At 70.5% G+C, this 99,335-nt stretch carries 81 protein-coding genes, 10 tRNA genes, 1 other RNA gene, 5 pseudogenes and 1 riboswitch; of the genes and pseudogenes, 54 read left to right on the top strand and 43 right to left on the bottom strand.

The features are described 5' to 3' along the window. Nucleotides 1-398: 398 nt before the first annotated feature. Together ACFWVE_RS08825 and ACFWVE_RS08820 are read right to left on the bottom strand one after the other, a co-directional pair. On the bottom strand, nucleotides 399-1,631 hold the full coding sequence (locus ACFWVE_RS08825; protein ID WP_384009632.1) for an IS4 family transposase: 1,233 nt from the start codon (nucleotides 1,629-1,631) through the stop codon (nucleotides 399-401). 45 nt (nucleotides 1,632-1,676) lie between these two features. After that, a complete protein-coding gene (locus ACFWVE_RS08820) occupies nucleotides 1,677-2,078 on the bottom strand; it encodes a winged helix-turn-helix transcriptional regulator (RefSeq protein WP_384009630.1) in 402 nt (133 codons plus the stop codon). A gap of 44 nt (nucleotides 2,079-2,122) precedes the next feature. On the opposite strand from ACFWVE_RS08820, the gene ACFWVE_RS08815 reads away from it, so the two are divergent. Further along, a complete protein-coding gene (locus ACFWVE_RS08815; RefSeq protein WP_384009628.1) occupies nucleotides 2,123-2,974 on the top strand; it encodes an enoyl-CoA hydratase/isomerase family protein in 852 nt (283 codons plus the stop codon). A gap of 187 nt (nucleotides 2,975-3,161) precedes the next feature. Continuing rightward, nucleotides 3,162-4,100, top strand: coding sequence for an alpha/beta hydrolase fold domain-containing protein (locus ACFWVE_RS08810; protein ID WP_384009627.1), 939 nt, complete (start codon nucleotides 3,162-3,164; stop codon nucleotides 4,098-4,100). Nucleotides 4,101-4,923: 823 nt separating this feature from the next. Here the strand turns inward: ACFWVE_RS08810 and ACFWVE_RS08805 are convergent. Next, the gene (locus ACFWVE_RS08805; RefSeq protein ID WP_384009625.1) at nucleotides 4,924-5,328 is read right to left on the bottom strand and encodes a hypothetical protein; all 405 of its coding nucleotides are present in this window, start codon (nucleotides 5,326-5,328) and stop codon (nucleotides 4,924-4,926) included. Between the two features lie 208 nt (nucleotides 5,329-5,536). Here ACFWVE_RS08805 and ACFWVE_RS08800 point away from each other — a divergent pair, with 208 nt between their 5' ends. Next, nucleotides 5,537-6,133, top strand: a complete 597-nt coding sequence (locus tag ACFWVE_RS08800; protein WP_384009623.1) for a recombinase family protein — start codon at nucleotides 5,537-5,539, stop codon at nucleotides 6,131-6,133. Nucleotides 6,134-6,176: 43 nt separating this feature from the next. Next, nucleotides 6,177-6,797, top strand: a pseudogene (locus tag ACFWVE_RS08795) (MBL fold metallo-hydrolase); the annotation flags it as partial. A gap of 4 nt (nucleotides 6,798-6,801) precedes the next feature. On the opposite strand, the gene ACFWVE_RS08790 reads toward ACFWVE_RS08795, so the two are convergent. The 4 genes and pseudogenes from ACFWVE_RS08790 to ACFWVE_RS08775 form a co-directional block, all read right to left on the bottom strand. Further along, nucleotides 6,802-8,361 carry a DEAD/DEAH box helicase gene (locus ACFWVE_RS08790; protein ID WP_384009621.1) on the bottom strand — a complete coding sequence of 520 codons (1,560 nt, stop codon included), beginning with the start codon at nucleotides 8,359-8,361 and terminating at the stop codon, nucleotides 6,802-6,804. Between the two features lie 338 nt (nucleotides 8,362-8,699). Next, the gene (locus ACFWVE_RS08785) at nucleotides 8,700-8,903 is read right to left on the bottom strand and encodes a cold-shock protein (RefSeq protein ID WP_042163016.1); all 204 of its coding nucleotides are present in this window, start codon (nucleotides 8,901-8,903) and stop codon (nucleotides 8,700-8,702) included. Between the two features lie 286 nt (nucleotides 8,904-9,189). Beyond that, nucleotides 9,190-9,306: pseudogene (locus tag ACFWVE_RS08780) on the bottom strand (restriction endonuclease); the annotation flags it as partial. 162 nt (nucleotides 9,307-9,468) lie between these two features. Beyond that, on the bottom strand, nucleotides 9,469-10,710 hold the full coding sequence (locus tag ACFWVE_RS08775) for a PP2C family protein-serine/threonine phosphatase (RefSeq protein WP_384009619.1): 1,242 nt from the start codon (nucleotides 10,708-10,710) through the stop codon (nucleotides 9,469-9,471). A gap of 873 nt (nucleotides 10,711-11,583) precedes the next feature. On the opposite strand from ACFWVE_RS08775, the gene ACFWVE_RS08770 reads away from it, so the two are divergent. Then, nucleotides 11,584-12,915, top strand: coding sequence for an ice-binding family protein (locus tag ACFWVE_RS08770; RefSeq protein ID WP_384009617.1), 1,332 nt, complete (start codon nucleotides 11,584-11,586; stop codon nucleotides 12,913-12,915). A 611-nt stretch (nucleotides 12,916-13,526) separates the two neighbouring features. Here the strand turns inward: ACFWVE_RS08770 and ACFWVE_RS08765 are convergent. Then, nucleotides 13,527-14,159 carry a DUF305 domain-containing protein gene (locus ACFWVE_RS08765; RefSeq protein WP_384009614.1) on the bottom strand — a complete coding sequence of 211 codons (633 nt, stop codon included), beginning with the start codon at nucleotides 14,157-14,159 and terminating at the stop codon, nucleotides 13,527-13,529. A 103-nt stretch (nucleotides 14,160-14,262) separates the two neighbouring features. Then, the gene (locus ACFWVE_RS08760) at nucleotides 14,263-14,694 is read right to left on the bottom strand and encodes a DUF6153 family protein (RefSeq protein ID WP_384009612.1); all 432 of its coding nucleotides are present in this window, start codon (nucleotides 14,692-14,694) and stop codon (nucleotides 14,263-14,265) included. 472 nt (nucleotides 14,695-15,166) lie between these two features. Here ACFWVE_RS08760 and ACFWVE_RS08755 point away from each other — a divergent pair, with 472 nt between their 5' ends. Further along, on the top strand, nucleotides 15,167-15,565 hold the full coding sequence (locus ACFWVE_RS08755) for a hypothetical protein (protein WP_384009611.1): 399 nt from the start codon (nucleotides 15,167-15,169) through the stop codon (nucleotides 15,563-15,565). Nucleotides 15,566-15,793: 228 nt separating this feature from the next. On the opposite strand, the gene ACFWVE_RS08750 is transcribed toward ACFWVE_RS08755, so the two are convergent. After that, entirely contained in the window at nucleotides 15,794-16,360 is a 567-nt protein-coding gene (locus ACFWVE_RS08750; protein ID WP_384009609.1) for a hypothetical protein, read from the bottom strand. Nucleotides 16,361-16,696: 336 nt separating this feature from the next. On the opposite strand from ACFWVE_RS08750, the gene ACFWVE_RS08745 reads away from it, so the two are divergent. From ACFWVE_RS08745 to ACFWVE_RS08725, 5 genes and pseudogenes are all read left to right on the top strand, one after another. Then, nucleotides 16,697-17,317, top strand: a complete 621-nt coding sequence (locus ACFWVE_RS08745) for a hypothetical protein (protein WP_384009607.1) — start codon at nucleotides 16,697-16,699, stop codon at nucleotides 17,315-17,317. A gap of 346 nt (nucleotides 17,318-17,663) precedes the next feature. Continuing rightward, entirely contained in the window at nucleotides 17,664-18,650 is a 987-nt protein-coding gene (locus ACFWVE_RS08740) for a hypothetical protein (protein WP_384009605.1), read from the top strand. 189 nt (nucleotides 18,651-18,839) lie between these two features. Beyond that, nucleotides 18,840-19,077, top strand: a pseudogene (locus ACFWVE_RS08735) (site-specific integrase); the annotation flags it as partial. 301 nt (nucleotides 19,078-19,378) lie between these two features. Next, nucleotides 19,379-19,963, top strand: a complete 585-nt coding sequence (locus ACFWVE_RS08730) for a hypothetical protein (RefSeq protein ID WP_384009603.1) — start codon at nucleotides 19,379-19,381, stop codon at nucleotides 19,961-19,963. Between the two features lie 354 nt (nucleotides 19,964-20,317). Continuing rightward, nucleotides 20,318-21,439, top strand: coding sequence for a DUF5677 domain-containing protein (locus tag ACFWVE_RS08725; protein ID WP_384009601.1), 1,122 nt, complete (start codon nucleotides 20,318-20,320; stop codon nucleotides 21,437-21,439). Between the two features lie 136 nt (nucleotides 21,440-21,575). Here the strand turns inward: ACFWVE_RS08725 and ACFWVE_RS08720 are convergent, their stop codons facing one another. Further along, on the bottom strand, nucleotides 21,576-21,923 hold the full coding sequence (locus tag ACFWVE_RS08720; protein ID WP_384009599.1) for a hypothetical protein: 348 nt from the start codon (nucleotides 21,921-21,923) through the stop codon (nucleotides 21,576-21,578). Nucleotides 21,924-22,830: 907 nt separating this feature from the next. Here ACFWVE_RS08720 and ACFWVE_RS08715 point away from each other — a divergent pair. The 14 genes from ACFWVE_RS08715 to ACFWVE_RS08650 all read left to right on the top strand — a co-directional run bounded on the left by ACFWVE_RS08715 (nucleotide 22,831) and on the right by ACFWVE_RS08650 (nucleotide 32,629). After that, a complete protein-coding gene (locus ACFWVE_RS08715) occupies nucleotides 22,831-23,682 on the top strand; it encodes a helix-turn-helix domain-containing protein (RefSeq protein ID WP_384009597.1) in 852 nt (283 codons plus the stop codon). A 94-nt stretch (nucleotides 23,683-23,776) separates the two neighbouring features. Then, nucleotides 23,777-24,175 carry an ATP-binding protein gene (locus ACFWVE_RS08710; protein ID WP_384009595.1) on the top strand — a complete coding sequence of 133 codons (399 nt, stop codon included), beginning with the start codon at nucleotides 23,777-23,779 and terminating at the stop codon, nucleotides 24,173-24,175. Nucleotides 24,176-24,350: 175 nt separating this feature from the next. Then, nucleotides 24,351-25,202 (top strand): sigma-70 family RNA polymerase sigma factor, encoded by an 852-nt coding sequence (locus ACFWVE_RS08705; RefSeq protein WP_384009593.1) that lies wholly within the window; start codon nucleotides 24,351-24,353, stop codon nucleotides 25,200-25,202. After that, on the top strand, nucleotides 25,199-26,020 hold the full coding sequence (locus ACFWVE_RS08700; RefSeq protein WP_384009591.1) for an integrase: 822 nt from the start codon (nucleotides 25,199-25,201) through the stop codon (nucleotides 26,018-26,020). The genes ACFWVE_RS08705 and ACFWVE_RS08700 overlap by 4 nt, the downstream gene beginning before the upstream one ends. A gap of 181 nt (nucleotides 26,021-26,201) precedes the next feature. Next, nucleotides 26,202-26,549, top strand: coding sequence for a hypothetical protein (locus ACFWVE_RS08695; RefSeq protein WP_384009589.1), 348 nt, complete (start codon nucleotides 26,202-26,204; stop codon nucleotides 26,547-26,549). Nucleotides 26,550-26,554: 5 nt separating this feature from the next. Continuing rightward, nucleotides 26,555-27,925: an FtsK/SpoIIIE domain-containing protein gene (locus tag ACFWVE_RS08690; protein ID WP_384009587.1), complete on the top strand. Its 1,371-nt coding sequence runs from the start codon at nucleotides 26,555-26,557 to the stop codon at nucleotides 27,923-27,925. Between the two features lie 81 nt (nucleotides 27,926-28,006). After that, nucleotides 28,007-28,219, top strand: coding sequence for a hypothetical protein (locus tag ACFWVE_RS08685; RefSeq protein ID WP_384009585.1), 213 nt, complete (start codon nucleotides 28,007-28,009; stop codon nucleotides 28,217-28,219). Nucleotides 28,220-28,244: 25 nt separating this feature from the next. Then, nucleotides 28,245-28,958 (top strand): DUF2637 domain-containing protein, encoded by a 714-nt coding sequence (locus tag ACFWVE_RS08680; protein WP_384009583.1) that lies wholly within the window; start codon nucleotides 28,245-28,247, stop codon nucleotides 28,956-28,958. Nucleotides 28,959-28,971: 13 nt separating this feature from the next. Then, nucleotides 28,972-29,151, top strand: a complete 180-nt coding sequence (locus tag ACFWVE_RS08675; RefSeq protein ID WP_073889547.1) for a mobile element transfer protein — start codon at nucleotides 28,972-28,974, stop codon at nucleotides 29,149-29,151. A 15-nt stretch (nucleotides 29,152-29,166) separates the two neighbouring features. Beyond that, entirely contained in the window at nucleotides 29,167-29,322 is a 156-nt protein-coding gene (locus ACFWVE_RS08670) for a hypothetical protein (protein ID WP_384009581.1), read from the top strand. Between the two features lie 20 nt (nucleotides 29,323-29,342). Next, nucleotides 29,343-29,648 carry a SpdD-like protein gene (locus ACFWVE_RS08665; RefSeq protein ID WP_384009579.1) on the top strand — a complete coding sequence of 102 codons (306 nt, stop codon included), beginning with the start codon at nucleotides 29,343-29,345 and terminating at the stop codon, nucleotides 29,646-29,648. A gap of 101 nt (nucleotides 29,649-29,749) precedes the next feature. Beyond that, nucleotides 29,750-31,132, top strand: coding sequence for a replication initiator (locus tag ACFWVE_RS08660; RefSeq protein WP_384009577.1), 1,383 nt, complete (start codon nucleotides 29,750-29,752; stop codon nucleotides 31,130-31,132). Then, nucleotides 31,129-31,368: an excisionase family DNA-binding protein gene (locus ACFWVE_RS08655; RefSeq protein ID WP_384009575.1), complete on the top strand. Its 240-nt coding sequence runs from the start codon at nucleotides 31,129-31,131 to the stop codon at nucleotides 31,366-31,368. The genes ACFWVE_RS08660 and ACFWVE_RS08655 overlap by 4 nt, the downstream gene beginning before the upstream one ends. A gap of 10 nt (nucleotides 31,369-31,378) precedes the next feature. Further along, nucleotides 31,379-32,629 carry a tyrosine-type recombinase/integrase gene (locus tag ACFWVE_RS08650; RefSeq protein ID WP_384009573.1) on the top strand — a complete coding sequence of 417 codons (1,251 nt, stop codon included), beginning with the start codon at nucleotides 31,379-31,381 and terminating at the stop codon, nucleotides 32,627-32,629. A 79-nt stretch (nucleotides 32,630-32,708) separates the two neighbouring features. Here ACFWVE_RS08650 and ACFWVE_RS08645 read toward each other — a convergent pair. After that, nucleotides 32,709-32,796 (bottom strand) — tRNA-Ser (locus ACFWVE_RS08645). A gap of 72 nt (nucleotides 32,797-32,868) precedes the next feature. On the opposite strand from ACFWVE_RS08645, the gene ffs reads away from it, so the two are divergent. The 6 genes and pseudogenes from ffs (at nucleotide 32,869) to ACFWVE_RS08615 (ending at nucleotide 41,771) form a co-directional block, all read left to right on the top strand. Continuing rightward, nucleotides 32,869-32,967: signal recognition particle sRNA small type (gene ffs / locus ACFWVE_RS08640), an RNA gene on the top strand. Nucleotides 32,968-33,040: 73 nt separating this feature from the next. Continuing rightward, nucleotides 33,041-35,386 carry a DNA polymerase III subunit gamma and tau gene (locus ACFWVE_RS08635; RefSeq protein WP_384009571.1) on the top strand — a complete coding sequence of 782 codons (2,346 nt, stop codon included), beginning with the start codon at nucleotides 33,041-33,043 and terminating at the stop codon, nucleotides 35,384-35,386. A gap of 130 nt (nucleotides 35,387-35,516) precedes the next feature. Further along, nucleotides 35,517-36,806, top strand: a complete 1,290-nt coding sequence (gene purD, locus ACFWVE_RS08630; protein ID WP_384009569.1) for a phosphoribosylamine--glycine ligase — start codon at nucleotides 35,517-35,519, stop codon at nucleotides 36,804-36,806. Between the two features lie 338 nt (nucleotides 36,807-37,144). Then, complete coding sequence (locus ACFWVE_RS08625; RefSeq protein WP_384009567.1) at nucleotides 37,145-39,094, top strand: hypothetical protein; 1,950 nt, start codon at nucleotides 37,145-37,147, stop codon at nucleotides 39,092-39,094. A 169-nt stretch (nucleotides 39,095-39,263) separates the two neighbouring features. Further along, a pseudogene (locus ACFWVE_RS08620) lies at nucleotides 39,264-40,598 on the top strand (N,N-dimethylformamidase beta subunit family domain-containing protein); the annotation flags it as partial. Nucleotides 40,599-40,871: 273 nt separating this feature from the next. After that, entirely contained in the window at nucleotides 40,872-41,771 is a 900-nt protein-coding gene (locus ACFWVE_RS08615; protein WP_384009565.1) for a phosphoribosylaminoimidazolesuccinocarboxamide synthase, read from the top strand. A gap of 95 nt (nucleotides 41,772-41,866) precedes the next feature. Here the strand turns inward: ACFWVE_RS08615 and ACFWVE_RS08610 are convergent. The 8 genes from ACFWVE_RS08610 to ACFWVE_RS08575 all read right to left on the bottom strand — a co-directional run bounded on the left by ACFWVE_RS08610 (nucleotide 41,867) and on the right by ACFWVE_RS08575 (nucleotide 46,802). Then, nucleotides 41,867-41,939 (bottom strand) — tRNA-Gly (locus ACFWVE_RS08610). A gap of 22 nt (nucleotides 41,940-41,961) precedes the next feature. After that, complete coding sequence (locus ACFWVE_RS08605; protein ID WP_384009563.1) at nucleotides 41,962-42,588, bottom strand: response regulator; 627 nt, start codon at nucleotides 42,586-42,588, stop codon at nucleotides 41,962-41,964. After that, on the bottom strand, nucleotides 42,585-43,961 hold the full coding sequence (locus ACFWVE_RS08600; protein ID WP_384009562.1) for a sensor histidine kinase: 1,377 nt from the start codon (nucleotides 43,959-43,961) through the stop codon (nucleotides 42,585-42,587). The genes ACFWVE_RS08605 and ACFWVE_RS08600 overlap by 4 nt, the downstream gene beginning before the upstream one ends. A 94-nt stretch (nucleotides 43,962-44,055) precedes the next feature. Beyond that, on the bottom strand, nucleotides 44,056-44,883 hold the full coding sequence (locus tag ACFWVE_RS08595; RefSeq protein ID WP_384009560.1) for an ABC transporter permease: 828 nt from the start codon (nucleotides 44,881-44,883) through the stop codon (nucleotides 44,056-44,058). Beyond that, a complete protein-coding gene (locus tag ACFWVE_RS08590; protein ID WP_384009558.1) occupies nucleotides 44,880-45,878 on the bottom strand; it encodes an ABC transporter ATP-binding protein in 999 nt (332 codons plus the stop codon). Before ACFWVE_RS08590 ends, ACFWVE_RS08595 begins: the two co-directional genes overlap by 4 nt. Before the next feature lie 164 nt (nucleotides 45,879-46,042). Further along, nucleotides 46,043-46,115, bottom strand: a tRNA-Gly gene (locus ACFWVE_RS08585). An 80-nt stretch (nucleotides 46,116-46,195) separates the two neighbouring features. Beyond that, nucleotides 46,196-46,267, bottom strand: a tRNA-Gly gene (locus ACFWVE_RS08580). A gap of 217 nt (nucleotides 46,268-46,484) precedes the next feature. Beyond that, nucleotides 46,485-46,802, bottom strand: a complete 318-nt coding sequence (locus ACFWVE_RS08575; protein ID WP_384009556.1) for an Lsr2 family protein — start codon at nucleotides 46,800-46,802, stop codon at nucleotides 46,485-46,487. 350 nt (nucleotides 46,803-47,152) lie between these two features. On the opposite strand from ACFWVE_RS08575, the gene purS reads away from it, so the two are divergent. The 9 genes from purS (at nucleotide 47,153) to purM (ending at nucleotide 56,335) form a co-directional block, all read left to right on the top strand. After that, nucleotides 47,153-47,416 carry a phosphoribosylformylglycinamidine synthase subunit PurS gene (gene purS, locus ACFWVE_RS08570; RefSeq protein ID WP_384009554.1) on the top strand — a complete coding sequence of 88 codons (264 nt, stop codon included), beginning with the start codon at nucleotides 47,153-47,155 and terminating at the stop codon, nucleotides 47,414-47,416. Further along, complete coding sequence (gene purQ, locus ACFWVE_RS08565) at nucleotides 47,413-48,117, top strand: phosphoribosylformylglycinamidine synthase subunit PurQ (RefSeq protein WP_384009552.1); 705 nt, start codon at nucleotides 47,413-47,415, stop codon at nucleotides 48,115-48,117. Before purS ends, purQ begins: the two co-directional genes overlap by 4 nt. Further along, entirely contained in the window at nucleotides 48,114-50,372 is a 2,259-nt protein-coding gene (gene purL, locus ACFWVE_RS08560; RefSeq protein ID WP_384009550.1) for a phosphoribosylformylglycinamidine synthase subunit PurL, read from the top strand. The genes purQ and purL overlap by 4 nt, the downstream gene beginning before the upstream one ends. Before the next feature lie 149 nt (nucleotides 50,373-50,521). Then, a complete protein-coding gene (locus ACFWVE_RS08555) occupies nucleotides 50,522-51,040 on the top strand; it encodes an ArsR/SmtB family transcription factor (RefSeq protein ID WP_384009548.1) in 519 nt (172 codons plus the stop codon). Nucleotides 51,041-51,080: 40 nt separating this feature from the next. Continuing rightward, entirely contained in the window at nucleotides 51,081-51,920 is an 840-nt protein-coding gene (locus ACFWVE_RS08550) for a M23 family metallopeptidase (RefSeq protein WP_384009546.1), read from the top strand. Between the two features lie 9 nt (nucleotides 51,921-51,929). Continuing rightward, nucleotides 51,930-52,727, top strand: coding sequence for a sterol carrier family protein (locus ACFWVE_RS08545; protein WP_384009544.1), 798 nt, complete (start codon nucleotides 51,930-51,932; stop codon nucleotides 52,725-52,727). A 101-nt stretch (nucleotides 52,728-52,828) separates the two neighbouring features. Beyond that, nucleotides 52,829-53,623, top strand: coding sequence for an META domain-containing protein (locus ACFWVE_RS08540; RefSeq protein ID WP_384009542.1), 795 nt, complete (start codon nucleotides 52,829-52,831; stop codon nucleotides 53,621-53,623). 62 nt (nucleotides 53,624-53,685) lie between these two features. Beyond that, nucleotides 53,686-55,212 carry an amidophosphoribosyltransferase gene (gene purF, locus ACFWVE_RS08535; RefSeq protein WP_384009540.1) on the top strand — a complete coding sequence of 509 codons (1,527 nt, stop codon included), beginning with the start codon at nucleotides 53,686-53,688 and terminating at the stop codon, nucleotides 55,210-55,212. A 40-nt stretch (nucleotides 55,213-55,252) separates the two neighbouring features. Then, a complete protein-coding gene (gene purM / locus ACFWVE_RS08530) occupies nucleotides 55,253-56,335 on the top strand; it encodes a phosphoribosylformylglycinamidine cyclo-ligase (RefSeq protein ID WP_384009538.1) in 1,083 nt (360 codons plus the stop codon). Nucleotides 56,336-56,474: 139 nt separating this feature from the next. On the opposite strand, the gene ACFWVE_RS08525 is transcribed toward purM, so the two are convergent. After that, a complete protein-coding gene (locus tag ACFWVE_RS08525; RefSeq protein ID WP_384009536.1) occupies nucleotides 56,475-56,729 on the bottom strand; it encodes a DUF3073 domain-containing protein in 255 nt (84 codons plus the stop codon). A gap of 450 nt (nucleotides 56,730-57,179) precedes the next feature. Then, a complete protein-coding gene (locus tag ACFWVE_RS08520) occupies nucleotides 57,180-58,268 on the bottom strand; it encodes a Leu/Phe/Val dehydrogenase (RefSeq protein WP_384009535.1) in 1,089 nt (362 codons plus the stop codon). A gap of 284 nt (nucleotides 58,269-58,552) precedes the next feature. Here ACFWVE_RS08520 and ACFWVE_RS08515 point away from each other — a divergent pair, with 284 nt between their 5' ends. Both ACFWVE_RS08515 and bldC read left to right on the top strand, forming a co-directional pair. Beyond that, on the top strand, nucleotides 58,553-59,431 hold the full coding sequence (locus tag ACFWVE_RS08515) for a hypothetical protein (RefSeq protein WP_384009533.1): 879 nt from the start codon (nucleotides 58,553-58,555) through the stop codon (nucleotides 59,429-59,431). Nucleotides 59,432-60,008: 577 nt separating this feature from the next. Next, nucleotides 60,009-60,215, top strand: a complete 207-nt coding sequence (gene bldC, locus ACFWVE_RS08510) for a developmental transcriptional regulator BldC (protein ID WP_003949541.1) — start codon at nucleotides 60,009-60,011, stop codon at nucleotides 60,213-60,215. 522 nt (nucleotides 60,216-60,737) lie between these two features. Here bldC and ACFWVE_RS08505 read toward each other — a convergent pair. The 8 genes from ACFWVE_RS08505 to ACFWVE_RS08470 all read right to left on the bottom strand — a co-directional run bounded on the left by ACFWVE_RS08505 (nucleotide 60,738) and on the right by ACFWVE_RS08470 (nucleotide 68,336). Further along, entirely contained in the window at nucleotides 60,738-60,995 is a 258-nt protein-coding gene (locus ACFWVE_RS08505) for a DUF6274 family protein (protein ID WP_384009531.1), read from the bottom strand. A gap of 448 nt (nucleotides 60,996-61,443) precedes the next feature. After that, a tRNA-Asp gene (locus ACFWVE_RS08500) sits at nucleotides 61,444-61,518 on the bottom strand. 94 nt (nucleotides 61,519-61,612) lie between these two features. After that, on the bottom strand, nucleotides 61,613-65,680 hold the full coding sequence (gene hrpA, locus ACFWVE_RS08495) for an ATP-dependent RNA helicase HrpA (RefSeq protein WP_384009529.1): 4,068 nt from the start codon (nucleotides 65,678-65,680) through the stop codon (nucleotides 61,613-61,615). 103 nt (nucleotides 65,681-65,783) lie between these two features. Next, nucleotides 65,784-65,857, bottom strand: a tRNA-Phe gene (locus tag ACFWVE_RS08490). 24 nt (nucleotides 65,858-65,881) lie between these two features. Beyond that, nucleotides 65,882-65,956 (bottom strand) — tRNA-Asp (locus ACFWVE_RS08485). Nucleotides 65,957-65,991: 35 nt separating this feature from the next. Further along, nucleotides 65,992-66,064, bottom strand: a tRNA-Glu gene (locus ACFWVE_RS08480). Nucleotides 66,065-66,144: 80 nt separating this feature from the next. Next, nucleotides 66,145-67,809 (bottom strand): metallophosphoesterase, encoded by a 1,665-nt coding sequence (locus ACFWVE_RS08475; RefSeq protein ID WP_384009527.1) that lies wholly within the window; start codon nucleotides 67,807-67,809, stop codon nucleotides 66,145-66,147. A 176-nt stretch (nucleotides 67,810-67,985) separates the two neighbouring features. Then, on the bottom strand, nucleotides 67,986-68,336 hold the full coding sequence (locus ACFWVE_RS08470; RefSeq protein ID WP_384009525.1) for a metallopeptidase family protein: 351 nt from the start codon (nucleotides 68,334-68,336) through the stop codon (nucleotides 67,986-67,988). 286 nt (nucleotides 68,337-68,622) lie between these two features. On the opposite strand from ACFWVE_RS08470, the gene ACFWVE_RS08465 reads away from it, so the two are divergent. The 3 genes from ACFWVE_RS08465 (at nucleotide 68,623) to ACFWVE_RS08455 (ending at nucleotide 71,618) form a co-directional block, all read left to right on the top strand. Further along, complete coding sequence (locus tag ACFWVE_RS08465; protein WP_384009524.1) at nucleotides 68,623-69,189, top strand: hypothetical protein; 567 nt, start codon at nucleotides 68,623-68,625, stop codon at nucleotides 69,187-69,189. A 253-nt stretch (nucleotides 69,190-69,442) separates the two neighbouring features. Then, nucleotides 69,443-71,392 (top strand): DEAD/DEAH box helicase, encoded by a 1,950-nt coding sequence (locus tag ACFWVE_RS08460; RefSeq protein ID WP_384009523.1) that lies wholly within the window; start codon nucleotides 69,443-69,445, stop codon nucleotides 71,390-71,392. 153 nt (nucleotides 71,393-71,545) lie between these two features. Next, nucleotides 71,546-71,618: transfer RNA gene (locus ACFWVE_RS08455), tRNA-Lys, on the top strand. Between the two features lie 99 nt (nucleotides 71,619-71,717). Here ACFWVE_RS08455 and ACFWVE_RS08450 read toward each other — a convergent pair. From ACFWVE_RS08450 to ACFWVE_RS08435, 4 genes are all read right to left on the bottom strand, one after another. Further along, entirely contained in the window at nucleotides 71,718-72,926 is a 1,209-nt protein-coding gene (locus tag ACFWVE_RS08450) for an NAD(P)/FAD-dependent oxidoreductase (protein ID WP_384009522.1), read from the bottom strand. Between the two features lie 195 nt (nucleotides 72,927-73,121). Next, nucleotides 73,122-73,517 (bottom strand): hypothetical protein, encoded by a 396-nt coding sequence (locus ACFWVE_RS08445; RefSeq protein WP_384009520.1) that lies wholly within the window; start codon nucleotides 73,515-73,517, stop codon nucleotides 73,122-73,124. Between the two features lie 272 nt (nucleotides 73,518-73,789). Beyond that, nucleotides 73,790-75,007 carry a cation:proton antiporter gene (locus ACFWVE_RS08440; RefSeq protein ID WP_384009518.1) on the bottom strand — a complete coding sequence of 406 codons (1,218 nt, stop codon included), beginning with the start codon at nucleotides 75,005-75,007 and terminating at the stop codon, nucleotides 73,790-73,792. A gap of 652 nt (nucleotides 75,008-75,659) precedes the next feature. After that, entirely contained in the window at nucleotides 75,660-75,950 is a 291-nt protein-coding gene (locus tag ACFWVE_RS08435; RefSeq protein ID WP_384009516.1) for a DUF3040 domain-containing protein, read from the bottom strand. Between the two features lie 648 nt (nucleotides 75,951-76,598). Here ACFWVE_RS08435 and ACFWVE_RS08430 point away from each other — a divergent pair. Next, complete coding sequence (locus ACFWVE_RS08430; RefSeq protein WP_384009515.1) at nucleotides 76,599-77,603, top strand: histidine kinase; 1,005 nt, start codon at nucleotides 76,599-76,601, stop codon at nucleotides 77,601-77,603. Next, nucleotides 77,600-78,334, top strand: coding sequence for a response regulator (locus ACFWVE_RS08425; protein WP_384009513.1), 735 nt, complete (start codon nucleotides 77,600-77,602; stop codon nucleotides 78,332-78,334). The genes ACFWVE_RS08430 and ACFWVE_RS08425 overlap by 4 nt, the downstream gene beginning before the upstream one ends. Before the next feature lie 30 nt (nucleotides 78,335-78,364). Here the strand turns inward: ACFWVE_RS08425 and ACFWVE_RS08420 are convergent, their stop codons facing one another. Beyond that, nucleotides 78,365-79,711, bottom strand: a complete 1,347-nt coding sequence (locus ACFWVE_RS08420) for a cation:proton antiporter (protein WP_384009511.1) — start codon at nucleotides 79,709-79,711, stop codon at nucleotides 78,365-78,367. 472 nt (nucleotides 79,712-80,183) lie between these two features. Between ACFWVE_RS08420 and ACFWVE_RS08415 the strand changes: the two genes are divergently transcribed. The 3 genes from ACFWVE_RS08415 (at nucleotide 80,184) to ACFWVE_RS08405 (ending at nucleotide 82,986) form a co-directional block, all read left to right on the top strand. Beyond that, nucleotides 80,184-81,317 (top strand): dihydrofolate reductase family protein, encoded by a 1,134-nt coding sequence (locus ACFWVE_RS08415; RefSeq protein ID WP_384009510.1) that lies wholly within the window; start codon nucleotides 80,184-80,186, stop codon nucleotides 81,315-81,317. 66 nt (nucleotides 81,318-81,383) lie between these two features. Then, a tRNA-Met gene (locus ACFWVE_RS08410) sits at nucleotides 81,384-81,457 on the top strand. Between the two features lie 325 nt (nucleotides 81,458-81,782). Then, nucleotides 81,783-81,940: riboswitch (cyclic di-AMP (ydaO/yuaA leader) on the top strand. Nucleotides 81,941-81,951: 11 nt separating this feature from the next. After that, nucleotides 81,952-82,986 carry a M23 family metallopeptidase gene (locus ACFWVE_RS08405; protein WP_384009508.1) on the top strand — a complete coding sequence of 345 codons (1,035 nt, stop codon included), beginning with the start codon at nucleotides 81,952-81,954 and terminating at the stop codon, nucleotides 82,984-82,986. A gap of 99 nt (nucleotides 82,987-83,085) precedes the next feature. Here the strand turns inward: ACFWVE_RS08405 and ACFWVE_RS08400 are convergent, their stop codons facing one another. From ACFWVE_RS08400 to ACFWVE_RS08385, 4 genes are all read right to left on the bottom strand, one after another. Next, complete coding sequence (locus ACFWVE_RS08400) at nucleotides 83,086-84,456, bottom strand: PrsW family intramembrane metalloprotease (RefSeq protein WP_384009506.1); 1,371 nt, start codon at nucleotides 84,454-84,456, stop codon at nucleotides 83,086-83,088. A gap of 52 nt (nucleotides 84,457-84,508) precedes the next feature. Next, a complete protein-coding gene (gene trmB, locus ACFWVE_RS08395) occupies nucleotides 84,509-85,372 on the bottom strand; it encodes a tRNA (guanosine(46)-N7)-methyltransferase TrmB (protein ID WP_384009504.1) in 864 nt (287 codons plus the stop codon). Between the two features lie 106 nt (nucleotides 85,373-85,478). Then, nucleotides 85,479-86,693, bottom strand: a complete 1,215-nt coding sequence (gene lhgO / locus ACFWVE_RS08390; protein ID WP_384009502.1) for an L-2-hydroxyglutarate oxidase — start codon at nucleotides 86,691-86,693, stop codon at nucleotides 85,479-85,481. A gap of 130 nt (nucleotides 86,694-86,823) precedes the next feature. After that, nucleotides 86,824-88,248 carry an MFS transporter gene (locus tag ACFWVE_RS08385; protein WP_384009500.1) on the bottom strand — a complete coding sequence of 475 codons (1,425 nt, stop codon included), beginning with the start codon at nucleotides 88,246-88,248 and terminating at the stop codon, nucleotides 86,824-86,826. 717 nt (nucleotides 88,249-88,965) lie between these two features. Here ACFWVE_RS08385 and ACFWVE_RS08380 point away from each other — a divergent pair. Further along, nucleotides 88,966-91,110 carry an asparagine synthase-related protein gene (locus ACFWVE_RS08380; protein ID WP_384009498.1) on the top strand — a complete coding sequence of 715 codons (2,145 nt, stop codon included), beginning with the start codon at nucleotides 88,966-88,968 and terminating at the stop codon, nucleotides 91,108-91,110. Nucleotides 91,111-91,461: 351 nt separating this feature from the next. Here ACFWVE_RS08380 and ACFWVE_RS08375 read toward each other — a convergent pair whose 3' ends face one another. The 3 genes and pseudogenes from ACFWVE_RS08375 to ACFWVE_RS08365 form a co-directional block, all read right to left on the bottom strand. Further along, entirely contained in the window at nucleotides 91,462-91,725 is a 264-nt protein-coding gene (locus ACFWVE_RS08375) for an NPCBM/NEW2 domain-containing protein (RefSeq protein WP_384009497.1), read from the bottom strand. Nucleotides 91,726-91,798: 73 nt separating this feature from the next. Continuing rightward, nucleotides 91,799-92,319, bottom strand: a pseudogene (locus ACFWVE_RS08370) (RNA polymerase sigma factor); the annotation flags it as partial. A 197-nt stretch (nucleotides 92,320-92,516) separates the two neighbouring features. Continuing rightward, on the bottom strand, nucleotides 92,517-93,266 hold the full coding sequence (locus tag ACFWVE_RS08365) for a TetR/AcrR family transcriptional regulator (protein ID WP_384009495.1): 750 nt from the start codon (nucleotides 93,264-93,266) through the stop codon (nucleotides 92,517-92,519). A gap of 375 nt (nucleotides 93,267-93,641) precedes the next feature. Here ACFWVE_RS08365 and ACFWVE_RS08360 point away from each other — a divergent pair, with 375 nt between their 5' ends. Beyond that, complete coding sequence (locus ACFWVE_RS08360) at nucleotides 93,642-95,027, top strand: NAD(P)/FAD-dependent oxidoreductase (RefSeq protein WP_384009493.1); 1,386 nt, start codon at nucleotides 93,642-93,644, stop codon at nucleotides 95,025-95,027. Between the two features lie 173 nt (nucleotides 95,028-95,200). Further along, on the top strand, nucleotides 95,201-96,850 hold the full coding sequence (locus tag ACFWVE_RS08355; RefSeq protein ID WP_384009491.1) for a SpoIIE family protein phosphatase: 1,650 nt from the start codon (nucleotides 95,201-95,203) through the stop codon (nucleotides 96,848-96,850). A 30-nt stretch (nucleotides 96,851-96,880) separates the two neighbouring features. Here ACFWVE_RS08355 and ACFWVE_RS08350 read toward each other — a convergent pair whose 3' ends face one another. Then, entirely contained in the window at nucleotides 96,881-98,158 is a 1,278-nt protein-coding gene (locus tag ACFWVE_RS08350; RefSeq protein WP_384009634.1) for an MDR family MFS transporter, read from the bottom strand. Between the two features lie 136 nt (nucleotides 98,159-98,294). On the opposite strand from ACFWVE_RS08350, the gene ACFWVE_RS08345 reads away from it, so the two are divergent. After that, nucleotides 98,295-98,843 carry a MarR family winged helix-turn-helix transcriptional regulator gene (locus tag ACFWVE_RS08345; RefSeq protein WP_384009489.1) on the top strand — a complete coding sequence of 183 codons (549 nt, stop codon included), beginning with the start codon at nucleotides 98,295-98,297 and terminating at the stop codon, nucleotides 98,841-98,843. Nucleotides 98,844-99,335 lie beyond the last annotated feature (492 nt).

The following is a 99,335-nucleotide window of genomic DNA, read 5'->3' as shown; positions in this document are numbered from 1 at the left end:
AACCAGCTCGCACTCCTACCGAACCCCGGCTGACCAGCACATTCCCCGCCCCTACGACAGCACCTCAACACCCGGAGCAGTGGAACCCGGCGCCACCCCGAGACGACACTCGGGCCCTCGGCCTGCCCACCCTCAGCCCACGGCACGAAAACGGTCCACCGACTCCGTCGGCGGACCGTCATGAAACTTCGAGGCTAACGCCAATACCGGTAACTTAGGGTGCTTTTACCCGTTTCACGCGTTTGGGTTTGGTGGCATGGGTGATGGTGATGGCCGGTTCGGGCGGGTGTGCCGCACCGTGGTGGGCTGCGCGTTTGAGGGGCCAGCTGGCGACTTTGCGTTTGATGACGCGGGGGTTGGCCCGGCGTCGTCGTGGTGGCAGGAGGCGTTCGAGGAGTTCAGCGTGGGTGGCTTTGACCGCGCGGGTGAGTCTGCCGGGGGGAAAACGCCGCCTGGTCGGTGACCTGGCGGCGCACGACGCGCAGTGAGCGGATGAAGGAGATCCGGTCGGGATCGTGGTCGGCTTGCCGTGCGGCCTGGTGCATGAGGTTTCGGATGGCGTGGTGGACGAGCAGGAAGCCGTAGAGTTCCTGCTCGGCCCCGTCGGGGTGCTGTGAACGCAGCACCAGGTGGGAACCGCCGAGGTGGGTCTTGATTTCGTCGAGGGTGGACTCGAACTCCCACCGCTGTGCGTAGAGTTCGGCCAGTTCCGCGGCCGGGGCCTGATCCGGGTCGAGGATCGTGGTGAGGAGCCGGTAGACGCCCTCATGGCCGGCGATGGCGTACTCCACCGCGCGTGCCGGGACCCCGCGACGGAGGTGGTGGATGTCGCCGCGGTCGAAGATCTCCGTGAGGTAGGAACCGTCCGGGAACTGCTCGATCACGGGCAGTACGAGGTCTTTGCGGACTCGCCACAGCAGATCGGCCCCGGTCGCCGCGGCTGTGGACCACAGGTCCACGCTGTAGAAGCCACGGTCGGCCAGCAGCATCATCCCCGGCCGAAGAGACGGCAGGACCGCCCGGGCCAGGGCCCGCTCGCCAGTGCGCAGAGGGCCGATCGCCGTGTCGAAAACGGCGTGGGTGCCGCACTCCACCAGCCCGACCATTCGGATCTGCGGGCAGCCGACGTTCTGCTCACCCCGTCCGGAGCGCGGCGGACGGCCGAACGCCTCCACGTTCGCCGTCGTGTCGGGCAGGTCGAACGTGGTGCCGTCGATCGCGGTCAGACGCCAGCCGCGGTAGAAGGCGCCCTGAGTACCCGGTGCGGCAACCGGCCGGCGCACCCGGGCGAACAACTCCCGCAGCGGCGCCACCCCCAACCGCGACCTGGCCTTCCAGATCGCCGCCGAACTCGGCACCACCCACGACGCCCGCCACCGCCGCTCACCCTGCAGACCCATGGTCAGCAGCCGGGCGACCTCCTCGTAGCTCTGCCCCGAGAACAGGCACATCGCCAACACGAAATAGACCACCAGCCGGGCAGGCAACAGCCGGTTCCGCTGCTGCACCCGACCCGTCTTCGCCAATACCTCGTCCACAAGCTCCGCAGGAAACGCCTGCGTCAGCACCCCGACCGCGACCCGGTCCGACAACCGCTCACCAGATGACTTCAGCTGACCCGCTCTCGGCATACCGCCAACAACGACCAGAATGCACATAAGTTACCGGTATTGAGGCTAAAGGTTGTCTGAGTCTTCGTCGTACGCATCCCTGTGTCGTTCCACTTCGGCGAGGTGATCGGCCGTCCATGCAAGAAGGGTCAAGAACGGCTTATCGAGAGTGCGCCCGAGCGGTGTGATGCGGTACTCCACGGCAATGGGACGTTGCTCTAGCACCTGACGTTCGACGAGGCCGTTGCGTTCTAGGCGGCGCAGCGCCTGCGTCAAAGACTTCTGAGTGATCCCATCAAGTTCTCGCTTGAGCTCGTTGAAACGTCGCGGCTGCTGACACAGCGACGTCAGTAGCAGCTGACCCCATTTATCGAGGAGCTGATCCAGGAGCTCACGCTGCGGACCAACGATGGTGCCCGGGGCGGCCTGGTCTCCAGGGGTACCAGGTTTCTTTGAAGTGCCTGTCATGCGCCAGGTATACCAGAGATACTGCCCCTGATCGAAGGAATACCATGCCCGAGCAGTCCCTGACCACCCTCCACCTGAAGCGCCAGGACGGCGTGCTGTGGGTCTCGATCGATGTCCCGCCCGTCAACCTCATGACGGCCCAGCTCCTCCTCGACCTGGACGCCGTTGCTGCATCGGCCGAGAACGATCCCGACCTGCACGTCATCGTCGTCCAGAGCGCCAACCCGGAGTTCTTCTTGGCACACGGTGACCTGACATTCGTCGAGAACCCTGAGACGTACGCTGCCCTGCCGATCGCGGAGGAGACGCTCGTCGGAACCGGCCCGATGATGCGGCTCCACGAACGCTGGCGGCGTCTGCCCCAGACCACCATCGCGAAGGTCGCAGGACTTGCCCGTGGCGGCGGCCCCGAGATGATCTCCAGCCTGGACCTCCGCTTCGCAGCGCTCGAAACCGCCGCATTCGGCCAGTTTGAGACCCTTACGGGCATCGTCCCCGGCGCTGGCGCAACTGCTCACCTGCCCCGTCTCGTGGGTCGCGCGCGTGCCCTCGAGATCGTGCTCACAGGCGGCCTCATCGATGCCGCGACCGCCGAGCGTTGGGGATGGCTGAACCGAGCCTTGCCCGCCGCGGAGCTGGACGCTTACGTCGACTGGGTCGCACTGACCATCGCCAACCTGCCCGAAGGTGTCCGCGTCGCAGCTACCAAGGCGATCGACGCCGCCGACGGCCCACTCGAGGATGCACTGCGCGCGGAGGACCGCTACCTCGGGGAAACATTCACCCCTGCCTCCGGGGAACTCGCCAAGGCAGCACTTGCGGCTGGCGCTCACACGCGCGAGGTCGAGCTCAACCTCGAAGAGGTCCTGCGGGCAAACCTCGCCCGACATTCCTGAACCTCCGCTCCGTGGTGAATGGAGTGAAGAAGTCGATGCCTTTCGAGTTCGACGCATTGCGGGCCATTCAACCGCTCGGGGTACCGCATGCGGCGGGAGGCATGACCTGGGCATGCTTCGGGCTCTACTTCAACGTCAATTTGCTGGGCGCGCCCCGGCCGCGACCCACGTCTTGAGGAGAACACCAATGACCGATTATCGTCTTGATGATCAGCTCGCGCAGGCGCTAGCGCAACTCCCTCCGGAGTTTTTGAGCATGCCCGATCCTCCCGCGAACGATGTGCGGGCACTACGCGATCGAATCAATTACCAGTACACCGAGATGGGTAGGCTCGCGCCGCCCGTCCCGGCCGGTGTCGATCGAGAGGACGTCTCCATCCCCGTCGGCGATGGCGTCTCGCTCGAGGCCCGTTGGTACAGCAAGGGTGACGCCCGTCCCGGCTCCGCCGTCGTCTACGCTCACGGAGGCGGTCAGGTGGCCGGCACCCTCGATCACTACGATCGCAGGATGCGCGTCTACGTGGCCGAGACGTCCGTCCCCATCTTGTCGGTCGGCTACCGCGTGGCCCCCGAGGGAAAAGGCCAGCAGCTCAGCAAGGACGTTTTCGCCGGGGTGATGTGGCTGCTTGAGGAGGCAGACCGACTGGCGGTGGATCCTACGCGCATCGCTGTGATGGGTGACAGCGGGGGCGGGGGGCTCGCTGCGTCGGCCGCCGTCCTGGCGAGGGACCGTGGAATCACGATCGCCCAGCAGATACTGCTGTACCCCATGCTCGACGATAGGGTCACGGTCGCCAGCTCGGCCCTCGACCCCTTCCTCGCATGGACCGCTGGTATGAACGCGACCTCCTGGAACGCCCGCGCCGATGGTCCGGCCTCGGAGACGACCTCTCCCGCGCGCCTGAGCGACGCCCGTGGTCTGGCGGCCGCCTACATCGAGGTGGGTGATCTCGATCTCCTGCGGAACGAGAGCCTCGCCTACGCGCAGAAGCTGGCGGCCGCCGACGTCCCGCTCGAGCTCCACGTTCATCCCGGGACGCCCCATGCCTACGAATGGCTGGATGAGAGCGCAGCCGTAACTCAGCGCGCCCTGGCGGACCGCTACCGCGTCCTTCGCTCCCTTTGACGCTGACCGTGGATGTGGCTGACGGGGAGGGTTAGCCGCCTCGGCGTGGAGTGCCTCGCCGGTGGCCTACCTGGAGTCATCGGACTCCAGGTAGGCCACCGCGGCCTCCTCGACCTGGCCATGCACCGCTTCGCGATCGTGGCGAGTTGATCCTGGTAGGGACCAGGCCGCCCGGCCAGGGCTTTACCAGGCTGGGGCGTGGTGTTCAGCGGCAGTAGCGTCGGACGCGCACTCGCGCAGCGTCTTAGCCGCCACAACAGCTGGCGCCGTAGAGCGGGGCAGCCGCCCTTGACCCGAACCTGGGCGGTCGTCCCTGCTCTACGGCGCCGGCCGGCATGCTTCGTTGAACTGCGGTCAATTCGCGTACCTACGGCGGGGAAGACTCGTTCCCAAATCTCGGTAGCCCATCGTCTATCGGACGCTCTCCGCGACTTCAGCCCAGCGCCGTCAGCACTACCCCAATACCTTCCGGCCGCGATTCATCTGTGCTCCGGGTCGACGCCTGGCACCTGAGGTCAAGAGGTTCGAGCAGTCGTTGATGATAGCCGCTGGGCTGTAAGTGCAACCCACAGATTCAGACAGGGCGCGGCAACCGGTGTGGTTGTCGCGCCCTCTCGTTCGTTCGAGCAGGCTACCGCAGCTCGTACGTCACGGAACCAATCTCATCGAGGAGGTTGTCGGTTGCGGTGAGCTTGACCGGAGTGCTCGTGTCGTCGAGCTCATAGGTGATTCCGTTCCCGACAGTGCCGTTCTGCTTGATCGCCTCAGACTGAGAGCCGGCGCTCGACGACACAATGACCGACCGCGGCCCGGTAAGGGATCTTCACCGGGGCAATGTCACGCTGCCGTAGGTCAAGGGATTGCCCGCTTCGTTATCGAGCGGGTCCGGGTGCCCGATGAGATGGTGCTCCGGCAAGGGGGTTCCTTCAATGGTCAGTCGGCCGGCCGCAGTTTTGCGTACCCCCTCTACCGTCCCCACCATGCGGATCATGCCCTTATGGGCGATGAGGGCGAGGTCGCGATCGAGGGTTCTCTGAGCCTTGAGCTTCCAATCCTGCCGACCTCGATCCCACAACTCCTCAGCCGACAAGCCGCGCCGATACCCAACGACCGTTCGAGGGGCAGACTCACGTGTCGGCTCATGTTCATCCGGCAGCTTGATACGTACGACCGGGACGGCTTGCAGGCGGATTTCGATTCCCCGCCGCCGAACAGCTTCATCTGACACCCGCCCAGTATTCACGGTTCACGCACCAGGGGCACTGTGACAGCGAGCCGACGTGTCCGATAGTCGATCGGCTTGCAGGACGCGATCACGACACGAAGCGCAGCGAGAACCACGACACAGAGCGATGCTGCTCACACAGGTGGGCAGTGTCGGCAACTCGCGTCGGTAATCAACGTCGGTGAACGGTCCGGCCGATAGATTCCGACACATGCTCATCGGCTACGCGCGGGTCTCGACCGCCGACCAGAACCCCGATCATCAGATTGACGCCCTGCTGCGGGCAGGCGTCGACCGCGACAACATCCACGTCGACACCGCGAGCGGTGCGAAGGCATCCCGCCCAAAGCTCGATCTCGTCCTCCAGTTGTTGCGCGAGGGCGACACGTTGAAGGTGACCCGACTCGACCGGCTCTCCCGCTCGGTGCTGCACCTGGTGACGCTCGGCGCCGACCTGCGCGAGCGCGGGATCGGGCTGCACGTCATCGAGCAGGGCATCGACACCTCCACCATGGAGGGCCGGGCGATGTTCGGGATGCTGTCCGTACTGGCAGAGCTCCAGCGGGAGCTGATCGTGGCGAACACGAACGACGGGCTCGCCTCCGCGCGGGCCCGCGGCCGGGTCGGCGGGCGCCGGCCGAAGCTCACCGAAGATCAGGCCGCGCTCGCCCAACGGCTTTACGACGAGCGGGAGAAGACCGTCCAGCAGATCGCCGACATGTTCGGCGTACCCCGGTCGACGGTGTACGGCCACCTCAACAAGACCGTCCCCCGTCAGCCGAAGAAGGCCAAGGTCACGAAGTCCTGACCGCTACCTTGCGGCTGGTGTCTGAGCCAGGACTCCGGGGCCGACCACCGGCGCCCACGTCGTCGGCACCGAGACCACGTACCACCTGCTGGTCGCCCTGGGCGTCGACGCGGGGCGGATCTCCGTGGTGAAGGGCGGCGAGGTGCTGGACTTCGGCGGGATCGTCGTCGAGGTCGTGCCGAGCCTGCACAGCCGCAACAAGAAGTGTGCCTACTTCGCCCCCGGCACGCTGAACTCCCGCCCCGCGAAGGCCCCGAGAACCATCTCGGACCTGCCGGAGGGCGACACCCTCGCCTTCCGGGTGACCGGGGGCCAGGGCGGCCCGTCGGCGTTCCCCATGGGTGCCAGCGACTTCTGTGAGCGGGCGGTGCGGGGCCTGCGCCCCGACCTCGCGATGATCGCCGTACCCGCCGGCACCGCCACCCACCAGTACGTACCCCGGCTGATGCGGGCGCTGGACAGCCCTGGTGTCGTCGTCCCCGTCCACTGGGACAACTTCGAGGTACCGCTGGGCGGTACCCCTGTGCGCGACCCGGTGATGGACCTGGACGGCTTCCTCACGCAGGTCGCCCAGGCGTCCCCCACGACCCGCACCGTCGTCCCGGACTACCGCACGGTGTACGACGCCGACCTGCGCGCCGCCGCCCCGGCACCCTCCCGGTGATCCTTCAGCGGCCGCTCTTCCCCTTGCCGGCCGCGTTGCCGGCCGCGCTGCGGCGGGCCGCCTGCCCGGGGCGGCGGCTGCGCCGGCTCCGGGACGGGGAACCCGTGCGCGCGGGCTGGTTCTGGGCGGGCGGCGGCGTGAGGACGACGGGCACGCCCGACGGTGCCTGGGCTCCGGTGATGCGGTTCAGTTCGTCCTCGCCCGGACGTACCCGGGTGGTCCGCGGGGTGATGCCGGCGTCGGCCATCAGGCGGGACATCTCCCGGCGCTGGTGCGGCAGGACCAGCGTGACGACGGTGCCGGACTCACCGGCGCGGGCGGTGCGTCCGCCGCGGTGCAGGTAGTCCTTGTGGTCGCTGGGCGGGTCGACGTTGACGACGAGGTCCAGGTTGTCGACGTGGATGCCGCGGGCCGCGACGTTGGTGGCCACCAGGACCGTGACGTGGCCGTCCTTGAACTGGGTCAGGGTCCGGGTCCGCTGGGACTGGGACTTCCCGCCGTGCAGGGCCGAGGCCCGCACCCCGACGGCCAGGAGCTTCTTGGCCAGCCGGTCGGCGGCGTGCTTGGTGTCCAGGAACATGATCACGCGTCCTTCGCGGGCCGCGATCTCCGTCGTGGTGGCGTGCTTGTCGTCGTCGTCCACGTGCAGCAGGTGGTGATCCATCGTGGTGACCGCGCCCGCGGACGGGTCGACGGAGTGGACGACGGGGTCGTGGAGGTAGTTGCGCACCAGGCGGTCGACGTTGCGGTCCAGCGTGGCGGAGAACAGCATGCGCTGGCCGCCGGGGCGTACCCGGTCGAGCAGGGCGGTCACCTGCGGCATGAAGCCCATGTCGGCCATCTGGTCGGCCTCGTCCAGGACCGTGATGGCGACCTGGTCCAGGCGGCAGTCGTCCCGGTCTATGAGGTCCTTGAGCCGGCCGGGCGTCGCGACGACGATCTCGGCACCACCGCGCAGGGCGCTCACCTGCCGGCCGATCGACACGCCGCCGACCACCGTGGCGATCCGCAGGCGCAGCGCGCGGGCGTAGGGGGTGAGAGCGTCGGTGACCTGCTGGGCCAGCTCCCGGGTGGGAACGAGGACGAGCGCCAGCGGGTACCGGGGCTCGGCCCGCTGCCCGCCGGTACGCGCCAGCATCGCCAGACCGAAGGCCAGCGTCTTGCCCGAGCCGGTACGCCCGCGGCCCAGTACGTCCCGGCCGGCCAGCGAGTTCGGCAGCGTCGCGGCCTGGATCGGGAAGGGGGTGGTCACGCCCTCGGTGCTCAGGGCGGTCAACAGCCGCTCGGGCATGTCCAGTTCGGCGAACGTCTCGACCGGCGGCAGCGCCGGGGTGAGGGTGACCGGCGGCGCGAACTCCCCGCCGGACGCGGCGGGACGGCCTCCGCCGCGTCCACCCTTGGCTCCGCCGCGGGACGGAGCGCCCTGGCGGCCACCCGACCCCTGGGAACGGAAGCGGCCGCCCCGGCCGGAGCCCGCGGAGCCCGCGGCCTTGTCCGTACGGGAGCGGGACGAGCCGGAGTTGCCGGTGCTGTTGTTCGAACGAGCTGTGTGGTTGCGGTTCATGCGGAACCTTCCTCGATGCGGCACGTATCGAGGAATTCCTCCCAACGGCGAGGTACCGGCCGTATGAGAATTCGCAAGAATGAGCCGAAAAACGGTGAATCGGTGCATCAGTGCATCACTGCATCGGTGGATCAGCGGATGCCGATCGGTGGATGAGTGACACAGCGGCAGGCGACCGCGCGGTGCGGGCCGCGAGCACGAGCACGGCACCGGCTTCGTTGCCGGGCCGGGGAACGCAGCACGTGGCCGGGACCCCGCGCCACAGGGGTGCGGGGTCCCGGCCATGCACTGCGTGCCGGCGTGGGCGTCAGACGCCCACGCCGGTGTCAGCGTACGGGTCAGGCGGGAACGATGTTCTCGGCCTGCGGGCCCTTCTGGCCCTGCGTGACGTCGAAGGTAACCTTCTGGCCTTCCTGAAGCTCACGGAAACCGGAGCTGGCGATGTTCGAGTAGTGGGCGAAAACGTCGGGGCCGCCGCCGTCCTGCTCGATGAAGCCGAAGCCCTTTTCCGAGTTGAACCACTTCACGGTGCCAGATGCCATGCTGAATCTCCTTGAGGGCAGTGCCCGAGGCCCACACCTTGTGGGCCTCGTCGTCACAACAATGGTTCACCCGGATGTCATCCCGAATCCTGCGGAAAGCCGCGAAGCCTTCCAGGAACGAAAAAGAGTGCTCGTCGACGGAAGGTCGGAAGAGCACTCACAAGCCTCTGGTAACCAAAACTGCAACTCTTCACGCTAACACAGATGGAAAGCCGACGCACTCGGCCGCCGGCCGCTGCACAGGGACACACCGGCTGACGTCCTCGTGGCCGCAGCCGAGGACGCACTCGCTGTGGGCCTCCCACACCCCGTCGCTCACCAGATGGTGGGACGGGCAGGCGGGGGTCGTCCTGTTCGGTGGCCCGAACTGGGCCGGCAGCTGCTTCAGGCCGTTCTCCACGGCGCGCTCAAGCCGGTCCGTGACCGGCGATCGCAGTGGCGCCTCGGCGAACAGGAATCGTCGCCGCCCGGGGCAGCCACGCCGTGCGTGCCTGGGTGGCAGGGCGGTGCGAGGCCGGTTCCCGGCGGTTCGGCAGCCCCGGAGGACGGGCATGCGGAGGCCGGTTCACAGGCGGACGATGATCAGGGCGACGTCGTCCCGTCCGCCGTCGGCCACGCCGAGACGGGTGAGCAGGGTGTCGGCCAGGTGGTCGGGGCTGAGAGAGGTGTGATGGCCGAGGGCGTCGGCGAGGCGGTGCAGGCCGGCGTCGATGTCCTCGCCGCGGCGTTCGATGAGTCCGTCGGTGTAGAGCACGAGGGTGTCGCCCGGGGTGTAGGGCACCGTGGCCTGGGGGCGCGGGGCGTGGTCGGTAAGGACGCCCAGGGGAGGGTCGGTGGCCTCGTCGAGCAGGACGACGGTGCCGTCCGGCCGGGCCAGGAGGGGCGGGGGGTGGCCGGCGCTGGTGTAGGTGATGTGCTGCCGGCGGGTGTCGATGACGGCTTTGGCCGCGGTCGTGGCCAGTGCGCCTTCGAAGGTGCGGGCGTACCGGCTCAGGACGTCCATCGCCTTGCCGGGTTCGTCGATGGCGCGGACGGCGGCGGACAGGGCGCTGCGGAGCATGCCCATGATGGCGGCGGCCTCCAGGCCGTGGCCGACCACGTCGCCGACCGCGACGGTGAATCGGTCGTCGGACAGGTCCACCACGTCGTACCAGTCGCCGCAGACGTTGAGGGACCGGGCGGCGGGCAGGTAGCGCACGGCGATCTCGCGGTGACCGGCCAGGTCCGGGGAGTGCAGCATGGCCTTCTGGAGGGCGAGGGCCGTACGGCGCTCCCGGTCGTGGGCTTCGCGGAGTTCCTCGTTGAGGCCCTGGAGCTCCTGCGCCCGCGTGAACAGTTCGGCCTCCATCGCCTTGTGCTCCCCGCTCGGGTCACCCGGCAGGAGGTGAAGGGGACGAGTCAGCACGAACTCGGTCATGTCCTCCACCCGGTGGATGATCCACCGCACCTCTCCGTCGGCTCCGAGGACGGGTGTGTTGATGGGCGACCACCACTTCTCCTGGAACACCCCCGGACGGCCGGAGACCGGGATGTCGTACTTCTGCACCGCCATCGTCTCCGCTCTTCTCGAGAGGATGACCCGCTGCAGGGAGGCTCGCAGCTTCTCCACCCCGTCGGCCTCCGGATCCGCCGGATTGTCGGGGTAGACGACGAAGAGGTACCGGCCGATCAGCTCTTCCCGGGTCCGGCTCGTGGCCCGCAGATAGGCCTCGTTGACCTCGACGATCGCCAGGTCGGGGTCCAGCACCAGATAAGGGCTGGGCGTCACGGCGAACAACGCCCGGTAGTCGATCTGCGGTGTGGTCACAAACGCTCTCCTGTCCGACCCCCCTGTCTTGTCCCCGATTCTCGACCATGCGTTCAGCCGTGAGCGGCGGCCTGTCGGCTCGCCGGAGGCGATGAGCGTGCGAACGGTCAACCGGATCAGAGTCGTATCGGAGGGTTGTTCGTGACTCCTTGCGTGGTTCTTCCGCCGCCCGATGGTGTGGGTGCGGGCGGGAGTCCGCCGGTTCGCGACCGCTGGTCCGTTGACGTGATCGGGTGAGTGATCGCAAGCCGTAGTCGAGTGACTTGTCGGACGGGCAGTGGGCGCTGCCGGCGCGAACACCCCCACAGGGCGTGATCCACGGGCAGGGGCGGCACGGACATCCGGCCCCTGCTCGACGCGCCCGACCTCCGGGAAGACGCAGCCCCGGTTCCGGCCGACGACCTCCGAGAGCGGCTCCGGGTCTCGTCCGAACGGCCGTGAACGTCACATGTCGCGGTCTTGCGAGCTGTGCCGGAGCCTCCTGCGGCGTCGGAGCCCCCCGCGGTGCCGCGCGGTGGCTGCGACAACGGCTCCGGCGTCCAGACGCCGGAGCCGCCCTTCCGGGCGGTCACACGTGAGAGTGCGCCGGCCCACAAGCAATATTACTGCGTTCGGCGGGGGCCGGCAGGCCCATCTGTTGCGTCAATCGCGCTCCGACCGCGATCAGGTTCTCCGGGATCGTGGCGGGTCTTTGCCGGTGACAGTCCGCCCTGGGCGAATGCGATTTTGGTGACGGTGTGCGGTCACCTGGCCGGAGTAAAGGAGTCGGCGCCATCCGGCCCATTAGAAACTTTTATGCACCGGCGCGACTGGTTGGTCAATTCAGGTGAACACTCTCGAATTAATCGTAAATCGCCCGCTTCCTTGAATAATATGCCGCCGTCAGAACTGCCAGTCAGGCACCACCCACCACAGGAGTTGGCTCCCCCGATGACGTTGAATATCTCTGGTGCGCCACGGCGTACCTTGTCGCTTTGGATCGCGGCGGTAGTAACCGCGGTGATCGCCGCTGCCGTAATCGCGATGTCACCGACACGCGCAAGTGCTGTTGCGACGGCTGTACCTCTGGGTACGGCAGCGGATTTCGGAGTACTCGCTGGTTCGACAGTCACCAACACCGGCCCGACGACGGTCGAGCGTAGCGTCGGGGTGAGTCCGGGTGCGGCGGTAGTGGGGTTCCCGCCCGGCGCGGTGCTGCCGCCCGGCACCATCCACGCTGCCGACGCCGTCGCTCTTCAGGCCCAGAACGATCTGACCACGGCGTACAACCAGGCCGCCGGGCAGGCTCCGGACGTCACGTACACCGGAGATCCCGTGGAGCTCGGTGGCCAGACGCTGACTCCTGGCGTCTACAGGGTGCCCGTCAGCGCCCAGATCACCGGCACCCTCACCCTCAACGGCCAGGGCGACCCCAACGCCGTCTGGGTGTTCCAGGTCGGTTCGACGCTGACGACGGCATCCGCCAGCCGGGTGCTCTTCACCAATGGCGCCAACCCGTGCAATGTGTACTGGCAGATCGGCAGCTCGGCCACTCTCGGTACCAACTCCACGTTCGTGGGCAACATCCTGGCCCTGACCTCGATCAGTGCCACCACGGGGACGACCGTCAACGGCCGGCTGCTGGCCCGCAACGGCGCTGTGACGCTGGACTCCAACACGATCTTCCAGGGTGAGTGCGGGACTGCGCCGACCGGTACGGCGACTCCGACCGGTACGGCCACTCCCACGGGTACGGCCACCCCGACCGGTACGGCGACTCCGACGGGTACGGCGACTCCGACCGGTACGGCCACCCCCACGGGCACCGCGACTCCGACGGGTACGGCGACTCCGACCGGTACGGCCACCCCGACCGGTACGGCGACTCCGACCGGTACGGCGACTCCGACCGGTACGGCGACTCCGACCGGTACGGCGACTCCGACGGGTACGGCGACTCCGACGGGTACGGCGACTCCGACCGGTACGGCGACTCCCACGGGTACGGCCACCCCGACCGGTACGGCGACTCCCACGGACGGCGGCCACCACCATGGCAAGAAGCCTGGTGAGCACGGTCACCACGATGGCAAGAAGCCTGGTGAGCACGGTCACCACGACGGCAAGAAGCCTGGTGAGAACGGCCACCACGACGGCAAGAAGCCTGGTGAGAACGGCCACCACAAGTTCAGCCACGACGGGGGCAAGTGGACCGATCGGCACTGAGGTCACAGCTGAAATCAAGTCGTGGCTGAGCCACGCGGGGTGTGCCTCCCGAGGGTGAGTGCTCTGGGCTGCCGCCCGGAGAAGCCAAGAGTGAAAACGGCGCGCGACGGATCGCCATCGATTCCGTCGCGCGCCGTCGGCGAATGCTGCAGGAGAAGTGGCACGGAAAACCGGAACGGAAGGCGACGCGGATCCGTGCCGGGTGGCCTGCAACAGCGGACGCGGCAGCCGGACCGGATCGTCTCCGAGCCGACAGGGCAGGACCGGGAGGGAAGAACACTTGGATTCCAGGGGCCGAACCCTCCGTCCTTCCGAATGAGGGAACGGCAGTCGCCCTGGTTCGCCTGATGGTGGCTGTACGTAGGCGCGAGACCGATGAGCACACTGTGCGGCATCTGCTCAGGAAGTGCGGCGGGCGCTTCGTTCCCGAATCGGCGTGATGCGGAGGTCGGCGGAGCGGGTTTGGCCGGTGGCCTGCTCGATCCACAGATCAGAATCCTGCGCCGGCACCGGGAAGCGCAGGAGTGGGAGTGGACCGCGGCCGGTGCCGACTGGGAGGGAAAGGTCCGGGGCTGCACCGACGCAGCCCCGAATTCCCGATGCGGGTGTCGTCAGCTCTTGCCGAGGAGCTTGTTCATTTCCTCGATCTCGGCGTTCTGCGCGGTGACGATGTCGCTGGCCAGCTTCTTGGCCGGCCCGTACCGGCCCTTTTCCTTCTCGGTGGTGGCCATCTCCACGGCGCCCTCGTGGTGCTCGACCATCATGGTCAGGAACATGGTGTCGAAGCCCCTGCCGGATGCCTCCATCAGCTCGTCCATGTCCTCGGTACCCATCATTCCGGGCATGCCGGAGGCGTCGGAGCTTCCATGGTGCATGCCGGGCATGGACGAGGGCACGTCCTCGCCCCAGGACTCCAGCCACCCGGACATCGTCTCGATCTCCGGGCCCTGGGCCTTCCCGATGCGGGATGCCAGGTCCTTGACCTCGGCGGAAGAAGCCCGCGTGGCCGCCATCTCCGACATCTGGACGGCCTGCTGGTGGTGGGGGATCATCTCCTGCGCGAAGGAGACGTCCTGGTCGCTGTGGGCGCCGGCGGTGTCCTCGGCGCCCGCCGAGGCCGACGTCTGTGCGCCGGAGCCGGTGTCGGAGCCGTCGCCGCTGCCACAGGCGGCGAGGACGAGGGCGGCGGTCGCGGCCGTGGCGACGAGGCCGGCGCGGCGGGCGAGGGAACGGATGCTGGTCATGCGTGAACTCCTGCGAAGTAGGTGAGTCGCTGCGCGCACGGGGGCGCGACAGGGGCATGGCTGAGTGCCGTACGCCCGGGGGCGGGGACGGCTGGGCCTTGTCCTAGATCCGCAGGAGTTGCAGCTCGGCAAGCGAAGGCGGTCCACGGCCGCCCTCCGGCCCGGCCGCCGTGGGCCGGTGGCCACCGGCCGGCGACGCCGCCTGACCGGTGGGGTCGGGCAGCAGCGCGGGAAGAGCCGGGCCCGCGCCGACGGCACCGGAGGAACACGTCGCGTCGGCATGCTGTGCGTGCCCGCCGCCGTCACTGTCGCCGTGGCAGACGGACTCGGCGCTCACCAGGCCCGTCATGTCCTCATGCGCGGCGGCGGAGGAGGAGTGATGGCCGGCGGAGGAGTGAGGGCCGGTGACGGCGGTCGCGCCGCCCGGAGCGAGGCCGTGCATGCCGAACAACCCGGCCAGCAGCCCGAGCACCAGCAGCGTCGGCCACCACATGGGTGGCGACGGCGCGCGGTGGAGCTGTGCACGGGCTGTCACAGCTCTCATGCTACGCAAGCTCGCCGGCCTTCGCGGCGAGGCGGGAGCTCCTGCCCGGAACGGGCAACGCGTCCGGGCCGGTCCGCCGGCGTCCGAGGACGTCGAGGGCGACCAAAACCGCGACCGCACCACGACGAAGGGCCCCACCGCGAACGGTGGGGCCCTTCGACATCGTGCCCGGTGAGGCACTGGCGGAGGATACGAGATTCGAACTCGTGAGGGGTTGCCCCCAACACGCTTTCCAACTGTGTTGGGGGCGTATGGGGCTGTGTGCAGGGGCGTTCACCTGCGTTCATGGGCGATTGGCCTGTGAGACGAGGACGGCGTGCGGTCCCCTCTGAACGGCCGTGAACGGGGTTGAATGAGACGGAAACTGAGACGCTCGGGCTGGCCGGACTGGCTAGTGAACTTGATCGGGTGATGTTGGGTGATTGCCTGACAGGTGAGGGATGGGTTCGGTAATTATGTGCGTGTGAACGACTCCGCGCTCCCCGAGGATGGCGAGCCCATCCGTTTCGCCAAGGCGAAAAACTGGTGCAAGAAGCACGAGCCGAAGCTCCGCGCCGCTGGTGGCGCAACTCTGGCCATCGGCGGCGCGATCCTGGCCGCCGTGATCGCCAATCGCATCGAAGGGCGAGACACCGAGAGGTACGAGGTCGAGGATTGGGACCCGCTCTCAGCGCCTGAAGAGGCGGAGGGCCAATCTCGTCAGTCCTTCCTCGACCCTGACCGTGACCCCTTCCTGCGGAGGCTCCCCGCTGGCCAGAACGCCAGCGAAGAGGCCAAGGCGAGGTACAGAGAACTGACAGGGAACGAGCTTCCTGACGGTTACACCGTGGTTCGCCGGTGGCTCTACGAGACTGCGGCTTGAGCGGAGGGCACTGCGGCCTCTCATTCCTGTGCAGTGCCGGCGGAGCTGCTGCAGAACCCGCCGGGATTCGAACCGAAAACCCCCGTTTTAGGAGAGAGACTGGCGGATCTTACGGCTGAGCTGCGGCTTCGCCGGTCGAGGCGGCAGGCGAGTACTAGACCGCCGGACACTGGTGCTGACCGTGGCTGACCCCTGTATCTGGCACGGTTGTGGCACGGACTTCGCTCGTCAACCACCGTTGGTTCCGGGGCGGGGGTCGGCCGATCGAATGCAGTCGTTGAGGGCGGCAAAGGACACTGGTGGACCGGCCGCCGCGCGAACGGTGCTCAGGCTGACGCTGTCCGCGTCTAGGGCAGCGACTGCTGGGCGGGGGAGTACGTAGAACTCCCACTGGGCCGTGTCGAGCGGGTTGTAGACAGCGTGTTCATGGGCGGTCTGGACGGCGAACACGTAGACGTCGGCGTTGTACGACTTCGCCTCCGAGTAACCACCCTCGGATGACCATGTGCAAGCGCGGAGCCCACTGAAGCGGATTTGAGAGGGCGTGCGCTGCTCCCAGGCTTGCAGATAGGCACCGGCCTTGACCTCGATGCGCAGTCCGTCGTCAGTCTCGACATCGTGGCTTGCCCACTCCACCCGGGGCTCGTGGGAGCCGACCGCCTGGTGGAGCAGGAATTCGGCGAACAGGCCGCGTGTGTTGTTCATGCGGAGGTCCGGCATGGCGAACCGCCAGAAGTCGACCACGGTGGCGTCCGGGACGCCGACGATCGACTCGTCGCCACGGAGCGGGGGCATGGGACGCGGGGTCAAAGGCAGACGGGCAGGCTGCTTCATGGGTCCGCAGTCTGCCAGCGAGGCGTGGACGCTTGCACATCTGCTGCCGGCAGCCCTTGCCAAGACGCTGGCTGGGTGGTCGCGGGAGTGGAGCCGGGTCCACGCTCTCAGCTTGGGAAGCTGAGGTGATCTAAGGTCGCTACTGGAGTGACCCGTAGCGGAGGGGCACTGCGCAGGGTGGGACGGTCCGTTGGTTCCCCGAGGTTCTCCGTACGATCTGGCACGATCCTGGCTTGGGCGGCCTTTCGGTACGCATTCGACTGCGGGACGGACGCGACCTATTAGACACTGTGCCGCGTGGACTGGCTCTCCCCTCTCTCAGGTCTCGTGGGCGCTATCGCAGGTGCGGCGGCTACCTACCTCGGTACTCATCAGGCGCAAGCACGAGCGCTCAAGGATGCTCGTCAAGCGCGAGTGGAAGCAAAGCAGGATGCCGCTATTGTCGTACTTTCCGATGGTTTTGCGCAGCTCCACCGGCATATCAGGTCGGTGCCTGAAATATCGCAACCCAACTTGGACATGGAGGGTCTACGAGAGCTTGCAGCGGCGGAAGCGGCGTGGGATCGACAACTGCATGACCTGCTCGGTCCCGTACGCATCGCTGTCGAAGCGATCCGCGACAAGGAGTTGCGTGTCCGCCTTCAGGAGGTTGTCAGCCAACTCGCTCAGTGGGAGTACGAGCTTAAGTATGCCTATTACCGGAGCCGACGGGCATGGGTCCTCGGCGGCCTCGTTGATCACGCAGTGGAGTGTGTCGGAGCTTGGCAGCGAGAGGAAGCGCTGCCCGAGCCGAACTGGGCCTATCAACGGGCTAAGGAATCAGTAGAGACGCGCGAAGAGGAGTGGCGACTCACTCTGGAGGCGCAAGAGGAAGAGCGTCGTGAACAGACCCAGCGGGAGGGCAGCGCCGATTCGTAGGAGTCCGGCAGGTTTCCGTGGCTCTGCCCGGCTACATCGACATACGGCTCCGGAGGGGGCTTCGGTCCCAGGCGTGTGCGCAGGTCACGGGTGTCTTGCAGGCTGGTTAGCGATCACTCGTCCACGGATAGTCCACAAACCTTGCCTGGTCCGTGTTGGCCGGCCTCCGGGGGTTTCGGACGGCCCAGGTACGGCTGAGCGCGACCGCCAGGGTATCCAGCTCCGCACCCACTTCGGTCAGCCGAGCCTGCACAACAACCAAACATACACATTCCTACGGAAAGCTACATGTGCGGCATTCGCGTAATGGCGTGCCCTTGCTGGCATACGTTGCTAACATCCCCACATGTCTCGACGGAACGAAGCCCTCAAGCTGTCAGAAGACTTGCTGAGTGATATCGAGCTGACTCGCATACCAGCTCAAGACATTGCCCGAAAGGCTTCCCGGCTTGCTCGCTTGATTGACGACTTTGAAGCCATTGAGTGGTTGAGTTATGAAGTCTCTGGATATCCCCAAAATGGCCTCGATAAAAAGTCTGTCGCTGCAGCTAAAAGGTCCAATAGGGAGACCCAAAACGACGACGGAAAGATCGCCTACTGGACGTCCCTACTGAGCCGATTCCAAGCATCTGTCGATCTCGCCAAGGCCCAGCTGGCCGCCAGTGCTGACGCACCGGTCAACATCACGTCTGCCAATCCCACTCAATATGTGAGCGCACCTTCCGGAAACAAGCATGAGAGATCTGCTGTAAGAAATCACGCCATTGAATCGCAAGAAAAGCTTGATAAAATTCTCGGCGCCATTCACCAATGGGTTTCAGGGGTTCACTACGAGCTACGCTTCGGCGCTGCGGTCGAGGATGCCTTCACCGTTGTTCGATCCAGCGTTGATGGCGACATCGCTAATCTAGTTCCAGACGCTGTGATGAGGCTCGCCTCGGCCTTTGAGCGGTCAGTTTCGGATAACCCAGAGGACTGGGCTGGGGCGGCATCCACCTGTCGTAGGTTGATTAAGTCGGTAGCCGACGAATTGAGACCTCCGGGTGATCCGGTAGGCAAGCGTCCTATGACCGATGCTCACTTCATTAACCGACTTGTTGACTGGATTGTGAATCGCCCCGGTATCAGTGAAACCCAGAGAGACGTGATCGTGGCAGACCTGGAATATCTGGGTCGTCGCCTAGACGCCTTCGCTGACGCTGGCAACAAGGGAGCCCACGCTGACGTCACGAAGTATGAAGCGTCCCGGTACATTACTGGGACATACCTGTTCTTGGGAGATGTGCTGAAGCTTCAGGAGGAGCCGACTCCCGGGAAGAGTGAAGAGTCATAGGCTGGCGGAGCGGATTTGGGCTGGAGTTTCAATGACCAGCCAAGCAGGCGGGGCGCCGTCCACCGGTTGCGAACGGCGCCCCGTGCAGCTCTTGCGCCAAGCTGCCCCTCGATGCGAACTACGGGCGGGAAGGTCGCTCAGGTCTACTCGGCCGGTCAGCCGTGGTCCTGGGCGTGCTGCCGGTCGACCTTCCTGCACAAGGAAGTGAAGCGGCGCCTCGCTTGGTACGCCGAGAAGGGCCCGAGGGCCTGGTCTTCGTCGGGGAGAAGGGCGCACCCTTCCGGCGTACCTCCTTCGGTCGGAAGTGGCGTCGGCTCGCGCGGTGCTCGGTCTCCCTGATGGGTTCCGCTTCTACGACCTCCGTCACGCCGGGCACACTCTTTCGACCCTCGCCGGCGCCACCCTCAAGAACACGATGGTCCGTGCTGATGCGGGCAAGCCTTGGGAGGACGAACCGATCGGCCTACGTCGGCTCCGTGCTGCACTGCTGGATGCCGCTGCCGTCCGCCGTCGTTGCCGTCAGGATTGCCGTCACCGCGAGCGAGAGAGCTGGGAGACCGTCCGCTGCTTTGGCACGCGAGCGGTACGTGCGGTCAACCCTGTTCAGGTGGCGTGCGCTCCCTCTATGCGCTGGTTGCCACCTTGTGTGACTCGCCTGGGCGCAGCACGGTTTAGGTGGATGCTGCTCGGTGCTGTGCTGCGGGACCATCAGGGAGGGGCGGTACGTCGTGGGTTCAGCCAGTCAATGGGCACGTGAGACCTTCGGGGACGTAGCCGGTGAGCTGGCTGACATCATCCCGGCTTGCCTCCGCCGGGCTCATGACCGTGCCCGGACCGGGCACGAGGGCGTCCACACTCAGACGCTCGAAGCTTACGGACACGGCCTCTATGCGGTGCAATACGAGGAACTGGCCGCCGGCATCTCCGGCCTTGGAGAAGCGGTGCGCCTGCAAGGACGCACGCTGATGCTCGTCCGCGGCCACCTCATCTACCCCCTCCGCTACGCGAAGAAAGACGTGCCCGTCACAGCTGCACGTCTCCGTCGGGCTACAGGCTTCCGAGCAGACCTGATTCGCCGCCACGGCCCGCCTCCCAGGCAGCAGGCATTCGACCTGGACTGGGGAGAACTCGATGATTCCGAGGTACATCCAGACCTGGAGCTGCTTCCCGCGGACGTGCGGCTCGTCCTGGTCGCCTATGCCTGTTCCATGGAGAAGGGTGTCATGCGCATTGAGTGGGGGTCTGCGGAGCTGCGCCGCGAGGACCGGTACCTGATCTGGCACCGTCACGAGCCGTTGCCAACCAGAGATTGACCCGGAGCCGTGGGCCAGTGGATACAAGCGTCAACGGCTCACGAAGCTAGTTCTCCGAGCTTAGGCATGGCTGTACCAGTGTCGCAGATCAAATCTTGTGACCTGGGGCTGCCGATCGGGACAGCTGTCAATGCTGGTCGCCGTTGGTCGGCCTCGGGGGGCGTCGGACGGCCCGCAGACGGCCCAGGGACGTCACCCTGCAGACGCTCGCCTGTCGCGGTCAGTAGCGCTGCATGGCTCACGCCACCCTATGGAGCGGCCCTTAGAAGAACTACGCAACGTGCCTAACCCGTTGCTGTCAGCGGCAGAGCTGTGCTCCAATGGCAGGTTTCCATCACAGGAGGTAGCGCGAGCGTGAAGCCAGGAGATTCGGTCCTTTTGAGGCACGCAGTAAAAAGGCTCAGCGAAGAAATCAAAAAGGGATCCCTTTCAGAAGGAGACGAAGACGAACTTCAGGTTGCATTATTGGTGGCCTTGGATGAAGCTATTGAGTTGTCACGTGAACTTGCACCCGAAGATCACGGTTGGTTCATGCGCGAGATAGAGAAGAGGCGCAGAGTCCGCAATAAGATGATGGCCAAGATTCGACGGACCCACCTGCGAAGGTGGGGGCGAGGATTCCGCCTCTTTGACGAAGCATTGACAGCTTCAGAGGTGCTGAACGCTGGAATTGAAGATGCCATTGGTGCATGGGTTCTTGAAAGCGAGCCCTCTATCTATCGAGAACCCCTTCTAGGGGTGCATGGATTCCTGGGAGGCAAGGCACTTAAATGCCTTCTCCTGCTCTCACTTCACTCGCGCGCATGCTCAATTTCGAATGAGATCCGCCTACTCGCCGAACACGGATTCCCGGAAGCTGTACGCGCACGAACGAGGAGTTTGCACGAACTCACAGTTATTTCCCTGGCGTTGTGCACCCCCGGACAGGGGGAGACAAACGTGTCAGACCGCTATGGCGCCTGGACGCTGGCCGAGGCCCGCAAAGAGTCACGTACCATCTCAGAGCGAGGGGGAACACCAGTGCCACTGGACGAGGCAGAGGCAGAGATGGAACGTAAAGCGGAAGCGGCATGGGGAAGCGACTTTTTCCGACAGAACGGCTGGGCAGCACCACTTTTCCCCGGACGCAGACCTCCGATCCCGTTCAGTGAAATCGAAAAACTGGTGGGGATGGAAAACAGGCGCAACTACTACATGGCCGGAAACGATGCAATTCACGCAGGCCCAAGTGCGCTCATGAATCGCCTGCGGCTCCGCAATGGGTCAATCTTCCCAACGCTTAGCGAAGTCCAGCATCAGACAATTAGACATTTTACAGCCGCGGCCTTAATTAACCTCTCCGATATAGGTGTAACGGCTTGCAGGGCGGTGGCCTCAATAACGGGAGATTTCGACCTTCTCTCTGGCGTAAAAGTCGTACATGACGCCGAAGAGCGCGCCGTGGAAGAGTTTAAAAATGACGGGATGAGGGCGTAATGACTAGGTCGGCGGATTCTCAATGGTTGAGTCAAGTCAACGGGGCGCCGTCTATCGGTCGAGGGTAGCGCCCGGGACTGGTCCTACTGGATCGGTCGAACTTCAGCTTAATTTCAGGCCCAAGGTAGCTTGAATTTCAGACGTCGGTGGCTTCGTCCTCCTGTTCTTGCTTCTCTTCCAACACTTCGGCCAAGAGGTCCTCTGGATCGAGCGGGGCGCTGGCGTTGCTGTATCTGCGGTGAGCGGCCTGCGCCGAGGTCCCAAGCGCTGCGCCAATGTCTGCCCAGGAAAGGCCGTACCTTCTGCATCGAACAACTTCCATCATCACTCGTAGCTCTGCCGCGGCTCGTAGCTCCGCAGCTAGCGCGAGTCGCTCAGTATGCGACGTAGCGTCCCTGTCCTCGCTGATCCTTCGTATGGCTGTGCGCATGAGTACGTCGGGGAAGTCGTCGGGGGCTTCGTTGCCGCCAAGAGAGGTCGCCATCAACACATGTTGATGTAGTCCCAATCTGAGCGCACCGTAAATCGCATAACAGCAGGTCAGGGGCGTTAGGCGCCCCGAAGGTACCCGATTACTGTCTGGTCTGCGGCTGAAGGGCCTTCAGAACGGTGACGGCCCCCTGGTCCTACGCAGGAGGCCGCCATCATCGTCAGATCCCTGGCTAGGAGGCCACAGTGTCCGACAAGCAGAAGTCTACGAGGGAGCGATCCGCCGAACCGAGGACAAAGAAGTCTGACGCCGGCAGATTGCGCACCCGCCTAGCAGAGCGAGCGGCACGTAAACACGTACGTCGACTCTTGAGTGTTGCTGCCGATGAGCTGGTTCGGGTAGCCGTGAAGGCGAGCGTAAGTGGAGTTGGGGCGCTGGCACTCCTTTGGTGGCATCACCGTCACTGACAGTTTCTATAGCAACCCACCACTTACCCCAGCTCCCATCCCGTCCGCCGTCGACCCACACACCGTGGAGCGGGCGTGGTTCAGGGCGTCCAGGTGGAGCGCGCCACTGTACGAACGACCTGGACGCCCTGGGCCGCGTCTGCTCGGCTCTGCCTGGGTCGACGGCGGACGGGATGGGAGCTTCCCCGCACACGCCCCTACGGGCCCGCAGTCGGCGACGGCGCCCCCTCCATCCCGGTGCCGGCCGATCCCCCGCCGGAGGCATTATCTTGTGCCCGCGGATGACGTCTCGCCCTTGCCCGCTTGCACGCAGCGCGCCGCCGGGCGCGGCCAGCCGGGGCGAAGACAGGAGGCAGGCCGCGCCGCAGAGGCGGCGCGCGCCCGCGCCGTGCGCGGGCCTTGAACCAGTAGAGAAAGTTTGAATCATGAGCTGGGCTCGTTGATCATCTAGGCTCGGGCCCGGCGCTGGCCTCCCGTGGTGTAGAACCCTGGTTATGGGGAGTGAGCGGCAGGAGCGGATGAAGGCGCTGGGGGCACGTCTTCGAGGGCTCCGGGCAGATGCCGGTCTGACGGGTGCTGTGCTGGCACAGCGCGCAGGAGTGGGACAGCCGACCGTGTCCAAGGTCGAGAACGGGCGGATGGTCCCCAGTGCCGACGTCTTGGGTCGCCTGTTGGGTGCTCTCGATCTCGATGAGTCGGCCGCTCGTGAGGTGCGTGACCTCCTGGCCGCTGTGGAGGATGCTCCGGACAACGTTGAAGCGTCCGACGGCAACGCGCTCGCCGGATCGGTCCTCGACGAGGCAGTGGGGTCCGCTCGGCTGGTCCGCTCCTTTCAATGCATCGTCCTGCCGGCCATGCTTCAGACCGCCGAATACGCCCGGCATGTCTTCGAGAGTGCGCCGAACTCGCCCCCCGAAGCGGTCGGCCGGGCTGTTGCTGCCCGCGTGGAGCGGCAGAGCGTCCTGTATCAACCGGGACGGGAGTCGGTGTTCGTGCTGACGGAAGCCGTCTTGCGTACCTGGCCGGGGGACCCCGCGCTGATGCTCGCCCAGTTCGACCGGCTCCTGGCCGTCGACAGCCTGAGTACCGCGCGACTCGGGATCATCCCCTGGCGCCGGGCGGTGCCGGTCATGCCTCGTCATGGATTCACCCTGTGCGACCAGCAGGCGGTCGTGGTCGAGACCTTCCGAGGTGAGCGGGTCGTGGACGACCCCGCTGAGGTCGCTGCGTACGAGGAGACCTTCAGCCGCTTCGAGGAAGCCGCGTTCTTCGGGATTGAGTTGCGGGAGCACTTGATCCGCGTGATGCACGAGTTCCGGGCACTGGCCGGCTTCACCACTCGTTAAAGGAATAATTCCTGACGATGCCTGGCATGCTGGTCATGCATGGGAATACTCTGCTCGCTGTGCTGTCTAGCCCCCTAGACGAGGAGAGTTCCGCATGCTCAAACGGTGGTGCCGCAAGTTCCCCGGCCTGCCCCGACAGGTAGCCGAGGCTCGCGACTTCGTCGCGGCCCTGCTTGGGGACGAGGGTTCGGCTCCCGTTGACGACGCCCTGTTGATCGTTAGCGAGCTGGCGACAAACGCCGTCCGGCACACGCGGAGCGGCCGGTACGGCGGCTGGTTTCTCGTGGCCGTCGGCTTTGGTGACGACGTCGTGCGCATCGAGGTGTTCGACGCGGGAGGGGACAAGGAACCGTTGCTCCGCAGCGTCAACAGCGACGTGGAAGAGGGGGGCCGCGGGCTGCTGCTGATCGCGGCGTGCGCCAAGAACTGGGGTGTGCAGGACCGGCCCCACGGGCGTTGCGTTTGGGCGGAGCTGGCACGGGTGAACGCGTGATGGCTCCAGGTGTGACGGCGGGCCGTGTCTGCCTTCCGGGCAGTGCAAGGTGAGTCCTCGTGGTGTACCTCGACGTAGGGCCAGGTTCTATGTGATCGGTGTGCGTTCCGGGCGGCGTCTCTCGCCCATATCGTCTAGGGCCCTAGACTCCTGGGTGACGCTGGGAGGTGAGGTCATGTCGGACGAGTTGCAGCGCATCATGGCAATCGATGATCCGTACTTGCTCTTGCGCGAGGTCACGACCCGTTTGGCCGACGCGCAGCAGGAGGTGACCGAACTCGCCCGGCTCCGCCGGCGCGTCGTTCAGGACCTCCATGCGCAAGGGCTGTCGTACGCGCAGATCGCCGTGAAGGCCGGCCTGAGTCGTGGCCGCATCCATCAGATCCGCCACACCGGTCCGGCGCCGGAAGGAGCCTTCCTCGGACGGGGCGCGGTCACCGTCGCAACCCCCTTGCGGCGCGACGACGAACGCGGGCGCACCGTCGTGGCCGTGGACGACGTGAGTTCCGGCAAGCGTCTGGAAGACCTGGCGCGGTCGTACGGGCTCGACGTCACCTCGGAACACGTGCCGGTGAACGGGGTCATCGACCTCAACCGTGACGGACTGGTCGTCGTCTGCGGTCCGCGTATGTCCCAGGAGATGTGGGACACCTACGCCCAAGATCCCGTACTCCACTGGGAGCGCGCCGAGGGCGGCCCGTGGACGATCGTCGACCGGCGAACCGGCACGGTGTTCCGGTCGGGACAGGACAGCGATCCGGTCCGTACTTCCGACGTGGGCTATGTCGGCAGGCTGCCGCGTCCCGACGGCAAGGGCTCCTTGCTCGCCATCGCCGGTATCCACACGCAGGGCTCCCTCGGCGTCGTGCAGCTGCTCGCATCCGACCTGAACGCGCTGTGGGGACAGGTGGGTGAGCATCGCTTCTCCACGCTGGTGGGTGTCGAGTACGACCCGGAGACGAGCGAACCGCGATCCGTCGAACTACTCACCCCCCTCTACCGGCACGACGAGGAGACATCGGCGTGAGAGTCGGCCTCGGCTCACTGCCCGCCGAACCGGGCCGGGAGAACGAGGACTTCGCCGCCACCGCTCCCGGAACGGCCGTTCTCCTCGACGGCGCCGGCACCTCCGGGGCGGAAACCGGCTGCAAACACGGCGTCGCTTGGTTCTCCGCGACGCTGGGCGGACTGCTGCTGAGCACCATCACGGCGCACCCCCACCGGCCCCTCGCCGACTGCCTTGCCGACTCGATCCAAGGCGTGCGGTCCCTGCATGAGGACACTTGCGACCTGGCCTGTCGGGCCGGCCCAACGAGTACGGTCGTCGCGGTCCGGGCCGGTGCGGGAGTTCTGCAACACCTCGTACTGGGGGACTCGTCGCTCCTGCTGGCCCGGAAGGACGGCAAGACCACCGTCGTCACCGACCGGCGCCTGGACGACGTCGGCAAGCGGCTGCGCGGGCCCGTCGACGCTCTGCCCACCGGGTCACCCGAGCATGCCGTCGCCCTCGCCGAGTACCGCGACACCCTCGCCTCGCTCCGCAACCGGCCGGGCGGCTTCTGGATCGCCGGACCCGATCCGCAGGCCGCTGGACACGCCCTCACGGGCGCTGTGCCGCTTGAGTCCCTGTCTTCCGTGACGCTGCTGAGCGACGGGGCGTCGCGACTCGCCGACCGCTTCCAACTCACCACTTGGCAAGAGGCATTGGCGGTTCTCAACTCGTCCGGGCCCGATGAACTGATCCGACGCGTGCGAGAAGCTGAGGCCGGCGACCCCGCGGGTCGACGCTGGCCACGGGGCAAGGCGCGGGACGACGCGACCGTCTTGCACTGGGTGCTGTCGTAGCGCTGTCCCGCAGACCAGGACCCCCTCGTATACCCCCCTAGACAGTTGATGGGGTGTCGGTCTACCTTGTACGTCAACCCCCCTAGACAGTTGAGGTGGGTCACTCCTCCTGCTGTCTAGGGGGGTATTCAGACCGACGCGGCGCCGGCCAACAGGTGCCGCCAACCAGTGAGGTTCAGAAATGCGTGTCATCCCCGTGGACTCCTCGTCCGCGACGCTGCTGGTCACGAAGCTGCCCGAGACGAAGGTGAGGGACCGCCAGACAGGAGAGATCGCCGTCGACCCGGTGACCAATGACCGGCTCATGGTTCTGGAGCTGGTGTTCATCGCTCAGGGCGGTTCGGACATGATCAAGGTGACCGTTCCGGAGCCGGGCATCGGTGAGGGCCTGGCGATGGGCGCCCCCGTCATCCTGTCCGGCCTCGTCGCCCGTCCCTGGGAGAGCGAGTTCGGCGGGCGGATGCGTCACGGCATCGCCTACCGGGCCGACGCCGTCATGATCGACGCCCCCGCGTCGGTGCAGGGCTGATCGCCATGACCGACACCGTGTGGACGCTGGTGCTGGCCCTGGTCGGTCTTGCCGCGCTGCTGGTGCTGCGCCGTCGCCTGCCGGTGACGTTCTGGTGGCTCGTCGGCTATCCGCTCGTCGCGCTGCGGGTGCTCACCACCTACCGGGCCACCATGGACGCCTGTGGCCTGACGGTCCCGGCTTCGGCCGTCCGTCGGGCCACGGCCCGGCTGATCGGGCGGGAAGCGGCGCCTGTTCCGCCTCGTCGGTCGCTGCCGCTGCCGACCGGCTCCGGTCTCGTGATGCGGCTGCGAATGGCGGCCGGGCAGGCGCCGGAGGACTTCATCGCGTCGGCTGACCGACTGCGGCATGCCTGGGCCGCACACGCCGTGCACATCCGTCCGACCAAGCCGGGGCGGCTCGAACTGCGGCTGATCGGCTGGGACGTGCTCGCGGATGTGCGACGCCCTCGGCAGTGGAAGCAGGCCGGAGGGCCGCTCTCACTCCCGCTGGCACTTCGGGACGACGGCCAGTGGCACGTACGGGACTTCCGTGCTGTGCCACATGAACTGATCCTCGGTGCCACACAGTCCGGCAAGTCCGTCTACCTGCGGAATCTGCTCTGCGGTCTGGCCCGGCAACCGGTCGTCCTCGTCGGAATCGACTGCAAGTGGGGTGTCGAACTGGCGCCGTTCGCACCCCGGTTGTCGGCGCTCGCCGACAACCCGGACCGGGCGAACGAACTCCTCGACACCCTGCTGGTGGAAATGGAGGCGCGGTTCCGCCTCATCGGTCTCAGCGCCGGGGCCGGTCCTGAAGCCGTGCTCACCTCGGACGTGTGGGGGCTGCCGGACGACGTACGGCCGGTGCCGGTCGTGGTCGTCGTGGACGAGGTGGCGGAACTCTTCCTCGCCGCGGGCAAAGAGGACGAGAAGCGGCGGGACGCCATGGTCACCAAGCTCATTCGCCTCGCCCAGCTCGGCCGCGCGGCCGGCATCTACCTGGAGGTGTGCGGACAGCGCTTCGGCTCCGAACTCGGCAGGGGCGCAACCATGCTGCGCGCTCAGCTGACCGGCCGGGTCTGCCACCGCGTCAACGACGAGTCATCGGCGAACATGGCGCTGGCCGACATCGCGCCTGAGGCGGCGCTGGCCGCCACTTCCATCCCGGCCGAACGGCCCGGCATCGCCGTCGTCGGCGACTCCTCGGGCGGCTGGTCCCGGATCCGTTCCCCGCACCTGACCCTCGACGATGCGGCGGCCGTCTGCCGCGACACTTCCGCCCTGGTGCCGGAACTGCCCCGGCTCGACTCCTTCCAGCCGGTCGTCGCCGTGAAACCCGCCGCGCCGGCCTCTCCCACCGCTGCCGCGCCCACCGCTCGCCCGGTGACCGACTAACCGCGCTGCCTCCCACGGCCGGCGTGACCGCCTCACGCCGCATCCCTACCCCTCCCATGCCCGAAACCGGAAGGCAACCCCGTGTCACGACCCTCCATCGCCGAGGTCAGCGCGCTCGTCGCCGACCTGGCCGCGCTCCGCCGGAACCGCACCTCCGCCGACTGGGCGGCGCTCATGGACCGCAAGGCGGACCTGTTGGAGCGCATCGCCGCCCACACGCCCGGCGACGCCGAAACCGCCGAGGTGGCCCGCCTCGCCCGTGAGCACGCCGACTCCCTCAAGCCCAGCAACTGACCGCGCCGGAAGGAACACCGTGCCCATGCGTGCCCACCTGGTCCGCGTAGACGCCGTGCTCGTACAGGCGGTCATCGCCGGGGCCCTGTCCTTCTCCCACCTGCACGACCTCGCCGAAGCGGCCGGACAGGGCGGGTGGAAGGCGTGGGCCTACCCCGTCAGCGTCGACCTGCTGCTGGTCGCCGCCTGGCGCCGGATGCGCGGCCAGCAACGCGCCGGACAACCGGCCGGGGGACCGCGGCTGTGGTTCCTGGTGGCCCTGGCCGCGTCCCTCGGGGCCAACGTCGCCACCGCCGGACTCCTCGACCCGGACCACGTTCCCGCCTGGCTCCGCGTCGTGGTCGCCGGCTGGCCCGCCGTCGCCTTCTTCGGCGGAACACTCCTGGCCCACGCACCGCACGACCCGGACACGCTGAAGGCCCCGGCGCCGTCGACCGCGGACACGGACACGGGTGCGGAGCTGCGTTCCGTCCCGGCCGCCGTCGACGCGCCCGACCGGGACGCGCTGCCGGCACCGTCCCCCGACCCCGCCGCAGTACCCACCGCCACCGAACCGGTCACCGCCCCATCCCCGGCGCTCGTTCCTGCCGTCGTCCTTCCGCCCGCGCTCGTCGACCGCGTCCGGGCCCTGGCCGAGGAACACCGCTCGACCACCGGTCGCCCCGCCGACCCCGACGCCGTACGCGCCCGGCTCGGCCTGCCCCCGTCCATGACCGCATCCGTCGCCGCCCACCTCTGAGAGGAGCACCACCATGCACCGGCGCTTCCGCAACGTCCGCCGCATCGGCCCCGTGAACGTCGCCTCTTACCTCGACCGCGGCAAGAACCGTCACCTGGCCGCCTGCACCGCTCCCCGCTGCGACTTCTCCGCCGAGTACGACAGCCGCGCCGCCGCCGAACTCGCCGCCCGTACCCACCGCTGCTCGGCCTGACAGGAGACCACCGCCATGGACGTCCCGCTCTGGTTCGCCCTGCTCTGCATCGGGGTCCTGGGCATCAAGCTCATCCGCCCGCCCTGGTGGCTCATCGCCGCACTCCTCCTCGGCGGCTACCTCCTCGCCGACAGCCTGCTGGCCCCCGTCATCGACACCGCCGTCAAGTAAGCGCGAAAGGAGATCCGCCCATGTTCCGGCCCAGGATCCCGACCATGCCCCAGCCGACCGGCCTGGTCGCCCCGCCTGTCGTAGTCGAGCCAACGAGCATCGCCCCGGCCCAGCAGACCTCGCCCCTGGCCTCCGTCGCCCCGCCGCCGTCCCGCCCGGCCTTCCAGCTCGCTCCCGGCACCGCGCTCGCCCTCGTCGGCGGCGGCACCGCCGTGGTCCTGGTCGTCGGCGCCGTCCTGATCTCCATGCTCCTCGCCGTCGCCGTTACGGCCACCTCCGTGGCTGTCTGCGCGGTGGTCATCCGCTCCGTCCTGCGCAGCCGCTGACTTCGTCCGCTCCGCTCCGTCCGGCCTGCTCAAGCTGTCTAGCCCTCTGGACAAGCCGGACGGGGGCCAGCACCCGCCCCCTGCCAAGGAGGAACCCGCACATGCACCCCGCGGCTCCGACCGGAGCCATCCGTCACCTGGCAAGTCTCGCCCGGCACGGCGACCTCAGCGCCTACGCCCGGCAGATCCAGCGTCTCGGCGGCTGCGAGCGGCCCGTACGGATGGAGGGCCACCGGCTCGACGTCCACGCCGCCACGGGTGAGATCGTCCGTGAGGTCACCGACCGTGACCTTCCGGCCGGACAGCTCCTCATCCGCTGCAACAACCGCCGGGTCACCCGGTGCGCCGCCTGCGCCGAGGTGTACCGCAAGGACACCTTCCACCTCGTCACGGCCGGACTGAGCGGCGGCAAGGGCATCGGCCCGTCCGTCGCCCGACACCCGCGCGTCTTCGCCACCTTCACGGCGCCCTCCTTCGGCCCCGTCCACAACAGGCCCGGCGGGGGCCGGTGCCGCTGCGGACGCCTCCACCCGGACGACGACCCCGCCCTCGGCACGCCCCTGGACCCGGACCGCTACGACTACCGCGCGGCCGTCCTGTGGAACGCACACGCCGGGGCGCTCTGGGGGCGCTTCACCACCTACCTGCGCCAACAACTCGCCTCACGTGCGGGCATCGGCCGCTCGGAACTGCGCCACTGCCTCAAGGTCTCCTACGCCAAGGTTGCCGAGTACCAGCGGCGCGGCGCCGTCCACTTCCACGCCGTCATCCGCCTCGACGGCCCGGACGGCGCCGAGGACACCCCGCCGGCCTGGGCCACGACCGAACTCCTCACCGACGCGATCCGCTCCGCGGCCCGGCTCGCGGAGACACCCGGCCCGGTCCTCGACGGCCACGCGTACGCCTTCCGCTTCGGCGAACAGCTCGACATCCGCCCCATCCGCTCCGCCGACTTCGCGGGCACCTCGGAACTCTCCAGCCGCGCCGTGGCCGCCTACATCGCCAAGTACGCCACCAAGGGCGCCGAGACCGCAGGCACCCTCGACCGGCCCATCCGCAACCCGATCACGGACCTGATCGGCTCCGGCGTCACCGACCACGCCCGGCGCATGATCCTCACCTGCTGGCGCCTCGGCGCCCTGCCCGAACTCGAAGACCTGCGCCTGCGCAAGTGGGCCCACATGCTCGGCTTCCGCGGCCACTTCTCCACCAAGTCCCGCGCCTACTCCGTCACCCTCGGCGCCCTCCGCCAGGAACGCGCCGACCACAACGAAGCCCTCACCCGCGAACGCGCGGCCGAAGCCGGTCACCCGCTGCCCGACCCGGACACCGTCCTCGTCCTCTCTCATTGGCGCTTCGCCGGAACCGGCTGGACGGACGCGGAACGCCTCGTTGCCCACGGCACTCCGCCACCCGAAGCCGTCCGGCCGCCCGCGGCTTCCGGCATTCCCGCCCTCGACCCGATGGGAGACCTCACCCGATGACCACGTTGACAGCGGTTCGCACGGCGGCCCTCGACGAGCCCGCCACCGACTCCGCCTTGGTGCTGCTGACCGTCGAAGAGGCCGCGCGGCGGCTCCGGATCGGCCGTACGACGTGCTTCCGGCTCGTCATGTCCGGCGAGATCGAGTCCGTGACCGTGGGGCGGCTGCGGCGGGTCCCGGTCGACGCCCTCTCGTCGTACGTGGCGAAGCTGCGGCGCCCGGCCGCCGTTGCGTAGGGGAGGGGACATGGCAGAGCAGAAGCGGACCCGCCAGCCCAACGGGGCCTCGTCCATCTACCTCGGCAAGGACGGCAAATGGCACGGCCGGGTGACGGTCGGTGTCCGTGACGACGGCAAGCCCGACCGCCGCCACATCGAGCGGAGGACCAAGGCCGAGGTGACCAGAGCCGTCCGGGAGATGGAGCGGGCGCGCGACGAGAAGAAGCTCAGGAAGCCGGGGCAGAGCTGGACGCTCCAGGCATGGCTCGAGCACTGGGTGGAGAACATCGCCAAGCCGTACGTCTCCGAGAACACGTACGACGGGTACGAGGTCGACGTGCGCGTGCACCTGGTGCCCGGTCTCGGTGCCCACAAGCTCGACCGCCTGGAGCCCGAACACCTGGAGCGCTTCTACCGGAGGATGCAGGACTCCGGGAGTTCCGCCGGCACCGCCCACCACGTCCACCGGACGATCCGGGTCGCCCTCGGTGAGGCGGTGCGGCGCGGCCACGTCCCGACGAACGCGGCGGAGATCGCCAAGGCTCCGCGGCTCGAAGAGGAGGACATCGAGCCGTACACGATCGAGGAGGTTCAGAGCCTGCTCGTGGAGGCGGCCAAGCTCCGCAACAGCGCACGGTGGGTCGTCGCCCTCGCTCTTGGCCTACGGCAGGGAGAAGCGCTCGGTCTGCACTGGGAGGACGTGGACCTTGACGCGGGATACGTCCGGATCCGCAAGAACCGGCTGCGCCCCAAGTACGCGCACGGCTGCGGTGCCAACCCCTGCGGCCGGAAGGCGGGCTATTGCCCCCAGCGGGAGCAGACCCGGCGCGAACACAAATCCACCAAGTCCCGGGCCGGGCGGCGCACCATCGGCCTGCCCGACCCGCTGATCAAGATCCTGCACCAGCACCGGGAAGCCCAGGAGCGGGAACGGATCGCGGCCGGTGCCGACTGGGAGGGCAAGGGGTACGTCTTCGCCTCGCCCACCGGCGGGCCGCTGAGCCCCAACACCGACTTCCACGTCTGGAAGCGGCTGCTTCGGGACGCCGGTGTCCGGGACGGCCGTCTCCACGACGCTCGCCACACCGCCGCGACCGTCCTCCTGATTCTCGGCGTCCCGGACGTCGTGATCGACTCGATCATGGGGTGGGAGCCCGGGGGAGCGGCCCGGATGCGCGCCCGGTACATGCATGTGACGGGGGTCATGCTCCGCAAGGTCGCCCAACAGGTCGGCGACGTGCTCTGGACGTCGCCCGGCTCCGGAGAAGAAACCGACTGAGACGGAAACTGAGACGGACAACGGCGAAGGGCCCCACCGCGAACGGTGGGGCCCTTCGACTTCGTGCCCGGTGAGGCACTGGCGGAGGATACGAGATTCGAACTCGTGAGGGGTTGCCCCCAACACGCTTTCCAAGCGTGCGCCCTAGGCCTCTAGGCGAATCCTCCGCCGGGAACATTACATGACCGAGGGCGGTGCTCGCGAACTCGTTCCCACCCCGCGACATGGGGTAGCCTTTGCGCAGCCCCTCACGCGGCGCTATCTGACTGAACTCCCCCAGGGCCGGAAGGCAGCAAGGGTAGGTCGGCTCTGGCGGGTGCGTGGGGGGCGTTTGCGTTCCCGGTGTCCGGATCGTCGGCGCGGGGCCGCGGGCGGGGCGGGTTGTCGGTGGGCGCCTATAACCTCGTAGACGTGTCGTCTCTCGCGCTGTACCGCCGTTATCGCCCGGAGTCGTTCGCCGAGGTCATCGGGCAGGAGCATGTCACCGACCCGTTGCAGCAGGCGCTGCGGAACAACCGGGTCAATCACGCGTACCTGTTCAGCGGACCGCGCGGCTGCGGCAAGACGACCAGCGCGCGTATCCTCGCCCGGTGCCTGAACTGCGAGCAGGGCCCCACGCCGACGCCGTGCGGTCAGTGCCAGTCCTGTCAGGACCTCGCGCGGGGCGGGCCCGGTTCGATCGACGTCATCGAGATCGACGCCGCGTCCCACGGTGGTGTGGACGACGCCCGTGACCTGCGCGAGAAGGCGTTCTTCGGGCCCGCGGGCAGCCGGTACAAGATCTACATCATCGACGAGGCCCACATGGTCTCCCCGCAGGGCTTCAACGCCCTGCTCAAGGTCGTCGAGGAGCCCCCGGAGCATCTCAAGTTCATCTTCGCGACCACCGAACCCGAGAAGGTCATCGGGACGATCCGGTCGCGTACGCATCACTATCCGTTCCGGCTGGTGCCGCCCGGGGTCCTGAGGGACTACCTCGGTGAGGTGTGCCGGCGGGAGGACAGTCCCGTCGAGGACGGGGTGCTGCCCCTCGTCGTGCGGGCCGGTGCCGGGTCCGTGCGTGACTCGATGTCCGTCATGGACCAGCTGCTCGCCAGCTCGGGGCCCGACGGCGTGACGTACGCCATGGCCACCTCCCTGCTCGGGTACACGGACGGCTCGCTGCTCGACTCCGTGGTCGAGGCCTTCGCCACGGGGGACGGTGCCGCGGCCTTCGAGGTCGTCGACCATGTGATCGAGGGGGGCCACGACCCGCGCCGGTTCGTCACCGATCTGCTCGAGCGGCTCCGGGACCTGGTGATTCTCGCCGCGGTTCCGGACGCCGCCGAGAAGGGGCTCATCGACGTTCCCGCCGATGTCGTCGAGCGGATGCAGGCCCAGGCCGGCGTCTTCGGCGCCGCCGAGCTGAGCCGTGCCGCCGACCTCGTCAACGAGGGGCTCACCGAGATGCGGGGCGCCACCTCGCCCCGGCTCCAGCTCGAGCTGATCTGCGCGCGCGTGCTGCTGCCCGCCGCGTACGGCGACGAGCGGTCGGTCATGGCCCGCCTGGACCGGATCGAGCGGGGCGTGAACTTCTCGGCGGGCGGTGCCGCAGCGGGTATGCCCGTCATGGGGTACGCGCCCGGGGGCGAGGGGCCCGGTGGGCACGCGGGGCACGGCGGTGGTGTGGGGGCTCCGGTTCCGCCGGCCGCTCAGGGAAGCCGGCCGCAGGCGCCGGTTCCGCCGGGGGGCGGTCCGGCCGCGGCTCGGGCGGCGGTACGGGGGCAGGGTGCGCCGGTACCGGCGCCGGACCAGCCTCAGTCCCAGCAGCCTGTACCGGCTCCGGCGGCTTCGGTGCCTGCTCCGGTTCAGGCTCCGGCCGCGGCACCGAGCGAGCCTGCGCCGCCTGTGCCCAGTGCGCCCGCTCCCGGCGCCTGGCCCACCGCCGCCTCCGCCGGGAGCGGGCGGCGGCCCGGTGGCTGGCCCACGGCTGCCGCGGCGGGGGGAGGGCAGGCTCCGAGCGCCCCCGCACCCGGCGCCCCGGCCCCCGCACCCGGACCCACGCCCCCGTCGGCCCCCGCGCCCTTCGGAGGCGGCGGCGGACCCGACCCCCGGACGATCTGGCCGAACATCCTGGAAGTGGTCAAGAACCGTCGTCGCTTCACCTGGATCCTGCTCAGCCAGAACGCCCAGGTGACCGGGTTCGACGGGACGACCCTCCAGATCGGCTTCGTGAACTCCGGCGCGCGGGACAACTTCCTGAGCAGTGGCAGCGAGGACGTGCTGCGCCAGGCCCTGGCCGAGCAGTTCAACGTGCAGTGGAAGATCGAGGCCGTGGTCGACCCCTCCGGGGGAGGTGCGGCGGCCCCGGCCCCGGGCGGCAGCCCCGTGGGCGGCCGTGGCGGCGGGGGCGGTGCGGGGTACGGCGCCGGGAGCGCGGGCGGCGGGTACGGGGATGCGGGCGGCGGTCCCGGTCAGCGCCCCGGTGCCTCCGGGCCGGCGGCTCCTTCGAACCCTTCGGGTCCCTCGGGCCCGGCTGTCCCGGCTGCCCCGTCCGGTCCTTCCGCCTCCGCACCGTCGGGCGGCGTTCCGGCGGCCGTCTCCGCTTCCGCCCCGGCGCCCCGGCCCTACGCCCCGGAGCCGCCGCCCCCCGTCTCCCCCGAGGACGACGTCCCGGAGGACGACGACCCCGACCTGGACGAGTCCGCCCTCTCCGGGAAGGAACTGATCGTCCGGGAGCTGGGCGCGACGGTGGTCGAGGAGATCACGAACGAGTGAAGCGGCTCGGCGACCGGGGCCGGGCCCGCCCGGTCGCCGTCCGGGTTGGAGGAAGCCACGAACCGGTTCGCCCCGGTCCTTCGGAAGCCCGCACAAAGCGAATTCCCCGGATCCCGTTAGGCTGACCCCCGTGAAGGTCCTCGTCATCGGCAGCGGTGCCCGCGAACACGCCCTGTGCCGTTCCCTGTCCCTCGATCCCGACATCACCGCGCTGCACTGCGCCCCCGGCAACGCCGGTATCGCCGAGGTCGCCGAGCTGCACCAGGTCGACGCCCTGGACGGCGCGGCCGTGTCCGCGCTGGCCACACGCCTCGGCGCGGACCTCGTGGTGGTCGGCCCGGAGGCCCCCCTCGTCGCCGGTGTCGCCGACGCCGTGCGCGACGCGGGCATCCCCGCCTTCGGCCCCTCGAAGGAGGCCGCGCAGCTCGAGGGCTCCAAGGCCTTCGCGAAGGACGTCATGGCGGGAGCCGGCGTACCCACGGCGCGTTCGTATGTCTGTACGACTCCCGAGGAGGCCGCCGCCGCCCTCGACGCCTTCGGCACGCCGTACGTCGTCAAGGACGACGGGCTCGCCGCCGGCAAGGGCGTGGTCGTCACCGACGACATCGAGGAGGCCAAGGCGCACGCCGGCGCCTGCGAGCAGGTCGTCATCGAGGAGTACCTGGACGGCCCCGAGGTCTCCCTCTTCGCCGTGACCGACGGCGTGACCGTGCTGCCCCTGAGGCCCGCCCAGGACTTCAAGCGCGCGCTGGACGGTGACGCGGGCCCCAACACCGGCGGCATGGGGGCGTACTCCCCGCTGCCGTGGGCCGACCCGAAGCTGGTCGACGAGGTCATGCAGTCGGTGCTCCAGCCGACCGTCGACGAGCTGCGGCGACGCGGAACCCCGTTCTCCGGTCTGCTCTACGCCGGTCTCGCGATCACCTCGCGCGGTGTCCGCGTGATCGAGTTCAACGCCCGCTTCGGCGACCCCGAGACGCAGGTCGTGCTGGCCCGCCTGAAGACCCCGCTGGCCGGGGTGCTGATGGCCGCCGCCACCGGCAATCTCGCCGATCTCGAGCCGCTGCGCTGGAGCGACGACGCCGCCGTCACGGTCGTCGTCGCCTCGCACAACTACCCCGGCACCCCGCGCACCGGCGACCCCGTCACCGGCCTGGACGAGGTCGCCGCGCAGGACGCCCCGCACGCGTACGTGCTGCACGCGGGGACGAGGCGCGAGGGCGACGCGACCGTCAGCGCGGGCGGCCGGGTGCTGTCCGTCACGGCGACCGGCGAGGACCTCGCCGAGGCCCGCGACCGTGCCTATCGCGCGGTCGCCCGCATCCGCCTCGACGGTTCCCAGCACCGTACGGACATCGCCGCGGAAGCGGCCGAGGCGGCGAAGGCCGGGCAGGCGGAGCAGGCGGCACAGGGCGCGTAAGCGTTACCGTGCGCGCCCCGGCGCAGGTCAGCCGGGCATGCCGCCGTCGGACCGCGCCACGAACGGCACGAACGGCACGAAACCCCAGGGGCCCCGGATCCGTTTCAGAATCCGGGGCCCGACCCTTGCCCTCCGTCATCCACCTTTCCCCTGAGCCATTCCATCGAGTGACCGATGCGGTATCCGGCTGACGAGGGCCGGAGCCCCAACTAGGGTGCCGCGCAAGCGTTCCGGCACTTGGCCCACCGGCATTGCGATGTCAGTGACGGGTGCCACAGTGGGGGAGTGGACAAGGCCGGGACAGTGTCGGGACCGTCGGGTGGGGGTGAGGCGGGGTCATGAGCGGAGGCGGCATGGGCAGTGAGGCGGGCGCGCAGACCGCGCGTTCACGGGCGCTCGCGGTGCTGCGCCTGCGCGGCAGGGTACTGGCCTGCGCCCTGTTGCCCGCGGCCGCCGCCGTGATCCTGCTCGTCGGCGTCCCCACCGGCCATTTCACCGGCATCGGCTGGGACCTCGCCCGCTGGACGCTCACCCCGCTCGCCGTGCTGGTCCTGTTCGCCGCCACCGGGGTCGCCCTGGTCGTCGCCCGCGCCCGGCCCGCGATGACTCCGACGGTCGCGATCGCCGAGGAGGCCGCCCCGGACCTGTACCGGATGGTGCGTGACCTCGCCGACCGGCTGGGCGTCCCCGCCCCGTCCGCGATAGCGCTCACCCCCGACTGCGACAGCTGGCTGGAGGACCGCACCCACCCGGCGCACGGCAGCCCTCCGCCCGCCGAGGAGCACGGTGACATGGCGGGCGTGGGCCGGCATCCGCGCCGCCGGACCGTCGCCGCGCCCGTGCTGGTGATCGGTTCCCCGTTCCTGTGGTGGATGCGCGTGGGCGAGCTGCGTGCGGTCCTCGCGCCGGTCGTCGCCGGTACGGGGCCTTCGGCGCATCCGGACATAGCCGCCGCCCGGCGCTTCGTCCGCGGTCTCGACGCGGCGGTGGCGGTGGCGGTTACCTCGGAACACCGCCGCGGGCCGGTGTTCCGCATGGTGTTCGCGGGCCTCGGCTGGGTCGCGCGGGTACTGCTGCGCAGCTGCCGGGGCCATGCGGCCGAGATGGAGCGCAGGGTCGCCGCGGCGGCGGCCGAGCGTGCCCAGGCGGTGGACTACGGGCTGCGGATCGTCGCCCAGGAACAGGTGGGACTGGCGTACGCGGGCTGGGACCGGCTGCTCACCCGGGTCGCGCTGCCCGCCTGGCGGATGGGCCGCTGGCCCTCGCGGCTCAACGCGGGGGTGGTGGCCGCGCTCACCGAGCTGTCCCGCCGGGACCGGCTGGCCGAGGGGTTCGCCTCCCGCCTCGGCGAGCGCCCCGCCTGCGATCTGCTCGAGGAGCCCGGCGCGGTGGACGAGGCCACCTCCCTCCTCGCCGCCCGGCTCTTCCACGGCGGTCCCGCCGGGCGCGGACCGCACTGGTCGCCGGTCCACTGGGGCGACTACCCGGAGGAGGTCGTCGACCGCAAGTGGCGTACGGACGCGGCCCGCCTCCACCGTGCCCTGGACGCTCTCGGCGTACGCCCCGCCGTCGGCGCGGACAGCCCGGGCCCCGACGGCCCGACGCTCTCCCGTGTCCTCGACCACCTGACGGACCCCGGCCCGCAACCGGGCCGGGAACCGGGCTTTCGCGCGGAACCCCCGCCGCACGCGATCCCGCCCGCACCCGGAGAACGCGAGGAACCCGCAGAACACGGGGCACGCCGGGACCACGGGGAACGCGGGGACCGAGAAGCCGCCCCCGTCGTCGGAGCGGACCCGGACGACGAAGACCTCGCCGGCACCACCCCGCGCAGCGTCGCCCTGGCCGCCCGTATCAGCGCCGAAGTGGCCCGCGAGGACGCGGCGGCCACCGCGCGAACCGCCTCGGCCCCGGCCATGAGTGCTCCGACGTCCCCGACGGCTCCGGGCACCCCGATCGTCCCGGCCCTGACGCCCGTACCGATGGACTCCGCTTCCCTCTGGGACGACCGGGCGCTGCCCCTGCTCCCCCTCCAGCCCCCGCGCACCGGCCGCGAACTGCTCGCCGAGCACATCACGGCGATGGTCTGCTGTGCCGCCATGGACACCGCGGGCGCGACCCCCGGGCTCGACTGGCTCGACGGACCGACCCTCCTCGTGGGCGGCATACGCGTCACGGACCTTCCCACCCAGGTCATGACGCTGATCGAGGACGGCGACCCCACGGCCCTCCGCCTGTGGCTGACCCGGCAGGGCATACGCCCGGAGAAGCCGGTCCGGCTCGTCTGAACCGGACGGGCGGGAAAGCCGACCCCCACTCCGGCCACCCCCGGAGCCGGCCTTTCCGCTTTTGGCCGGTTCATGACGAGGGGTGACGCGACGCATGCGTAATGTGATGTGCTGGGGCTGATCGCGCTCCTTGGCCAGGGCTTGCGACATGCGACAAGCACATTGCTGACCGTCGGCAACGGGACCTGCGGGGAGGGGAGCGACCATGGGCGCGCGGCAGGGTCACCGCCGGATCGAGGGGTTCAGCTCCACCGGCGGAGTGGCACCCGGAGAGGCGATCGACTTCCACGTCACCGTCGACCCGCCCCAGGAGTTCCGCGTCGACGTCCACCGCGTCGGCCACTACGGCGGGCAGGGCGCCACCCGGATCATGTCCGGTCCTCGGCTCGCCGGCATCGCGCAGCCCCCGCCGCTCACCGCCGACCGGACGGTCTCCTGCCACCACTGGTGGCTGTCCTGGCGGCTGCCGGTCCCGTCGGACTGGAGTACCGGCGCCTACGTGGCCGTCCTGACCACCGCCGACGGCCGTCACCGCTCCCGGATCCCCTTCACGGTCCGCGACCACCGCCCGGCCGACCTGCTCGTCGTCCTGCCCGACATCACCTGGCAGCTCCACAACCGCTACCCGGGGGCCGACGGGACGGGCACGACCGATGCCGATGCCGATGCCGATACCTGCATCGCGACCACCGTCTCCTTCGACCGCCCGTACGCGGGCGCCGGGCTGCCTCCGTACGCCGGTCACGCCTACGACGTCATCCGCTGGGCCGAGCGCTACGGCTACGACCTCGCCTACGCCGACGCCCGAGACCTGCACGCCGGCCGGGTCGACCCCACCCGGTACAAGGGCCTGCTCTTCCCCGGCCCCGACGCGTACTGGTCCCAGGCCATGCGCGGCACCGCGGAACACGCCCGCGCACACGGCACCTCCCTCGTCTTCCTCTCCGCCCGGACGCTGTACGGGCAGGCGGAACTCGCGCCCTCTCCGTCCGGAGTCCCCGACCGCCTGCTGACCTGTCGCAGCGGCAGACGCCGGGGCCCGGACCGCAGGACACCGGACCGCAGGACACCGGGCAGACCGGCGCTGTGGCGGGAGACGGACCGCGCGGAGCAGCAGCTGATCGGCATCCAGTACGCCGGTCAGGTCCCCGAGCCGCACCCGCTGATCGTGCGCAACGCCGGTCACTGGCTGTGGGAGGCGACCGGGGCCTTCGAGGGCGACGGGGTCGAAGGGCTGGTCGCCGACGGGGCCGACCGTTACTTTCCCCGTACCCCACTGCCCGAGCACGAGGAGCGGGTGCTGCTCGCGCACTCCCCGTACACCGACCGGGCGGGCGCCGGACGGCACCAGGAGACCTCGCTCTACCGGGCGCCCTCCGGTGCCTGGGTCTTCGCGTCGGGCACGCTCGCCTGGCCCCCGGCCCTGGGCCGCCCCGGCCGGACCGACCCGCGCATCCAGCGCGCCACCGCCAACCTCCTCGACCGCATCTGCAAGAACGACTGACCCGCCCACCCGCGCCCCGTCCACCCGGCACACACCACCGCCCGCCGCTCCTGTCCGGGCGCCCGCCGCAGTGCCTGTCCGGCGTACACCACCGCCCGCCGCCCCGTCCCGGCCGGCGGGCACGACTGCCCCGGCCGGTTGCCGCTCCGCCCCGATCAGCGGGCGCGGCTGTTCGTACGGGACAATCGGAGGCACTTGTCCCGCCGTCTCCCACTCACCCCGTGCGAGCCCCGCGGGCGCCCTGTCCGTTGTTCCGAAACACGCGGAGGAACCGTGTCCGGATTCGTCGAGAAGCCCGAGCCGATCCAGGTTCCGGGTCTGGTGCATCTGCACACCGGAAAGGTGCGCGAGCTGTACCGGAACGAGGCGGGCGACCTCGTGATGGTCGCCAGTGACCGCATCTCCGCCTACGACTGGGTGCTGCCGACCGAGATCCCGGACAAGGGCAGGGTCCTCACCCGGCTCTCCCTCTGGTGGTTCGACCAGCTCGCCGACCTGGTCCCGCACCACGTCCTGAGCACCGAACTCCCCGCGGGCGCCCCCGCCGACTGGGCGGGCCGCACCCTCGTCTGCAAGTCGCTGCGGATGGCCCCCGTGGAGTGTGTGGCCCGGGGCTACCTCACCGGCTCGGGCCTCGCCGAGTACCAGGAGTCCCGTACGGTCTGCGGCCTCGCGCTCCCCGAGGGGCTGGTGGACGGATCGGAACTGCCCGCCCCGATCTTCACTCCGGCCACCAAGGCCGCCGTCGGCGAGCACGACGAGAACGTCTCCTACGAGGAGGTCGCCCGCCAGGTCGGCGCCGAGACCGCCGCCCGGCTGCGGCAGGCCACCCTCGCCGCGTACAGCCGGGCCCGCGACATCGCCCGGGAACGGGGGATCATCCTCGCGGACACCAAGTTCGAGTTCGGCTTCGACGGCGACACCCTGGTCGTCGCGGACGAGGTGCTCACCCCGGACTCCTCCCGCTTCTGGCCGGCCGAGCAGTGGGAGCCGGGCCACGCGCAGCCGTCGTACGACAAGCAGTACGTGCGGGACTGGCTGACCTCCGCCGAGTCGGGCTGGGACCGGGCGGGCGAGCAGCCCCCGCCGGCGCTGCCGCAGCACGTCGTGGACGCGACCCGGGCGAAGTACGTGGAGGCGTACGAGCGTCTGACGGGCGTCCCCTGGAGCTGAGGCCCCGTGCGCGCCCGGCTCCCGCGCCCGGCTCCCGCGCCGGGCGCGCACGAGGAAGACCCCGGTCCGATGGACCGGGGTCTTCCTGTTGCCCGAGCGGACGACGAGGTTCGAACTCGCGACCTCAACCTTGGCAAGGTTGCGCTCTACCAGCTGAGCTACGTCCGCATGCGCCGTGGCGCGAGAGCAACTATACCCAACCTCGCTCGCGCGCGAGCCGCACTGCGGCGTGACGGTTCTCCGCACCGAGTTTCGTGGCGGCGGCCGACAGATAGTTCCGCACGGTCCCCTGGGACAGCGCGGCCCGCTCCGCGATCTCCGTCACGGGGGCCCCGTCGGCCGCGAGTTCGAGCACCTCGGCCTCACGCGCGGTCAGCGGCGAGTCACCGGCGGCGATCGCGTCGGCCGCCAACTCGGGATCCACGTAACGGTTTCCCGCGTGCACGGTGCGGATGATCTCCGCGAGGTGCTGTGCGCTGACGGTCTTGGGGACGAAGCCGCGCACCCCCGCCGCGAGGGCCCGCTTCAGATGTCCGGGACGCCCGTGACTGGTCACGATCAGCACGCGGCAGCCGGGGAGTTCCGCCCGCAGCGATGTGGCGACCTTCACACCGTCCGCGCCGGGCATCTGCAGATCCAGTACGGCCACGTCGGGGGTGTGCGCCCGCGCCATCGCCAGCGCCTCCGGTCCGGAGGCCGCCTCGGCGACGATCAGGAGGTCGTCCTCCAGGGACAACAGGGTGGCGAGCGCCCCCCGGATCAGATGCTCGTCGTCGGCGAGCAGCAGCCGGACGGGCCCGGACGGTGTCGTCGTCATGAGGTGACCTCGTTTCGGGAGTCCGTGGAGCCGGGTGCCGCCGTCTGCGCCCCAAGACCCGTGGGCACAAGGGATTCGGCGGCCCCCGGCGCCACCGCCCCTGCCCTCGGCCCCGGCCCGGCTCCCGCCGTCGCCCCCGCGGGCGCGGACGACGGCACCTCCGCCGTCAGCAGGAACCGTCCGTCCCCGGTCGGTCCGGCCCGCAGCGTGCCGCCGATCTCCGCCAGCCGCTCGCGCAGTCCGACGAGACCGGAGCCCCGGCCGGGCCCGCCGGCGCCATCGGGCACCCCGTCGTTGTCCACCGTCAGCACCGCACGCCCCTCCAGCACCCGTACGTCCACCACGCATTGCCGCGCGTCGCCGTGCCGCAGCACGTTGGTCGCCGCCTCCCGCACCACCCAGCCCAGCGCGGACTGCACCTGTGCCGGGAGCCCGACCGGAGGGCCGGTGACCGTGCAGTCGATGCCGGCCGCGGTCAGCACTCCCTTCGCGCCCGCGAGTTCGCTGTTCAGATCGGCCTCGCGGTAGCCGCGCACGACCTCACGCACCTCCCGCTGGGTCTCCTGGGCCAGCCGCTGCACCTCGACCATCTGTGTCACCGCCTCCGGCCGTTCGCGCTGGGCCAGCTGGACGGCCAGCTCGCTCTTGAGCGCGATCACGGCGAGGTTGCGGCCCATGACGTCGTGCAGGTCCCGCCCGAACCGCAGCCGTTCCTCCGCGACGGCGAGCCGGGTACGGGTCTCGCGGGCCTCGTCGAGCTCGTGGACGACGTTGAGCAGCCAGAGCGAGAGGACGTAGGTGGCGGTGACGAACCCGGCGCTGAGCAGGACCACCGCCGCGACGATCAACGCGCCGGGGGCGGCCATGCCGAAGGCGGAGGCCACCAGTCCCGAGCCCGCGGCGAAGCCCGCCGGAGAGGCGAGCATCCGCCGTCGGTCGCGCAGGCCGAGCGTGATCGTTCCCGCGCCGAAGGCCAGGACGACCACGTAGACCCCGAGGGCCGTTCCGTCGGCGTCCCGGCCCGCCCGGTCGTGTTCGACGAGCGAGACGGCCGTCGTCGCGACGCCCGCGGTGACGACACCGAGGGCCCACAGCAGCCGCACCGGCTTCGCCCGCCGCCCGCGCTGCCAGTCCAGCGACCGCGAGGCGATTACGCCGCAGAGCACGCAGTGCCCGGCGACGAGCACCATCAGCGCAGTCGCCGCTCCCGGCCCGCCCGCTCCGGGGTGCTCGCCCCGCACGAGCAGTCCGAGAAGCTGCCCGCCGGCCGTCACGAACTCGACCAGCACCATGAAGTGGAACGACCACCGCGTGTACGCCTCGACCTTCGCCGGGGTGCTCTTGCGCCGCCACCAGCGACCCGGCCTGCGCATGTCCTCGCCCGGCCTGACCATGTCCTCGCCCGCCCCGCTCTCCGCCCCGCTCTCCGGGCCGCCCTCGCGCCCGCGTACTTCGTGTCCGCGTGCCTCAGCGTCGCGGTTCCCAGCGGAACCACCGGCGTACAGCAAACACCGACACCAGGGTCCAGGCCACACCGGTCGCCAGGGCGAACAGCGTCTCGGAGCCGGAAAGGTTTCCGGTGAAGCCGCCGCGCACCAGGGTCATGACGGGGGTGAAGGGCAGCAGTTCGCAGACGGAGGCCAGCCGGTCGGGCAGGATCTCCAGCGGGACGGTCATGCCGGAGGCGAACATCGAGACCAGCAGCACCGGCATCGAGGTGACCTGCGCGCTCTCCGCGGTCCGGGTGAAACTCGCGGTGACGGCGGCGAGCGTCGCGCTCAGCACCAGACCCAGCAGCAGCCCGAGGACGGCCAGATGGGCGGCCTTCGGTGCGTCCATGTCCATGAGGAGCGCGCAGCCCACCGCCAGGAGCAGCGACTGCGCCAGTCCGATCGCGCCGGACGGCAGCGAGGACGCGGTCAGGATCTCGGCGTCCCGCAGCTCCCCGGTGCGCAGCCGCTTCAGCACGAGTTCCTCGCGCCGGGTGACGAAGACGCCGACGAGGGCCGCGTAGACGGCGAACAGCAGGGAGAAACCGATCGCGGCGGGCAGGATCAGTGTGCCGACGCTCAGACCTGCCCCGGCGAGGTCCATCTCGTCGGACGCGGTGCGGAGGCTGAACGGCACCACCGCCGGGACGAACAGCGCGGCGAAGAGGGTGCCCTTGCTGCGCCCGAGCAGCGTCAGCTCGGCGCGGGCGAGGGCCCGCATGCGTCCCACGGGGGTACTGGCCGCCGTGCTCCTGCCATGTGTTCCCTTGGCCGCCCCCTCGGGCGTGATGACCGTGCCGCTCATGCCGCGTACTCCCTTCCGGTCGTGGTGGACGCCTCGCCGGCCGAGGCTTCGTGCGCGTGGTCGCGCGCGGAGACGTCGTGGGCGATACCCAGGAACGCCTCCTCCAGCGACGCCGAGCGCACGTCCAGTCCCCTCAGTTCCATTCCGGCCTGCTCGGCCCACACCAGCAGGCGGGTGGCCGCCCGTTGCAGTTCGCGGGTGTGCAGCTTGACGGTCCGTCCGTCCAGTTCGTGTCCGGTCACGCCCAGCTCGTCGAGCGGCGGCAGGTCGCCGGGGAAGTAGCCCTGGGGCAGCTCGAAGGTGATCCGGGACGGCTGCGCGGCGGTCACCTCGGCGGGCGTGCCGGTGGTGGCGATGCGTCCCTTGTGCATGATCGCGAGGTGGTCGGCCAGCGCCTCGGCCTCCTCCAGGTAGTGGGTGGTCAGCAGCACGGTGGTGCCGTTGTCGCGCAGCTCCCGCACCAACCGCCAGGTGTCGCGGCGCCCTTCGGCGTCCAGTCCGGTGGTCGGCTCGTCGAGGAACAGCACCTCGGGGTCGCCGAGCAGCGCGAGAGCCAGGTCCAGGCGGCGCCGCTCACCCCCGGACAGCTGCTTGACCCGTACGTCGCCCTTGTCGCCCAGTCCGACCAGCGGCAGCACCTCCTGCGGCGGACGGGCCCCGCTGACGGCGCCGGCCCACATCCGCGCGGTCTCCGTGACGGTCAGGTCGGACGGGAAGCCGCCTTCCTGGAGCATCACGCCGGTGCGGGGCCGTACGGCGGCGCGGTCGGTGTACGGGTCGTGCCCGAAGATCCTGACCTGCCCGTCCGTCGGTGCCGCGAGGCCCTCCAGCAGTTCGAGGGTGGAGGTCTTGCCCGCGCCGTTGGTGCCCAGCAGCGCGAAGACCTCTCCCCGCCGTACGGAGAAGCTGATCCCGCGCACGGCCTCGAACCCGCCCCCGTACACACGGCGCAGGTCGGTGACCTCAATCACGTGTTCGTGTCCGTTTGCTTGCATGCTTCGATCATTCCGCCCGTACGGGTCGGACGGCAGTGCACGCTGTCATCACCCGGGATGACAAATGTCAGACGGCCGGCACCGCCGGGAGCACGGAGGACTCGGGCCGGGGACCCGGGACGCACGAAAAGACCCCGGTCCGATGGACCGGGGCCTGATTCCCGAGCGGACGACGAGGTTCGAACTCGCGACCTCAACCTTGGCAAGGTTGCGCTCTACCAGCTGAGCTACGTCCGCGTTGCCTCCGACCGGCTTTCACCGGTCGGTGCGAGCACCAGCCTACCTGATCGACTTGACCGACCGGTACGACTGCGCAGAGCGGGTGACAGGAATTGCACACTGCGCCTTCCCCCTGGAAGGGGGATGTTCTACTACTGAACTACACCCGCGTGTACTCCGTGAGCCGGGCCTTTCGGCCTTGCCCCTCGGCGTGCTCCAGACTCTAGCTGATCAGCAGGGGTGTTGCGCAAGTCGGCTGTTCCGAGGGGCCGATGGCCGGCCGTGCCCCCGGCATGTCGGCCGGCCGTCGACGTCCACGGTTCGCCCGCCTGCCCGGGCCCGGGCCCCGACGGCCGGAGGCGGTCACGGCCCGGCCCGCGGGGGCGTTCACCGGGCCGCGGCGAACGCCTCGTAGACCCGCTTGGGGATCCGCCCGCGGGCGGGGACGTCCATCTGGTTCGACTGGGCCCAGGCGCGCACGGCCGCCGGATCGGGGGCGACCTCCGTCTGCCGGTACGTCCGCCCCGAGCGGGAACGCTTGCGGCCGGCCTCCATGTAGGGCGCGAGCGCCTTCCGCAGCCCGTCGGCGTTGTCTTCGTTCAGGTCGATCTCGTACGACTTGCCGTCGAGTCCGAAGGCGATCGTTTCCGCCGCTTCCGAGCCGTCGATGTCGTCGAAGAGAGTGACCACGACCTTCTGCGCCACGAATATCGGTCCCTTCGTGCGACACCTCTGTTGACGTCCGTGATGACGTGCCGGGGCGTCGCTGAGATGTCGGCTGTTCGCCTGTAATCGGGCAAAGTATCTGCTAATGACAATTCATTTGTACAGTGCCCGGCATTGCATTGTGAAGCTCGACTAAATCTGTCCGCGTGTCCTGCGCGCAATAGAGATACGTGACAGAACATGGATCTTTCCCGGATCTTTTCCCGGAGGTCTCCCCGGGATGCCGAATCGTGATCGGGGTCACGTAGATTCCTCCAACTCTACTCGCGTAGAAATTTTGTACGGGTAGTCTGAAGGAACCTGCTCAGCACCACACACCGGGAGTGCCAGTGGCACGCGTCGTAGTCGACGTCATGCTCAAGCCGGAGATCCTCGACCCCCAGGGCCAGGCGGTGCAGCGCGCACTGCCGCGGCTGGGATTCGAAGGGATCTCGGACGTCCGCCAGGGAAAGCGATTCGAACTGGAAGTTGACGGGCCGGTCGACGAGACCGTGCTCGCCCGCATCCATGATCTTGCGGAATCCTTCCTCGCCAACACCGTGATCGAGGACTTCACCGTCAGGGTCGAGGAAGTCGCGGAGGCCGTGAAGTGACCGCTCGTATTGGCGTCGTCACTTTCCCGGGCAGCCTCGACGACCGTGACAGCCGGCGCGCGATCCGGCTCGCGGGTGCCGAGCCGGTCGCCCTGTGGCACAAGGACAAGGACCTCCACCAGGTCGACGCCGTGGTGCTCTGCGGCGGGTTCTCCTACGGCGACTACCTGCGCGCCGGGGCCATCGCCCGTTTCTCACCGGTGATGGACACCGTCATCGAGCAGGCGAAGGCGGGACTGCCCGTCCTCGGCATCTGCAACGGTTTCCAGATCCTCACCGAGGCTCACCTGCTCCCCGGCGGCATGCTGGGCAACGACCACCTGCACTTCATCTGCCGTGACCAGAAGCTGCGGGTGGAGAACGCGGACACCGCCTGGACCGGCGACTACACCGCCGGGCAGGAGATCAGCATCCCGCTGAAGAACATGGACGGCCGCTACGTCGCCGACGCGCGCACGCTGGACGAGCTCGAGGCCGAGGGCCGCGTCGCCTTCCGCTACGTGACCGAGGGCGAAGCCGCCGACGGCTACGGCAACCCCAACGGCTCGCTCAACGACATCGCCGGCATCACCAACGCGGCGGGCAACGTCGTCGGTCTGATGCCGCACCCCGAGCACGCCGTCGAGCCGCTGATCGGCACCGGCCGCACCGACGGCCTCCCGTTCTTCACCTCGATCCTCAAGAAGCTGGTCAACGCATGAGCCGGACGCCTCTGGACACGGTCGAGCACGCGGCGAAGACCCCCGACGTCGAGCTGCCCTGGGCCGAGCTCGGCCTCAAGAAGGACGAGTACGAGCGGGTGGTGGAGATCCTCGGCCGCCGCCCGACCGGCGCCGAGCTCGCCATGTACTCGGTGATGTGGTCCGAGCACTGCTCGTACAAGTCCTCCAAGGTCCACCTCCGCCAGTTCGGCGAGAAGGCCCCGCAGTCCGACGCGATGCTCGTCGGCATCGGCGAGAACGCGGGCGTCGTCGACGTCGGCCAGGGCTACGCGGTGACCTTCAAGGTCGAGTCGCACAACCACCCGTCCTACGTCGAGCCCTACCAGGGCGCCGCGACCGGCGTCGGCGGCATCGTCCGCGACATCATCGCGATGGGCGCCCGCCCGGTCGCCGTCGTGGACCCGCTGCGCTTCGGCGCCGCCGACCACCCGGACACCAAGCGCGTCCTGCCCGGCGTCGTCGCCGGCATCGGCGGCTACGGCAACTGCCTGGGCCTGCCGAACATCGGCGGCGAGGTCGTCTTCGACTCCTGCTACCAGGGCAACCCGCTGGTCAACGCCGGCGCCATCGGTGTCATGCGGCACGAGGACATCCACCTCGCCAAGGCGTCCGGCGCGGGCAACAAGGTCATCCTGTACGGGGCCAGGACCGGCGGCGACGGCATCGGCGGCGCCTCCATCCTGGCCTCCGAGACCTTCGACGACGCCAAGCCGTCGAAGCGCCCCGCCGTGCAGGTCGGCGACCCCTTCCAGGAGAAGCTCCTCATCGAGTGCACCCTGGAGGCGTTCCGCGAGAAGCTGGTCGTCGGCATCCAGGACCTCGGCGCCGCGGGCCTCTCCTGCGCCACCTCCGAGCTGGCCTCCAACGGCTCCGGCGGCATGCGCGTCACCCTCGACGACGTACCGCTGCGCGACTCGACCCTGTCTCCCGAGGAAATCCTCATGAGCGAGTCGCAGGAACGCATGTGCGCGGTGGTCGAGCCGGAGAAGGTCGACCGCTTCCTCGAGATCTGCGAGAAGTGGGACGTCATCGCCACCGTCATCGGTGAGGTCACCGACGGCGACCGCCTGGAGATCTACTGGCACGGCGGCAAGATCGTCGACGTCGACCCGCGTACCGTCGCCCACGACGGCCCGGTCTACGAGCGCCCCTACGCCCGCCCCGACTGGCAGGACGCGCTCCAGGCCGACGACGCCGGCAAGCTGCCCCGCCCGGTGACCTCCGAGGAGCTGAGGGACCAGGTACTGAAGCTGGTGGGCTCGCCCAACCAGGCCTCGAAGCAGTGGATCACCCAGCAGTACGACCACTTCGTCCAGGGCAACACCGTCCTCGCCCAGCCCGAGGACTCCGGCATGATCCGTGTCGACGAGGAGACCGGCCTCGGTGTCGCCATCGCCACCGACGGCAACGGCCGGTACGCCAAGCTGGACCCGTACACGGGCGCGCAGCTGGCGCTCGCCGAGGCGTACCGGAACGTGGCGACGACCGGCGCGAAGCCCCTCGCCGTCTCCGACTGCCTGAACTTCGGCTCGCCCGAGGACCCGGCCGTCATGTGGCAGTTCGCCGAGGCCGTCCGCGGCCTCGCCGACGGCTGCCTGCAGCTCGGCACCCCGGTGACCGGTGGCAACGTCTCGCTCTACAACCAGACCGGCGAGGCCGCCATCCACCCGACCCCGGTGGTCGCGGTCCTCGGCGTCATCGACGACGTGGCCCGGCGCACGCCGGCCGCCTTCCAGGAGGAGGGCCAGCTGCTCTACCTCCTCGGCGACACGCGTGAGGAGTTCGGCGGCTCGGCCTGGTCCCAGGTCGTCCACGACCACCTCGGCGGCCTGCCGCCCAAGGTCGACCTGGAGCGCGAGCGGCTGCTCGCCGAGATCCTGATCTCCGCGTCCCGCGACGGCATGATCGACTCCGCGCACGACCTGTCCGACGGCGGTCTGGTCCAGGCCGTGGTCGAGTCGGCGCTGCTGGGCGGCAAGGGTGCGCGTCTCGTCGTGCCGGACGGGCTGGACGCGTTCACCCTCCTGTTCTCCGAGTCGGCCGGCCGCGCGGTCGTCGCCGTGCCGCGTTCCGAGGAGATGCGTTTCACCGACATGTGCGGTGTGCGCGGTCTCCCGGCGACGCGCGTCGGCGTCGTCGACGGGGACACGGTGGAGCTCCAGGGCGAGTTCGCGCTCACCCTCGAGGAGCTGCGCACGGTCCACGAGGAGACGATCCCGGCACTGCTGGCCTGACCGGCTCCCGCCCTCCCGCCCTTACGCCTTTCTGGCACGCCCCTTCCGTACGAAGCCCCCGCCCGGGTCAGGGCGGGGGCTTCGGCGTTGAGCGGGCCCGCAGCCGGAAGGGGTTGCGCGTGATTACGTAGTTACGTAATCTCGGGATCGTGGAACTCGAAGAACGCGTCGCCGCCCTCGAACGCCGGCTCGCCGCACTGGAGACGGCGGAAACGGCGGAGACGGCGCGTCACGGCGCCCCCCGCCCGGGGGAGGGCGACTTCTGGGCGCTGGAAGGGCTGAAGAACCAGCTTGCCGAGCTGAAGGCGGCCGACGGGGGCGTGCTGTTCACCGGCGCGGTTCGGCTGCCGACCGGTGAACAGTACGAGTGGCAGTACGGCGCCCTCACCGGAGGACTGCTGGACGAGGACTGGCCGGCCGCCGCCGAGCCGCTCGCCGCCCTCGGTCACCCGGTCCGGCTGCGGCTGCTCCGCGAGATCCTCGGCGGCCGGCGCACCGCCGCCGAACTCGCGGAGCTGGACGGCGTCGGCACGACCGGCCAGATCTACCACCACCTGAGCCGGCTCACCGGTGCCGGCTGGCTGCACACCACCGGCCGGGGCCGCCACGAGGTGCCGGCGGGCCGGGTCGTACCGCTGCTGGTGCTGCTGTCCGCCGCACTGACCTGACCGGGGCCGATCACCACACCCACGACGATCAGGGGGAACCATGTCCGCACGCAAACTCGCCATGATGACCTTCCGCGGTTTACAGCTGGGCTTCATCGCCCTGGTGATCGCCCACATCTGCCTCGGCTGGGGATACCCGATCCTGTGGAACCTGCTGCCGCTGCTCCTGGCCTACGTCCTGATCACCGTGGTCAACCGGTGGGGCGGCGGTGCCCCGGACCACCCGCGCGTCGCGCGTGAACCGGTCGAGGTCGACCCGCCGGTGACCGGCCGCTGGTCCGCGCTGAACAGCCCGGCCGACCGCACCCCGAGCCACGGCACCCACGCCTACGGCCAGACGTACGCCATCGACATCGTCGCCGAGCCCGAGCCGGGCGCCCGTCCCGCGTTCTCCCCGTTGTGGCCGCTCGCCCGCCGCCCCGCCGCCTTCCCCGCGTACGGCGCTCCCCTGCGCGCGGTCGCCGACGCCACGGTCGTCCGGGTCTCGGACGGGCAGCGCGACCACCTCGGCCGCACCTCGCTGCCCGGGCTGCTGTACCTGATGCTCGTCGAGGGCTCGGTGCGCGAGATGGGCGGGGTCCACCGGATCGTCGGCAACCACCTGGTGCTGGACCTCGGCGACGGGACGTATGCCGCCTACGCGCACGTGCGGCGCGGCTCGTTCACCGTCCGCGAGGGCGACAGGGTACGGGCCGGACAGGTGCTCGCCCGCTGCGGCAATTCGGGCAACTCCTCCGAGCCGCACCTGCACTTCCAGCTGATGGACGGCCCCGACCCGGACACCGCGCGGGGCGTCCCGTTCGCATGGCGCCACATCGGCGTCCCCCGGGGCGGCGAGGTGTTCGACGTCCCCGAACCGGCGTCGGCCGCCCCCGCATAGGCTGCCGCCATGCCCCCGGCCAAGAAGCGCACCCGCTCCTACGACCCCGCCAGGACCCGAGCCGCCGTACTGGCCCAGTTCGAGAACGTCCGCGCGGCCGTCCGGACCCTCACCCCCGAGCAGCTCGCGCTGCCCACCCGCCTCGGCGACTGGACCGTGCGGGACCTGATCGCACACCTGGCCCTGAGCGTCGCGAGCGTCGGCCGGGCCCTGGAGCGGGACGAACCGGCGAAGCCCGGACTCGCGCTGCTGGACTACCCCGCCGCGACCGCCGCCCACGCCGGTGCCACCGCCGAGGCTTCCCGGGAGCTGGCCGGGGCGGCCCCCGACCTCGACGCCCTGCTCGCCCGTACCGAGGAGGACCTGGCCCGGCACCTCGCCGCCGCCCCGCCCCACCGCGTTCTCGCGATGCGGGCCGGCGCCATGACCCTCACCGACTATCTGGTCACCCGCGCCGTCGAGCTCGTCGTCCACACCGACGACCTGGGCGCCGCCGTGCCCGGTCTGGACGTCCCCCACGACCGGCAGGCCCTGGCCGCGTGCACCCGGCTGCTGGCCGACACGCTCGCCGCGAAGGCGCCCGGCGGTTCGACGGAGGTGCGGGTCCCGCCGTACGCGGTCGTCCAGTGCGTGGAGGGGCCGCGGCACACCCGGGGCACCCCGCCCAACGTCGTCGAGACCGACCCGCTGACCTGGATCCGCCTGGCCACCGGGCGCACGGCATGGCAGGACGCGGTGGCGGACGGCACGGTCGGTGCGAGCGGGGAGCGGGCGGATCTCGGACCGTACCTGCCGCTGATGACGTGAGCCCTGCCCGGCCGACGGGAGGGGAACCGTCCGTACCCCGTCCCCGTCGAAGGGGCATGTACACACACAGGTACAAGAGGAACAACGGGCACAAGCGGCGCATGCTTCTCACGGTGGCGGCCGCCGCCCTCCTCGTCCCCTTCGCCGCGGCCTGTGGCAGTGAACGGGCGGGTGCGGGGGCGGACGCCGGCGGGGCAAGCGCGGGCAGTGCCACGGCCGGCGCCGCGGAGCAGCCCCTCACCGGCATCCGCTGGAACGTCGACAGCGTCACCGTGGACGGCACCACCCACCGGGCCACCTCCGACGCGTACATGACCCTGAGCGAGAGCGGCGGGGTCGAGGGTGGTTACGGCTGCAACAGCTTCCGCGGCGACACCGCCCCCGACGGCGACCGTGTCCGGCTCGACGTCCTCAGGAGCACCCTCGTCGCCTGCGACGGGCCGGGCGGGGAGTTCGAGCGCGCGCTCCTGAACGCCTTCACCGACGGCAGCCCCCGGGCCGAGGTGAGGGAGGGCCGCCTCACCCTCACCTCCGAGGACGGCACCACCGTCCGCTTCAGCGAGGGCGGTGCGGACACCCCGCTGCACGGTACGAAGTGGAGGATCACCTCCCCCGACGCCGCGGGTCGCGCCCACCTCGCCTTCGACGAGAAGGAGGGCACCGTCTCCGGAAGCCTCGGCTGCAACAAGGTGAACGCCGACGCCACCGTCCGCGACGGCCATATCACCGTCGGCACGCCCGCCATGACCCGAATGGTGTGCGAAGACTCACTCATGGATGCCGAGAAGCGACTGCTGCGGCTTTTCGACACCACGCTCAGCTACCGGGCAGACCACCGGAAAATGACGCTGAACAGCGAAAACGGAACGACCGTCGAGGCCTTCGCCGTCGAATGATCCACAACTGAGGCCTCGTACCCAATTCGGACCAGCACTCGACCTCGCCTACACTCGGTGGCGTGCCACGTGGTGACGGACGACTCAACCACGACCTGCTCCCTGGAGAGAAGGGCCCCCAGGACGCCTGCGGCGTCTTCGGTGTCTGGGCTCCGGGCGAAGAGGTCGCCAAGCTCACGTACTTCGGGCTCTACGCCCTCCAGCATCGGGGCCAGGAATCCGCGGGTATCGCGGTCAGCAACGGCTCCCAGATCCTCGTCTTCAAGGACATGGGCCTGGTGTCCCAGGTCTTCGACGAGACCTCGCTCGGTTCGCTCCAGGGTCATATCGCGGTCGGTCACGCCCGCTACTCGACCACCGGCGCCTCCGTGTGGGAGAACGCCCAGCCCACCTTCCGTGCCACCGCGCAGGGATCGATCGCGCTCGGCCACAACGGCAACCTGGTCAACACGGCGGAGCTCGCCGAGCTGGCCGCCGAACTCCCCAAGGAGAACGGCCGCGCCCCCAGGGCGGCGGCCACCAACGACACCGACCTGATCACCGCCCTGCTGGCCGGCCAGCGCGCCGCCGACGGCGAACCGGTGACCGTGGAGCAGGCCGCGCACGTGGTCTTCCCGAAGCTCAAGGGCGCCTTCAGCCTCGTCTTCATGGACGAGAACACGCTGTACGCGGCCCGCGACCCGCAGGGCATCCGCCCGCTGGTCCTCGGCCGCCTGGAGCGCGGCTGGGTCGTCGCCTCCGAGTCCGCCGCCCTCGACATCTGCGGCGCCAGCTATGTGCGCGAGATCGAGCCGGGCGAGTTCGTCGCCATCGACGAGAACGGCCTGCGCTCCTCCCGGTTCGCGGATGCGAAGCCCAAGGGCTGTGTCTTCGAGTACGTGTACCTGGCCCGCCCGGACACCGACATCGCCGGACGCAACGTCTATCTGTCGCGCGTCGAGATGGGCCGCCGCCTCGCCAAGGAGGCGCCCGCCGAGGCCGACCTGGTGATAGCGACGCCGGAGTCCGGCACCCCGGCCGCCATCGGCTACGCGGAGGCGTCCGGCATCCCCTTCGGCGCCGGTCTGGTCAAGAACGCGTATGTCGGACGGACGTTCATCCAGCCCTCGCAGACCATCCGGCAGCTCGGCATCCGCCTGAAGCTGAACCCGCTCAAGGAAGTCATCAAGGGCAAGCGCCTGGTCGTCGTCGACGACTCGATCGTGCGCGGCAACACCCAGCGCGCCCTGGTCCGCATGCTCCGCGAGGCGGGCGCCGCCGAGGTCCACATCCGGATCTCCTCGCCGCCCGTGAAGTGGCCCTGCTTCTTCGGCATCGACTTCGCGACCCGCGCGGAGCTCATCGCCAACGGCATGTCCATCGAGGAGATCGGTGTGACGCTGGGCGCCGACTCCCTGGCGTACATCTCCATCGACGGCATGATCGAGGCGACGACCATCGCCAAGCCGGACCTGTGCCGCGCCTGCTTCGACGGCGAGTACCCGATGGATCTGCCCGACCCGGAGCTCCTCGGCAAGCGGCTGCTGGAGACCGAGCTGGCCGCCGGCACGGCCGCACCGGCCGCGGTCGACGCGATCCGCCGCCCGTAAGCCCTTGCCCTGCCGTAACGAGACGAAGGCTCTCCCCGTCATGTCTGAGAACACTGGCGCCGGCCCCGCCGCGGCGTCGTACAAGAACGCGGGCGTCGACATCGACGCGGGCGACCACGCGGTCGAGCTCATGAAGGAATGGGTGAAGAAGACCCGGCGCCCCGAGGTTCTCGGCGGCCTCGGCGGCTTCGCCGGCCTCTTCGACGTCTCCGCGCTGAAGAACTACGAGCGTCCCCTGCTCGCCTCCGCCACGGACGGCGTCGGCACCAAGGTCGACATCGCCCGCCGGCTGGGCGTCTACGACACCATCGGCCACGACCTGGTCGCCATGGTGATGGACGACATCGTGGTGTGCGGTGCCGAGCCGCTGTTCATGACCGACTACATCTGCGTCGGCAAGGTCCACCCCGAGCGGGTCGCCGCGATCGTCAAGGGCATCGCGGAGGGCTGTGTGCTGGCCGGCTGTGCCCTGGTCGGCGGTGAGACGGCCGAGCACCCGGGCCTGCTGGGCGAGGACGACTTCGACGTCGCCGGCGCCGGTACGGGCGTCGTGGAGGCGGACCGGCTGCTCGGCGCGGACCGTATCCGTGAGGGCGACACGGTCGTCGCCATGGCCGCCTCCGGACTCCACTCGAACGGGTACTCGCTGGTCCGGCACGTCCTGCTGAACCAGGCCGGACTCGCCCTGGAGAGCCACGTCGACGATCTGGGCCGCACTCTCGGCGAGGAGCTCCTGGAGCCCACCCGGATCTACTCGCTGGACTGCCTGGCCCTGACCTCCACCACCGAGGTGCACGCCTTCAGCCACGTCACCGGCGGCGGTCTCGCGGCCAACCTGGCCCGTGTCGTCCCCGACGGGCTGCACGCGGTCGTGGACCGTTCCACCTGGACCCCGGGCCCGGTCTTCGACCTCGTCGGCCGGACCGGTTCGGTCGAGCGCCTGGAGCTGGAGCGGACCCTCAACATGGGCGTCGGCATGATCGCGATCGTGCCGCAGGAGTCCACGGACGTGGCGCTGACGACGCTGGCCGACCGCGGGCTGGACGCCTGGGTGGCCGGCGAGATCACCGGCCGCGGCGACCGGACGACGGGAGCGGAACTGGTGGGTGACCACGCGGGCTGAGCGGACCGGGTGCGCGGAGCATGCGAAGGACACCGAGCATGCCGAGCACACCCGGTACGGCGGCGGACCGCGCGAGCGGACAGCACAGAACCCGGTCGGTGACCGGAGTCACCGACCGGGCTGATGCTTCAGTGCAGGGTCAAGCGCCACGACGTTGTGGCGAGGACTGGCCGTCCCCGTCATCGTCGTCCTCCTCATAGAGGTCGGCGTACCGTGCGTACAGGTCCTCGTCCTGCTCATCGTCCTCAACAGGGTCACCGTTGACATTCGGTGACGTGTTCGAAGGCGATGCACCCAGCTCCTCGGCCAGACGTGCGAGGTCCGTCCCGCCGCTGTTGTACTTCAGCTGGCGGGCGACCTTCGTCTGCTTGGCCTTGGCCCGGCCGCGCCCCATGGCTCGACCCCCTCAACGACGGGGCTCGACGGCCCCAGAGTCTTGACACGCGTTCATGGTCCGGAACGGGCTCTCCTCGGAGAGGCCGGTCCGTAGGGCTCCCACGGTACCTGAGCCCACGCCCATACGGTACGTCGCCCGTATGACGCGCCCCCGCCCGGGGCCCTCGAGACACCCTGTTCTCCCTGGTCAAGTGCGATTTCAAGCACTTGTCGAGGGCCGACCCGCCGGGAGAAGTGAGAGTTCTCTCGAAGTGCCCCTCCGCGGGTACCGGCCAAACGTGCGAACAGCGTGCGGGGGCGGGCCTGCCGGTCCTCCCCCGCACGCGCCCCACGGGCGTCCGTACGCGCCGTGTACGCGTCCCGTGGGCGCGCTGTACGCGTTCCGCATGTGTCGCGTACACGCCCCGTACATGGCCCGTACGCGCCCCCTGCGCGGCCCGTACGCGGCTCAGCGTGACGCGCGCGCCTCCGCCATCCGCTGTTCGGCGATCCGGTCGGCCGCCGCGGCCGGCGGAATCCCGTCCGACTTCGCACGCGCGAAGATGGCGAGCGTGGTGTCGAAGATCTTCGCCGCCTTCGCCCTGCACCGGTCGAAGTCGAAGCCGTGCAGCTCGTCGGCGACCTGGATGACCCCGCCGGCGTTCACCACGTAGTCCGGCGCGTACAGGATCCCGCGGTCGGCGAGGTCCTTCTCGACGCCCGGGTGGGCGAGCTGGTTGTTGGCGGCGCCGCAGACCACCGTGGCGGTCAGCACCGGCACGCTGTCGTCGTTCAGGGCGCCGCCCAGCGCGCACGGGGCGTACACGTCCAGGCCCTCGGTGCGGATCAGTGCCTCGGTGTCGACGACGGCCGTGACGCCCTGCGGGTGCCGGTCCAGGACCCGTCGTACGGCGTCCTCGCGCACGTCGGTGATCACGACGTCGGCGCCCTCCTCGCGCAGGTGGTCCACCAGGTGGTGGCCGACCTTGCCGACGCCCGCCACACCGACCTTGCGGTCGCGCAGCGAGGGGTCGCCCCACAGGCGCTGGGCCGAGGCCCGCATCCCCTGGTAGACGCCGAACGCGGTGAGCACGGACGAGTCGCCGGCGCCGCCGTTCTCGGGTGAGCGGCCGGTGGTCCAGCGGCACTCGCGGGCCACGACGTCCATGTCGGCGACGTAGGTGCCGACGTCGCAGGCGGTGACGTACCGGCCGCCCAGGGAGGCGACGAACCGGCCGTAGGCGAGCAGCAGCTCCTCGGTCTTGACCGTCCCGGGGTCGCCGATGATCACTGCCTTGCCGCCGCCGTGGTCGAGACCGGCCATGGCGTTCTTGTACGACATCCCGCGCGCGAGGTTCAGCGCGTCGGCGACGGCCTCCCCCTCGGTCGCGTACGGGTAGAAGCGCGTACCGCCGAGGGCGGGGCCCAGAGCGGTGGAGTGGAGGGCGATGACGGCCTTGAGGCCACTGGCACGGTCCTGGCAGAGCACGACTTGCTCGTGACCGCCCTGGTCCGAATGGAACAGGGTGTGCAGGATGCCGTCAGATACGTCGGTCACGGTGGTGACTCCTGAGTAAGTAGCGGCGGGTGGACGCAGTTCCCGAAACTCCCCCGCGCTTGTGGCTGTGGGGGCGGTGGCGGAGGCTGTGAGCACGAGGTTAGAGCCTGCCGCCCGCGGGGACGGAACCGTGTCCAGGATCACCTCCGCGCGCCTCGTCCCGGAGGAACGGCGTGCGACGATTTGCGTGGATTACCCGTAGGTGCGAGTCGTCCGTCCGCCGCCCGCGGGCCTGTGGGCGGGCCCGCAGGTTTTCGCGCCGGTGCGCGGGGGAGGGAGCAGGCGTGCCCAAGGTCTCCTCGGTGATCGTCCCCTACGCGGCCTACCTGCGCGTGTACGAGCCACTGACCGCCTTCCCCGAGCCGGAGCGCGGTCACTGGGCCCGTTACGCCCGCCGCCCCGACCTCCCCTCCTACCAGGACGAACTGCGCCGGGCCCTGGCCGACGTCGTGCCGACCCCGCCGGTTCCGGTCCCGGTGCGGGAGAGCGACGACGCGTTCGTGCTGGAGGTCGACGGCATGGTCTGCGTCTGCCCCTGGCGCACCCGGCTGCGCGGCTGGCAGGCCCTGGGGGAACTCGCCGAGGACTTTCCCCTGCCGGTCCTGGACGCGCTTCTGCCCCCGTTCGTACGGCGCCAGGCCGCCGAGGACTACGAGCGCTGGCTGACCGCCCACCCCGAGGCCCGGCCGTGGATCCGCACCGCGACCTGGCAGGTGCCGATCAACTGGTTCGTGCTGGTCTCGGACGAGGAGCGCGAGTACGACAAGGGCTCCCGGGGCTCCCCGGGCCTCGCCGGCTCCACGAGCTCCGCCGGCGAGGCCCCCGTGCTGCGGTACCGCACACCCATGGTCGAGGCGCGGCGCCGGGTGGCGCGCGGGCTGCGGGCACTGAAGACCGCCATGGACGAGGGGCCGCTGATCGACGGACTGGTGGACGTGGGGCGCTGGCTGGAGGAGTTCCATCCGCGTTCACTGGTCGAACTGGACTACGGCGGCCTGGTGCACGCCCTGCCGGCCGGCGCGCTGGAGGACGACCACTCCGCGGCGGACGTGGCCGAGGGGATCGCGGCGCTGCGCCGCGGTGACGGGGTGACCGCGGGGGAGGCATACGGGCGGCTGGTGGAGCGCTGGCGCTCGGTCCGGGACCTGCGGTCGGCCAACTGACGCCTGGTCGCGGCGGGGTGACGAGTCGCGGCGGGGTAACGAACTGGCGTTTGACCAAACGCCCTTCTTGGGGTTTTGTCGTCGCCCTGAGGTGTCGTCAACCGGGACCCGACAACGGACGTAGGCGTCGATCCGGACGTATGTCCCAAGCGGGTCAAGGGTGACGGACCGCACGTACGCGGGCCTTGCGCCACTTGCCCCCCCTCGTGCCAAAATAGGACAAGGAGTCCGGGGAGGACTCCTCCGTCCTGCTGTGCTCGACTATGGGCGGAATCTCAGCATTGCGCGCTTTGGGGGGTCCGGTGACTCCTGATCGCGGCTGTGACTGATCGTCACAACCGTGTGACTGTCCGCTATGGCATGGTCCATCGGCTTCCGCGGCTGATGAACACCTGGGAGGGCAATTCCATCGGTTTGGCCGACGCGGCTGGACGGATGGTGTAGTTGTAGTGCCGAGGACAAGCCGTTCGTCCTATAACCGACTCGACCCGCGTCCGCCATTTCGGGCAACGCGGGTCAAGGTGCAGAATTTAGAGGAAAGAACCGAGAAGGTTCGGTTCTCCCGAGGAGGCCGCTCATGACCGCTCGCACCCCTGATGCCGAGCCGCTGCTGACCCCGGCTGAGGTCGCCACCATGTTCCGCGTCGACCCGAAGACGGTCACACGTTGGGCGAAGGCCGGCAAGCTCACGTCGATCCGCACGCTCGGCGGGCATCGCCGCTACCGCGAAGCCGAGGTCCGCGCCCTGCTCGCGGGCATTCCGCAGCAGCGCAGCGAGGCCTGAACAACTGAATAACCCGGACAGACCGGCCGGTCCCCTAGCCGGCCGAGGTGTTCGGACCCACAGCTCCACACGACGCGGGAACTGCCCCAACAGGACCCTCGCCCAGGCCGATCAGAGCTTTCCAGGCAGCTGAACCGGGTGCGTCGTCGATCGCGCTGGACTCCGCCGAGTCCAGCGCGATCTTTTGTGTGCGGGGACTGTTGAGGGTGTGCCGGTGCGGTGCCCCCGGGCGGGTCTGCGCGGGATCCGTGCAAGGGCCTGTCGGGCTCCGGGGGTGACGGTGGGGTCACCTGTGCGGAAGTTCGGGAGGGCCTTCGGGAGTAGTGCAATTGCACATATTAAATTGACTTGGTGGAGGAGACGGGTGAGTACCGGACTTCCTGAAACCTATGCGGTGACACCCGTCACATGCCGGTCGCCTTGTTGGGCCACCGGCATATGCGTTAAAGCGGCGGGCGGTGGGCCCGATGTGAAGCAACTCGGGGGCAGGGCCCGGGAACTGGGGCGGCCGGGGCGGCTGGGCTAGGCGGTGGACGCGCCCTCGCCCCCGACGTGCTCCGGGGGGTGCTCCGTGGACTCGGCCGGCCCCGAGGGCCCGGCGGGGCGCGCGGACTGTTCGGTGCGTGCGAGGGCTTCGGGGGTGCGGGGTGCGGAGTCCATCACCAGGCGCAACAGGCGGTGGCAGACCGGACAGTGGCGGGTGTGGTGCCCGAACGACGAGGCAGCCGACAGATGCGCGCGGAGCAACGCCCGCGTCTCGTGCCTGGCCGATGCCGGCATGTGCCACCTCCAGTGGCCGCACCGAGAGCGGCCCTGCTGTCCGGGGTACCGGGGGAAGCCCGCTCCGTCAAGGCGCCGGGATCCGCCGGGAAGCCCCAGGGGCGCACGAAACGGAGCGCGGCTCCCCAATCCCCCGGGACCGCCCGAAAGGCCCTCAGCCGCCCGGTGAGGGGCATGGAGCGGCGGGTGCGGGTGGTGGGGGGAGGCGGGCGTACGGGATGGGGGATGCGGGGCGCGTGAGAGGGGCCCGTCGCGGGGGCGGGCCGGAGGTGCGAGAAGGGCCCCACCGGATGGCGGAGCCCTTCTCGTCGATGAGGTCCTGACGGGATGTGCCGTACCCGATCGCGGCTGCGCCGCGGGCGCGGCCTCCGCCTCGGCAGGGTGGGGCGCGACGGGACGAGGGCAAGCGAAGGGGCCCCGTCGCTGTGACGGGGCCCCTTCGGTCATGCGGTCCTGACGGGATTTGAACCCGCGGCCTCCACCTTGACAGGGTGGCGAGCACTCCAAACTGCTCCACAGGACCAGGTTTCGCAGTGCGATTGCTGCCTTGCGCTGCGAAAAGAGACTGTACAGGAGCGGTGGCCCGCTGGTCGAACTCACCCTGCGTGCCGCTCCCGTTACGGGGCGGCGGCGTCGATCGCCTTCACGATCCGCTTGTCCGAGACCGGGTACGCGGTGCCCAGCGCGTGGGCGAAGTAGCTGACCCGGAGCTCCTCGATCATCCAGCGGATGTCCAGCACCTGCTGCGGCACCGGACGCCCCTGCGGCATCTGCTCCAGCAGCCAGGCGTACTCGTCCCGCATCTCGTGGACCTTCTCCATGCGGGTCGTGTCCCGCTGGACGTTCGCCGGCATCTGCTGGAGGCGGCGGTCCACGGCCACCAGGTACCGCATCAGGTCCGGCAGTCGCCGCAGCCCCGTCTCCGTCACGAACCCCGGCCTCACCAGGGCGTCCAGCTGTGCGCGTACGTCCTGGAGGTTGGCCAGCAGCGCGGGGCTGCGTACGCCCTTCAACCGGCGCTCACAGGCCTGCCAGGCGGCCAGAACCTGCTGCACCTGGCCCACCGCGCGGACCGTCGTGTCGACGATCTCGGCACGCACCTTGTCGTACAGCTTGCGGTACGACTCCTCGTCCCACACGGGCCCGCCGAAGTCCGCGATCAGCCGGTCCGCCGCCGCCATCGCGCAGTCGTCGAACAGCGCCTGGATGGAACCGTGCGGATTCGCCGACAGGGCGAGCTTCTGGGCGTTCGTCAGCTTCTCGGATGCGAACTTCGCGGGATTCACCGGGATATTGCGCAGGATCAGACGACGCGTGCCCTTCCACATCGCCGGCTGCTGTTCCGCCTCCGTGTCGAAGAGCCGTACGGAGACCGTGTCGCCGTCGTCGACCAGCGCGGGGAACGCCTTCACCGGCTGACCGGCCCGCCGCGTCTCGAAGACACGGGTCAGCGTGCCGACGGTCCAGTCGGTCAGGCCCGTCCGCTCCAGCGACTCACCGCCCTCGCGCTGGGCCGTGGCGGCCGCCGCCTGGGAGAGAGCCTGGCGGGCCTTCGGCTTCAGCCGGAGCCGGAGCGCCTCCAGGTCCTTGTCCTCGGCGATCTTCCGGCGTCGCTCGTCGACGATCCGGAAGGTGACCTTCAAGTGGTCGGGGACCTTGGACCAGTCGAAGTCGTCCGCGTCGAACGGAACCCCGACCATCCGCTTCAGCTCGCGGGCCATCGTCGTGGCCAGCGGCTCCTGGAGGGGCACCGCCCGCTCCAGGAACGCCTTCGCGTAGTTCGGCGCCGGCACGTAGTGGCGGCGGATCGGCTTGGGGAGGGAACGGATCAGCTCCGTGACGACCTCCTCCCGCAGACCCGGGATCTGCCAGTCGAAGCCCTCGTCCGTGACCTGGTTCAGTACCTGGAGCGGCACATGGACCGTCACCCCGTCCGCGTCCGCACCCGGCTCGAACTGGTACGTCACCCGGAACGCGAGGGCTCCCTGCCGCCAGGAGTCCGGATAGTCGGCCTTGGTGACGGCCTCCGCCGACTCGCGGATGAGCATCTCGCGCTCGAAGTCGAGGAGGTCCGGCTGCTCGTGGCGCTTGTGCTTCCACCACGAGTCGAAGTGCGCCCCCGACACGACATGGCCGGGCACCCGCTGGTCGTAGAAGTCGAACAGGGTCTCGTCGTCGACCAGGATGTTGCGGCGCCGCGCCCGGTGCTCCAGCTCCTCGACCTCGGTGAGCAGCCTGCGGTTGTCCGCGAAGAACTTGTGGTGCGTGCGCCAGTCGCCCTCGACCAGCGCGTTGCGGATGAACAGCTCGCGGGAGACCTCGGCGTCGATCCGGCCGTAGTTCACCTTCCGCTGGGCGACGATCGGTACGCCGTACAGCGTGACCTTCTCGTACGCCATCACCGCGGCCTGGTCCTTCTCCCAGTGCGGCTCGCTGTACGTGCGCTTCAGCAGGTGCTCGGCGAGCGGCTCGACCCACTCCGGCTCGACCTTCGCGTTGACCCGCGCCCACAGCCGGGACGTCTCGACGAGCTCCGCCGACATCACGAACCGCGGCGGCTTCTTGAACAGCGCCGAACCCGGGAAGATCGCGAACTTGGCGTTGCGCGCGCCCACGTACTCGCTGCGCCCGCCACCGTCCTTGCGGCCGCTCCCGTCCTTGCGGGCGGCCTGACCGGAGTCCTTCGACTCCTTCACGTCCTTCATCCCGATGTGGGAGAGCAGGCCCGCGAGCAGCGAGACGTGGATGCGGTCCCCGGGGGCGTCCTCCTCGTTGAGGTGGATGCCCATCTGCTTGGCGACCGTGCGCAGCTGCGTGTAGATGTCCTGCCACTCGCGGATCCGCAGGAAGTTCAGGTACTCCTGCTTGCACATGCGGCGGAAGGACGAGGAGCCGCGCTCCTTCTGCTGCTCCCGCACGTAGCGCCACAGGTTGAGGTAGGCGAGGAAGTCGCTGGTCTCGTCCCGGAACCGGGCGTGCTGCTGGTCCGCCTGGGTCTGCTTGTCGGCCGGCCGCTCGCGCGGGTCCTGGATGGACAGCGCCGCCGCGATCACCATGACCTCGCGGACACAGCCGTTGCGGTCCGCCTCCAGCACCATGCGTGCCAGTCGTGGGTCGACCGGCAGCTGGGCCAGTTTCCGCCCGGTCTCCGTCAGCCGCTTGCGGGGGTCCTTCTGCGTCGCGTCCAGCGCGTTCAGTTCCTGCAGCAGCTGCACGCCGTCGCGGATGTTCCGGTGGTCCGGCGGGTCGATGAAGGGGAACTTCTCGATCTCGCCGAGGCCCGCCGCGGTCATCTGCAGGATGACCGACGCCAGGTTGGTACGGAGGATCTCCGCGTCCGTGAACTCCGGGCGGGTATCGAAGTCGTCCTCGCTGTACAGCCGGATGCAGATGCCGTCCGACGTACGCCCGCAGCGGCCCTTGCGCTGGTTGGCGCTGGCCTGCGACACCGGCTCGATCGGCAGCCGCTGCACCTTGGTCCGGTGGCTGTAGCGGGAGATCCGCGCGAACCCGGGGTCGATGACGTACTTGATGCCCGGCACCGTCAGCGACGTCTCCGCGACGTTCGTCGCCAGAACGATCCTGCGGCCGCTGTGCTGCTGGAAGACACGGTGCTGCTCGGCGTGCGAGAGCCGCGCGTAGAGCGGCAGCACCTCGGTGCTGTGCCAATCAGCGCCTCCGGCGCGGGGATACGCCTTCTTCGTCAGCGCGTCCGCCGTGTCCCGGATCTCCCGCTCGCCGGAGAGGAAGACCAGGATGTCGCCGGGCCCCTCGGCCATCAACTCCTCGACCGCGTCCGTGATCGCGGTGATCTGATCGCGGTCGGCGTCCTGCGCGTCCTCCTCGAGCAACGGCCGGTAGCGCACCTCGACGGGGTACGTACGACCGCTGACCTCCACGATGGGAGCATCGCCGAAGTGCCGGGAGAACCGCTCCGGGTCGATGGTCGCCGACGTGATGACGACCTTCAGGTCCGGACGTCTGGGCAGCAGCTGGGCGAGATAGCCGAGCAGGAAGTCGATGTTCAGCGACCGCTCGTGGGCCTCGTCGATGATGATCGTGTCGTAGGCGCGCAGCTCACGGTCCGTCTGGATCTCGGCGAGCAGGATGCCGTCGGTCATCAGCTTCACGAAGGTGGCGTCCGGACTCACCTGGTCGGTGAACCGCACCTTCCAGCCGACGGCCCCCCCGAGCGGGGTGTCCAGCTCCTCCGCGACCCGCTCCGCGACCGTGCGGGCGGCGATCCGGCGGGGCTGCGTGTGCCCGATCATCCCGCGGACGCCCCGGCCCAGTTCCATACAGATCTTCGGGATCTGCGTCGTCTTGCCGGAACCCGTCTCACCCGCGACGATCACCACCTGGTGATCGCGGATCGCCTCGGCGATCTCGTCCTTCTTCTGGCTGACCGGCAACTGCTGCGGATACGTGACCGCCGGCACTCGCGCCCGACGCCCGGCCATCCGCTCCTCGGCCTTGGCGACCTCCGCCTCGATCTCGCCGAGCACGGCGGCCTTGGCCTCCGGCTTACGGATCTTGCGCGCGCCCTCGAGCCTGCGCCCGAGCCGCTGCGTGTCGCGCAGCGAGAGCTCGGTCAGGCGAGAGGCGAGAGCGCCGAAGGTCGGGGCGCCTGAGGAGGCGTGGGCGGAGGCGCCGGAGGAGGGGGCGGAGGCAGGGTGCGTGGACATACGGGAACCAGGATCTCATCCTCGAGAAATGTGTGGCGAACGGTTTTGTCCCTGTGGGTGCACAAGAACACCCCCTCCGGAATCCCGGAGGGGGTGTCTGTTGTGGCTGGGGCCGGGGTCGAACCGGCGACCTATCGCTTTTCAGGCGATCGCTCGTACCAACTGAGCTACCCAGCCACGAGGTTTCACGTGAAACCTCAGCGGTCCTGACGGGATTTGAACCCGCGGCCTCCACCTTGACAGGGTGGCGAGCACTCCAAACTGCTCCACAGGACCAAGCTCCGTACGACAGTGTCGCACAGGGTGATGCGTGCCCCCAACGGGATTCGAACCCGTGCTACCGCCTTGAAAGGGCGGCGTCCTAGGCCGCTAGACGATGAGGGCTATCGGCCCGCCTGGGCGCTTCTCAGCGCGTCGGGGACGTCCGAAGCATATGTGATGCCGGGAGGGATCGCCAAAACGGTTTACGGGGTGGGTGCCGAGGGGGTGGAGGAGGGGAGCCGGCCGGGGGGTGGGGAGGACGGTGGTGAGGGGGAGCCGGACGCGGTGCCGGACGGAGATTCGGACGGAGACCCGGAGGGTGAACCGGATGGGGACGCGCCCGGTTGGTTCTCCTCCGGGAGGTGCCGGCTGACCTCTGCCGTGGTCAGGCCCAGGCCCCCCAGCCGGATCGCGTCCCAGGCCTGGAGACGGCGGGTGTCGCGGTCGAAGTAGAGGATCGAGGCCTCGATCGGGTCGGGGTGTTCGCCCTCGACCGCGCGCAGGCCGCCGCCGCCGGTGGAGCCTTCGACGCGGAGCCGGGTGCCGTACTTCATGACCTTCGTCTCCTGGCGGTGGATGTGCCCGGCCAGGACGAGGGGCACCGTGCCGTCGACCTCGCGGGCCGCCGACGGTTCATGGGCGACGGCCACGTCGACCGGGGTGCCGGCGGCCCGCTGGTCGCGCAGGGCGGAGGCCAGGCGGGCGCCCGCGAGTTCCTGGGACTGCTCGGCGCCGGGCTTCGTGGAGCGGTCCGGGGTGAACTGCGGGTCGCCGATGCCGGCGAAACGCAGGCCGGCGACGGTTGTGGCCCGGCCGTCGTCCAGGACATGGACGTTCTTGAGACCTTCCAGATAACGCTGGGTGACGGCCGAGTCGTGGTTGCCGCGGACCCAGACGTAGGGGGCGCCGAGGTCCTCGACGGGGTCGAGGAAGCCGTTCTCGGCGGCGGTGCCGTGGTCCATGGTGTCGCCGGAGTCGACGATGACGTTCACCTGGTACTGCTCGACGAGCGAGGCGATGATCGCCCAGCTCGCGGGGTTGAGGTGGATGTCGGAGACGTGCAGGACCCGGAGGGTGGTCGGGTCGGGCTGGTAGGCGGGGAGCGTGGAGGTGGCGTCGTAGAGCTTCGTCACGTTGGTGACCAGGCGGGCCAGCTCCTTCTGGTAGATGTCGAACTCCGTGACGATGCTGCGGGCGTTGCCGACCAGGGAGGGCGCCGAGGAGAGCAGGCCGGAGAACTTGGGTTCGAGGACGGAGTCCGGGTTCCAGGAGGCGTACGCGGTGCCGCCGGACGCGGCCAGCAGGGTGAGGGCGAGGCCGCCGGCGGCCAGGGCCCGGCGCGGGCGGCGGTAGACGGCGAGGCCGAGGGCGGTGGCGCCGGTGACGACGGCGACGACGGAGCGTACGGCGAGGTCGGCGGTGCCGCGTGCGATGTCCTGGGTGACTTCGTCCTGGAGTCCGGAGAGACGTTCGGGGTGGTCGACGAGGGCCTGGGAGCGGGCGGGGTCGAGCTGGTCGACGTTGACGTCGAGGCGGACGGGGGCGTGGTGGCTGTCGAGTTCGAGGGCGCCCAAAGGGGAGACGTTGATCTTCGTGCCGCCCGTGAGGGACGGGCGCAGGGTCATGGTCGTGTCCATGGGGCCGACGGGGACGCGCACGTTGCCCACGATCAGCAGGCCGAGCCAGGCGCCCAGCAGGACGACGGCGAGGAGTCCCACGACGCGCTTGAAGGGGCGGGGCGGCCGGGCGGCGAGGAGGGCGGTGACGGCCGGCGTCGTGGCGGTGGAGCGGCGGCTGCGGGTGAGGGCTCGCGGGACCCTTCGGATGCGGTGTCGGAGGTTCCTGACGGTGGAAGGGACGCGTGCCATTGGTCCCGTATGCCCATACGGCGCGCCGGATATGCGGAATGCCCGGCGGGGCTCGTGCGGACGGGGCATGGCCCGCGACGGCTCCGCGCCGGAGCGCTGACGCGGCTGAAGGACGCGGCAGCGGCTGGACACCGTCGGTGCCCGTATGGGCTGCCCGTGCCGTACGGGCGTGCGGATCAGCCCCAGCCCAGTTCGTGGAGTCGCGCGTCCTCGATGCCGAAGTGGTGTGCCACTTCGTGGACGACCGTCACGGCCACCTCGTGCACCACGTCTTCCGCCGTCTCGCAGTAGCGCAGGGTCGGTCCCTTGTAGATCGTGATGCGGTCGGGGAGGACCCCGGCGTACCACTCCCCGCGTTCCGTGAGCGGAGTTCCCTCGTACAGGCCCAGTAGCTCCGGATCGTCGGCGGGCGGTTCGTCCTCCACGAACACGGCCACGTTGTCCATGACCCGCGCCAGCTCCGGCGGGATCTGGTCCAGGGCTTCGCTCACCAGTTCTTCGAACCTGTCACGCGTCATCTCCAGCACAGGACCATTGTCAGGTGTCAGGGGCGATCGTGGGGAGCGGCGGTACACGCGGATCCCGTGGACGACGGGGAAGCGCGCGACGGGGCCCGGTCTTGAGGGCCGTGCGTCTCCTGTGCGCGCAGGAGCGGGACCAGGGCCGGACTCCATGGGGCTTCGGCCCGAGGAGCACGTCAAGGCTGGGTCACCGGTCTGTCACCGGTGTGCTGCTGACGGGCTGCCGGCGTGTCCTCCTGCGGGCTGCGGGAGTTGGGCACGTTGACCCAGCATCGCAACCGGAGGTGGCCTCGTGCGCCCCTTGTACGTACCCGTCCGCCTGGCTGCCACCGTCGTGGCCGTCGCCGCTGCCGCCGGCTGTATGAGTGTCGGTGGGGACGGGGTGGGCGGGGCCAAGCCGTCGCACTCCGCGGGCCGTCCGGGCGGTGAGGCGCCCGACGGGGGGCCCGCGGTGCCGGGCGGCGCGGGCGGTCACGGTGCCGCGGCGGCCGAGGACGGGAGCGAGCGCCGCGCGGGCGGCGGCAAGAAGGGCAAGAAGGGCGAGAAGGGCGAGAAGGGCGAACGGAAGAAGGGCGGGGCGGGAGCCTCGTCCGCCGCCGAGGCGTCGCCCTCCCCGGGGGTGAGCGGGCCGGTGTCGGAGGACGGCGGGCCCGGCGCGCCGTCGGGGCCGCCCCCCGACAGCCGGCCGGAACCGCCGGAGCCGAGCGGGCCGGCCGATCCGGAGCCCACGCAGGTGCCGCCGGAGCCGTCGGTCCCGCCCGAGCCGACAGCCGCGGAGCCGTCCTCGTCGGCGCACGAGCCACCGGAGACCCAACTGGTGCACCGGGTGCCCGCGCCGGAGGCAGGGGTGCCCGTCTAGAGATTGGGACCTGCTCCACTGCCTCGCCCCCCTCCCGCCCCCTGTCTGACCTCCCGGTTTGCTTTCGGTGGTGCAGGGTGCGTATGGTGGCAGATCGTTTGATCCTATTTGCCCGGCGCCACTGCAGAGCGCGCCGTGTGGCGCGTACTCTCCCCTTACCGTGGTGGACCGCATCGAGGCGGTCATATTGCGATTGCGAATCACGGAGTTGACGGGCGCGTGCCGAAGAGACTCCGGAAGGTTTCGCATTCGTATGCCCATCGCCAGTACTGATCACGTCGTCGTGCCCGAGAACACCGAGGACACCGACACCACTGCTGTCATCACCGACATTGCCGACGTCACCGACGTCATCACCGACGTCGAGGTCGACGTCACGGACGACAGCGACACCGACAGCACCCCCGAGCTCACCTTCGCCGCCCTCGGTCTTCCCGAGGGTGTCGTGCGCAAGCTCGCGCAGAACGGCGTGACCAGCCCCTTCCCGATCCAGGTGGCGACCATCCCGGACGCCCTGGAAGGCAAGGACATCCTCGGCCGCGGCCGCACCGGCTCCGGCAAGACCCTCTCCTTCGGTCTGCCGACGCTGGCCACGCTGGCCGGCGGCCGGACCGAGAAGCACAAGCCGCGTGCCGTCATCATGACGCCGACGCGTGAGCTCGCCATGCAGGTGGCCGACGCGCTCCAGCCGTACGGGGACGTCCTCGGGCTGAAGATGAAGGTCGTCTGCGGCGGTACGTCCATGGGCAACCAGATCTACGCCCTCGAGCGCGGTGTCGACGTCCTGGTCGCCACCCCCGGCCGCCTGCGCGACATCATCAACCGCGGCGCGTGCTCCCTGGAGAACGTGCAGATCGCCGTCCTCGACGAGGCCGACCAGATGTCCGACCTGGGCTTCCTGCCCGAGGTCACGGAGCTGCTCGACCAGATCCCGGCGGGCGGTCAGCGGATGCTGTTCTCCGCCACCATGGAGAACGAGATCAAGACGCTCGTCGACCGGTACCTGAAGGACCCGGTCCACCACGAGGTCGACGCCGCCCAGGGTGCCGTCACGACGATGTCGCACCACATCCTGGTCGTGAAGCCCAAGGACAAGGCGCCGGTCACCGCGGCCATCGCCTCCCGCAAGGGCCGCACCATCATCTTCGTCCGCACCCAGCTGGGCGCGGACCGGGTCGCCGAGCAGCTGCGCGACGCGGGCGCCAAGTCCGAGGCGCTGCACGGCGGCATGACGCAGGGCGCGCGCACCCGGACGCTGGCCGACTTCAAGGACGGCTACGTCAACGTCCTCGTCGCCACGGACGTCGCCGCGCGCGGTATCCACGTCGACGGCATCGACCTGGTGCTGAACGTGGACCCGGCCGGCGACCACAAGGACTACCTGCACCGGGCCGGCCGTACGGCGCGGGCCGGCCGCACCGGCACCGTCGTGTCGCTGTCCCTGCCGCACCAGCGGCGCCAGATCTTCCGGCTGATGGAGGACGCGGGCGTGGACGCCACGCGCCACATCATCCAGGGCGGCGCGGCCTTCGACCCGGAGGTCGCCGAGATCACCGGCGCCCGGTCGATGACCGAGGTCCAGGCCGAGTCGGCGGGCAACGCGGCGCAGCAGGCCGAGCGCGAGGTCACCCAGCTCACCAAGGAGCTGGAGCGGGCGCAGCGCCGGGCGTCCGAGCTGCGCGGCGAGGCGGACCGGCTGGTCGCCAGGGCCGCCCGCGAGCGCGGCGACGACCCGGAGGCGGCGGTGGCCGAGGCGGCCACCGAGGCGCCGGCCCCGGCCGAGGTCTCGCTGCCGGAGCAGCCGACCGCACGCGACACCGAGCGCCCCGAGCGCCCCGAGCGCCGGGACGGTTTCCGTCGCGACGACCGTGGCGACCGTGGCGGTGACCGTGGTGGCCGTTCGTTCGAGCGTCGTGACGACCGCGGCGGTTTCAACCGCGACCGCCAGGGTGACCGTCCCGGTTTCCGTCGCGACGACCGTGGCGAGCGCGGCGGCCACCGCGGCAGCGACCGTCCGTTCAACCGTGACCGTCAGGGCGACCGCCCCGGCAGCGACCGTCCGTTCAACCGTGACCGTCAGGGCGACCGCCCCGGCTTCCGCTCCGGCGCCTCCCACGACCGCCCGTACGGCCGTCGTGACGAGCACCGCGGCGGCTCCGGCGACCGCCGCGAGGACAAGCCGCGCTGGAAGCGCAACGGCTGATCCCGGTACACCGGACTGACGTGGCAGGGCCCGTACGACACCCGTCGTGCGGGCCCTGCCGCATACGGACGGAACACGTCCGGGCCCGCCGCACCGATACCCGATCAACACCGCGCCCACGTCCCGCTATGCTCGTGGGGGCAACATCGCCTGGGGCCCTTAGCTCAATTGGCAGAGCAGTGGACTTTTAATCCATTGGTTGTGGGTTCGAGTCCCACAGGGCCTACCGAAGCGGGGGAGGGGAAACCCCTCCGACCTGCTGTGCAGCGCCCCGACCGGTAGAACACGGTCGGGGCGCTGCGGTGTTCGGGGGTGGGGGAGTCGTTCAGGCGGCTTCGTTCTGACGGGCGGCCGGTGCACTGTCGGGCCCGGTCCGCAGCAGTTGCCGGCGCCTGGGGCTTCCCGGGACGCGATGCAGGTTGTACGAGCCGGGCTTGCGTGCCTCGTCGGACAGGTGCTTCACGATCGCCTTGCACACGAACTCCTTGAGCTTCGCGCCGGGGCGGCCGTCGATGTGGAACCACACCGCGACGTCGTACCTGTGGGCGAACTGGAAGATGCCGCCGCGTCGGCCCAGGCTGATGCACTGGCCGGCGAACACCTGGTTGAGGGGCGACGGCTGATCACCCGCGATACGGCTCAGCACCGTGTCGGCGGCCCGTGCGCCCAGCGGCATCGCGGCCTGGCAGCTCATCCGCAGCGGCAGGTCCGACGGTGCCGCCGAGTCCCCGGCCGCGACGATGCGCGCGTCGTCCACGCACGTCAGTGTCTCGTCGGTGAGCAGACGGCCCACGGCGTCGGTGCTCAGCCCGCTGCGGACGGCCAGGTCCGGTACGCCGAATCCGGCGGTCCAGACGGTCACCTCGCTCGGCAGTTCCCGGCCGTCGCCGAGCCGTACGGAGCCGCGCGTCACCGCCGTCACCCTGGCGTCGGGGCCTTCGAGCACGGTCGCCCCGAGTGCCGCCAGCCGCCCGGCCACCGAGCGCCGGCCCCGAGGGTGCAGGTACGGGCCGAGTGCCTCACCGCACACCAGGGTCACGGCGCGGCCGGCCTCCGCCAGTTCGGCGGCGGTCTCGATGCCGGTCGGACCGGCTCCGACCACCGTCACCGCGGCCGTCGCGGGAGCGGCGGCGATGACCGGACGAAGCCGCTCCGCCGCCTCCAGAGTGGCGATCGGGTACGCGAACTCGGCCGCTCCGGGCACACCCGGATCGGCGGTGCCGCTGCCCACCGCGTAGATCAGATAGTCGTAGCCGACCGTGCCGCCGGTCGCCAACGCCACGCCGCGCCCGGCCGCGTCGATCCGGGTCACGGTGTCGACCACCAGCCGGACGCCGTCGGCCAGGACGTCCCGGTAGTCGACGACCGCGTCGTGGGACCCGCCCACCAGTTGGTGCAGACGGATCCGCTCGACGAAGTCCGGGCGCGGGTTGATCAGGGTCACTGTCACGTCGTCGCGCCGCGTCAGGCGGTTGGCCGCCATGACGCCGGCGTATCCGCCGCCGATCACGACCACATGGGTGTTCTCAGGCATGGTGTCTCCGTCGTCCGTCTCAGAGGTTCGACCGTTTACAGGGGGTCGGCCTCAAGACACCGCCCGGTCGTTCGCTGTGACAGCGGGCCGACGGGCCGACGGGGCTACGGGCTGGAGGGCTACGGGGGCAGGAACGTGCGTTCTTCAACGAGGCCCGGACGCCCGTGACTTCCCGTTCCGGTCACGTCGTGAGGCTTACGCGGTGAGGCGGCGGTAGGCCGCGAGGGCGTGGGTGAGGCGGGCGGCGGTCGTGCCGGCGACGGTGGCCGCGAGCAGGCAGCCGAGCCAGAGCGTGTCCCTGGAGCCGGTCCAGGTGAGGGTGCCGGCGGGCGGTATGGCCAGGCCGTTGAGGAACAGCCAGCACAGGAGCGCCGTGCCGGGGGCCGCGGTGAACCGCGCGCACCCGCCGAGGACGGCGGCGAGCAGGGACAGGGCCGCCAGGGCGAGCCCGGGGTGGTCCGGACCCACGACCGTGTGGAGCAGGACCACCACCGCCAACGCGCCGCCGAAGGCGCCGGTCCACACCAGCGGGGTGGCGACGGGCTGGGGCACCGGCCGCGGGCCGGTGCCGAGGGCGACCCACTCGACCATGCTGACGCTCCCCTTCCGTCGCTCCCCGGCGCCGGCCCGGCAGGTGGGGAGCGACGGTGGCCGGCGCGCCCGGCCCCGGCGGGCGAGGAGTGCGTACCCGGACGATTTTCGCACCGCCGGGGCCGCCAGGCCGGGGGATCGGGCGCCGATGGCCGAATTCCGGTGGCCGGGCGGCGGGGGCCGGGACGCGAGGGCGGCGGGGTCGTGGTGCCTCGTCCCGAGGGTCGGGACGTGCACGGGCGGGTTGCCCGGCCCCTCCGCCGTGTCGGTGGTCAGCCGCCCGCGTGGGCCGGTTCCGACTGGTCGGCCGGGATGGTGGTCTGCGGCGTGTCCGGCGAGCGGCGGCGGGTGAGGCGGGTGGCCAGCGGTTCGGTCCAGCGGGCGGTGAGCGGGCCGAGGACGACCAGGAGCAGGACGTACGCCGTGGCCAGCGGGCCGATCCGGGGTTCCGTGCCGACGGCGAGACCGGCGATGACGATCGAGAACTCGCCGCGCGCCACCAGCGCGCCGCCGGTCCGCCAGCGGCCCTTGGACGGGATGCCCGCGCGACGGGCGGCCCACCAGCCGGTGGCGATCTTCGTCAGCATGGTGACGACCGCCAGGGCGAGCGCCGGGAGCAGCACCGGCGGGATGGCGGACGGGTCGGTGTGCAGCCCGAAGAAGACGAAGAACACGGCCGCGAACAGGTCCCGCAGCGGGGACAGCAGACCGTGCGCGCCCTCGGCGACCTCCTCGGACAGGGCGATGCCGACCAGGAACGCGCCCACCGCAGCCGACACCTGGAGGTGCTGGGCGACGCCCGCGACCAGCAGGGTCAGCCCCAGCACCGCCAGCAGCAGCATCTCGGGGTTGTCGGAGGAGACCGCGCGGCTGATGATGCGTCCGTGGCGCAGGGCGACGTAGAAGACGGCGCCGACGGTGCCCAGGGAGATCAGCAGGGTGACGCTGCCGCCCGCGAGACTCGCGCCGGTCAGCAGGGCGGCGAGGACCGGCAGGTAGACGGCCATGGCGAGGTCTTCCATGACCAGGACGCACAGGATGACCGGCGTCTCGCGGTTGCCCGTGCGCCCGAGGTCGCCGAGCACCTTGGCGATGACCCCTGAGGAGGAGATCCAGGTGACTCCGGCGAGGGCGACGACGGCGACCGGCCCCCAGCCCAGGAGCAGCGCGGCGACGGCGCCGGGGGCGGCGTTGAGGACGAAGTCGACGGCGCCCGAGGGGTACTGGGTCTTGAGGGTGGTGACGAGGCTCGACGCGCTGTACTCCAGCCCGAGCATCAGCAGCAGCAGGATGACACCGATCTCGGCGCCCGTGGCGACGAACTCCTCGCTGGCCTGCAGGGGCAGGATGCCGCCGTGGCCGAAGGCGAGCCCCGCGAGGAGATAGAGGGGTATGGGGGAGAAGCCCACCCGTCCGGCGAGACGGCCCAACAGCCCGAGGGCGAGGATGATCGCTCCGAGTTCGATGAGCATGGTGGTGGTGTGGTGCACGGGCGTCTGACCTCCGTGGATCGGTGCGGTGTCGGCGTCTGTGCCTGATGAGCGGGTGCCGGAACGGCAGGTGCGGTGCCTGGGAGGACTTTCGGGGTCGGGTGGCGGGGCCCTGGCCACGGGTGACAGGGGTGAGCCGGGGGTGTCCCCTATGGGGTGTGGGAGTTCCCGCAGTGCCCCGGGCCGGGTGGGCCGAGGGGGCGGGGGTGCGGCGCGGGCTGCTGCCGGGCCGGGAGCCGGCGGTGCTCGTGGCTGATGAAGGGTGCTTCAGCGCCTTGGACGGCTGCTCGGGCGGCAGAGGGTGCCACCGGTATCCGGGACGCCGTCGCGGGCGGCGTTGTCGACACGTACGGAGATCACCCGACCCATCTCACGCCCCCCGTTCTTCTTCTCATCGGTTCAACCGGTCGGCGACGCTCAGCAATCGGTACGCGGCACCCAGGACGCGGCGTGCTCGATACGCCGCACTCGGTGCCCTGCACTCAACGTGCAGAGTTCAACGCTCGACGAAAGAGCGGAACGCTGCTCAACGGAGCGTAAGCGCTTGATAAAAATTTTAGCGCACCCCAAACCGGGGTGCGCCAGGAAGAACGCCGCATGACATGACAAAGTGATGGGTGTGAGGGTGGAACGATCCCGGCGGCCCACGCTCTCAGCGGGCCGAGTTCCGCTCCCGTCCGCCCTTCTGCGGCGGGTACGGGTCGAACAACTGCACGCCGATTCCGCTGAGCACCAGACCTGCCGCGATGAGCAGCCCGTCGGGCATGAACAGGCCGAGGCTCAGCAGGCCGAGGCCGATCCCCAGCACCCACCAGGCGCGCGCGTGTCGGTACGCGCGGGGCCGGGTGGGCCGCCCGCTGGCCATCGAGCGCGCGAAACGCGGGTCGTCCTGCTCGATTCGGGCCGCGAGATCGACGAGGCGCTTGTCGTCGGACTGGGGCACGTCTCCTCCTTCCCGAACGGTGGCAGCACGGTGAGACGGCCGGCCGTCACCTCCGAAGCAGCGCCTCCGGGCGTCGGTGGTCGTGGGCACCGACGCCGGGGCGGAAAAGTGGACCGACGGCCCTCGAGAACTCGACACTCCACCATCGGGCCGCCCCTGGGAGTCTGCCCGTGCGCCGAGGTCATCACCCGTCCGCCACCGGGGCGTTCGGCGGGGACGGGCCTGCTTCCACTTCAAGGATCACCCGCCCGGGACCCCGAGACCATCAGGGGCAGCCCTCATCTTCGCGGGGGCCCAGGCTGTACACGGACCGGCCGGGCACCGCACACCCACGGAAGAAATGGGGGCTGTCACGGATGGCTCTCCGCCGGGCCGGCACTCACGCTGGGTCTCGGCGGCCCGCGCCCGCGCCCCCGGTCGCGCGGGCCGCCACCAGCTCCGGAGCACGGGAGCCTACGACAGCAGGGCCGCACCAGGCTGCACGCCTGCCGGACAGGATCCCCGGAGCAGGGCCGGGTCACGGCGGTATCAGGGAAGGACCAGGGCGGCATCAGGGCAGCACTGCGGCCGTGCCGGGGCATAAGCACAGCGGCCGGCCGTACCGACGACGGACGGATCCGGACGAGCACGGTGAGGAGGTGGTACCGGATGCCACTGTTCTGGCGGATCTTCCTGCTGAACGCTGTCGTGCTGATCGTGGCCACCGTCCTGCTGCTCGGACCGGTCACCGTCTCCACCCCTGTCCTGCTCACCGAGGCCCTCGTGCTCACCGTGGGACTGGCCGCCATGCTCGGTGCGAACGCGCTGCTGCTGCGCGTCGGCCTCGCCCCGCTCCAGCGCGTCACCCGCGCCATGTCCACCACCGACCTGCTCCGCCCCGGACAGCGCCCCGAGGTCGCCGGGCGCGGGGAGATCGCCGAGCTGATCAGCACGTACAACACGATGCTCGACCGGCTCGAGGACGAACGCGCCGCGAGCAGCGCCCGCGCCCTGTCCGCGCAGGAGGACGAACGCCGCCGGATCGCCCAGGAGCTGCACGACGAGGTCGGCCAGAGCCTCACCGCCGTCCTGCTCCAGCTCAAGCGGGTCGCCGACCACGCCCCGCCGGAGCTGCGGGAGGAACTGAGCCTGGTGCAGGAGACCACCCGGGGCAGCCTGGACGAGATCCGGCGCATCGCCCGCCGGCTGCGCCCCGGCGTCCTGGACGAACTCGGGCTGGCCAGCGCGCTCAAGGCCCTCGCCGCCGAGTTCGGCGGTGAGGGCCTGACGGTCCAGCACCGCCTCGGCCCCGACCTGCCCGACCTGGGCCCGGAGGCCGAACTGGTCCTCTACCGGGTGGCCCAGGAAGGGCTCACCAACATCGCCCGGCACGCGCACGCCCGCCGCGCGGAGATCTCCCTGCGCCGCACCCCCTCCGGAGTGGAGCTGCGCGTCCGGGACGACGGCCAGGGCATCGGTGCCGCGTCCGAGGGCGCCGGCATCCCCGGGATGCGTGAGCGGGCCCTGCTCGTCGGCGCCGACCTCGACGTGGGTCCGGCCGCCGCAGGCGGGACCCTCGTGCGCCTCGTCGTCCCCGTTCCGGTGCGGGGGTCCGCGCCCGCGCGGACCCCTCCGCCCCTGACCGCCGTCCCCGACCGGAAAACCCGAACATGACCGACCCCGGCTCCACCCGCACCCCGCCCGGCACACCCGCCGGCGCCGAGACCACCACCCCGGCCGGTGCCGGGAGCGGCGGCGCCCCGACGCGCATCCTCCTCGCCGACGACCACGCACTGGTCCGCCGCGGCGTACGCCTCATCCTCGACGGCGAACCGGACCTGACCGTCGTCGCCGAGGCCGACAACGGCGCCGAAGCCCTCGAGCAGGCCCGCATCCACGAACCCGACCTGGCCATCCTCGACATCGCCATGCCCCGCCTGACCGGCCTCCAGGCGGCCCGTGAGCTCTCCCGCACCCTGCCGCGGACGCGGATCCTCATCCTGACCATGTACGACAACGAGCAGTTCTTCTTCGAGGCGCTGGGGGCCGGCGCCTCCGGGTACGTGCTCAAGTCCGTCGCCGACCGCGACCTGGTGGAAGCCTGCCGGGCCACCATGCGCGGCGAGCCGTTCCTCTACCCGGGCGCCGTCAACGCCCTCATCCGCAACCACCTCGAACTCGCCCGGGACGGCCGGAACCTGCCCGCCAAAGCCATCACCGACCGTGAGGAGGAGATCCTCAAGCTGGTCGCCGAGGGGCACACCTCGCAGCAGATCGCCGACCTCCTCGTCATCAGCCCCAAGACCGTGGAGCGCCACCGCGCGAACCTGCTGGCCAAGCTCGGCCTGAAGGACCGGCTGGAACTCACCCGGTACGCCATCCGGGTGGGGCTGATCGAGCCCTGACCGAGCACGTCTGTTCTCCGGGGCCGGCGGTCAGCGCTCGGCTTCGGCGGGCTCCCGTTCGGCTTCGGCGGGCTCCCGTTCGGGCACGGGTCCGGCGTCCGGGCTTCCGGCAGGACCTGCGTCCAGGTCCGGGGGGAGCCCCGTGCCCGACGAGGGCCCGGCGTCCGGGTCGGGCCCGGTGTCCCGGGAGGAGCCGCGGTCGGGCAGCCGTGCCCGGACGGCGCGCAGGGCGCGCGCGAGCAGATGGGACTGCTTGGCGAGCACCGGGCCGAGCACGGCGAGGACGAGGACGTACCCGGCGATGAACGGCGTGAGCCGGTCGTCGAGCCCCGCGCCGGTGGCCATGGCGGCCAGGATCAGTGCGAACTCGCCACGGGAGACGAGGGTCGTGGCGATGTCGGCCGCGATGTCGACGCCGTACCGGTACAAGCGGGCCACCAGCAGGCCCGCGGTCAGGTTCATCGCGAGGGTGAGCACCACCGCGACGGCCACCGGACCCGCGACGGAGGCGATGTCCCCCGGGTCGATGGCCAGCCCGAAGGCGAAGAAGAAGATCGCCGCGAAGGCGTCCCGCAAGGGGTGCACCAGGGTGCGGATCCGGGGCGCGGCGGGGGTGCCGGCCACGATCAGCCCGACCATGAACGCCCCGATGGCGTCGACGACCCCGAGCACCTCGGAGACACCCGCGACGAAGATCGCGGTCCCGAGGAAGGTGATGACCAGCAGCTCGTTGTCGCGTACGGACATGATCCGGCCGAACAGCCGGGTGCCGTGGCGGGCGGCGACGGCCAGCACCATCAGGAAGCCGAACGCCTTGGACGCCTGGAGCGCCATGTCCCCGAGCCCCTGGGCGCCGCTGAGGACGGGCTGGAGGGCCGCGAGGTAGAGGGCGAGGAAGATGTCCTCGACGACGGTGACACCGAGGATGAGCCGGGTCTCGGGCCGGCTGATGTGACCCAGCTCGATGAGGATCTTCGTGACGATCGCGGAGGACGAGATGCCGAGCACCCCGGCGAGCACCAGGGCCTCCCGCGCTCCCCAGCCGAGGGCGAACCCGAATCCCAGCCCCGCGCCGACGTTGAGCGCCAGGTAGATGCCACCGGCGCTGATGAGCTGTTTGCCGCCCCGTCTCAGGTCGTCGAGGTGGAACTCCAGGCCGAGGTAGAAGAGCAGCAGGACGAGACCGAGCGCCGACAGCATCGAGAAGTCGTGGGCGTCCTCGACCAGGACAAGCCCCGGTGTGTGCGGACCGAGCAGAATGCCGGCGAGCATGAACAGGGGGATCGTCGGCAGCCCGATCCGGCTGCCGAGGCGGGCGAGGAACGCTGCGGCGAGGAACGCGCCGCCCATGGCGAGCAGGGTGTCGGCATGTCCCACGGGTCACCACCTTCCACAGCACGGGGACGGAGCGGGATCCGATCGACCGATCCGGGTGGGGACTGCTCCTTCGTATCGGTGGGGGTTCTCCGCCGTACGGGGCTGCGGCCGGTACATCCCCGGGTGCGGAGCGGTGGCGGCCGGTGCGTGCCGGGACCGGGCCCCGGTGTTCCTCCACGCTCACATCCGGCCCCGGGCGCTCGCCATCCGTGACACCACCCAAACGAGGTGGCGGACGACACCCATGAGGTGTGGGGGAAGGCCCCTCATCACGGGCCGGTCGCCGGGGGCGACGGGGCCACCGCGCGTTTTTACGCCGTACGGTTTCGCGCCACGTGGCGGTGGCACACCGTACGGCTTCCCTCCGCGCGGGAACACACCGGGTGCGAGACTCTCTTCGCCCAGCCCAGCCCAGCCCAGCCCAGCCCAGCCCAGCCCAGCCCTCGCCCCGCCCCCGTCAGGAGCGCCGTCGATGCCCCACCCGTACGTCCTGCTGTCCGCCGCCGTCTCGCTCGACGGGTATCTCGACGACACCGGCCCCGAGCGGCTGCTGCTGTCCGGGCCGGAGGACTTCGACCGGGTCGACGAGGTACGGGCGTCGGTGGACGCGATCCTGGTCGGCGCCGGCACGATCCGGGCCGACAACCCCCGGCTGCTGGTCAACGCGCCCGAGCGGCGTGCCGCCCGGGCCGCCGGGGGCCGGCCCGCCTACCCGCTGAAGGTCACCGTCAGTGGCTCGGGCGACCTGGACCCGGCGGCGCGGTTCTGGCACACCGGTGGCGCGAAGGTCCTCTACACGACCGACAAGGGTGCCGAACGCGCCCGCGCCCACGGCCTTGCCACCGACATCGTGGAGCTCGGGGCCGAGCTCGACTGGCGCCGGCTCCTGACGCACCTGTACGACGCGTACGGCGTCCGGCGGCTCATGGTCGAGGGCGGCGGCGTCATCCACACCCAGCTCCTCACCCAGGGCCTCGCCGACGAGCTCCAGCTGGTCCTCGCCCCGCTCTTCGTCGGCGACCCGGACGCCGCCCGCCTCTTCGGCCCCGGGCCCTACCAGGGCGGCCGGCTGCGGCTGCTGGAGACCCGCCCGATCGGCGACGTCGTCCTCATGCGCTACGAGCCCACCGCCCCCGGCGCCGGCCCGCTCCCCGTCGCCGCCGACCACCACTGGCTGGCCCTCGCCTGTGAACTGGCGGAGCGGTGCCCGCCCTCGGAGACGGCGTTCAGCGTGGGCGCGGTGGTCGTCGCGGCCGACGGCACCGAGCTGGCGCGGGGCCACTCCCGCGAGGGCGGCGATCCGATGGTGCACGCCGAGGAGGCCGCTCTCGCCAGGATCGACCCCGCGGACCCGCGGCTCGCGACCGCCAGCGTGTACTCCAGCCTGGAACCCTGTGCCCGCCGAGCCTCCCGTCCGGCGCCCTGCGCCCGGCTGATCCTGGACGCGGGGGTACGGCGGGTGGTCACCGCGTGGCGGGAGCCGGACACCTTCGTGACGGGCGCCGACGGCAGCGGAGTGCTGGCCGCGGAGGGCGCCCTGGTCGTCCTCCTGCCGGAGCACAAGGAGGCCGCCGAGGCGCCGAACGGCCATCTGATCGGCCGGTGACGCAGGGGCGGCGGTAACGCGTGTGCGGAGTGCCCCGCGGATGCCGTATGCTGGTGAACACAACGACGCGGGGTGGAGCAGCTCGGTAGCTCGCTGGGCTCATAACCCAGAGGTCGCAGGTTCAAATCCTGTCCCCGCTACTGAACGCCGAGGGCCGGAATCCGAAAGGGTTCCGGCCCTCGGCCGTTTCCGTCCGTCCCGTTTCAGGAGCGCGTCCCCGGGTACTCCCACGTCGATGTCACGTCAGGTGATCGGGCCGCCTCGCTACGCATAACAATTGACGCACCGTCAACTCGAGTGTGACGAGTGCGGTGAGGTCAACTCGCCCGGTTTTGACCGGTCGTGGCGCTTAAGTCTGTGCGGGAATCGTTAACGATCAAGAGGAACGGCTTGGAATACGACCCTCGCGTCTATTAACGTTCGATAACGCAGCGCGGTCGTCCCAGCCGTCACACGAGTCGGCTCCGTGCGCACGCGCCGAATCCCGCAAGGGAACCGGGGAACCAACATCTTGGGGTGAATCGCGCGAGTGCCCCCGTGGAGACACGGACGGTATACGCGCGTAGGAGACCTTCCTGCTCCGAACCCGTCAGCTAACCCGGTAGGCGAGAAGGAAGGAAAGGAGCGCGCCCACGTGGCGTCCAATCGGCCTGCCCCCGAGGCCCTCTTCATGCCGAGCCGGCACGACAGCGAAACCTTCGGCTACGGCAGCATCCGCACCGACGAGGGCCCCTTCGAGGAGTGGAACCCCACCGAGGAGTCCGTTCGTCCCGTGCGCGGCCGGCATCGTGTCGGCAAGCAGCGCGGCGGAGGCCTCGCCCGTAGCTCCACCGTCCTGGGCGTCGGTGTCATAGCGGCCGTCGCCGGTGGCGGCATGGCCAGCGCCCAGACCGGCAAGCCGCCGGTCTCCATCTCCGTACCGGACCTTCCCTCTGTTGGTTCCCTCATCTCCGACGAGGAAACCCCCCAGGGCTCCGCCACCCCGCTCAGCAGCATCGGCGCGGTCGTCGACGAGGCCGAACAGGGCACCGCCTCCGACGCCGGCGAGGTGCTGCGCGCCCGGATCATGGCCCAGGTCGAGCAGCAGCAGAGCCAGGCCCAGGACAAGGCCGCCGCCGAAGCCGCCGCGAAGGCGGAGAAGGAGGCCGAGGAGAAGGCCGCCGCGGCGAAGAAGGAGGCCGAGGAGAAGGCCGCCGCCGCGAAGAAGAAGGCGGAGGAGGAGGCCGAGAAGAAGGCCGAGGCCGAGCGTCTCGCCGCCCTGGCCAAGCAGTACACGCTGCCCACCTCCTCGTACACCATCTCCTCGACCTTCGGTCAGGCCGGCGCCTACTGGTCCTCCGGCCAGCACACGGGCCTGGACCTCGCCGCCCCCACCGGCACCCTGCTCAAGGCCGTCCACACCGGCACGATCACCTCCGCCGGCTGGGACGGCTCGTACGGCTACAAGACCGTGCTGACCCTCGACGACGGCACCGAGATCTGGTACGCCCACCAGTCCTCCATCAGCGTCAGCGTCGGCCAGCAGGTCAACACCGGCGACGTGATCGGCCGCGTCGGCGCCACCGGCAACGTGACCGGCGCCCACCTCCACATGGAGGTGCACCCGGCCGGCTCCGCCTCGGGCATCGACCCGATGGCCTGGATGCAGTCGAAGGGCCTCACCGTCTGAGATTCCGGCCCCGGCCGGTCTCGCGTCCTGCGCCCTCGCAGCCACAGCCCCGGCAGTCCTGACGACGCCCCCCGACGTCAGGACTGCCGGTCCGGCGTTTCAGGAGCGGTACGGGTTCGGCCCGGACGCCGGGCGCCCGGGGCGCCCGGGGCCCACGGCGCCGTACGGGCCGTACCCTCCGCGCGCTTCGGGCATGCGGTACGGGCCGTGCACCGGCCAGGGCGGGGCGGGCGGTGCGGTGGCTCGGGCCGCGTACTCCAGGGCCGGGCGGGCCGTACTGCGGCGGTGCCACATCTCGCGCAGCAGCTCGTGCTCCCGTACGACGAAGTCCGCGCCCACGCGGCCGCGGCGCCCCCGGTGCCGCAGGAACGCCAGCGACGTCGCGTACGCCCCGTACTGCGCCACCGCACGGGCAGCGGTCCGGCCGCCGTGCCGGCGCGCGTACCGCCGGGCGATACGCCGGGCCCGCATCGAGCCGAGCGCGTAGGGCTGGGCCGGGGTCAGCCAGCCGGCCCTGACGTACGCGGGCAGCTCCTCCCGTACGGTCCGCAGCTCGCGCTGCCGGGTCCACACCACCAGCCAGGTCAGCAGGCCGAACGACGGCACCATGAACGCCGCGTACACGGCGAAGAAGCCGTACTCGCCGAGGGCCGATGAGGTGTTCCACAGGGCGTGCATGCCCATCGCGAGCAGCAGGCCGCCGAGCGGGAGCAGGACGCGCACCGGGCGGCGCCGCCGGGCGGCGAGCGCGGCCATTCCGAAGCCGATGCCGGTGAGGACCGTGAAGAGCGGGTGCGCGAACGGCGACATGACGACGCGGACGAAGAACGTCGCCGCGGTGACGGAGGAGACGCCGCTGCCGCCGGTGAGCTGGTCGGTACCGAAGGCGGTGCCGAGGTAGAGGATGTTCTCGGTGAAGGCGAAGCCGGTGGCGGTGACCCCGGCTATCACCACGCCGTCGAGAATTCCGGTGAAGTCGCGTCTGCGGAACAGGAAGACCAGCAGGACGGCGGCGGCCTTCGCGGACTCCTCCACGACCGGGGCTATGACGGTCGCGCCGAGCGTGTCCGCGCGGGACGGGTCGGCCGTCTCCGTCGCTATCCACCGTGTGGCGAAGCTGTTGGCGACGATCGCCATGAGCGCGGCGGCGCAGGCGCCCCAGGCGAAGGCGAAGACGAGGTTGCGCCAGGGACCCGGCGCGACGCGCTCCAGCCAGCGGAAGGCGGCGACGAGCAGCGGTACCGGCAGGACGGCGAGGCCGAGCCCGACCAGGAAGCCCTCCGTGCCGGTCTGCTCGCGGACCAGTCCCAGGATGACCAGGCCCGAGAGCGAGAGAAGGGCGGTCAGCGCCCCATAGCGCACCCAGGGCCGCTGCCACCAGTGCGCATGCCGCAGGGCGGGCCCGTCGGCCGGCCCTGCAGGACCGGAGGCCGCGCCGGGCCGGGTCGGGTACGGACGGCTGATGGCCACGACATTGACCCTAACGAGGGAACGGTGCTGCCCGCAGGACCACCAGGTGGGCTCAGGTGCCGACGGCGTCCCGGCCCTCCCGGTCGGCGTCCCGGTCGACGTGCTGTACGCGGCGGAAGAGCAGGTCGTTCACGACATGACCCTTGTCCAGCCCCTGTCCCTCGAAACGGGTCAGCGGCCGGAACCCCGGACGCGGCGCGAAACCGCCGTCCGCCACGGTGTTCTCGAAGCCGGGGTGCGCGGTCAGCACCTCGAGCATCTGCTCGGCGTACGGCTCCCAGTCGGTGGCGCAGTGCAGGAGCGCACCCGGTGCGAGGCGGGTCGCGGCGAGGTCGAGGAAGGCGGGCTGGATCAGCCGGCGCTTGTGGTGCCGCTTCTTCGGCCAGGGGTCGGGGAAGTAGACACGCAGCCCGCCCAGCGCGTCGGGGGTGAGCATCTCGCGCAGCAGGATGATCGCGTCGCCGTTGCCGACGCGGACGTTCTCCAGGCCGTGCTGGTCGGCGAGGCCGAGCAGATGGCCCTGGCCGGGGGTGTGGACGTCCACGGCGAGGATGTTGGTGCCCGGGTCGGCGGCGGCCATGCGCGCGGTCGCCTCACCCATGCCGAAGCCGATCTCGAGGACGACCGGGCGGTCGTTGCCGAAGAACGCGGCGAGATCGAGGCGCTGCCTGCCGTCGACGTCGAAGCCCCACCGGGGCCACAGCCGCTGCAACGCGTCCGCCTGCCCGGCGGTGACCCGGCTCCGGCGTGGCTGGAAACTCCGGATCCGCCGCTCGAAGTGCGACCCGGCGGGATCGGCCTTCGGCCCGTCCGGGAAGCGGGGCTCGCCCTTCTCCCGGGTGGGGCGGACCGACACGCCGGGCGTGTGCCCGGGGTGCGGGGCGGGGGCTTCGGGGGTGCTTACGGAGTCAGACACAGTGCTGTCGATTTTACGGGGGTCGTGCGAGGGCTCCGCGGTCGGTTCCTGGGTCGGTCATGAGGTCGCTCCCGTGGGCGACGGGGAACCGGTGGGGGCGGCCGCCTCAGCGGGGCACGCCGTCCAGGGCGGCCAGGGCCCGGCGGGCGACCTCCCGGCCGATGGGCAGGGACGCCGTCGCCGCGGGCGAGGGGGCGTTGAGGACGTGGACCGCGCGGGGCGTCTCCTGGATCAGGAAGTCGTCGGCCAGGGTGCCGTCACGCAGGACCGCCTGGGCCCGTACGCCCGCCGTGGCCGGGACCAGGTCGGCCTCCCGGACCGCGGGCACGAGCCGGCGGACCGCCTCGGTGAAGGCCCGCCGGGACAGGGAACGGTGCAGCTCTCCGCTGCCGTGCCGCCAGTGGCGGCGGGCCAGGTGCCGGGAGCCCGGCCAGGCCAGCGTGGCGGCCAGCTCGCGCGGGCGGACCGTACGCCAGTGGTAGCCCTCGCGCGCCAGCGCCGGTACGGCGTTGGGCCCGACGTGGACGCCACCGTCGACGCCGCGCGTGAGGTGGACGCCGAGGAACGGGAACGCCGGGTCGGGTACCGGATAGACCAGGCCGCGGACCAGCTCCGGGCGGGCCAGCTCGTAGTACTCGCCGCGGAACGGCACGATGCGCATGCCGGGGTCGTCGCCGGTGAGACGGGCGATCTCGTCGCAGTACAGACCCGCGCAGTTCACCAGGACCCGGCCGCGCACGACGTCCCCGGCGGCGGTCAGGGCGGCCACGCCCCGGTCCGCGCGACGGTCGATGCGGGTGACCCGCGCGCCGTAGCGGATCTCCGCGCCGGACGCGGCCGCCAGCCGGCGGGCCACCGCCGCGTAGTCGCAGACGCCGGTGGTGCCGACGTGCAGGGCGGCCAGGCCCTCGACCTCCGGCTCGTACGCGGAGATCTGCGCGGCGCCCAGTTCGCGGACCGTCAGACCGTTCTCCCGGCCGCGCTGGGCCAGGGCGTGCAGGCGGGGCAGCTCGCCCCGGCCGGTGGCGACGATCAGCTTGCCCGTCACCGCGTGCGGGATGTCGTACTCCGCACAGAACTTGACCATCTCGGCCGCGCCCCGTACCGCGTACCGCGCCTTCAGGGACCCGGGGCGGTAGTAGATGCCGCTGTGGACGACGCCGCTGTTGCGACCCGTCTGGTGCCGGGCGGGGCCGGGTTCCTTCTCCAGCACGGTGACCCGCGTGCCCGGCGCCGCGCGGGTGATCGCGTACGCCGTCGACAGGCCGACGATGCCGCCGCCGATCACCAGCACATCGCAGTCGTACGTCCGCTGCGCCACCCGCACCACCTCCCGGTCCCGATAGTGCACTGCGCCACTGACAACGCCCGTAAACCCCGGAAGCGACAAGGGTCTGCCGAGGCGTGCCGATATGGGGCGGTCGGGGTGGCGGTCGGGGTGGCGGCCGGGGTCAGGCGGGAGTCATCAGCAGGGGCCGGGCGCGCTCGCGCAGTTCGACCACGCGGGGTTCGTCGCCGTAGGGCTCCAGGCGGTGCAGGAGGTCCCTGACGTACTCCGTGGTGCGCGCGGACGAGATGCGGCCGGCCACCTCCACCGCGCGCACGCCCTGCTCGCAGGCGGCGTCCAGGTTGCCCGACTCCAGTTCGGCGACCGCCGAGACGACGAGCCGCAGCCCGTGCGAGCGGACGAACTCCTCCGTCGGCCGCGACAGCGCCTGCTCGGTGAAGTGGCGGACCTGGCGGGGCGCCTTCAGGTCGCGGTAGCACTCGGCGGCGTCGGCGGCGAAGCGGTCGTAGGAGTAGAAACCCAGCCAGACCGGGTCGCTGTCACCGGGGCGGGAACGTTCCAGCCAGCCCTCGGCCGCCTTCAGTGCCGCGCCGGCCGCCGGGGCGTCGCCCGCGCGTGCGTGCGCGCGGGCCTCCACGAGCCGGAAGAAGCTCATGGTGCGGGCCGTGGCCAGGCCGCGGTTGCGCTCCAGCGCGGCCTGGGCGAGGTCGACGCCCTCGTCGCCGAAGCCGCGGTAGGTGGCCTGGAGGGACATGGAGGCCAGGACGTATCCCCCCAGGGGGACGTCGGCCGCCGCGCGGGCCAGGCGCAGGGCCTGGATGTAGTAGCGCTGGGCGGCCTCCTGCTGGCCGGTGTCGAAGGCCATCCAGCCGGCCAGCCGGGTGAGTTCGGCCGACGCGCCGAACAGGGAACGGCCCACGTCGTCGGCGTAGGAGCCGAGCAGCAGGGGTGCGGCCTCCACCCGCAGGCACTCGGGGACCATCGACGAACGCCAGTCGCCGCCGCCGTACTTGGAGTCCCAGCGGCGCGCGTCCTCGGCGGCCTCGCGCAGCTTGCGCACATCGCTGTGGCCGACTCTGGCCGGTGCGGCGGAGCCCTCCGCGGGGCTCACCTCGCGCGCGACCGAACTGTCGGCCGGGGTTATCAGCCAGCGCGAGGCAGGCGTTGCATATGCGCTCACTGCGAACGATCCGGCGAGCGACTGCCAGATGCCGCCGGACCCCGCGCGGCGGCCGGCCAGGTCCAGCCGGTACAGCTCGGTGGCGGACTTCACCGCCTGTCCGACGTCCCGGGGGAAGGCCAGGCCCACTTCGGGCGCGGGATCCGCGTCCGCCAGGCCGATCTCGTGGAGCGGCACCGGGCGGCCGAGCTTCTGACCGATGGCGGCGGCGATCAGGTGCGGCGCCGCACCCTGCGGCACCATGCCCTTCGACACCCAGCGCGCCACCGACGTCTTGTCGTAGCGCAAGGTCAGCCCGCGCTGTGCGCCAAGGTCGTTGACGCGCCGCGCGAGGCCCGCGTTGGAGATACCCGCGAGGGTGAGAACGGTGCCGAGCTTCTCGTTCGGCCCGCGTTGCTCCCTGGACATGAGCCACCCCTCGACACAGACGGCTGCCGCCCTGGCATAACCGTGCGGCATTCGTAAACCCAGCGTAGTTCGCCGCATCCCAAGCGTTAAGGGGCATTCTTCCGGATGGCGGGATTGTGGTCCGTACTGAAGTGCGGGTCCGATACGCGCAGTTGCGGCATGCTCCCGGCGTGTGGCCGTGCGCCCGTGCGTGCGCTCTCCTTCGGTCATCGAGAGGGCGGTTCCATGGTCCATGCGTGGGTCGGCCCGCTGTACTGGATCCGGTGGGCTGGGGGACACTGCCGCCTTCATCCCCGCGGGCGGCGGAACGGTCCGGGAGGCGCACTCCGTCTCCCGGACCGCGCGACCGCCGGGCGGTGCGCAGGGCCTGTACGGAGCGTGTTCGAGAGTGTTCTCACCTCTCCGAATTGGCCGAAAATCGACCCCGCTGTTCCGGGGCTATCAACGCATCTACCATGGCAGTTGAGGGCGCGTTAGGGGTTCTTGGGGCGCGCTGGGGGGCGCATTCGCGTCGCAGCGGTGCAGACGGGTGCATGGTCGCGGGTGGACGATCTTCTTGCCTCGGGCGGGTGTTCGGAACGGGGTAGGAGTATCCGCCGGGGCGCATTCGACGGAGCACATGCGGTACCGGCACCCCTCCTGAGCGCCTCCGTCATGGCAGCATGGGTGAACCGGTGCGTACGGTGCACCGGTTGTCCACAGCCTGTGGAGGCGTCGATGCGGTGGTTGGTGGGATGGAGCAGCGCCGCCGCGGGCGCCCCGGCGTTCGGCTCCGTCGGCGCCACCGGCTCCGACGGCGAGACACTGCAACCGGTGGGTTCCCACCCGTTGTGGGGCGACCCCGATCCGCTGTGGGCGGTCGGCGACTGGCGCCCCGACGAGGTGCGGGTGGTGACCGGCGACGCCGACACCCGGATCGCCGTCCTCGGTATCTGCGGCGCCACCGACGAACAGCTGCGCGTCGCCCTGTTCGCCGCGCGCGGCGGCGCGCTGCGCCATCTGACCGCCTGGCCGGGCAGCTACACCGCCGTCGTGCAGGTGGGCCGCCGGGTCACCGTCTGCGGCGACCTCGCGGGCGCCCGGCCGGTGTTCCACACCCCCTGGGAGGGTGGCACCGCGTACGCGACCGCCGCGCTGCCGCTCGCCGACCTCGTCGAGGCCAACCTCGACTTCGGCCACCTCGCCGCGCTCCTGGCCGCCCCCGATGTGCCGGCCGCGCTCCACGACTCCACTCCGTACGACGGAGTGAAGCGCGTTCCGCCGGGGCATGCGCTGATCCTGCGCGCCGGGGCGCGCGAGATCGCCGGGTACGAGCCCGTCGCCTCGCTCGCCGTCGCCGCGCCGCCCGCCGACCCGGCCCGCGCGGTGGACGCCGTCCGGGACGCGCTGATCGAGGCCGTCCGCACCCGGCTCGCCGCACCCCGGCACGTCCCCGGCGCCGACATCGATCCCGGCCCGGTGCCGGGCATGGGCCCCGCCGAACGGCGCGCGGCGCGCGGAATGCCGGTGCCCGGGATCGGGGCCGACCTCTCCGGCGGGCCCGCCTCCGGGACGCTGGCGCTGCTCGCCGCCGGGCTGCCGGGCATGCCGGGAACCGTGCTGGGACACGGCACGGGCGCGGGGGAGCGGCTGCTCGCCGTCACCTTCAACGATCTCGCGGGGGGCTCCGGCGGCGCGGGCGGCGGCACGGGAAGCGGTTCGGGCGGCGGGCCCCACGGCGGGCGGGAGGACGAGATGGCGCGCGCCGGGGCGCTGGCCGCCAACCCCCGGCTGCACCACGTGGTCGTCCCCGGCGGCGAGGACACCCTGCCGTACGCCGATCTCGACGGACCGCTCACGGACGAGCCGGCCCCCTCCCTGGTCACCGCCGCCCGGCACCGGGCACGGCTGGCCGCGGGCAGCGCCGACCACTTCACGGGGTACGGGGCCCGGCAGGTGCTCGACGCGCATCCCGCGCGCCTCGCCGACCTCCTCATGGACCGCAAGCGGCGCCATCTCGTACGGCCCGTCGCCGCGCTGGCGAAGGCCGACGGGTCCGTGATGGTGCCCGCGCGCGTGTACGCCGCGGCCCGGCGCCTGTCCCGTACGCCGTACCGCACGGGGCTCGAGACCCTCGCGGAGCAGCTGCTGCGCCACCAGCTGGACGACGGGGCTCCCTGGGGTGCGGCGGACGCCTCGCTGGCCTTGCTGACCTGGGGAAGACCCGGGCCGGCGGCGCGCTGGCTGACCGGCGAGGCGCTCGCTGAAGTATCGGTTCGCCTCCAGGCGTCCACCCGCCGGTCCGACGTGGGGCCGGGGCAGCGGCCCGGTGACTTCCGCGCGCGTGCTGCACTGACCCGGCACGCGACCGATGTACGGGTACTGGAGCAGGCCGCCGAGATCCGCTTCCAGCGGCTGCACACACCGTTCCTCGACAACCAGGTCGTCCGCGCGTGCCGGGCGCTCCCCGAGGCGCTGCGGGTGAAGCCGGGGGCGCGGGCCTCCGTCCTGCGGACCGTGCTCGAAGGCGCGGGCGTACGGGACCTGCCCGCCGGGTGGGGCGCGCCGACCCAGGCGAACACCACCGCCGCGGCGCGGATCGGGCTGCGGGTCGCCGCGGGCACCCTGATGACGTTGTTCGACACACCGCTGCTCGCGGAGGCGGGCCTTGTCGAGGCCCGCGTGGTGCGCAAGGCGCTGCGGGCCGCCGCCGAGGGAGAGCCGCTGCCGCTGGACGGGCTCGCGGATCTGGTCGCGCTGGAGCTGTGGCTGCGGCGGCTGCTGGCGCGCCGGGGGACCTGCTGGACGGGGACACCCGGGCGGCAGCGGGCGGTGCCCGGGGGCATCGCGCCGGAGCGGGGGGCGTTGGCCCGGGGGGTTTGAGCGGGAGCTTGGGTCTGCGGTGCGGGTGCCTGCGACGCGGGTCCCTGCGGCGCTTGGGCGGGATTGGTTCGGGGGGCGGTTGTCGAGCCTGTGCGGGCCGGTGCTCGTGTGCCTGCGGCGCCTCTGCGGCTTCGGTGGGGGTGCGCGTAGCGCCTGCGGTGCGGTGCGGTGTGGGTCGGTGCCGGGGTGGGGTGGGGTGTCCGTCCTCGGTCCGGCGCGGAACCGGTGACCGTACAGGGGCCGGCGTTGACGCGCCGGCCGCTGGGGGCGGACACCCCACCCCGTCACCTTCCCGCCGTGGGCGGCTGGTTCACGCCCACCGGCCGGCGGGGCCGCGCGCCGTGCGCGGCTTTACGCGCAGGTGAAGCGGGACTCCGCCCAGTCGGCCAGGGCCAGGTTGTCGAAGTGGCTGTGGGGTTCCACCACCAGGCGTACGGTCTCGCGGCCCGTCAGGTCCACGTGGACCGGGATCGCCGGGGCGCCGCCCTCGATCCGGCCGGAGTTCCACAGGGGTACGCCGTCCGCGTGGACGGAGAAGGTGACCTTGCCCAGCTTCATCCGGGCGATGGACAGGGCCGACCTCTGCCGGACCCAGCTGCTCTCGCCGATGCGCATTTCGGGGGCGTCGCCGTTACCGCCGATGTCGTGGGCGAGCTCGCTCCACTGGTGGACCGTCGGGGCGGGCGGTGTCGGAAGCGGTCGGCAGGCTCGCGGCCTGGGCGGCGAAGACAGCGAAGTCGTCGACCGGGTGCCCGCGTTTCGCCGACTGTGTCCAGGACGCCGCCACCCGTCGTACGGAGGTGAGCAGGTACGCGCGTACGGCGTGCTCGGGGCCCGAACCGCCGCGCACCGCCTGGAGCACGCGGGCGAACACCTCGGAGGTCGGGTCGTCCGCGGTGCGGGCGTCCCGGCAGCAGGTACGGGCGTCCCGGCGCACCGCGTCCGCGTGACGCCGGTACAGCTCCTCGTACGCCGAGTCGTCCCCCGCACGGAGCCGGGCGACGAGGTCGGCGTCGGACGGCGGCAGTTCGCGCGGGGCAGCGGGACGCTCTCCTCGCGCCGGCCGCGCTGGGCGGGGACGACGCCGTCCGGGGCGTCCCTGTCGTCGGGGGGTACGCTCGCGCGCCACCCCTGACCCGGTACCTGCGGTGGGCGCTCCGCCCCGGGGTCGCCGTCACCGTACGACTCGTCCCGCCCGTCAACGCTCATCGCGGAAGCCCTCGCCACCTGCACCATCAGTCCTGACCACGGGGCAGGGTGCCATATTGGCTTTTGGTCAGGACAGCTGAGGGAGGGTCAGCCATCCGTCCGAGGGTTTCTGCCGCACGGGAGTGTGGGCAGTCACCTGTTCGGGGAAAGGGTGGGGCCCGCCCGGCGCGGACGGGCTCCGTCGGCCGTGCGTGCCCTCACGCCGGGCGTGAGCGCAGGCCCTCCAGCAGGATGTCCAGCAGCCGGGCCGAGGCCGCCGCCTGCTGGGCCGGGTCCGGCAGCGAGGGCGCGGCCGTGGCGATCACCAGGAGCACGTCCGACACCGACACGTCCGGCCGCAGCGCGCCCGCCTCACGGGCCCGCTCCACGAGCCGGCCGACGACATCGAGAAGCTGCGCCGCGCCGGCGTCGTCCTTCCCGGCGGTGGCCGGCCCCTCCTCGGGCACCAGCCGCAGCTCGGCGCCTGCCGGCTGCGACCGCTGCTGCGGCACGCGCGCGTGGTCGTGCTCGTCCGCCACGCCCACCCGCAGCACCTGCGGCGGCAGCAGCCGCCCGGCGCCCGAGGCGACCGACGTGCGCAGGAAGCGGGACAGCGCCGACCACGGCTCGTCCTCCTGACCGAGCGCCGTCCGTGCCTGGTCGGTCAGCCGGGAGGTCTCCTCCTCGGCTATCCGCCGCACCAGGACGTCCTTGCTCGGGAAGCGCCGGTACACCGTGCCCACACCGACCCGGGCCCGGCGCGCCACGTCCTCCATCGGCGCGCCGTAGCCCAGCTCGCCGAAGACCTCACGTGCAGCGCGCAGCACGTGCTCCAGATTGCGCTGCGCGTCCACACGCAGCGGCGTCGTGCGCGGCCCTCCCGCGCGTCCGTGGCCCGACGACGCGCTCAGCGCGGTGCCGGGCGCCACGGTGGACGCGGAAGACCAATGAGAATCCTGAACATGCATACGTATTCCCCCGGTGATGACGTCTCCCCCCGGAGACTCCCCGCCATAGATGGCCGGAGCTCGAGAAACATGCCCGGTGGCCGGACCCGCCCGTCGCGGACCCGAATGAGCGCATCCCCCTACACCCCGTCGACGTACGAACATAGTTGAGAGGGCGTCAATTCAGAAGGGGCAGGTTCCGCACGGAGCGCCCCCCGATCGGAGTACGGGGCGCATTGATCCCGTATGTACCCCGGGGGAAGTGCCAGAAAAGCACAGCTGACCTGCGCACGCGCCGTTCACGCGGACGATCCGGACCGCTCGGCGCGCTCACGGCTTCCGGTCACACAATTCGTCGGGGCTGTGGACAAACGCAAGCGGCGGGTGCGTCATGGGATGGTGAAGGAACGTGCGCGCATTCTTGTTGTCGGTGGCGGATACGTCGGGATGTACACGGCCCTGCGCCTGCAGCGGAAGCTGAAACGGGAGATCGCCCGGGGTGCGGCCGAGATCACCGTCGTCACCCCCGATCCGTACATGACGTACCAGCCGTTCCTCCCCGAGGCGGCCGCCGGTGCCATTTCTCCTCGTCATGTCGTCGTACCACTGCGTCGTGTCCTGGACCGGTGCCACATCCTCATCGGCGAGGCCTCCGCCATCGATCACGCCGCACGCGTCGCCACCGTCACCACCCTCGCCGACGGCGAGGCGGGCAGGAGCGGCGGCGGCCGGGCGGTGGTGTACGACGAACTCGTCCTCGCGCCCGGCTCCGTCTCGCGCACCCTGCCGGTCCCCGGTCTCGCCGACCACGCCATCGGTTTCAAGACCGTCGAGGAGGCCATCGGGCTGCGCAACCACGTCCTCGAACAGATGGACATCGCCTCCTCCACCCGCGACCCCGCGATCCGCGACGCCGCCCTCACCTTCGTCTTCGTCGGCGGCGGCTACGCGGGTGTCGAGGCGCTCGGCGAGCTGGAGGACATGGCCCGCTACGCCACGCGGTACTACCACAACCTCCGCCCCGAGGACATGAAGTGGATCCTCGTCGAGGCCTCGGACCGCATCCTGCCCGAGGTCGGCGAGGACATGGGCCGCTACACGGTCAGTGAACTGCGCCGCCGCAACATCGACGTACGCCTGGAAACCCGCCTGGAGTCCTGCGCCGACCGCGTCGCCGTGCTCAGTGACGGCGCCCGCTTCCCCACCCGCACCGTCGTGTGGACCGCCGGCGTCAAACCGCACCCCCTCCTCGCCGCCACCGACCTGGCGCGCGACGGACGCGGACGGCTGCGGTGCACCGCCGAACTCGCCGTCGAGGGCGCCCCGCACGCGTGGGCCGCGGGCGACGCCGCCGCCGTCCCCGACGCCACCGCCGAGGAACCCGGCCGGGAATGCGCCCCCAACGCCCAGCACGCGCTGCGCCAGGCGAAGGTCCTCGCCGACAACATCGTGCACTCCCTGCGCGGCGAACCGCTGGACACGTACGCCCACTCGTACGCCGGGTCGGTCGCCTCCCTCGGGCTGCACAAGGGCGTCGCCCATGTCTACGGGCGCAAGATCAAGGGCTACCCCGCCTGGTTCATGCACCGCACCTACCACCTGAGCCGCGTTCCCACCTTCAACCGCAAGGCACGCGTGGCCGCCGAATGGACCCTCGCCGGGCTCTTCAAACGGGAGATCGTCTCCCTGGGTTCACTCGAACACCCGCGGGCCGAGTTCGAACTCGCGGCCGGTGGAAAGCCTTCTCAGGACCCCCCGGACAACCCGAAGGGGTCGTCCTGACCGTACCCAGGAACTCCACGGACCGGCCCGACGTCTGACGGATGTCGGCCCGGTCGGCAGCCTGCCAGACTGGTCCACCACCGAGGGCGGGCGGCTGCCTGTCCCCGGTGCGGCCCAGGGGCCCCGGCCGGTCCCGTTTCCCGGCCGCCGACAACTACATGAGGCAAGGATTCGTGAACTTCACCCGCTGGAGCGCCCGGCTCCCCGGAACGCAGCGCCGCACCGCAGCGCGCAGCGAGCACGCGGTCTCTCCGGACCGGCGGGGAGAGGGCTCCGTGCCCACGGCCCGCGCCGAACAACTCATCGAGGACCCACGGCCCGTGCCCGCCGTCGACGACCTCAAGGTGCGCGAGGTCCTCGACCACGTCCCCTCCCTCGTCGCCCTGGTGCACGGCCCGGACCACCGCATCGCCTACGTCAACGACGCCTACACGACCCGCTTCGGCGCCCGCCCGGCCGGCGCCCCCGCGCGGGCAGCGCTTCCGGAACTCGACGAACTCGGCCTGCTGCCCCTCCTCGACCAGGTCCTGCGCAGCGGAAAGTCCCGCACGGTCAAGTCCCGCAAGGCCCCCGACGGCCGCTCCTACACCTTCACCTGCACCCCGGTCACCCAGGGCGACGGCAGCGGTGTGCTGGTCTTCGCCACCGACGTCACCGACCACGCCGAGGCCGCCGAACGCCTGCGAGCGAGCGAGCGCCGCCAGCGCGAGACCGCCGTCACCCTCCAGCGCTCCCTGCTCCCGCAGGAGCTCGAGGAACCCGACGACCTGCGGGTCGCCGCCACCTACCACCCCGGCGGCACCGAGGCCGCCGTCGGCGGCGACTGGTACGACGTGATCACCCTCGGCGGCGGGCGCACCGCCCTGGTGATCGGCGACGTCATGGGCCGGGGTGTCCGCGCGGCAGCCGTCATGGGCCAGCTCCGCACGGCGGTGCGCGCCTACGCCCGCCTCGACCTCCCTCCGCACGAGATCCTCCAGCTGCTGGACGGCCTCGCCACGGAGATCGACGCCAACCAGATCGCCACCTGCGCGTACGCCATCCACGACCCCAACGAGGGCACCCTCGTCTACGCCTCCGCCGGCCACCTGCCCATCCTGGTCCGCGACGAGCACGGCACCGTTCAGCGCGCCGACGAGCCCACCGGCCCCCCGCTCGGCACCGGCGGCTGGATGCACTCCTCCGGCTCGATCCCCCTGGCTCCCGGCTCCACCGCCGTCCTTTACACGGACGGCCTGGTGGAGCGCCGCAACGAGGACCTCGACGAGGGCATCGCCGCCCTGGAGCGCGCCCTGGCCGGCGCGACCGGCACCCCCCAGGTGATCTGCGACCGCCTGGTCCGCTCGGCGGGCGTGACCCCGGAGCACGACGACGACGTCGCCGTCCTGGTGCTCCAGCACCCCGCCCGCGAGGGCCCGGAGAGCGAGCTGTTCCACAACGCGGCCCTGGACCTGCTGGGCGGCGTCGAAGCGGCTCCACGCGCGCGTGCCTTCGCCTCCGGCGTGCTCACCAGCTGGCGCTTCCCCGCCGACCTGCACGACCTGGGCGTCCTGGCCACCAGCGAACTGGTCGCCAACTCCCTCCAGCACGGCATCCCGCCCATGCGGCTGCGCCTGCGCCGCACCGACCGCCGGTTGATCGTCGAGGTCACCGACGGCGACGACCACCTGCCGAGGCGCCGCCGCGCGGAACCCGCCGACGAGTCCGGCCGGGGCATCGCCATCGTCGCGACGATCGCCTCCAACTGGGGAAGCCGGCGCACCCCGGGCGGCGGCAAGTCCGTCTGGTGCGAGTTCGCCCTGCCGAAACCGGTCACCCGGTAGGGAGCGGAACGTTGTGCGGGGTTGTCGTCCTCAGGCGTGCGCCGGAGACGGGCCCGCCGGGGCGGTGCCACCCTGGGCGACCACCCGGCTCCGTGCCACCGACGGCTGGTCCTGCACCTCCGTGAGCTGCCGGCCCAGCCGCAGCGCGAGGACCGTGATCCCCAGTGAGAACAGTACGAAGACCACGATGTACGGCCCGTGCAGCGAGGCCCCCATCGGTCCGCCCACCGCCGGACCGATGGCCAGCGCGAGCTGCTTCACGAGGGCGAACGCCGAGTTGTACTGCCCCGCCAGCCCTTCCGGTGCGAGATCCGCGACCAGCGGCGCGAGCGTCGGCGACAGCATCGACTCACCGAGCCCGAACAGGGCGTACGTCGAGATGAAGGCGGCGGTCGCCATCGCCTGGCTGCCGTTCCCGAGGCCCGCGTACCCGGCCACGGCCCACGCGACGGCCCAGAGCAGCCCCACCGACGCGATCACGCGCGTGCGGCTGCGGCGCTCCACGAACCGCAGCACCACGAACTGCGCGAGCACGATGACCAGTGTGTTCGCCGCCAGCGCCGTCCCCAGTGTCGACGTCGACATACCGGCCGCCTCGACCCCGTACGCGCTCAGTCCCGACTCGAACTGTCCGTAGCAGGCGAAGAACAGCACGAAGCCCAGCACGCACAACTGCACCATGGCCCGGTTGCCCATCAGCTGCTTCCAGCTGCCCTTGGCCGACGGAGCCGGCGCGCCCTCGACACGCGGCGAGCGCGGCATCCGCACCGTCGCCATCACCACGACCAGCAACAGGAACATCGCCGCCTCGATCGAGAACAGCACGGTGAAGGAGGAGGCCTTGCTCGTGTCGACCAGGTGTCCGCCGATGAGACCGCCGACCCCGAGCCCGAGGTTCTGCAGGAAGAACTGCATGGCGAACGCCCGCGACCGGGTCTGAGCCGTGGAGCAGTCCACGATCATCGTCGCCAGCGCCGGCTGCATCACGGCCTGCCCGGCCCCGAGCGCCGCCGCCGACACCAGCACACTCGTCGCGCCGCTCGACAGGCCCAGGCTCAGCGCCCCGACTGCGGCCGTGACCAGGGCGGCGAGCAGCACCGGCAGCGGGCCCCGCCGAACGATGGCCCGCCCGGCGAACGGGAGCACGATCAGCGCGGCCACGGCGAACACGGCGAGCACCAGTCCCGCCGTCATGGCGCCGAGTCCCCGCACCTGTGCCACATAGACGTACAGGTAGGGGACGGTGAAGCCGAGCCCGAACGCACTGAGTGCGTTGCCCACGTGGATCCGGCGCATCGCAGCGCCCATCGCCCTGGTCACGTTCACCTCTCTCAGAAGTTAGGAGTGAAGACTTAGAAGCTAAAGTTCAAAGGTGAAGAATACATATCGAACGGCTTCAATGCGAAGGGCTTCGAGGTGAAGGTTGGCGTGCCATACTGCGGCCATGGGTGACCCCTCCGGCCTCAACGAGCCGACACTCGAAGAGCAGATCGCCGCGTACCAGCGCGAGTTCCAGGGCCTCGACCCCCAGGTCGAGAAGATCGTCAACGCGCTGTCCCGACTGAACCGCCGCATGAACGTCGCCTACGGCCGCCAGATCGCCGAGCTCGGCATCACCAGCGCCGACTGGGAGGTCCTCAAGGCCCTCGTCCTGGCCGGCGCCCCGTACCGCATGGGCCCCAGCGACCTCGCCAAGCGCCTCGGACTCACGCCGGCCGCCATGACCCACCGGATCGACCGCATGGTCACGGAGGGACTCGTCAACCGGGAACGGGACGAGACGAACCGGGTGCGGGTCATCGTCGAGGCGACGCCCGTCGGCCGCGAGAAGTGGCTCGAGGTGATGCGCATGGCGACGGTCTTCGAGGAGGATCTGCTCCAGGACCTCTCCCCGGACGAGCGGATGGCCCTGGGTGAGGTGCTCACCCGCCTCCTGCGCAGGGTGGAGGACGCCCAGCCCGACGCCGGTGGACGCCTCACCGACCTGGACTGACGACCGCGCCCCACGGACGGCCGAAAAGATCTTGACAGGGGTCACTTGACTCCCCCCTCCCCGATCCGTAGGGTTCTTCGAGTTGCCATCGGGACGTAACGGTTCTTCGGCAGCACTTCCGCCGCGGGAGCGGCACTCAAAACCCCAGCACGACCTCCCCAGCGGACAGCTTTCGGCATGTCCGAATCCAATTCGCACGGGATGTCGCTGCTCGATTCGGATCCGAACGGCTCCGATTTGAGAAGCGGCGAGAGGGTCCGCTAAGGTTTGAGGCGTCGGAACGGCCCAACGGCCGGAAAGACAAACCCCGCTGACCAGGGGTCAGATCGAAGAAAAAAGATCTGATAGAGTCGGAGCCGCCGGAAAGGGAAACGCGAAAGCGGGAACCCGGAAAGCAAAAGCCCGAGGAAATCGGATCGGAAAGATCTGGTAGAGTCGGAGACGCAAGACCGAAGGGAAGCGCCCGGAGGAAAGCCCGAGAGGGTGAGTACA

Origin of the sequence: Streptomyces sp. NPDC058632 (genome assembly GCF_042717095.1) — a bacterium.
GTDB lineage: Bacteria > Actinomycetota > Actinomycetes > Streptomycetales > Streptomycetaceae > Streptomyces.
This window is presented reverse-complemented; position numbering and strand designations above follow the sequence as displayed.

What these genes read in the sequence shown, in the direction of transcription:
- ACFWVE_RS08825 (WP_384009632.1), bottom strand. Translation starts at nt 1,631, where the DNA reads ATGCCGAGAGCGGGTCAGCTGAAGTCATCTGGTGAGCGGTTGTCGGAC.
- ACFWVE_RS08820 (WP_384009630.1), bottom strand. Translation starts at nt 2,078, where the DNA reads ATGACAGGCACTTCAAAGAAACCTGGTACCCCTGGAGACCAGGCCGCC.
- ACFWVE_RS08815 (WP_384009628.1), top strand. Translation starts at nt 2,123, where the DNA reads ATGCCCGAGCAGTCCCTGACCACCCTCCACCTGAAGCGCCAGGACGGC.
- ACFWVE_RS08810 (WP_384009627.1), top strand. Translation starts at nt 3,162, where the DNA reads ATGACCGATTATCGTCTTGATGATCAGCTCGCGCAGGCGCTAGCGCAA.
- ACFWVE_RS08800 (WP_384009623.1), top strand. Translation starts at nt 5,537, where the DNA reads ATGCTCATCGGCTACGCGCGGGTCTCGACCGCCGACCAGAACCCCGAT.
- ACFWVE_RS08790 (WP_384009621.1), bottom strand. Translation starts at nt 8,361, where the DNA reads ATGAACCGCAACCACACAGCTCGTTCGAACAACAGCACCGGCAACTCC.
- ACFWVE_RS08785 (WP_042163016.1), bottom strand. Translation starts at nt 8,903, where the DNA reads ATGGCATCTGGCACCGTGAAGTGGTTCAACTCGGAAAAGGGCTTCGGC.
- ACFWVE_RS08770 (WP_384009617.1), top strand. Translation starts at nt 11,584, where the DNA reads ATGCCGCCGTCAGAACTGCCAGTCAGGCACCACCCACCACAGGAGTTG.
- ACFWVE_RS08765 (WP_384009614.1), bottom strand. Translation starts at nt 14,159, where the DNA reads ATGACCAGCATCCGTTCCCTCGCCCGCCGCGCCGGCCTCGTCGCCACG.
- ACFWVE_RS08750 (WP_384009609.1), bottom strand. Translation starts at nt 16,360, where the DNA reads ATGCCCCCGCTCCGTGGCGACGAGTCGATCGTCGGCGTCCCGGACGCC.
- ACFWVE_RS08740 (WP_384009605.1), top strand. Translation starts at nt 17,664, where the DNA reads ATGTCTCGACGGAACGAAGCCCTCAAGCTGTCAGAAGACTTGCTGAGT.
- ACFWVE_RS08720 (WP_384009599.1), bottom strand. Translation starts at nt 21,923, where the DNA reads ATGGCGACCTCTCTTGGCGGCAACGAAGCCCCCGACGACTTCCCCGAC.
- ACFWVE_RS08715 (WP_384009597.1), top strand. Translation starts at nt 22,831, where the DNA reads ATGGGGAGTGAGCGGCAGGAGCGGATGAAGGCGCTGGGGGCACGTCTT.
- ACFWVE_RS08710 (WP_384009595.1), top strand. Translation starts at nt 23,777, where the DNA reads ATGCTCAAACGGTGGTGCCGCAAGTTCCCCGGCCTGCCCCGACAGGTA.
- ACFWVE_RS08705 (WP_384009593.1), top strand. Translation starts at nt 24,351, where the DNA reads ATGTCGGACGAGTTGCAGCGCATCATGGCAATCGATGATCCGTACTTG.
- ACFWVE_RS08695 (WP_384009589.1), top strand. Translation starts at nt 26,202, where the DNA reads ATGCGTGTCATCCCCGTGGACTCCTCGTCCGCGACGCTGCTGGTCACG.
- ACFWVE_RS08690 (WP_384009587.1), top strand. Translation starts at nt 26,555, where the DNA reads ATGACCGACACCGTGTGGACGCTGGTGCTGGCCCTGGTCGGTCTTGCC.
- ACFWVE_RS08680 (WP_384009583.1), top strand. Translation starts at nt 28,245, where the DNA reads ATGCGTGCCCACCTGGTCCGCGTAGACGCCGTGCTCGTACAGGCGGTC.
- ACFWVE_RS08675 (WP_073889547.1), top strand. Translation starts at nt 28,972, where the DNA reads ATGCACCGGCGCTTCCGCAACGTCCGCCGCATCGGCCCCGTGAACGTC.
- ACFWVE_RS08670 (WP_384009581.1), top strand. Translation starts at nt 29,167, where the DNA reads ATGGACGTCCCGCTCTGGTTCGCCCTGCTCTGCATCGGGGTCCTGGGC.
- ACFWVE_RS08665 (WP_384009579.1), top strand. Translation starts at nt 29,343, where the DNA reads ATGTTCCGGCCCAGGATCCCGACCATGCCCCAGCCGACCGGCCTGGTC.
- ACFWVE_RS08660 (WP_384009577.1), top strand. Translation starts at nt 29,750, where the DNA reads ATGCACCCCGCGGCTCCGACCGGAGCCATCCGTCACCTGGCAAGTCTC.
- ACFWVE_RS08655 (WP_384009575.1), top strand. Translation starts at nt 31,129, where the DNA reads ATGACCACGTTGACAGCGGTTCGCACGGCGGCCCTCGACGAGCCCGCC.
- ACFWVE_RS08650 (WP_384009573.1), top strand. Translation starts at nt 31,379, where the DNA reads ATGGCAGAGCAGAAGCGGACCCGCCAGCCCAACGGGGCCTCGTCCATC.
- ACFWVE_RS08625 (WP_384009567.1), top strand. Translation starts at nt 37,145, where the DNA reads ATGAGCGGAGGCGGCATGGGCAGTGAGGCGGGCGCGCAGACCGCGCGT.
- ACFWVE_RS08605 (WP_384009563.1), bottom strand. Translation starts at nt 42,588, where the DNA reads ATGACGACGACACCGTCCGGGCCCGTCCGGCTGCTGCTCGCCGACGAC.
- ACFWVE_RS08600 (WP_384009562.1), bottom strand. Translation starts at nt 43,961, where the DNA reads ATGCGCAGGCCGGGTCGCTGGTGGCGGCGCAAGAGCACCCCGGCGAAG.
- ACFWVE_RS08595 (WP_384009560.1), bottom strand. Translation starts at nt 44,883, where the DNA reads ATGAGCGGCACGGTCATCACGCCCGAGGGGGCGGCCAAGGGAACACAT.
- ACFWVE_RS08590 (WP_384009558.1), bottom strand. Translation starts at nt 45,878, where the DNA reads ATGCAAGCAAACGGACACGAACACGTGATTGAGGTCACCGACCTGCGC.
- purL (WP_384009550.1), top strand. Translation starts at nt 48,114, where the DNA reads ATGAGCCGGACGCCTCTGGACACGGTCGAGCACGCGGCGAAGACCCCC.
- ACFWVE_RS08550 (WP_384009546.1), top strand. Translation starts at nt 51,081, where the DNA reads ATGTCCGCACGCAAACTCGCCATGATGACCTTCCGCGGTTTACAGCTG.
- ACFWVE_RS08545 (WP_384009544.1), top strand. Translation starts at nt 51,930, where the DNA reads ATGCCCCCGGCCAAGAAGCGCACCCGCTCCTACGACCCCGCCAGGACC.
- ACFWVE_RS08540 (WP_384009542.1), top strand. Translation starts at nt 52,829, where the DNA reads ATGCTTCTCACGGTGGCGGCCGCCGCCCTCCTCGTCCCCTTCGCCGCG.
- purM (WP_384009538.1), top strand. Translation starts at nt 55,253, where the DNA reads ATGTCTGAGAACACTGGCGCCGGCCCCGCCGCGGCGTCGTACAAGAAC.
- ACFWVE_RS08525 (WP_384009536.1), bottom strand. Translation starts at nt 56,729, where the DNA reads ATGGGGCGCGGCCGGGCCAAGGCCAAGCAGACGAAGGTCGCCCGCCAG.
- bldC (WP_003949541.1), top strand. Translation starts at nt 60,009, where the DNA reads ATGACCGCTCGCACCCCTGATGCCGAGCCGCTGCTGACCCCGGCTGAG.
- ACFWVE_RS08505 (WP_384009531.1), bottom strand. Translation starts at nt 60,995, where the DNA reads ATGCCGGCATCGGCCAGGCACGAGACGCGGGCGTTGCTCCGCGCGCAT.
- hrpA (WP_384009529.1), bottom strand. Translation starts at nt 65,680, where the DNA reads ATGTCCACGCACCCTGCCTCCGCCCCCTCCTCCGGCGCCTCCGCCCAC.
- ACFWVE_RS08475 (WP_384009527.1), bottom strand. Translation starts at nt 67,809, where the DNA reads ATGGCACGCGTCCCTTCCACCGTCAGGAACCTCCGACACCGCATCCGA.
- ACFWVE_RS08460 (WP_384009523.1), top strand. Translation starts at nt 69,443, where the DNA reads ATGCCCATCGCCAGTACTGATCACGTCGTCGTGCCCGAGAACACCGAG.
- ACFWVE_RS08450 (WP_384009522.1), bottom strand. Translation starts at nt 72,926, where the DNA reads ATGCCTGAGAACACCCATGTGGTCGTGATCGGCGGCGGATACGCCGGC.
- ACFWVE_RS08445 (WP_384009520.1), bottom strand. Translation starts at nt 73,517, where the DNA reads ATGGTCGAGTGGGTCGCCCTCGGCACCGGCCCGCGGCCGGTGCCCCAG.
- ACFWVE_RS08430 (WP_384009515.1), top strand. Translation starts at nt 76,599, where the DNA reads ATGCCACTGTTCTGGCGGATCTTCCTGCTGAACGCTGTCGTGCTGATC.
- ACFWVE_RS08425 (WP_384009513.1), top strand. Translation starts at nt 77,600, where the DNA reads ATGACCGACCCCGGCTCCACCCGCACCCCGCCCGGCACACCCGCCGGC.
- ACFWVE_RS08415 (WP_384009510.1), top strand. Translation starts at nt 80,184, where the DNA reads ATGCCCCACCCGTACGTCCTGCTGTCCGCCGCCGTCTCGCTCGACGGG.
- ACFWVE_RS08385 (WP_384009500.1), bottom strand. Translation starts at nt 88,248, where the DNA reads ATGTCCAGGGAGCAACGCGGGCCGAACGAGAAGCTCGGCACCGTTCTC.
- ACFWVE_RS08380 (WP_384009498.1), top strand. Translation starts at nt 88,966, where the DNA reads ATGCGGTGGTTGGTGGGATGGAGCAGCGCCGCCGCGGGCGCCCCGGCG.
- ACFWVE_RS08375 (WP_384009497.1), bottom strand. Translation starts at nt 91,725, where the DNA reads ATGCGCATCGGCGAGAGCAGCTGGGTCCGGCAGAGGTCGGCCCTGTCC.
- ACFWVE_RS08365 (WP_384009495.1), bottom strand. Translation starts at nt 93,266, where the DNA reads ATGCATGTTCAGGATTCTCATTGGTCTTCCGCGTCCACCGTGGCGCCC.
- ACFWVE_RS08360 (WP_384009493.1), top strand. Translation starts at nt 93,642, where the DNA reads ATGGTGAAGGAACGTGCGCGCATTCTTGTTGTCGGTGGCGGATACGTC.
- ACFWVE_RS08350 (WP_384009634.1), bottom strand. Translation starts at nt 98,158, where the DNA reads ATGGGCGCTGCGATGCGCCGGATCCACGTGGGCAACGCACTCAGTGCG.
- ACFWVE_RS08345 (WP_384009489.1), top strand. Translation starts at nt 98,295, where the DNA reads ATGGGTGACCCCTCCGGCCTCAACGAGCCGACACTCGAAGAGCAGATC.